This window comes from Sinorhizobium prairiense (assembly GCF_029201645.2).
GTDB lineage: Bacteria > Pseudomonadota > Alphaproteobacteria > Rhizobiales > Rhizobiaceae > Sinorhizobium > Sinorhizobium meliloti_A.
Map to the genome: position 1 here is coordinate 2,501 of NZ_CP104131.1, position 115,343 is coordinate 117,843.

General features: G+C 63.0%; 90 protein-coding genes, 1 tRNA gene, 2 rRNA genes and 11 pseudogenes (1 of these 104 cut by a window edge). 53 read left to right on the forward strand and 51 right to left on the reverse strand.

Annotated elements, in window-relative coordinates; genetic code table 11:
• Positions 1 to 588: 588 nt before the first annotated feature.
• The 3 genes from N0Q91_RS02720 (at position 589) to N0Q91_RS02730 (ending at position 4,020) form a co-directional block, all read left to right on the forward strand.
• Positions 589 to 3,452, forward strand: a 23S ribosomal RNA gene (locus tag N0Q91_RS02720).
• A gap of 246 nt (positions 3,453 to 3,698) precedes the next feature.
• A 5S ribosomal RNA gene (rrf, locus tag N0Q91_RS02725) occupies positions 3,699 to 3,813 on the forward strand.
• Between the two features lie 130 nt (positions 3,814 to 3,943).
• A tRNA-Met gene (locus N0Q91_RS02730) sits at positions 3,944 to 4,020 on the forward strand.
• Between the two features lie 29 nt (positions 4,021 to 4,049).
• On the opposite strand, the gene N0Q91_RS02735 is transcribed toward N0Q91_RS02730, so the two are convergent.
• The 7 genes from N0Q91_RS02735 to N0Q91_RS02765 form a co-directional block, all read right to left on the reverse strand.
• Entirely contained in the window at positions 4,050 to 4,379 is a 330-nt protein-coding gene (locus N0Q91_RS02735; protein WP_275597259.1) for a hypothetical protein, read from the reverse strand.
• 469 nt (positions 4,380 to 4,848) lie between these two features.
• Positions 4,849 to 5,841 (reverse strand): ABC transporter ATP-binding protein, encoded by a 993-nt coding sequence (locus N0Q91_RS02740; RefSeq protein ID WP_275597260.1) that lies wholly within the window; start codon positions 5,839 to 5,841, stop codon positions 4,849 to 4,851.
• 4 nt (positions 5,842 to 5,845) lie between these two features.
• Positions 5,846 to 6,814 (reverse strand): ABC transporter ATP-binding protein, encoded by a 969-nt coding sequence (locus N0Q91_RS02745; protein WP_275597261.1) that lies wholly within the window; start codon positions 6,812 to 6,814, stop codon positions 5,846 to 5,848.
• Between the two features lie 11 nt (positions 6,815 to 6,825).
• Positions 6,826 to 8,031: an ABC transporter permease gene (locus N0Q91_RS02750; protein WP_275597262.1), complete on the reverse strand. Its 1,206-nt coding sequence runs from the start codon at positions 8,029 to 8,031 to the stop codon at positions 6,826 to 6,828.
• Positions 8,028 to 9,008, reverse strand: a complete 981-nt coding sequence (locus N0Q91_RS02755) for an ABC transporter permease (protein ID WP_275597263.1) — start codon at positions 9,006 to 9,008, stop codon at positions 8,028 to 8,030. Before N0Q91_RS02755 ends, N0Q91_RS02750 begins: the two co-directional genes overlap by 4 nt.
• Complete coding sequence (locus tag N0Q91_RS02760) at positions 9,008 to 10,408, reverse strand: class-II fumarase/aspartase family protein (RefSeq protein WP_275597264.1); 1,401 nt, start codon at positions 10,406 to 10,408, stop codon at positions 9,008 to 9,010. Before N0Q91_RS02760 ends, N0Q91_RS02755 begins: the two co-directional genes overlap by 1 nt.
• Before the next feature lie 65 nt (positions 10,409 to 10,473).
• Positions 10,474 to 12,081 (reverse strand): ABC transporter substrate-binding protein, encoded by a 1,608-nt coding sequence (locus N0Q91_RS02765; protein WP_275597265.1) that lies wholly within the window; start codon positions 12,079 to 12,081, stop codon positions 10,474 to 10,476.
• Positions 12,082 to 12,203: 122 nt separating this feature from the next.
• On the opposite strand from N0Q91_RS02765, the gene N0Q91_RS02770 reads away from it, so the two are divergent.
• Positions 12,204 to 13,091, forward strand: coding sequence for a LysR substrate-binding domain-containing protein (locus N0Q91_RS02770; protein ID WP_275597266.1), 888 nt, complete (start codon positions 12,204 to 12,206; stop codon positions 13,089 to 13,091).
• Between the two features lie 164 nt (positions 13,092 to 13,255).
• Here the strand turns inward: N0Q91_RS02770 and N0Q91_RS02775 are convergent, their stop codons facing one another.
• A complete protein-coding gene (locus tag N0Q91_RS02775; protein WP_275597267.1) occupies positions 13,256 to 14,191 on the reverse strand; it encodes a sugar-binding transcriptional regulator in 936 nt (311 codons plus the stop codon).
• 372 nt (positions 14,192 to 14,563) lie between these two features.
• Here N0Q91_RS02775 and N0Q91_RS02780 point away from each other — a divergent pair.
• The 12 genes and pseudogenes from N0Q91_RS02780 to N0Q91_RS02835 all read left to right on the forward strand — a co-directional run bounded on the left by N0Q91_RS02780 (position 14,564) and on the right by N0Q91_RS02835 (position 27,062).
• Positions 14,564 to 16,191: pseudogene (locus N0Q91_RS02780) on the forward strand (ABC transporter substrate-binding protein).
• 93 nt (positions 16,192 to 16,284) lie between these two features.
• Positions 16,285 to 17,297 (forward strand): annotated as a pseudogene (locus N0Q91_RS02785) (ABC transporter ATP-binding protein).
• The gene (locus N0Q91_RS02790) at positions 17,294 to 18,292 is read left to right on the forward strand and encodes an ABC transporter ATP-binding protein (RefSeq protein WP_275597268.1); all 999 of its coding nucleotides are present in this window, start codon (positions 17,294 to 17,296) and stop codon (positions 18,290 to 18,292) included. The pseudogene N0Q91_RS02785 and the gene N0Q91_RS02790 overlap by 4 nt, the downstream one beginning before the upstream one ends.
• Positions 18,289 to 19,214: pseudogene (locus N0Q91_RS02795) on the forward strand (ABC transporter permease). The gene N0Q91_RS02790 and the pseudogene N0Q91_RS02795 overlap by 4 nt, the downstream one beginning before the upstream one ends.
• 17 nt (positions 19,215 to 19,231) lie before the next feature.
• Positions 19,232 to 20,113, forward strand: a complete 882-nt coding sequence (locus tag N0Q91_RS02800) for an ABC transporter permease (protein WP_018099333.1) — start codon at positions 19,232 to 19,234, stop codon at positions 20,111 to 20,113.
• Positions 20,114 to 20,124: 11 nt separating this feature from the next.
• A complete protein-coding gene (locus tag N0Q91_RS02805) occupies positions 20,125 to 20,892 on the forward strand; it encodes a glycerophosphodiester phosphodiesterase family protein (protein ID WP_275597269.1) in 768 nt (255 codons plus the stop codon).
• A gap of 63 nt (positions 20,893 to 20,955) precedes the next feature.
• Positions 20,956 to 21,870, forward strand: coding sequence for a TIM barrel protein (locus N0Q91_RS02810; protein WP_275597270.1), 915 nt, complete (start codon positions 20,956 to 20,958; stop codon positions 21,868 to 21,870).
• A 387-nt stretch (positions 21,871 to 22,257) separates the two neighbouring features.
• The gene (locus tag N0Q91_RS02815; RefSeq protein ID WP_275597271.1) at positions 22,258 to 23,085 is read left to right on the forward strand and encodes a transporter substrate-binding domain-containing protein; all 828 of its coding nucleotides are present in this window, start codon (positions 22,258 to 22,260) and stop codon (positions 23,083 to 23,085) included.
• Positions 23,086 to 23,151: 66 nt separating this feature from the next.
• A complete protein-coding gene (locus N0Q91_RS02820) occupies positions 23,152 to 24,432 on the forward strand; it encodes an NAD(P)/FAD-dependent oxidoreductase (protein ID WP_275597272.1) in 1,281 nt (426 codons plus the stop codon).
• 17 nt (positions 24,433 to 24,449) lie between these two features.
• A complete protein-coding gene (locus tag N0Q91_RS02825) occupies positions 24,450 to 25,421 on the forward strand; it encodes an amino acid ABC transporter permease (RefSeq protein WP_026169099.1) in 972 nt (323 codons plus the stop codon).
• Positions 25,411 to 26,292: a DMT family transporter gene (locus tag N0Q91_RS02830; protein WP_275597273.1), complete on the forward strand. Its 882-nt coding sequence runs from the start codon at positions 25,411 to 25,413 to the stop codon at positions 26,290 to 26,292. The genes N0Q91_RS02825 and N0Q91_RS02830 overlap by 11 nt, the downstream gene beginning before the upstream one ends.
• A 14-nt stretch (positions 26,293 to 26,306) precedes the next feature.
• The gene (locus N0Q91_RS02835) at positions 26,307 to 27,062 is read left to right on the forward strand and encodes an amino acid ABC transporter ATP-binding protein (protein ID WP_018099340.1); all 756 of its coding nucleotides are present in this window, start codon (positions 26,307 to 26,309) and stop codon (positions 27,060 to 27,062) included.
• 94 nt (positions 27,063 to 27,156) lie between these two features.
• Here the strand turns inward: N0Q91_RS02835 and N0Q91_RS02840 are convergent, their stop codons facing one another.
• From N0Q91_RS02840 to N0Q91_RS02850, 3 genes are all read right to left on the reverse strand, one after another.
• A complete protein-coding gene (locus N0Q91_RS02840; RefSeq protein WP_275597274.1) occupies positions 27,157 to 27,321 on the reverse strand; it encodes a PIN domain-containing protein in 165 nt (54 codons plus the stop codon).
• Between the two features lie 37 nt (positions 27,322 to 27,358).
• On the reverse strand, positions 27,359 to 28,171 hold the full coding sequence (locus N0Q91_RS02845; protein WP_275597275.1) for a PfkB family carbohydrate kinase: 813 nt from the start codon (positions 28,169 to 28,171) through the stop codon (positions 27,359 to 27,361).
• Between the two features lie 77 nt (positions 28,172 to 28,248).
• Positions 28,249 to 29,262 carry an SIS domain-containing protein gene (locus N0Q91_RS02850; RefSeq protein ID WP_275597276.1) on the reverse strand — a complete coding sequence of 338 codons (1,014 nt, stop codon included), beginning with the start codon at positions 29,260 to 29,262 and terminating at the stop codon, positions 28,249 to 28,251.
• A 218-nt stretch (positions 29,263 to 29,480) separates the two neighbouring features.
• Between N0Q91_RS02850 and N0Q91_RS02855 the strand changes: the two genes are divergently transcribed.
• On the forward strand, positions 29,481 to 30,212 hold the full coding sequence (locus N0Q91_RS02855; RefSeq protein ID WP_275597277.1) for a GntR family transcriptional regulator: 732 nt from the start codon (positions 29,481 to 29,483) through the stop codon (positions 30,210 to 30,212).
• Positions 30,213 to 30,284: 72 nt separating this feature from the next.
• Here the strand turns inward: N0Q91_RS02855 and N0Q91_RS02860 are convergent, their stop codons facing one another.
• On the reverse strand, positions 30,285 to 32,279 hold the full coding sequence (locus N0Q91_RS02860) for a putative bifunctional diguanylate cyclase/phosphodiesterase (protein WP_275597278.1): 1,995 nt from the start codon (positions 32,277 to 32,279) through the stop codon (positions 30,285 to 30,287).
• 428 nt (positions 32,280 to 32,707) lie between these two features.
• Between N0Q91_RS02860 and N0Q91_RS02865 the strand changes: the two genes are divergently transcribed.
• A complete protein-coding gene (locus N0Q91_RS02865; RefSeq protein ID WP_275597279.1) occupies positions 32,708 to 33,751 on the forward strand; it encodes a class I SAM-dependent methyltransferase in 1,044 nt (347 codons plus the stop codon).
• A 150-nt stretch (positions 33,752 to 33,901) separates the two neighbouring features.
• Here N0Q91_RS02865 and N0Q91_RS02870 read toward each other — a convergent pair whose 3' ends face one another.
• The 6 genes and pseudogenes from N0Q91_RS02870 to N0Q91_RS02895 form a co-directional block, all read right to left on the reverse strand.
• The gene (locus N0Q91_RS02870; RefSeq protein WP_275597280.1) at positions 33,902 to 35,125 is read right to left on the reverse strand and encodes a tetratricopeptide repeat protein; all 1,224 of its coding nucleotides are present in this window, start codon (positions 35,123 to 35,125) and stop codon (positions 33,902 to 33,904) included.
• Positions 35,126 to 35,266: 141 nt separating this feature from the next.
• Positions 35,267 to 35,760 (reverse strand): annotated as a pseudogene (locus N0Q91_RS02875) (hypothetical protein).
• 98 nt (positions 35,761 to 35,858) lie between these two features.
• Positions 35,859 to 37,211 (reverse strand): HlyD family type I secretion periplasmic adaptor subunit, encoded by a 1,353-nt coding sequence (locus N0Q91_RS02880; protein WP_275597281.1) that lies wholly within the window; start codon positions 37,209 to 37,211, stop codon positions 35,859 to 35,861.
• A 2-nt stretch (positions 37,212 to 37,213) separates the two neighbouring features.
• Positions 37,214 to 39,301, reverse strand: a complete 2,088-nt coding sequence (locus N0Q91_RS02885; protein WP_275597282.1) for a type I secretion system permease/ATPase — start codon at positions 39,299 to 39,301, stop codon at positions 37,214 to 37,216.
• Between the two features lie 100 nt (positions 39,302 to 39,401).
• Entirely contained in the window at positions 39,402 to 41,447 is a 2,046-nt protein-coding gene (locus N0Q91_RS02890; protein WP_275597283.1) for a hypothetical protein, read from the reverse strand.
• A gap of 132 nt (positions 41,448 to 41,579) precedes the next feature.
• Positions 41,580 to 42,134, reverse strand: a complete 555-nt coding sequence (locus tag N0Q91_RS02895) for a hypothetical protein (RefSeq protein ID WP_275597284.1) — start codon at positions 42,132 to 42,134, stop codon at positions 41,580 to 41,582.
• Between the two features lie 1,009 nt (positions 42,135 to 43,143).
• On the opposite strand from N0Q91_RS02895, the gene N0Q91_RS02900 reads away from it, so the two are divergent.
• Positions 43,144 to 43,935: a helix-turn-helix transcriptional regulator gene (locus N0Q91_RS02900; RefSeq protein ID WP_275597285.1), complete on the forward strand. Its 792-nt coding sequence runs from the start codon at positions 43,144 to 43,146 to the stop codon at positions 43,933 to 43,935.
• A 467-nt stretch (positions 43,936 to 44,402) separates the two neighbouring features.
• Here the strand turns inward: N0Q91_RS02900 and hppD are convergent, their stop codons facing one another.
• Positions 44,403 to 45,515, reverse strand: coding sequence for a 4-hydroxyphenylpyruvate dioxygenase (hppD, locus tag N0Q91_RS02905; protein WP_100672836.1), 1,113 nt, complete (start codon positions 45,513 to 45,515; stop codon positions 44,403 to 44,405).
• 130 nt (positions 45,516 to 45,645) lie between these two features.
• On the opposite strand from hppD, the gene N0Q91_RS02910 reads away from it, so the two are divergent.
• Positions 45,646 to 46,125, forward strand: coding sequence for an Lrp/AsnC family transcriptional regulator (locus N0Q91_RS02910; RefSeq protein ID WP_018099355.1), 480 nt, complete (start codon positions 45,646 to 45,648; stop codon positions 46,123 to 46,125).
• A 25-nt stretch (positions 46,126 to 46,150) separates the two neighbouring features.
• On the opposite strand, the gene N0Q91_RS02915 is transcribed toward N0Q91_RS02910, so the two are convergent.
• The gene (locus tag N0Q91_RS02915) at positions 46,151 to 46,597 is read right to left on the reverse strand and encodes a MarR family winged helix-turn-helix transcriptional regulator (protein WP_275597286.1); all 447 of its coding nucleotides are present in this window, start codon (positions 46,595 to 46,597) and stop codon (positions 46,151 to 46,153) included.
• Between the two features lie 79 nt (positions 46,598 to 46,676).
• On the opposite strand from N0Q91_RS02915, the gene hmgA reads away from it, so the two are divergent.
• From hmgA to purU, 4 genes are all read left to right on the forward strand, one after another.
• Positions 46,677 to 48,038 carry a homogentisate 1,2-dioxygenase gene (gene hmgA / locus N0Q91_RS02920; protein ID WP_127709199.1) on the forward strand — a complete coding sequence of 454 codons (1,362 nt, stop codon included), beginning with the start codon at positions 46,677 to 46,679 and terminating at the stop codon, positions 48,036 to 48,038.
• Between the two features lie 80 nt (positions 48,039 to 48,118).
• Positions 48,119 to 49,135 (forward strand): fumarylacetoacetate hydrolase family protein, encoded by a 1,017-nt coding sequence (locus N0Q91_RS02925; RefSeq protein ID WP_275597287.1) that lies wholly within the window; start codon positions 48,119 to 48,121, stop codon positions 49,133 to 49,135.
• Between the two features lie 11 nt (positions 49,136 to 49,146).
• The gene (gene maiA / locus N0Q91_RS02930) at positions 49,147 to 49,800 is read left to right on the forward strand and encodes a maleylacetoacetate isomerase (protein ID WP_275598081.1); all 654 of its coding nucleotides are present in this window, start codon (positions 49,147 to 49,149) and stop codon (positions 49,798 to 49,800) included.
• A gap of 159 nt (positions 49,801 to 49,959) precedes the next feature.
• Positions 49,960 to 50,844: a formyltetrahydrofolate deformylase gene (gene purU / locus N0Q91_RS02935; protein WP_275597288.1), complete on the forward strand. Its 885-nt coding sequence runs from the start codon at positions 49,960 to 49,962 to the stop codon at positions 50,842 to 50,844.
• A 70-nt stretch (positions 50,845 to 50,914) separates the two neighbouring features.
• Here purU and lpdA read toward each other — a convergent pair whose 3' ends face one another.
• Genes lpdA through N0Q91_RS02955 form a run of 4 tightly spaced genes read right to left on the reverse strand, consistent with a single transcriptional unit; the run spans position 50,915 to position 55,847 of the window.
• Complete coding sequence (gene lpdA, locus N0Q91_RS02940; RefSeq protein ID WP_275597289.1) at positions 50,915 to 52,309, reverse strand: dihydrolipoyl dehydrogenase; 1,395 nt, start codon at positions 52,307 to 52,309, stop codon at positions 50,915 to 50,917.
• 6 nt (positions 52,310 to 52,315) lie between these two features.
• Positions 52,316 to 53,596: a dihydrolipoamide acetyltransferase family protein gene (locus tag N0Q91_RS02945; protein WP_275597290.1), complete on the reverse strand. Its 1,281-nt coding sequence runs from the start codon at positions 53,594 to 53,596 to the stop codon at positions 52,316 to 52,318.
• A 3-nt stretch (positions 53,597 to 53,599) separates the two neighbouring features.
• Complete coding sequence (locus N0Q91_RS02950; RefSeq protein WP_018096638.1) at positions 53,600 to 54,613, reverse strand: alpha-ketoacid dehydrogenase subunit beta; 1,014 nt, start codon at positions 54,611 to 54,613, stop codon at positions 53,600 to 53,602.
• 1 nt (position 54,614) lies between these two features.
• Positions 54,615 to 55,847: a 3-methyl-2-oxobutanoate dehydrogenase (2-methylpropanoyl-transferring) subunit alpha gene (locus N0Q91_RS02955; RefSeq protein ID WP_026168781.1), complete on the reverse strand. Its 1,233-nt coding sequence runs from the start codon at positions 55,845 to 55,847 to the stop codon at positions 54,615 to 54,617.
• Positions 55,848 to 56,028: 181 nt separating this feature from the next.
• Between N0Q91_RS02955 and N0Q91_RS02960 the strand changes: the two genes are divergently transcribed.
• The gene (locus N0Q91_RS02960; RefSeq protein ID WP_275597291.1) at positions 56,029 to 56,151 is read left to right on the forward strand and encodes a hypothetical protein; all 123 of its coding nucleotides are present in this window, start codon (positions 56,029 to 56,031) and stop codon (positions 56,149 to 56,151) included.
• Positions 56,152 to 56,172: 21 nt separating this feature from the next.
• On the opposite strand, the gene N0Q91_RS02965 is transcribed toward N0Q91_RS02960, so the two are convergent.
• The gene (locus N0Q91_RS02965; RefSeq protein WP_275597292.1) at positions 56,173 to 57,510 is read right to left on the reverse strand and encodes an NAD(P)/FAD-dependent oxidoreductase; all 1,338 of its coding nucleotides are present in this window, start codon (positions 57,508 to 57,510) and stop codon (positions 56,173 to 56,175) included.
• Positions 57,511 to 57,678: 168 nt separating this feature from the next.
• Here N0Q91_RS02965 and N0Q91_RS02970 point away from each other — a divergent pair, with 168 nt between their 5' ends.
• Positions 57,679 to 58,074 (forward strand): winged helix-turn-helix domain-containing protein, encoded by a 396-nt coding sequence (locus N0Q91_RS02970; protein WP_275597293.1) that lies wholly within the window; start codon positions 57,679 to 57,681, stop codon positions 58,072 to 58,074.
• A gap of 12 nt (positions 58,075 to 58,086) precedes the next feature.
• Here the strand turns inward: N0Q91_RS02970 and modC are convergent, their stop codons facing one another.
• From modC to modA, 3 genes are read right to left on the reverse strand one after another with little or no spacing between them, the layout of a single operon-like run.
• On the reverse strand, positions 58,087 to 59,160 hold the full coding sequence (modC, locus tag N0Q91_RS02975) for a molybdenum ABC transporter ATP-binding protein (protein ID WP_275597294.1): 1,074 nt from the start codon (positions 59,158 to 59,160) through the stop codon (positions 58,087 to 58,089).
• A complete protein-coding gene (gene modB / locus N0Q91_RS02980; RefSeq protein ID WP_018096644.1) occupies positions 59,157 to 59,849 on the reverse strand; it encodes a molybdate ABC transporter permease subunit in 693 nt (230 codons plus the stop codon). Before modB ends, modC begins: the two co-directional genes overlap by 4 nt.
• 60 nt (positions 59,850 to 59,909) lie before the next feature.
• Positions 59,910 to 60,695, reverse strand: coding sequence for a molybdate ABC transporter substrate-binding protein (gene modA / locus N0Q91_RS02985; protein WP_100673050.1), 786 nt, complete (start codon positions 60,693 to 60,695; stop codon positions 59,910 to 59,912).
• A gap of 202 nt (positions 60,696 to 60,897) precedes the next feature.
• On the opposite strand from modA, the gene ung reads away from it, so the two are divergent.
• The 6 genes from ung to N0Q91_RS03015 all read left to right on the forward strand — a co-directional run bounded on the left by ung (position 60,898) and on the right by N0Q91_RS03015 (position 66,219).
• Positions 60,898 to 61,623, forward strand: coding sequence for a uracil-DNA glycosylase (ung, locus tag N0Q91_RS02990; RefSeq protein ID WP_275597295.1), 726 nt, complete (start codon positions 60,898 to 60,900; stop codon positions 61,621 to 61,623).
• A gap of 167 nt (positions 61,624 to 61,790) precedes the next feature.
• Positions 61,791 to 62,561 (forward strand): precorrin-6A synthase (deacetylating), encoded by a 771-nt coding sequence (gene cobF / locus N0Q91_RS02995; RefSeq protein ID WP_275597296.1) that lies wholly within the window; start codon positions 61,791 to 61,793, stop codon positions 62,559 to 62,561.
• Between the two features lie 124 nt (positions 62,562 to 62,685).
• Complete coding sequence (gene cobG, locus N0Q91_RS03000; protein ID WP_275597297.1) at positions 62,686 to 64,053, forward strand: precorrin-3B synthase; 1,368 nt, start codon at positions 62,686 to 62,688, stop codon at positions 64,051 to 64,053.
• A 2-nt stretch (positions 64,054 to 64,055) separates the two neighbouring features.
• Positions 64,056 to 64,688, forward strand: a complete 633-nt coding sequence (locus tag N0Q91_RS03005; protein WP_018096649.1) for a precorrin-8X methylmutase — start codon at positions 64,056 to 64,058, stop codon at positions 64,686 to 64,688.
• Positions 64,685 to 65,458 (forward strand): precorrin-2 C(20)-methyltransferase, encoded by a 774-nt coding sequence (locus N0Q91_RS03010; protein ID WP_275597298.1) that lies wholly within the window; start codon positions 64,685 to 64,687, stop codon positions 65,456 to 65,458. The genes N0Q91_RS03005 and N0Q91_RS03010 overlap by 4 nt, the downstream gene beginning before the upstream one ends.
• Complete coding sequence (locus N0Q91_RS03015; protein ID WP_100672853.1) at positions 65,455 to 66,219, forward strand: precorrin-3B C(17)-methyltransferase; 765 nt, start codon at positions 65,455 to 65,457, stop codon at positions 66,217 to 66,219. The genes N0Q91_RS03010 and N0Q91_RS03015 overlap by 4 nt, the downstream gene beginning before the upstream one ends.
• Here N0Q91_RS03015 and N0Q91_RS03020 read toward each other — a convergent pair.
• The gene (locus tag N0Q91_RS03020; RefSeq protein ID WP_275597299.1) at positions 66,183 to 66,983 is read right to left on the reverse strand and encodes a cobalt-precorrin-6A reductase; all 801 of its coding nucleotides are present in this window, start codon (positions 66,981 to 66,983) and stop codon (positions 66,183 to 66,185) included. The genes N0Q91_RS03015 and N0Q91_RS03020 overlap by 37 nt on opposite strands.
• On the opposite strand from N0Q91_RS03020, the gene cbiE reads away from it, so the two are divergent.
• Together cbiE and cobM are read left to right on the forward strand one after the other, a co-directional pair.
• Positions 66,961 to 68,193 carry a precorrin-6y C5,15-methyltransferase (decarboxylating) subunit CbiE gene (gene cbiE, locus N0Q91_RS03025; protein WP_275597300.1) on the forward strand — a complete coding sequence of 411 codons (1,233 nt, stop codon included), beginning with the start codon at positions 66,961 to 66,963 and terminating at the stop codon, positions 68,191 to 68,193. The genes N0Q91_RS03020 and cbiE overlap by 23 nt on opposite strands.
• 39 nt (positions 68,194 to 68,232) lie before the next feature.
• On the forward strand, positions 68,233 to 68,991 hold the full coding sequence (gene cobM / locus N0Q91_RS03030) for a precorrin-4 C(11)-methyltransferase (RefSeq protein WP_275597301.1): 759 nt from the start codon (positions 68,233 to 68,235) through the stop codon (positions 68,989 to 68,991).
• 77 nt (positions 68,992 to 69,068) lie between these two features.
• On the opposite strand, the gene N0Q91_RS03035 is transcribed toward cobM, so the two are convergent.
• Positions 69,069 to 70,001 carry a LysR family transcriptional regulator gene (locus tag N0Q91_RS03035; RefSeq protein ID WP_275597302.1) on the reverse strand — a complete coding sequence of 311 codons (933 nt, stop codon included), beginning with the start codon at positions 69,999 to 70,001 and terminating at the stop codon, positions 69,069 to 69,071.
• 90 nt (positions 70,002 to 70,091) lie between these two features.
• Between N0Q91_RS03035 and N0Q91_RS03040 the strand changes: the two are divergent.
• Positions 70,092 to 70,903, forward strand: a pseudogene (locus tag N0Q91_RS03040) (NAD(P)H-dependent oxidoreductase).
• Here N0Q91_RS03040 and mnhG read toward each other — a convergent pair.
• The 10 genes and pseudogenes from mnhG to N0Q91_RS03090 form a co-directional block, all read right to left on the reverse strand.
• Complete coding sequence (gene mnhG, locus N0Q91_RS03045) at positions 70,904 to 71,269, reverse strand: monovalent cation/H(+) antiporter subunit G (RefSeq protein WP_100672857.1); 366 nt, start codon at positions 71,267 to 71,269, stop codon at positions 70,904 to 70,906.
• Positions 71,266 to 71,547 carry a K+/H+ antiporter subunit F gene (locus tag N0Q91_RS03050; RefSeq protein ID WP_003528834.1) on the reverse strand — a complete coding sequence of 94 codons (282 nt, stop codon included), beginning with the start codon at positions 71,545 to 71,547 and terminating at the stop codon, positions 71,266 to 71,268. Before N0Q91_RS03050 ends, mnhG begins: the two co-directional genes overlap by 4 nt.
• Positions 71,544 to 72,029, reverse strand: coding sequence for a Na+/H+ antiporter subunit E (locus tag N0Q91_RS03055; protein ID WP_275597303.1), 486 nt, complete (start codon positions 72,027 to 72,029; stop codon positions 71,544 to 71,546). The genes N0Q91_RS03050 and N0Q91_RS03055 overlap by 4 nt, the downstream gene beginning before the upstream one ends.
• A gap of 2 nt (positions 72,030 to 72,031) precedes the next feature.
• A pseudogene (locus tag N0Q91_RS03060) lies at positions 72,032 to 73,674 on the reverse strand (monovalent cation/H+ antiporter subunit D).
• Positions 73,643 to 73,990, reverse strand: coding sequence for a Na+/H+ antiporter subunit C (locus N0Q91_RS03065; RefSeq protein WP_100672859.1), 348 nt, complete (start codon positions 73,988 to 73,990; stop codon positions 73,643 to 73,645). The pseudogene N0Q91_RS03060 and the gene N0Q91_RS03065 overlap by 32 nt, the downstream one beginning before the upstream one ends.
• A pseudogene (locus tag N0Q91_RS03070) lies at positions 73,990 to 76,898 on the reverse strand (monovalent cation/H+ antiporter subunit A). The gene N0Q91_RS03065 and the pseudogene N0Q91_RS03070 overlap by 1 nt, the downstream one beginning before the upstream one ends.
• Before the next feature lie 229 nt (positions 76,899 to 77,127).
• Positions 77,128 to 79,764 carry a bifunctional diguanylate cyclase/phosphodiesterase gene (locus tag N0Q91_RS03075; protein WP_275598083.1) on the reverse strand — a complete coding sequence of 879 codons (2,637 nt, stop codon included), beginning with the start codon at positions 79,762 to 79,764 and terminating at the stop codon, positions 77,128 to 77,130.
• Between the two features lie 154 nt (positions 79,765 to 79,918).
• Positions 79,919 to 81,532, reverse strand: coding sequence for a cisplatin damage response ATP-dependent DNA ligase (locus tag N0Q91_RS03080; RefSeq protein ID WP_275597305.1), 1,614 nt, complete (start codon positions 81,530 to 81,532; stop codon positions 79,919 to 79,921).
• A 3-nt stretch (positions 81,533 to 81,535) separates the two neighbouring features.
• Positions 81,536 to 82,546 (reverse strand): ligase-associated DNA damage response exonuclease, encoded by a 1,011-nt coding sequence (locus N0Q91_RS03085; protein ID WP_275597306.1) that lies wholly within the window; start codon positions 82,544 to 82,546, stop codon positions 81,536 to 81,538.
• 184 nt (positions 82,547 to 82,730) lie between these two features.
• Positions 82,731 to 83,684, reverse strand: coding sequence for a nucleoside hydrolase (locus tag N0Q91_RS03090; protein WP_275597307.1), 954 nt, complete (start codon positions 83,682 to 83,684; stop codon positions 82,731 to 82,733).
• A gap of 199 nt (positions 83,685 to 83,883) precedes the next feature.
• Here N0Q91_RS03090 and N0Q91_RS03095 point away from each other — a divergent pair, with 199 nt between their 5' ends.
• Complete coding sequence (locus N0Q91_RS03095) at positions 83,884 to 84,504, forward strand: hypothetical protein (protein WP_275597308.1); 621 nt, start codon at positions 83,884 to 83,886, stop codon at positions 84,502 to 84,504.
• Between the two features lie 53 nt (positions 84,505 to 84,557).
• Here the strand turns inward: N0Q91_RS03095 and lysS are convergent, their stop codons facing one another.
• The 5 genes and pseudogenes from lysS to N0Q91_RS03120 form a co-directional block, all read right to left on the reverse strand.
• Complete coding sequence (lysS, locus tag N0Q91_RS03100) at positions 84,558 to 86,054, reverse strand: lysine--tRNA ligase (protein ID WP_100672864.1); 1,497 nt, start codon at positions 86,052 to 86,054, stop codon at positions 84,558 to 84,560.
• A gap of 10 nt (positions 86,055 to 86,064) precedes the next feature.
• A complete protein-coding gene (gene gltX, locus N0Q91_RS03105) occupies positions 86,065 to 87,522 on the reverse strand; it encodes a glutamate--tRNA ligase (protein WP_275597309.1) in 1,458 nt (485 codons plus the stop codon).
• A gap of 270 nt (positions 87,523 to 87,792) precedes the next feature.
• On the reverse strand, positions 87,793 to 88,545 hold the full coding sequence (locus N0Q91_RS03110) for a TerC family protein (RefSeq protein ID WP_100672866.1): 753 nt from the start codon (positions 88,543 to 88,545) through the stop codon (positions 87,793 to 87,795).
• 166 nt (positions 88,546 to 88,711) lie between these two features.
• Positions 88,712 to 89,319: pseudogene (locus tag N0Q91_RS03115) on the reverse strand (AraC family transcriptional regulator).
• Between the two features lie 119 nt (positions 89,320 to 89,438).
• Positions 89,439 to 90,134, reverse strand: a complete 696-nt coding sequence (locus N0Q91_RS03120; protein WP_100672868.1) for a TetR/AcrR family transcriptional regulator — start codon at positions 90,132 to 90,134, stop codon at positions 89,439 to 89,441.
• A gap of 245 nt (positions 90,135 to 90,379) precedes the next feature.
• Between N0Q91_RS03120 and N0Q91_RS03125 the strand changes: the two genes are divergently transcribed.
• The 12 genes and pseudogenes from N0Q91_RS03125 to N0Q91_RS03180 all read left to right on the forward strand — a co-directional run bounded on the left by N0Q91_RS03125 (position 90,380) and on the right by N0Q91_RS03180 (position 105,644).
• Positions 90,380 to 91,585 (forward strand): HlyD family secretion protein, encoded by a 1,206-nt coding sequence (locus N0Q91_RS03125; protein WP_100672869.1) that lies wholly within the window; start codon positions 90,380 to 90,382, stop codon positions 91,583 to 91,585.
• A gap of 28 nt (positions 91,586 to 91,613) precedes the next feature.
• Positions 91,614 to 93,203 (forward strand): DHA2 family efflux MFS transporter permease subunit, encoded by a 1,590-nt coding sequence (locus N0Q91_RS03130; RefSeq protein ID WP_275597310.1) that lies wholly within the window; start codon positions 91,614 to 91,616, stop codon positions 93,201 to 93,203.
• Between the two features lie 273 nt (positions 93,204 to 93,476).
• Positions 93,477 to 94,562 carry a metallophosphoesterase gene (locus N0Q91_RS03135; RefSeq protein WP_275598084.1) on the forward strand — a complete coding sequence of 362 codons (1,086 nt, stop codon included), beginning with the start codon at positions 93,477 to 93,479 and terminating at the stop codon, positions 94,560 to 94,562.
• A 97-nt stretch (positions 94,563 to 94,659) separates the two neighbouring features.
• Complete coding sequence (locus N0Q91_RS03140) at positions 94,660 to 95,694, forward strand: LacI family DNA-binding transcriptional regulator (RefSeq protein ID WP_275597311.1); 1,035 nt, start codon at positions 94,660 to 94,662, stop codon at positions 95,692 to 95,694.
• Between the two features lie 9 nt (positions 95,695 to 95,703).
• A complete protein-coding gene (gene xylB, locus N0Q91_RS03145; RefSeq protein WP_275597312.1) occupies positions 95,704 to 97,158 on the forward strand; it encodes a xylulokinase in 1,455 nt (484 codons plus the stop codon).
• 94 nt (positions 97,159 to 97,252) lie between these two features.
• Complete coding sequence (xylA, locus tag N0Q91_RS03150; RefSeq protein WP_275597313.1) at positions 97,253 to 98,563, forward strand: xylose isomerase; 1,311 nt, start codon at positions 97,253 to 97,255, stop codon at positions 98,561 to 98,563.
• 191 nt (positions 98,564 to 98,754) lie between these two features.
• Positions 98,755 to 99,807 (forward strand): sugar phosphate isomerase/epimerase family protein, encoded by a 1,053-nt coding sequence (locus N0Q91_RS03155; RefSeq protein ID WP_275597314.1) that lies wholly within the window; start codon positions 98,755 to 98,757, stop codon positions 99,805 to 99,807.
• A gap of 189 nt (positions 99,808 to 99,996) precedes the next feature.
• Positions 99,997 to 101,181, forward strand: coding sequence for a Gfo/Idh/MocA family protein (locus N0Q91_RS03160; RefSeq protein ID WP_100672875.1), 1,185 nt, complete (start codon positions 99,997 to 99,999; stop codon positions 101,179 to 101,181).
• 209 nt (positions 101,182 to 101,390) lie between these two features.
• On the forward strand, positions 101,391 to 102,764 hold the full coding sequence (locus N0Q91_RS03165) for a GH1 family beta-glucosidase (RefSeq protein ID WP_100672876.1): 1,374 nt from the start codon (positions 101,391 to 101,393) through the stop codon (positions 102,762 to 102,764).
• Between the two features lie 336 nt (positions 102,765 to 103,100).
• Positions 103,101 to 104,176 (forward strand): annotated as a pseudogene (locus tag N0Q91_RS03170) (methionine ABC transporter ATP-binding protein).
• Positions 104,166 to 104,831, forward strand: a complete 666-nt coding sequence (locus N0Q91_RS03175) for a methionine ABC transporter permease (RefSeq protein ID WP_275597315.1) — start codon at positions 104,166 to 104,168, stop codon at positions 104,829 to 104,831. The pseudogene N0Q91_RS03170 and the gene N0Q91_RS03175 overlap by 11 nt, the downstream one beginning before the upstream one ends.
• A 36-nt stretch (positions 104,832 to 104,867) precedes the next feature.
• Entirely contained in the window at positions 104,868 to 105,644 is a 777-nt protein-coding gene (locus N0Q91_RS03180; RefSeq protein ID WP_275597316.1) for a MetQ/NlpA family ABC transporter substrate-binding protein, read from the forward strand.
• A gap of 251 nt (positions 105,645 to 105,895) precedes the next feature.
• On the opposite strand, the pseudogene trhO reads toward N0Q91_RS03180, so the two are convergent.
• From trhO to N0Q91_RS03195, 3 genes and pseudogenes are all read right to left on the reverse strand, one after another.
• Positions 105,896 to 106,842: pseudogene (trhO, locus tag N0Q91_RS03185) on the reverse strand (oxygen-dependent tRNA uridine(34) hydroxylase TrhO).
• A 78-nt stretch (positions 106,843 to 106,920) separates the two neighbouring features.
• Positions 106,921 to 107,823: a CHAD domain-containing protein gene (locus N0Q91_RS03190; protein WP_275597317.1), complete on the reverse strand. Its 903-nt coding sequence runs from the start codon at positions 107,821 to 107,823 to the stop codon at positions 106,921 to 106,923.
• Positions 107,820 to 108,293: a CYTH domain-containing protein gene (locus N0Q91_RS03195; RefSeq protein ID WP_100672881.1), complete on the reverse strand. Its 474-nt coding sequence runs from the start codon at positions 108,291 to 108,293 to the stop codon at positions 107,820 to 107,822. Before N0Q91_RS03195 ends, N0Q91_RS03190 begins: the two co-directional genes overlap by 4 nt.
• Positions 108,294 to 108,552: 259 nt before the next feature.
• On the opposite strand from N0Q91_RS03195, the gene N0Q91_RS03200 reads away from it, so the two are divergent.
• The 4 genes from N0Q91_RS03200 (at position 108,553) to N0Q91_RS03215 (ending at position 111,091) form a co-directional block, all read left to right on the forward strand.
• A complete protein-coding gene (locus N0Q91_RS03200; protein ID WP_275597318.1) occupies positions 108,553 to 109,191 on the forward strand; it encodes a 2-dehydro-3-deoxy-phosphogluconate aldolase in 639 nt (212 codons plus the stop codon).
• A 166-nt stretch (positions 109,192 to 109,357) separates the two neighbouring features.
• Entirely contained in the window at positions 109,358 to 110,062 is a 705-nt protein-coding gene (locus N0Q91_RS03205) for a tellurite resistance TerB family protein (RefSeq protein WP_275597319.1), read from the forward strand.
• A 118-nt stretch (positions 110,063 to 110,180) separates the two neighbouring features.
• Positions 110,181 to 110,882, forward strand: coding sequence for a GNAT family N-acetyltransferase (locus N0Q91_RS03210; RefSeq protein WP_275597320.1), 702 nt, complete (start codon positions 110,181 to 110,183; stop codon positions 110,880 to 110,882).
• Complete coding sequence (locus N0Q91_RS03215; protein ID WP_018096705.1) at positions 110,879 to 111,091, forward strand: hypothetical protein; 213 nt, start codon at positions 110,879 to 110,881, stop codon at positions 111,089 to 111,091. Before N0Q91_RS03210 ends, N0Q91_RS03215 begins: the two co-directional genes overlap by 4 nt.
• Before the next feature lie 40 nt (positions 111,092 to 111,131).
• Here N0Q91_RS03215 and N0Q91_RS03220 read toward each other — a convergent pair whose 3' ends face one another.
• From N0Q91_RS03220 to N0Q91_RS03230, 3 genes and pseudogenes are all read right to left on the reverse strand, one after another.
• A complete protein-coding gene (locus tag N0Q91_RS03220) occupies positions 111,132 to 112,166 on the reverse strand; it encodes a nickel/cobalt transporter (protein WP_275597321.1) in 1,035 nt (344 codons plus the stop codon).
• Positions 112,160 to 112,803 (reverse strand): annotated as a pseudogene (locus tag N0Q91_RS03225) (DUF1007 family protein). The gene N0Q91_RS03220 and the pseudogene N0Q91_RS03225 overlap by 7 nt, the downstream one beginning before the upstream one ends.
• Positions 112,804 to 112,921: 118 nt before the next feature.
• A complete protein-coding gene (locus N0Q91_RS03230) occupies positions 112,922 to 113,815 on the reverse strand; it encodes a LysR family transcriptional regulator (RefSeq protein ID WP_100672886.1) in 894 nt (297 codons plus the stop codon).
• 585 nt (positions 113,816 to 114,400) lie between these two features.
• On the opposite strand from N0Q91_RS03230, the gene odc2 reads away from it, so the two are divergent.
• A protein-coding gene (gene odc2 / locus N0Q91_RS03235; RefSeq protein WP_234841209.1) for an ornithine/lysine decarboxylase crosses the window boundary here: on the forward strand, positions 114,401 to 115,343 show its 5' portion. The gene runs 197 nt beyond the window's last position; the window shows 943 of its 1,140 coding nt (coding positions 1-943); the start codon lies at positions 114,401 to 114,403; its stop codon lies off the right edge, out of view.

Here is a 115,343-nt window from a genome sequence, read left to right on the forward strand (position 1 = left end):
CTTTGCTTCGTTGGAGTGCCGAAGCTGTGGGTTGGATATCCTTGGAGAAAATAGGTTTGCATCGTCTCTATGATGAGATGGATGCCTGTTCTGCTTACATTGTGAAGAGAAGATATGTCTGGAAGCTTCCAGGTGTTTTGAGCGGTCGAAAGATCGTTTCGAGACGTCCGAGCCCAGTCCCGAAGAAGCCATGGATGGTCTAGCCGACCGGACGTGGCAGAGGGTCTGGAGGTAGGAAGGAAGTCTTGTCGTCAGGGCATGATCGTTGTTGGGGTGTTCTTCGGAGCGCGCCTCTGACGGTCGTGTCGGATTGGTGTTGCCTGACCGCGCATCACCGGACAGATCTCGAGAAGCTGGTCTTAAGATATGGCCTTGAAGTCGCTCGGCGTGACTTTTGTGAGGACCATATCGAACACGTCGATGGCATCATGAGATGATCCGATTGTAAAAGGTAATCGGATCTCTGGGCGGCATTTGCGGCACATTCAGTTGTGCCCGGATAGCCAGGTTTGGCTGCCCTGCGAGGCGACAAGCCGAGTGGGTAAGCTTAGCCAAACCCAGATAGTGATGAGCATTGGCAATGAGAACGATCAAGTGAAAGAAGGGCATTTGGTGGATGCCTTGGCATGCACAGGCGATGAAGGACGTGATACGCTGCGAAAAGCCGTGGGGAGCTGCGAATGAGCTTTGATCCATGGATCTCCGAATGGGGCAACCCACCTTAGATGCTTGGAAAATCATTTTGGTTGGCAGCTGGTATCGAAGCCTTAAGGCTTCGCAAGGCCAGAGGCCGTCGCCGGTTATCCGGCGTCAAGAAACCAAAGTGGTTTCCAAGCATTGTTGAAAGGTATCTTATCCTGAATTCAATAGGGATAAGAAGCGAACGCAGGGAACTGAAACATCTAAGTACCTGCAGGAAAGGACATCAACCGAGACTCCGCAAGTAGTGGCGAGCGAACGCGGACCAGGCCAGTGGCAATGAGGAATGAAGTGGAAGGATCTGGAAAGGTCTGCCGCAGTGGGTGACAGCCCCGTACACGTATAACACTCATTGTCCTTGAGTAAGGCGGGACACGTGAAATCCTGTCTGAACATGGGGAGACCACTCTCCAAGCCTAAGTACTCGTGCATGACCGATAGCGAACAAGTACCGTGAGGGAAAGGTGAAAAGCACCCCGACAAGGGGAGTGAAATAGAACCTGAAACCGGATGCCTACAAACAGTCGGAGCCCGCAAGGGTGACGGCGTACCTTTTGTATAATGGGTCAACGACTTAGTGTGACATGCAAGCTTAAGCCGGTAGGTGTAGGCGTAGCGAAAGCGAGTTCTGAATAGGGCGTTTAGTATGTCGCATTAGACCCGAAACCGAGTGATCTAGCCATGAGCAGGTTGAAGGTTGGGTAACACCAACTGGAGGACCGAACCCGCATCTGTTGCAATAGATTGGGATGACTTGTGGCTAGGGGTGAAAGGCCAATCAAACTCGGAAATAGCTGGTTCTCCGCGAAAACTATTTAGGTAGTGCGTCGACCGAATACCCTCGGGGGTAGAGCACTGGATGGGCTATGGGGACTCACCGTCTTACTGATCCTAACCAAACTCCGAATACCGAGGAGTACTAGTCGGCAGACACACGGCGGGTGCTAACGTCCGTCGTGAAAAGGGCAACAACCCTGACCTCCAGCTAAGGTCCCCAAGTCATGGCTAAGTGGGAAAGGATGTGAGGATCCCAAAACAACCAGGATGTTGGCTTAGAAGCAGCCATCATTTAAAGAAAGCGTAACAGCTCACTGGTCTAAATAAGGGTCTTTGCGCCGAAAATGTAACGGGGCTGAAGCCATGCACCGAAGCTGAGGCTTATACACTTAGGTGTATAGGGGTAGCGGAGCGTTCCGTAAGCCAGTGAAGGGATACCCGTGAGGGGTCCTGGAGGTATCGGAAGTGCGAATGTTGACATGAGTAACGATAAAGAGGGTGAGAGACCCTCTCGCCGAAAGACCAAGGGTTCCTGCTTAAAGTTAATCTGAGCAGGGTTAGCCGGCCCCTAAGACGAGGCGGACACGCGTAGTCGATGGGAACCACGTTAATATTCGTGGGCCTGGTGGTAGTGACGGATTGCTCAACTTGTCCGGACTTATTGGATTGTCCGGGCGGGGACGCGGTTCCAGGAAATAGCTCCACCGTATAGACCGTACCCGAAACCGACACAGGTGGTCAGGTAGAGTATACCAAGGCGCTTGAGAGAACTATGTTGAAGGAACTCGGCAAATTGCACGCGTAACTTCGGAAGAAGCGTGACCCTTTTCTACGCAAGTAGGATGGGGTGGCACAGACCAGGGGGTAGCGACTGTTTATCAAAAACACAGGGCTCTGCGAAGTCGCAAGACGACGTATAGGGTCTGACGCCTGCCCGGTGCTGGAAGGTTAAGAGGAGGGGTGCAAGCTCTGAATCGAAGCCCCAGTAAACGGCGGCCGTAACTATAACGGTCCTAAGGTAGCGAAATTCCTTGTCGGGTAAGTTCCGACCTGCACGAATGGCGTAACGACTTCCCCGCTGTCTCCAACATAGACTCAGTGAAATTGAATTCCCCGTGAAGATGCGGGGTTCCTGCGGTCAGACGGAAAGACCCCGTGCACCTTTACTATAGCTTTACACTGGCATTCGTGTCGGCATGTGTAGGATAGGTGGTAGGCTTTGAAGCGGGGACGCCAGTTCTCGTGGAGCCATCCTTGAAATACCACCCTTATCGTCATGGATGTCTAACCGCGGTCCGTCATCCGGATCCGGGACAGTGTATGGTGGGTAGTTTGACTGGGGCGGTCGCCTCCGAAAGAGTAACGGAGGCGCGCGATGGTGGGCTCAGAGCGGTCGGAAATCGCTCGTCGAGTGCAATGGCATAAGCCCGCCTGACTGCGAGACTGACAAGTCGAGCAGAGACGAAAGTCGGTCATAGTGATCCGGTGGTCCCGCGTGGAAGGGCCATCGCTCAACGGATAAAAGGTACGCCGGGGATAACAGGCTGATGACCCCCAAGAGTCCATATCGACGGGGTTGTTTGGCACCTCGATGTCGGCTCATCGCATCCTGGGGCTGGAGCAGGTCCCAAGGGTTTGGCTGTTCGCCAATTAAAGCGGTACGTGAGCTGGGTTCAGAACGTCGTGAGACAGTTCGGTCCCTATCTGCCGTGGGTGTAGGAATATTGACAGGATCTGTCCCTAGTACGAGAGGACCGGGATGGACATATCTCTGGTGGACCTGTTGTCCTGCCAAGGGCATAGCAGGGTAGCTATATATGGAAGGGATAACCGCTGAAGGCATCTAAGCGGGAAACCCACCTGAAAACGAGTATTCCCTTGAGAACCGTGGAAGACGACCACGTTGATAGGCCGGGTGTGGAAGTGCGGCAACGCATGAAGCTTACCGGTACTAATCGTTCGATCGGCTTGATCGTTCCCATTGCTTATGCTCATCAAAGATGAGCATCATTCTTCTGTCCTCAAGCTGCCGCGATCGCAAGATCGCTGCGCTGCGGACGGCGCGCCGGACAACCGGCGGCTCGGCTCTGCCGGCTGCTGGAATGATCCGGACAAGACATCAAAAAAGACGTGTTCAAAAGAAGTCGAGCGTTAAACCGCCCGCTTCACCAGCTTCTCAATTCGGTTTGCGCCCATAAGGCGCAAATCTTGCGCTTTGCCGACCTGGTGGTTCTGGCGGGGTGGCTGCACCCGTTCCCATTCCGAACACGGCCGTGAAACGCCCCAGCGCCGATGGTACTTCGTCTTAAGACGCGGGAGAGTAGGTCGCTGCCAGGTCTGCAAATCGCAAGAGAAACAAACCGATCATCTTCTCTCACACGGCCGAAACAAAACGGCCAACAAACCGACCTTTGCTACGCAAAACTCGGACGGAATAACGAGATTTTGCTGCGCAAAACTCGGATAACGCGGGGTGGAGCAGCCCGGTAGCTCGTCAGGCTCATAACCTGAAGGCCGCAGGTTCAAATCCTGCCCCCGCAACCAAAATTACCTGCGATCCCTGAAGAGCCCCCTCATGGGGCTTTTTTGCGTTTTGGGGCGAGATCGGGCACGCCGGTGCGTGGCTTCTCCAGATAATCGTGACGCGCCAAGGCCTCGAACTGCTTCTCCATGATCGTCGCCGCTTCCATCGCCGCGAGGATCGACGCGATGCGGCCGTGGACTTCGAGTGATGCCGGCTGGTGGCCCGGGGTCTTGCCGATCACCACTTTCTGGATGAACTGGCGCACGATGTTGATGAACGGCTGTTTCGTTTCCGGGCCCTCGCCAAGGCTTTGTTCGATGATCAGGCAATGGATGAGACGGCGGTCAGTGAAATCCTGAAAGACGTTGAGCCACCGCACGGAAGCGGACCTGATGCGGTCGTGACGCAGGCAACTCCAATCCTTCCTTAACCCTTGCCGCTTAGCTCGGCCGACCCTTCGCGTAGAAGGTCCGAGTAACAAACCTCATGAAGTGAATTGACCAAGCTAACAGCAATCAAAACCTTCCAACGTAAGATCGACGCGTATTGTGAGCTACGTATTTCGACCACCTTTTCCGGCGAAGAAGCCGAAGCCCTCGGGGCCTATATGCGGCGGCTAATCGGAAGACGGTGTGGGCCACCCCGAACGGCAGGCCGCACCGAATGGGATGTCGTTGCCCGCATGACCGGGATCGATGCTCGATCGCTTGCTTTGCATCACCGCTTGATCGACCCCGGGCTACTGCCGCCGGGGGAGGCGGCCCGTCACCCGATCAGAACTGGAAAACTCCGACCCGCGGCTTCAAAGTCCTTGGTATGATACCCTCTGATTTAAGGATTGCACGCGACTATCGGGCCTCGGCATTCAGGCATGCATGGGCGTGCGCCGGCGTGATCTCGCCCAGATCGGGCCGCGTCCGGCTGCAATGTTCCGTTGCGATTGGACAGCGGGGATGGAAATAGCATCCCGGGGGCGGGTTGAGCGGCGAGGGGATCTCGCCTTTGATCGGCATGAACGTACGTCGCCGCAGCGAAATCTTGGGCATGCCGTCGAGCAGCATGCGCGTATAGGGATGCATCGGGGCCGCGAAGAGCTGCTCGGTCTCGCCAAGCTCGACGACGCGGCCGAGATACATGACTGCGACGCGGTCGCAGAGATGGCGGATGACGCCGAGGTCGTGGCTGATGAAGATCATCGCCAGGCCGCTATCGCGCTTGATGTCCATCAGCAGGTTTATGATCTGCGCCTGCACGGAGACGTCGAGGGCGGCCACCGCCTCGTCGCAGATCAGCATCTGCGGCTTGACGGCGAGCGCCCGGGCAATGCCAACGCGCTGGCGCTGGCCGCCGGAAAACTGATGCGGATAGCGGTTGATGCTGTCGGCCGGCAGGCCGACGCGGGCGAGGATCCGGGTCACGTAGTCGCGCATCTCGGAGCGCGGCACCAGCCCGTGGAGCACCGCGGCCTCGCCGACGATATCGCCGACCCGCAGGCGCGGATTGAGCGAGGAGAGCGGGTCCTGGAAGACCATCTGGATCTTCAGCGCGTCGCGTTTGCGGGCGAGGAAGCTCTCATAGGGTTCGCCGCGGAAGCGCCGTTCGCCGGAGGAGACCGGCAGGATGCCGGCGATCATGCGCGCCAGCGTCGATTTCCCGCAGCCGGATTCGCCGACGACGCCGAGCGTCTCGCCGGCCTTCAGCGACAGCGAGACATTGTCGACGGCGCGGAGTATGGCGGGCGGATGGGTGTTGGTGAACCTGGCCGTCAGCCTCTGCAGGGCGCTTCGGCCCGCCGTGAAGCTGCGTGACAGATCCTTTGCCTCGAAAATGGTCTCGTTCAAGCCTTTAGTCCTCGAATGGGTGGTAGCACCAGATGCTGTGCGTGGCGGATGCCGCGGTTGCCGGCACCGGCTCGTCGCAGACCGCGGTCGCCCGCTCGCAGCGGCTCGCGAAGGGACAGCCCTTCCCGAGTGTAAGCAGCGAGGGCATGTTGCCGGGGATCTGCTTCAGCTTCTCGCCCGGAACGTTGCGCGAGGGCACGGAATCGAGAAGCCTGCGCGTATAGGGATGGCGGGCGCCTCCGATGATCTCCTCGGTCGTGCCGATTTCCATCATTGCCCCGGCATACATAACCATGATCCGGTCGGCGAGCTCGGAAAGCGTCGAAAGATCATGGGTGATCCAGATCATGCCGAGGCCGCGTTCGTCGATCTGCCGGCGGATATGATAGATGATCTGCGCCTGGATGGTGACGTCGAGCGCCGTCGTCGGCTCGTCGGCGATAATCATGTCAGGGTTCATCAAGAGCGCCGTGGCGATGACGACGCGCTGGCGCATGCCGCCGGACATCTCATGCGGATAGGCGTTCAGCCGCTCCGCCGGCGAGGGGATGCCGACGGCCTTCAGCGCATCGACGCAGCGGTCGTGCATCTCCGCGCGGGAGACGCTTTCGTGCTCGTCGATCGCCTCGTACATCTGGTCGCGCACCCGCATCAGGGGGTCCAGCGTCATCAGCGGGTTCTGGAAAACCATGGCGATCCTGCGGCCGCGATAAACGCGCATTGCGTCGAAGGAGAGCGCCGTCAGTTCCTCGCCGTCGAGGGCGATCGAGCCGGAGACGACGCGGCCGGGCTCGTCGATCTGGCCCATGATCGACATGCCGGTCACCGACTTGCCCGAGCCGGATTCGCCGACGATGCCAAGCACCTCGCCGCGGCGAAGGTCGAAGGAAATGTCGCGCACCGACCTGATCACACCCTGGCGGGTGAAAAACCATGTATTGAGGCCGTTGACCTGAAAAAAGGGCTTCGTCATCTCCGGCTCCTCTAGCGGTCGAGCCGCGGGTTGTTGAGATCGCGTAGCCGGTCGCCGAGCAGGTTCATGGCGACGATCATCACCAGGAGCGCGACACCCGGATAGATGCTGATCCAGTACTTGTGCGAAAAGATGAACTCGTAGCCGCTGGCGATCAGCATGCCGAGCGACGGACGGGTCAGCGGCAGGCCGACGCCGAGGAAGCTCAGCGACGATTCCAGCGAGATGGCGGCGGCGATGTTCAGGGTGAAGAGTACGATGATCTGCGGCATGCAGTTCGGCAGCACATGGCGCAGCATGATGCGGGTCGGCGAAAGACGCAGGCATCGCGCGGCCTCGACATATTCCTTGCCGAGCTCGCTCATCGCGAAGGAGCGCGCCGTGCGGGCATAGTAGGACCATTGTACGATAACGATGGCGAGCACCACCTTGCTGACGCCGTTGCCGAGGATAGCGAGGATCGCGAGGCCGACGAGGAGCGCCGGCAGGCCGAGCATGAAATCGACGGCGCGCATGATGATGGCGTCCGTCACCCCGCCCCGCCAGGCCGACAGCAGGCCGAGCCCGGTACCGACCACCAGGGCGGTGCCCGCCGCCACGAGGCCGACGAAGACGCTGATGCGGATGCCGTATAGGGTTGCCGAGAGCATGTCGCGGCCGAAGCTGTCGGTGCCCAGGTGGAAGACGAAGCCGGTTTCCTGGTCCGTCGACTTGGCGACGGCGACAAACGTGAAATTCGCCGGAAGCGTGCCGCTGAGGCGGACCTTGCCGTCCTTGGGATCGGTGATGGTCCACCAGGGCTGGACGATGTGCTTCTTGGCGCCCTCGACGGTGACGCCGGCGGGCAGGTTGCGGATCTGCAGGCTGGCGAGCGGCGTTCCGGCCGGTTCCACGCCGACATCGAGACAGTTCTCGCCGCAGGAGGTGGGGGCGATCGTCTGGCGGGCCTGTGCCGCGGCGGCGGGCTGGACCGAGGTCGTGGCGCTTTCGACGCGGACGGTGGCGCGGACTTCCTCGCCGGACAGCACGCTTTTCGAACCGGCGGGCTTCAGCGCGTTTGAAAGCTGCAGCTTGGTCAGGTCGTAGGGGTCGGTCGGCGAGATCAGCGGCGCAAAGAGCGCGCAGAACACGAAGGCGAGACAGACGACAAGGCTGACGACGGCGGCGCGGCTTTCGGCGAAGCGGCCCGCGAAATCCTTGAAACCGGTGGTGCTCATGTGCGTTGTCCCAGGACGGATTTGACGCGCGGATCGATGGCCATGTGCAGGACGTCGACGACGAAGTTGATGGCGATGAAGAGCAGCGCCGTATAGGTGAGCTGCGCGACGATCAGCGGCCGGTCGAGGACCTTGATGGAATTGATGAGAAGTTTGCCGAGCCCCGGCCAGGAGAAGACCGTTTCGGTGATGACGCCATAGGCCAGCAGGTTGCCGAGCTCGATGCCGGTGACGGTTATCAGCGGCACAAGCGCGTTGCGCAGGATATGGCCGACGATCACCTTGCGGGTGCGCACGCCCTTGGCATAGGCGAACTTGACGAAGTCGAGGCGGGAGATCTCCATCGTCGCGGCGCGGGTGACGCGCATCAGCAACGACATCTTCAGGAGCGCCAGGCTGAAGGCCGGCATGACGATGTGCGACCAGCCGTCGAGTGTCCAGAGACTGCTGGTGATGCCGAGATGGGTGGCGACTTGGCCCCTGTCGCCGACCGGCAGGATCGGCAGCGCGATGCCGAAGGCGACGATCAGCAGCATGCCCTGCCAGAAGGTCGGAATGCTGACGCCGATCAGCGAGAAAGCCATGACGCCGCGACCGACCGGCGATTGCGGCCGCAGCCCCGAATAAAGCCCGGCGGGCACGGAAATCGCGACGGCGATGAGGAAGGCGACCGCGCCGAGTTCCAGGCTCGCCGGCAGGCGCTGCAGGATGATGCTGATCGCCGGCTCCTTGTAGACGAAGGAGGCGCCCCAGTCGCCTTGCATGGCGTTGCCCAGGAAGACGAGATATTGCTGCCAGAGCGGCTTGTCGAGGCCGAGCGCGGCGATCGCTGCCAGCCTGTCGGCCTCCGAGGCTTCCGAGGAGATCAGGATGTCGGCGGGATTGCCGATCATCCAGACGCCGACGAAGAGCACGACCGACAAGACGAGGACGACGATCACGCTTTGCAGCAGGCGTTGCAGCACGAAGGAGAGCATCAGCGGGCGGCCTTCAGATAGACGTTGATGTTGCGCTCTTCTGCCGTCGGGATCGCCTGCGTGATATCAGCGGCCAGCGATCCGAAATGCAGCGCGTATTCGGCGCAGATGCCGCCGATATTGCCCTGTTCGAGACGGCTTTCGATATCGGACGCGAGGGCGGCGCCATCAGGAAGATGGGCAAGCTCTTGCAGGAACGGCGCCCTGCCGTCGGCGGCGGCGATCGCCGCGTCATGCACCAGTTCGTGTCCCTTGTGCTTGCCGAGCGTCCTGCCGAGCTGCATCATGGCATACTCGCCGAAGATCGCACCATGCGACAAGTCGAGATTGGCCCGCATTCGCTTGGTATCGACCTGGAGGTCGCGCACCAGAAGTTCGGTTCGCACGAGGATTTCGGAAATGGTGCCGACGACCTCGACCAATCCGTCCTCGAAAGTCTGGTTGGCGCTCCCGTCCGACTCGAAGGGCCGGTGCGCTGTCGCCATCAGCATGCCGGCGCAGGAATAGAGCCGGTTGCTGTTGGCGACGATGCCGTAGCAGAGGATCGGATTGATCTTCTGCGGCATGGTGGAGGAGCCGATGCTGCCGTCGATGCGGCCCTCATGCAGCTCGCCATATTCTTCCGACGTGCTCTGATAGACTTCCTCGGCGATCTTGTGGCAGACGGCGGCCGTCAGGCTGAGCGCATTGACATAATCGCACATATGCGTGCGGATCGCCCGCGAGGGGATAGCCATCTCGTCCATGCCGAGGAGGGCCGCGGCCCGTGACTGGACGGCGGGACCCTCCCGGCCGAGCGCCGAAAAGCAGCCGACGGCGCCGCCCGTCATGACGACGAAGGCCCGCTTTTCGGCTTCCTTCAGCCGCTCCGCCGCCTGCAGGAATTCCTCGATCCACACGGCAACCTTGAAGCCGAAGGTGATGGGCACGGCATGGCGGTAATGGGTGCGCCCCGCCATGACCGTATTGGCATGGTCGCGGGCATGGCGGCCAAGATGACGCAGGATATCGGCAAGCAGCCCGTCAAGCACCTTCTGGGCGCGCTTGGCGACCAGCAGCAGGCCGGTCTGGATGACGTTCTGCGTGGTGATGCCCCAATGGACATAGCCGCCATGCTCAGGCCCGCAGAGCCTCACGAGATCGTTGATGAGCGGCATCAGCGGGTGCCGGGTCGTGCGGTAGGCCTCTTCCAGCCGCCGCATGTCGAGAAATTCGTAGCGGCAGTGATCGGCGATAACCTTGGCGGAGGCCGCCGGGATCATGCCGAGTTCGCCCTGGGCGAGCGCCACGGCCTTTTCGACATCAAGGAAGGCCTGGTAGAGCGCCGGCGCCGCGAAGGCATCCCGCAATCCCCGATAGTCGTATTGCGACGCGAGCACGTCGTTGAATTCAGTACCCATCTGGCTTTCAACTTTCGTGAGGAAAGGGCGAGGCGGAAGGGAACCGCCTCGCCAGGTCGCCGCGTTTATTCGGGGCGTGCGGTGTAGAAAATGTTCGTCAGATTGGCATTGGCGTCGAAATGCACGCCGTTGCGCACGCCCCAGACGCCGAACTCGTGATAGAGCGGCACCAAAGCCTCGTCCTTGCGCGCCTGGGCGACGGCGGCGCGGAGCAGTTCCTCGCGTTTGGCATCGTCGAGCATCGACTGTGCCTCTTCCAGGAATTTGTCGGTCTCCGGGCCGGAATAGCGGCCGCGATTGGCGCCGCCCCAGCCGCGGTCCGGGTTGCGGGTGCCGACGACATTGATCATCTGGCTGAGGCCTTCGCCCGTATCGGCGGCTGCACCGGCGAGATAGAGACTATACTCGTAGGCGCTCGCCTTGGTGAAGTAGATGCTGAGAGGGAAGGTCTCGAGCGTCACGTTGAGGCCTGCTTGCGACAGCATCGCCGTGACCGCCTGAGCCACCTGCGCGCCGTTGACGTAGCGATCGCTCGGTGCGCTCAGCGTCAGCGAAAAGCCGTTCGGATAACCGGCTTCGGCGAGTAGGCGCTTCGCCTCTTGCGGATCATAGGGGAAGGGCTCGATGGTCGGATTGTGGCCGAATATGCCGTCGACGACGATCTGGCTCGCCGGCTGCGCCATGCCGCCCATGATCGTCTCGGCGATCTCGTCGCGGTTGATGGCAAGGTTCAGCGCACGGCGCACGCGCGGATCAAGGAAGGGGTTCTTGCCATCGGTGCCGGAGACTTTCGGGGTCGGCTCCTGACCCTGGTCGGGCAGCAGGAAGATCAGGAGCGTCGACGGCATAAAGGAAAGATGCAGCTTGTCGGAGGACTGGATGCTGTCGATGCTGTTGATCGGAACGGCATTGATGACGTCCACCGAGCCGCCGAGCAGGGCTGCGATGCGGGCGCTGTTGTCGGGCAGGGATTTGACCAGAACGGAATCATAGGCGGCCGGCGTTCCGTAGTATTGCTCGTTCCGCTCCAGCGCGATGTCGACGTCCGGCGTGAATTTCTTGACCTTGTAGTGACCGATACCCGGCGAGAGGCCGCCGTTGTTGAATGCGGCCGTATCCAGCCAGTTGTCGTTGCCGCAGGTCGTGTCGTCATAGGTCAGCGTGCGGCCGGTCGGGTTTTCGACAATGCCGATATTGCTGAGGCTGCGCAGAAGATTCGGATCGGATTTCTTGGTGCTGATTTCGATCTTGCCGTCGCCCAGATCCTTGATGCCGGCGATCGTGGCGATGAAGCTCGAGAAGAGGCCGGGGCTGTTGGGAACGTTGCGCACCCGGCAGAGCGAATAGATCACATCGTCGGCTCCGAGCGGATTGCCGTCATCGAACTTGGCCTTCGGCTCGAGGGTGATGCTCCATTTCGTGTCGCCTTCGATGCGCCAGGATTGCGCCAGACGCGGCTCGACGCTGCCGCTGACGCCGTTGTTATAGACGAGCGCATCCGAGACGTTTTCGCGAAGATCGAAATTGTAGCCGGCGCGGTGGAAATGTGGATCGACCGAGGTCGCGATCGCGGCCAGCCCGACGCGCAGTTGTTCGGCCGAGGCCGGGACGGCGGCGAGCGTGGTGGCAGCTGCAAGCGCCGAAGCCAGGCTTGCCAGTGACAGACGTTTCATGGTTCTCCTCCCATTTTCCTGGAGGTGACCGTAGCGTCGCGCCACTTGGTAAAAAATCGATTTTATTTCCTCTCTATTGAGTTTTTCTCAACGAAAAGTTATGGGAAACAGAGGGGGCAAAGATGGCACAGAGACCTGGGCGCAGCCTGCCGCCGATGACCTCGCTGCCCGTTTTCGATGCGGTCGGGCGGCATATGAGTATCGCCAAGGCGGCGAACGAACTCTGTCTGACAGCCGGCGCTGTGAGCCGGCAGATCCAGAATCTCGAAGCCTTTCTGGGTTGCGAGCTTTTTGAGCGGGTGCATCGGCGCATCGCGTTTACGCCGGCCGGCGAAGTCTATTGGACGAAGATTCATGCCTCGCTCGATACGATCCGAGGTGTGACGCGCGATCTCGCCGTGGGTATCGAGCGACGGCCGCTCGTCATCGGTAGCCCGCGCGTCTTTTTACAGAAGTGCATCATGCCGGCGCTTGGCACGCTCTATGCCCGCAACCCCGATATTGTCGTGAAATTCGTTACCGGCGCACAGGACATCGATAGCGTCGACGGCACAATCCACGTCGGCGAGGCAATCGATCGCAAGGGCGTCCTCTGCGAAATTCTCGGCGATGCCGACCTGACGCCGGTCTGCAGCCCCTCTTACCTGCGTCGTGCGCCGAAGCTCGAAACCCCCGATGATCTCGAGCATCATACGCTTTTGCGCTCGGCCGAATTCACCCGCAACTGGGAACGCTGGCTCGGCCTCCGCTCGCCAAGGATCTTCGCCCATGCGCGCTTCATCGACATGGAGAGTTCCGGTCTCGAGCCGACGGCCGCCGTCGAAGGGCTGGGCATTGCCATTGTCCGCCAAAGGCTGGTGAAGCGGGAACTGGCGGAAGGCCAGCTTATCGCTCTGTTCGAGAAAAACATGGTGCATGAGCACTATTTCTTCATGTTCGCCGAGCCGAAGCTTCGATCCCACAGCTTCCGGTCCTTCCGCACTTGGCTCAGGGACGCGGTTGCGGAATAGAACCGCCGGTCGGATCCTTGCCGAAGTGCCCGTCCGGTCCCTGAACGACGGACCTTTACCAGCTTGGCCCGGTTACAAAAAGGCCCGCATCAGCGGGCCTTTTCGCGTTTTGGGTTTGCCCAGCGCCAATGCGGCGGCCGTCCTCCAATGCGGATTCCGGTCAATCACCTCTGCAGCATCGCCATGGCGCTGTCGGCGTCGGTGATCATGATCGTCGGCAGCCTCGCCCGTGCCAGGGCCAGGAGAATGTCGTGCTTGTGCGAACCGCCCGAAGCGACGATGCGGCAGGGGATGCGGCGGTATTCGTCGAACTCGGGCGAGAGCACCTGACGGTTGAGCGGGTGATCGACGGGATTTCCTTCGGCGTCGACATACCGGCCGAGGAGATCGCCGACCGCACCGAGGGCTATGAGGTCGCTCACCTTCGTCCCCTCCGGAAGGCCATAGCGCACCTGCAGGGAGTGCTGCGACATGTCGCCGGCGCTGAGATAGGATATGTCGACGTCGCATATCTGGCGGAAGGTCTTGCGGAACACCGACTGGGCAATCACGGCCTCGCGCGATTGCGGCGTTTCGGCATAGATCGGCGCAACGAAATAGTGGCATTGCGCCTTCAGCACCTCCGCGAAGCCGCGGACGATCTCGAAGGTGTTGATCTCCGAACCATGCGTCAGCCCGCCCATCATCGATCGGACATCGATCCGGGGCTCGTTGGCGGGCGTCATATGCTGCATCGTCTCGCGCAAGGTCGCGCCCCAGCCAACGCCAATGGAATGTGGTTTCCGCGCCTGGATCAGGCGATCGAGATAGGCGGCGGCTCCGCGCCCGATAACGGCATGAACAAAGCGCGGATCGGCAGGGGTGGGCATGACCACGGCATCATCCAAGCCGAAACGGTCACGCAGCCGCGATTCCAGTTCGACACTCTCGACAAGGGGCGAACTGAAGCTGATCCTGACGACGCCCTGCTCCAGCGCCGCGGCAAGAAGCTCGTTCACCCTCCGGCGTGTGAGATTCATGCGCTCGCCGATCTGGGCCTGCGTCAGTCCTTCCACATGGTAGAGCCAAGCGGCCTTGGCCATCAGTTTCTGCTGCCCCATGCACCCCCCTGCAACGTTGCGCGTCTGCTCAGACCGCATGTCATCCTTAATCGGGCAAGGTGACATGGAGAAGAGTTACATACGTCACATCAGTGTTACACATGTGAACTAAACGGCTTCTGACGAATTCAGTTGGACGCCTTACTCCCCATGACTGCAGCTTCATTCCCTGTCGCTTTGCACCGCGCGTCGACCGGCTGCGCGAATGCGCAGGCGATGCCTCCGAAGGAGCTGAGGTGCCTCACAGTTCGCCGTCGAGCCCCTGTCACGAAAGTTTCACCCAAACATCAGGAAGACGACGTCTGGCGGAACTAGACCCGACGCTGAACGGCATCCGCGCGGGTGCTCGATTCCATCCAAAAGGAGAGTCTCATGCTTTCAATCAATCGGCGAGCCGCGCTCGGCCTCATGGGCGCGGCTGCGGGCAGCTTGATCTTGCCGCGCTTCGCGTTCAGCCAAGGCAAGCGCCCGTCCGTCACCATCGCGGTGCAGAAGATCACCATCAACAATACGCTCGACGTCTGGAACGAGCAGTCGAATGTCGGTGAGCGCGTGTTCTTCCCGAACCTTTGGGAGGGCCTGATCCTGCGCGACTGGATGGGCAATCAGGGTCCGGTCCCCGGCCTTGCGACGGAATGGAAGCGTATCGACGACAAGACTCTCGAGCTGAAGCTGCGCCAGGGTGTGAAATTCCACAATGGCGACGAGCTCACGGCCGACGACGTCGTGTTCAGCTTCTCCGCGCAGCGCGTGTTCGGGGACACTCTGCCCGCAGGCGGCAAGACCGTTTTCGAGGATGAGCACAAGCCCGCAACCGCCAAGGAGCTGCCGGCAGTCGTGCCGGGCACCGGGCGGCGCCTGTGGCCGGCGCTTGCCGGCGTCGAGGCCGTCGACAAATATACCGTTCGCTTCCACAACGCGACGCCGGACGTCACCATCGAGGGCCGCCTTTATGCCTTCGGCAGCCAGATTGCCAACCGTCGCGCCTGGGACGAGGCGGCGACCTATATGGACTGGGCACGCAAGCCGATCACCACCGGCCCCTATATGGTCGGCGAACATAAGCCGGACGTTTCCTTGACGCTCGTCGCCTTCGACGACTACTGGGGCGGCCGCCCCCGCTGGAGCAGATCCGCTTCGTCGAGGTTCCGGAGGTTTCATCCCGCGTCAACGGCCTGCTCTCCGGCGAATACGACTTCGCCTGCGACCTGCCGCCGGACCAGATCGCCGCGGTTCAGGCCGCACCCGGATATGAGGTCCAGGGCTCGACGATCCACAACCACCGCATTTCCGTCTTCAATGTCCAGAACCCGACCCTTCAGGACCCGCTCGTCCGCCGGGCGATGACCCATTCGATCGACCGCCAGGCGATCGTCGATGCGCTCTGGTCCGGTCAGACGACCGTGCCGGCCGGCCTGCAGTTCCCCTTCTACGGTGACATGTTCGTCGAAGGCTGGACGGTTCCGGAGTATAATCCGCAACTCGCCAAGGACCTTCTGAAGCAGGCCAATTACAAGGGCGATGCGATCCCGTTCCGGCTTCTCAACAATTACTACACGAACCAGACTGCGAACGGCCAGATCATGGTCGAGATGTGGAAGCAGGTCGGCCTCAATGTCGAAATCCAGATGAAGGAAAACTGGGGCCAGATCCACGACCCGTCCGGCACGAAGGGCGTGCGCGACTGGTCGGCCGGCGCCTCCTTCAGCGATCCGGTCTCCTCGATCGTCGCCCAGTTCGGGCCTAACGGCGAGGTTCAGCAGAAGAAGGACTGGGCAAATGCCGAGGCCAACCAGATGGCCCAGATCCTCGAAACGGAAACCGATCATGCGAAACGCAAGAAGGCATTCGCCCGCATGCTCGAGATCTGCGAGCGCGAGGACCCGGCCTATCAGGTGCTTCACCAGAACGCGGTCTTCACCGGCATGAAGTCTTCGTTGAAGTGGAAGGCGGCGCCCGCCTTCGCCATGGATTTCCGCGCCGCCAACTGGGCGAGCTGAATTCGATCCAGCCGTGTTCCGGCAGCCCGGCGGCTGCCGGAATTCCTTGAGGACCGAGCGGCGATGCCGCGGTCGAAACACCGGGAATGAGAAATGGGCGCTGCCAAACCGGATCTCGTAGCGTTGCGGGACCTGAAGGTCGCTTTCGATGGCGTTCAGGTTCTGCATGGCATCGATCTCAATGTTGCCAAAGGAGAGGCTGTCGGCCTCGTCGGCGAGTCGGGATGCGGCAAGTCCGTGACCTGGCTCGCGGCTCTCGGGCTGCTTCCGGGCAAGGCGGCGGTCACGGGTTCTGTCCGGATCGACGGCCGGGAACTGTGCGGGCACCCCGCGCGACTCTCGAGGAGGTCCGCGGCGGGCGGATAGCAATGATTTTCCAGGACCCTTCGAGCTCTCTCAATCCCGTATTGCGCATCGGCCGCCAGATCGCCGAGGCGCTTTACATTCACCGCGGTCTTCGCGGGGATGCGGCGCGCCTTGAGGCCCTGCGGCTGATGGACATGGTCGGCATTCCCGATGCGGCGCGGCGCTTCGATCTCTATCCGCACGAATTTTCCGGTGGGCAGTGCCAGCGCCTGATGATCGCGATGGCGCTCGCGGGCCAGCCGGACCTGCTGATTGCCGACGAGCCGACCACGGCGCTCGACGCGACCATCCAGGCGCAGATCCTCGATCTTCTGAACACGCTTCGGGCCGAGACCGGCATGGCGCTGGTCTTCATCAGCCATGATCTGGGCGCGGTCTCGCAGGTTTGCGATCGCGTATGCGTCATGTATGCCGGCCGGATCGTGGAAGAGGGAAGCGTGGCGCAACTCTTCTCGGAGCCGCGGCATCCCTATACGCGGGGACTGTTCCATGCCATTCCGCGCATCGACGGGCCGCGCGACCGGCTGATCCCTATCCGGGGGACCGTACCGAACCCGAAACATCTGCCTGCGGGCTGTTCCTTCTCGCCCCGCTGCCCCCGCGCCGTCGACGCCTGCGGGAGCGATTACCCGCATCTCGAGCCCCAGGGCGACGGGCGCCGCCTTGCCTGCATGCGCCCCGTACCGACGGTCACGCGCGGCGACGCCGAGAGAAGAATTCCCGAAGGGCTGATGTCGTGACTGCGCTCATCGAAGCGGACGAACTCGTGCGCATCTACGAAGTCCGGCGCGGGCTCTTCGGCCGCCCAAATCCCGTGCGCGCCGTCGACGGAATTTCGCTCGCGGTCATGCCCGGCGAGACGCTCGGGATCGTGGGCGAATCGGGGTCCGGCAAATCGACATTGGGGCGGATGCTTCTGGGGCTCGATCCGGCGCAGACCGGCGAGGTGCGCTTCGCGGGAAGCCCTATGCCGAAATACGGTACCGCCGGGTGGCGGGCGCTGCGCGCCAAGATGCAACTCGTCTACCAGGATCCGCTTGCGGCACTCGACCGGCGCCTGACGATTGCCGCGCAAATCGGCGAGCCGCTCGATATTCACGGGCTCGTCCCGAAAGAACACCAGGCCGCCCGCATTGCCGAGCTGATGGCGGCTGTCGGGCTTCGTCCCGACCAGGCCGGGCGCTTCCCGCACGAGCTTTCCGGCGGCCAGCGGCAGCGGGCCGTCATCGCCCGCGCCCTTGCTTCGCGGCCGAAGCTCCTGGTCTGCGACGAGCCCGTCTCCGCCCTCGACGTTTCGATCCAGGCGCAGGTCGTCAATATGCTGCGCGACCTCCAGGAAAAGAACGGCATCGCCATGATCTTCATCAGCCACGATCTGAAGGTCGTACGCAATATCGCCGATCGCGTCGCGGTCATGTATCTCGGCCGAATCGTGGAGGAGGCTTCTTCCGACGTGATCTTCCGGTCGCCGCAGCATCCCTATACGAAGGCGCTGGTTTCGAGCGTCCCGGTCCCGGGCAAGCCGCTCGAAGGCCGGGTGATCCTGCAGGGCGAGCCGCCGAACCCGGCCGACCGTCCCTCGGGCTGCACCTTCCATCCCCGCTGTCCCGTTGCGCGTGACATTTGCCGCACGAGGGTGCCTTCGCTTCTCCGGACCGGCAACGGCCGGACGGCCGCCTGTCATGCCGTGGCGGGCGAAACCGCCTCGGTCGAGACCCTGAGGAGACGGGCATGATCCGCTTCGTTCTCGTGCGTCTGATGCGCGCCGTGATTACGATCCTGGCCGTGGTGACCTTCGCTTTCGTCGTGCTGCGCATGTCGGGCGATCCGGCCCAGGTGATGCTCGGTCCCGATGTGCCTCAGGACGCCGTCGATGCGTTCCGCAAAGCCTGGGGCCTCGACCAGCCGATCTGGATACAATACCTCGCCTATATCAAGTCGATCTTCACCGGAGATTTCGGCGTGTCCATGCGCGACAAGGCCTCGGCGCTCCACCTGGTTCTGGAGCGGGTGCCCGCGACGCTGCAATTGACGCTTCCGGCGCTGATCCTGAAGCTGATGATCGGTATCCCCGCCGGCGTCTATGCCGCGCTCCACCGCCAGAGCTTCGCCGATCGCGGCGTGATCACGCTGGCGATCATCGGCTTTACCGTTCCGTCCTTCGTCATGGGCCTCGTGCTCGTACTGATCTTTTCGGTTCTTCTCGGCATGCTGCCCTCCGGGGCCAAGATACCTGGATGCATGGAATTCTGCCGACGATCACGATGAGCATCGGCGGGATCGGCATTCTTGCCCGTTTCTCGCGCAGCGCCATGATCGAGGTGCTTGGGCAGCCCTATATCCGCACGGCCTCGGCGAAGGGGCTGAAATGGCGCGACGTCATCTGGAGCCATGCGCTTCCCAACGCCGCAGTCCCGATCGTCACCATCGTCGGCTTCATGGTCGGCTCGCTGATCGCCGGCGCGGTGGTGGTGGAGTCGATCTTCTCCTGGCCCGGTATCGGGCGGCTGCTGATCGTCTCGGTCAGCAACCGCGACCTCGCCGTCGTTCAGTGCATCCTGCTGATCATCGCTGCAGCAATGGTGATGTCGAACCTCGTCGTCGACCTGCTCTATGGCTGGCTCGACCCGCGGCTGCGTTCGCATGCCGGGCATTAGATCCAAGGAGATGCGCTATGGCTTCCGTTGATCTGGCAGAGAGATCGCCTCTTGCAGGATGGCTACGAGGCTCCCTTTCCTTCCTTCGCCGCAAGGTGCCGCTTTCGGTGGCCTTCGGCTTCCTCTGGCTCGCAGCGATGATCGTCATCGCGCTTTTTGCCGGCTATCTGCGGCCCTACGACATTACGGCGATGGATCTGACGAGCCGGCTGTCGGCCCCCGGGACGCTCAAGCACTGGCTCGGCACCGACGAGCTCGGCCGGGACGTGCTGTCGCGGCTGATCCAGTCGATCCGCGTCTCGCTGATCATCGCCTTCGGTGCGACGCTGCTTTCGGCGGTCTTCGGCACGGCGCTCGGTTTCGCGGCAGCGCGGTTTCGGGGCCTGACCGAGCATCTGGTCCTCGCGCTTGCCGATTTCCAGGCGGCCCTGCCATTTCTCATCATGTCGCTGGCGGTGCTGGCCTTCTTCGGCTCCTCCATGGTGCTGCTCGTCTGTCTCATGGGCTTCTACGGCTGGGAACGCTACGCGCGCATCGCCCGCGGCCTTGCGATCTCGGCCGGGGCGCAGGGCTATGCTGCCGCGGTGGTCCAACTTGGCGCCACCCCGGCGCGGGTCTATCTCCGCCATATCCTGCCCAATGTCGCATCGACGCTGATCGTGTCGATGACGCTGACGTTTCCGGAGATCATCCTGATGGAAAGCGGGTTGTCATTCCTCGGTCTCGGCGTGCAGCCCCCGGAAACGAGCCTCGGCAACATGGTCGGCTTCGGGCGCGAATATCTGACCCGCGCTCCCTGGATCATGCTCGCTCCGGCTGCCGTCATCATGCTCACGACCCTTTCCATCTCGCTTGTCGGCGACTGGCTTCGCGACAAGCTCGATCCCACCGTGCGTTAAGGACCAATCCCATGACGAAAATCATCGGCCACCGCGGCGCCCGCAATCTCTGGCCGGAAAACTCGCTGACGGGTTTTCGCAATGCGCTGCGGCTCGGCGTCGATGCCATCGAGTTCGACGTGCACCTGACCGATTCAGAAGAGCTGGTCGTCATCCACGACGCCACGCTGGACAGGACGGTACACGCGACCGGGCCGGTGCGCCGGATGACACCCGCGGTGCGGCTCGCGACGCCGTTGCGCGATACGGACGAGAGTATCCCGACCTTGAGCGACGTGCTGGGCATACTTGCAGCCAGGGACGGACTTCACTTGCATGTCGAGATCAAGTCCGACGAAACGGGAACGCCTTATCCTGGCATCGCCGTCCGAGTAGCGCAGGAGCTGCGGCGCTTCGGCGTCGACTACCGTTCCCATCTCACGTCTTTCGACAGATCGGTTCTCGAGGATTGCCGCCTCCATGCGCCGCATGTCGCGCGGCTCGTCTCCGTCAATGCCGACTGGGCGGCGCGGCAAGGCGGTCTCGCCGCCTTTCTCGCGGCCGCCGACGACCTCGTGGATATCGTAGCGATCCACCACGAATTGATGGCGGACGAGTGGGAACTCATCCGTAGCTCGGTGCCTGTGGAGCGGCTTTGCGTATGGACCCTCAACGATGAAGCGGGCGTCCGCCGCTGGCTCGAAAGGGGAATCGGGCATCTGACCTCGGACAGTCCCGATCTGGCGCTCGCTCTACGTGACGCCGAAGTCGCATCGATGCGCTTAGAGGAAAAGGTGTAGCGGTTTCCGACAGCGTGTATTTTCCAGTCCGGTCGCAGCCGGTCATCTCAATGGGGACAGTCAATGAGCAATATCATCGCAACCGGCTTCAGTTCGGGTTCCGTCGACGGCGAACTGGAGAGCCTCGAGGCCGACCTGCGCCGACTGAGGGAACTCGGCGTCGACACGGTCGAACTTGGCCTGACCAGCATCGACCTCATCGCCGGCGGAAGATTGATCAAGGAGCGCGTGGAGCGGCTTGTGGCGCTGACCCGCCAGTTTCCCTTTCGCTACACGGTTCACGGTCTCGTTTCCTCGAACTTCATGGATCCGGCAACGGCGGGCTATCAGCTGGGGGCGGCAAAGGCCCTGGTCGAGATCTGCGATCGCATCGGCGCCGGCATCATCGTTCAGCACGGCGGTCAGCTGCGTGCCGAGCAGCTTTTCGAGCGGGCGGAGGCAGACCGGCGCGAGCGTGACGCTTTGTTCGAACTCGCGGAATTCGCACGGCCCTACGGCGTGCGCATAGCGCTCGAAAATATCTTTTCGACGGCACCGGGACAGTATCGCCAGACACCGGCCGAGATCGCCGAGACGGTGAGGGCCGTCGACCATTCCAATCTGGTGGCGCTGATCGACTTGAGTCATGCCTATATCGAGTCCACCTATCGCGGCTTGAATTTTCCCGATCAGATCCGCGCCATGGCGCCCGTTGCCGGTCATCTTCACGTCCACGATTCCTTCGGCCGCCCGCAGGCCTTTTACCAGGCGTTCTATCCGCAGGAGGCGACAGCACTCGGCATCGGCGATCTGCACATGCCGCTCGGCTGGGGCGACATCGACTGGGAGGAAATTTTCCGTGAACTGACTTTCCTCCCGGAGACCGTGTTGATGATGGAGATCGGGCCGCGCTACCGCAACGAGCAGGCCGAATGCCTGAAACGTGCGCAAGGCCTGATGCGGTCCAATGGCGGCCGTACCGCAACGGCCGCCGAGTGATCGCTATGTGAAGTGCTCGTCACATGCGAGGCGGGGCTCGGGCGGAAGCCGCCCCCGCCTTCCGCGTCCACTCCTTGGCGCGCTTTCGGGACAGTGTGTAGAGCCTGGCTCCACTCCGTCGCTCTCAACACCGCCTTATCCTTCGCGCTCCGGCGGAGTCCATCACCGATTCGCATCGTCTCATCATTTCGTTTCATGGACCCGTGCGCCATGCGGCCTTGACACCGCGTCAGTAGGATTTACTAATTCAGTTGTCAGACATCTTATAACTGGGAGCACGCTGCATGTTCCGCAGATCATGCAGCAAAGTCGACGTGCTACAGCGACTTTTCCGTGCCTGCGAGGCAAGCGACGCTGTAGGACTGACCGATCGAAGAGGAGGATTGCGTGAAAGGACTAATTGCAAAGGTCGCTATCGGCGTTGCCGCACTGGCGTTCGTAACCGCCGCACAGGCGGGTGAGACGCTCGACCGCGTCATGGGCAAGAAGGCCATGGTGGTCGCCACCAATAGCGGCTGGCCGCCCCAGAGCTATCTCGACGACAGCAACGAGCTGGTCGGTTTCGATATCGACGTCTCCAAGGAGATCGCAAAGCGCCTTGGTGTCGAAGTGAGCTTCGAAACGCCCGACTGGGCGACCTTGACCGGCGGCCGCTGGCAAGGGCGCTACGATTTGGGTGTTGGCTCCGTCACCCCGACAAAGGCGCGTGCTCAGGTCATCGCTTTCGTCGGTATCTATTACTTCAGCCCCTATGTTTACGTGCTGCACAAGGACAGCCAGGCGAAATCCGTCGCAGACCTGAACGGCAAGATCATCGGCGTCGAAACGGCGACCACGTCGGAAGATTTCATTCGCCGCCGGCTCGAGATCGATGCGCCGGGCCTGCCGCCGATCGAATACAAGATCGAGCCGGGCGAGGTCCGCACCTTTGCCGATTCCATGCTGCCCTTCGACGATCTGCGTCTTGGCGACGGTGTGCGCCTCGATGCCGTCATCGCGCCGGAGCAGACAGCGCTCAACGCGATGAAAAACGGTTATCCGCTGCGCGTCCTCGAGGGCGAATATGCCTTCAGGGAGCCGTTGGTGGTCATCGCCGAAAAGGTCGATCCGGAGTGGACGAAGAAGGTTGGCGCCATCATCGACGAGATGAAGAAGGACGGCACGCTCGCGACGCTGACCACCAAGTGGTACGGCAAGGACTATAGCGCCGACTGAACCGATACCTGCGGGGGCGGCTCGCTGCCCCTCCGCCTTGCCACCGCGGTCGACGGGCGAGAGAAAATGTCCTATCCCAATACCTATTACAAACAGACAATAGCCGAAACGAATGTCAGACCGGCCCTCTCCGGGATGGTCGAATGCGATAGCGTAATCATCGGCGGCGGGCTCGCCGGCCTGACGACGGCGCTGCAGCTGGCGCGCGCCGGACAGTCGGTCATCGTTCTCGAAGCCGAAAGCGTCGGTTTCGGGGCCTCCGGCCGCAATGGCGGTTTCGTCAGCCCGGGTTTTGCCACCGGCAGCGACAATATCGCCCGGATGGCCGGGACCGAAGCGGCGCGACAGATACACCGGCTTTCGATCGAAGGCGTCGAATTCGTTCGCGAAACGATCGAGACGCTGAAGATCGAGGAGGCGAGGCCGCAGCCCGGCATCACGAGCGTATTGCGCTACGACGAGGGCGGCAGCCTGAAGGCGCATGCCGACGAGATGAGACGCGTTTACGGCTATGAACTCGACTATCTCTCCACCGACGAGGTCCGTTCGGTGTTGAAGTCGAACCGGTATTTCCACGCATTGCGCGACCGCAAAGCCTTCCACATGCACCCGCTCAACTATCTTCGCGGACTGGCGCGCGAGATCGAACGCCTTGGCGGCCGGATCTATGAGGGGTCGGCCGCGACCGGAAGCGTGCTCGACAGTGCCGAGAAGACGGTGTCCACGTCGGGTGGAAGTGTCAGAGCGCGTCATGTCGTGTTCACCACCGGCGGTTACACGGGTCCTTTGAACGGCCGGCTGAAACGTTCGTTCCTGCCGATCGCGACCTATGTCATGCTGAGCGAGGAAGCGCCGGAACTCATCCGTACCGCCATCGCCACCACGGACGCGATCGGCGACAACCGCCGCGCCGGCGACTATTATCGCGTCGTCGAAGGCGGGAAACGCCTACTTTGGGGCGGGCGCATCACCACCCGCGCGGCTTCGCCGGCAGCCTTGGCCGGGGAACTGCGGCGCGAAATGGTCGGGACCTATCCGCAGCTCAAGGATCTGAAGACCGAGCTCGCCTGGTCGGGACTGATGTCCTATGCGCGCCACCTCATGCCACAGATCGGAGAGATGCAGGCCGGAGTATGGCATTGCACGGCCTTTGGCGGTCACGGGCTGAACACGACCGCCATCGGCGGAAAGCTGGTGGCCGAAGGCATCCTGGGTCAGTCCGACCGCTACAAGCTGTTCAAGCCATTCGGGCTCGTCTGGGCCGGCGGCTATGCCGGGCTGGCGGTGGCCCAGCTCACCTATTGGAAACTGCAAGCTCAAGACTGGTGGCGCGAGCGCGCGGCCTGAATGCCGGAGAGAACCAAATGATCGGTCGTATGATTCTGACGTATCCGGATGCAGCGCGGCGCACCGGGACGTTTCTCCTGCTCGCGCTGATAACCCTGACGATCTACAGCCTGGGTGTAAGCCCGGCCTGGATCGGGCTCGTGCTGCCGACAAGCTCGGAGTGGCTGGCCGCCAATCCCGCGCTCGGGCGGCTGGTCAGCGCGGTGATGATCGCCGTGATAGCGGCGCTGAACTGGAAGGCCCTGCGGCAGCTGCCTCGCCCCTGGCAGGTGGTCGGCGTCTGGCTGGAGCTCTTCGCGCTGCTGATGCTCTTCTTCTATTCCTTCAATCTTTCCTTTGCCTTCATCGCAAAGAAGATCAGCTTCCTGATTTCGCAGGGCGTCGTCACCACGCTCTACATCTCGGTGATCTCGATCGCCGTCGCGACAGTCATCGCGCTTGTGGGTGCGATTGCGAAACTGTCGAAGAACGGTGTCATCTACGGCCTCGCCACCTTCTACACGTCGCTGTTTCGCGGCCTGCCGCTCCTGATGCAGATCTATATCATCTATCTCGGTTTGCCGCAGGTGGGCTACGTCATCAGCGCCGTGCCGGCCGGCATCCTTGCGCTCTCGCTGTGCTACGGCGCCTATATGACCGAAATCTTCCGGGCCGGGATCGAGAGCATCCCGCGGGGGCAGACGGAAGGCGCGACCGCGCTCGGCTTGAACCCGAGCCAGACGATGGGCCTGGTGATCCTGCCGCAGGCGATGCGCGTGATCATCCCGCCGACCGGGAACCAGTTCATCGCGATGCTGAAGGATTCCTCGCTGATCTCCGTCGTCGGCGTCTGGGAACTGATGTATCTCGCCCGTACCCAGGGACAGACCGAGTTCCGCCACATCGAAATGCTGATCACGGCCTCGATGATCTACTGGATCCTTTCGATCGGCCTCGAATATATGCAATCGCGCATCGAAGCACGGTTCGGACGCTTCAATGTCCGTTGACGCGACGGTCGCGCCGGCCGCGGCCGGCATGCCGCGCAACCTGCGCGCTGCCGCCCTGGGTCTCCTGGCGTTCGCCGTCTTTTCGGGCACGGATGTGCTGGTGAAGCTTCTCGCAGAGCGCTTCGACGTGCCGCAGGTGACCTTCATGGTGACGCTCGCGGCGCTCGCGATGCTTGCCGTCTACGCCGGCGTCACCGGCACCACGGCATCGCTCAGACCGCGTCATCCGGGGCTTGCGCTCTTGAGGGCGTTCCTGCTCGCCGTCGATACGCTTCTGATCCACTACGCATTTTCGGTGCTGCCGTTGTCGGAAGCCTATCTGCTCGCCTTCCTCACTCCGGTTCTTGTGGCGGTGCTGGCCTTCGCCCTGCTTGCGGAACGCCTGTCCATCGTTGCCTGGTGTGGCGTGGTCGTCGGCTTCCTCGGCGTTGCGGTTGCGCTCAGGCCGGGGATCGCGCCGCTCAATCCGGGCCACGCCGCGGCGGCGGGGTCGGCTCTCGTCTTTGCGCTCTCGCTCGTGCTGCTGCGGCGCGCCAGGGCGACGGAGAGCGACCTTGCCCTCGTCTCGACGCTGCTCGTCGTGCTCGCGGCGGTCGCGCTGGCGGTTGCGTCGATCGGCGGCGGATTGGCGCCGGTCGGGCCGGGCGATCTGCTGATCGCCTTCTTCGCCGGCCTCTTCATGCTCGGCGGTCATCTGCTGCTGGTGCGCGCCTTCCGCATGGGCGACGCCTCGGTGGTTGCGCCTTTCCAGTACAGCCAGATCGTCTGGGGCTGCCTCTACGGGGCGCTGTTCTTTGCCGCCCCCATCGAACTGCACACGGTCGCGGGCGCCCTCGTCATCGTGCTTTCCGGCTGGCTCGTCCTGAAATAATCCTGGAGACAACAATGCCCACATCGATCGACATCGCTTCGCCGGAGATCACGCTCAGCGGCGTACATAAGTGGTACGGCCAGTATCATGCCCTTGACGATATCAACCTGTCCATCGCGCCGCGGGAGAAGGTCGTCATCTGCGGACCCTCCGGTTCCGGCAAGTCGACGCTGATCCGCTGCGTCAACCGGCTCGAGGCGCATCAGCAGGGCCGCATCGTCGTCGGTGGCGTCGAAGTCGGCGAAGATGAGCGCAAGGTGGATGCCATCAGGCGCGAAGTGGGAATGGTGTTTCAGCAGTTCAATCTCTTCCCGCACCTGACGATCCTCGAAAACTGTATTCTGGCGCCGATGTGGGTCAAGCGCTTGCCGCGCGCCCAGGCGACGGAGATCGCGATGGACTATCTCAACCGCGTGCGCATTCCGGAGCAGGCGAACAAATATCCGGGCCAGCTTTCGGGCGGACAGCAGCAGCGCGTCGCGATCGCGCGGGCGCTCTGCATGAATCCGAAGGTCATGCTCTTCGACGAGCCGACCTCTGCACTCGACCCTGAAATGGTCAAGGAAGTGCTGGACACCATGGTGGCGCTCGCAAACGAGGGCATGACGATGGTCTGCGTCACCCACGAAATGGGCTTCGCACGCCAAGTCGCGGATCGGGTGATCTTCATGGATCAGGGCCGCATCGTCGAAGAGGGCGAACCGGACGAATTCTTCGCGCATCCGAAGACGGATCGGGCGAGCCTGTTCCTCAGCCAGCTCCTGCACTGATGCATATCGCAGGATTGTGCGCTGCCGTCGCCGCTGGCGGTGCCGGTTGTCGGTGAAGGCACAGAGGGCGATACGGGGTCATGTATCGGCTCCCTCAGACCATGGGGTTGAACAAACGCACTCCGGTCGTTTCAAAGTCTTTGGTGTTGCGGGTGACCAGGGTAAGTTGGTGTTGCGCGGCGATGAAGGCGTCCATCGCCCCGATGGGTCTTCCATCGGAGTCGGCGAGGGCGACGATGCGACCCCATTGATCCGCCATTCCCGGCGATGGCACCGGCAACGCAGGCTAGCCGACGTCAGATCGATTGCGGTTCCTGCGGGAAGCCGCCGACATGCGTGCAGGTATTCGCGGCCAGGTCCCTGCCGGCTGCGAGGCATGCGGCAAGGGTGCGCCCTTTCAGGCGGGCGGCGATGAAGCCGGCGATAAAGCTGTCGCCGGCGCCGGTCGTGTCCACGACTTCGACCGGGCGAATGCCGGCAGACGCGATATTGGTGCCGTCGCTCGCGAGCGAGCCGAGCGCACCACGCGTCACCACCGCAAGGCGGGCTCCCCGCGCAAGGAATTCGCCGGCCAGCCTCTCTGCACTGCTTTCGTCCTCGCCGGCCGAACCGAAGGCGATCGAAAGGCCGTCGACGTCGAGATCTGCTGCTGCCGCATTGACCGAGACGTCCTGGGAGATGCTGACGCCTGCGGCAGATAGCGCACGGCGCAACAGGCCGCCGTCGTCCAGCCAGCCGATATGCACATGGTCCATGGTCTTCAGCAGCTCGATCTCGCCGGCATCGGGGCGGTATCCGGCACAGGCGCCGAAATCTTCATGGACGAAGATGCGGTCGCCGGCAGGTGTCACGTCGATATCCGTGTAGGCCGTGTTGGTGTCGCGCGCGAGCAGGTGGTCGACATTGACGCCGTTCGCGAGCAGCAGGCGGCGAACATGGGCGCCGTCGGAATCGCGGCCGACGGCGCCGAAATAGAAGGATCCGTGGCCGAGCCTTGCAAGTTGAACGGCGACATTGATTGCGTTGCCGCCGACATAGGATTGGCTAAGCGGCGCGCGATAGCGGTCGATGCAATTGTCGCCGACGGCCGCAAATCGGAATCTGGTCATGGAATTCTCTTGTTTCGCCATCAGGGCCGCGAATGCCGGAGCAGTCGCGGCCGTGCTAGTTCATTGGGCGTCTATGCTCAATAGGCTACGCGCTTGTAGTAACGCCGCGTCGTCAGCGGGTGGTTGCGCATCACTTCGAGATGCGCGCTGATGCGCTCGAGCACGGTTGCGAGAACGACGGGGGAAACGAGGCCGCGCACCTCTTGCGAAATGCCTGGCAGCGCAAAGTCCGCCGTGTCGAGGACGGTCAGCCTGTCCGTGTAGTTGGGCGCGAAATTCTCCACCCGGTCGGCCAGCGGCCGCAGAGCGTCCTCGCCCTTGAAGAGGATGACGCTGACGCCCTTTTCCACGAGCTCGAGCGTTCCATGGAAAAAGTCCGAGGCATGGACCGGGCGTGTGCGGATCCACTGCATCTCTTCGAGGATGCACATGCCGTAGTAGAATGCCTCGGGCCAGGCGTTTCCGGCGCCTGTGATGATGTGGTAGTCGGAGCCTGCCAGAACACGGGCGAAGATCTCGGCCTTGTCCTCGTAGCCGCGCTTCACTTCGAGGAGAAGCTCAGGAAGTCGTTCCAGTTCAGCGGCGATCTGGTCGTAGTTCTCGATCTCGCCGCGGTGACGCATGATAGACAGCGCGATGAACAGGGACTGCAGGTAGAAGGACTCGCAGGACGTGTCGTCTTCGGCGAAGTTGACGAAGGCATGGGTGCCACCCTTGCCGAGGGGCGTTTCCTCGTGACCCACCAGCGACAGGACTGTCGCGCCGGCCTCCTTCGCCTTTGCCAGCAGAGCCACGCTCTCCTTGGTCGTGCCGGAGAGCGACGGTATGACGACGATCGACTTTTCCGTCAGGTTGACCGAACCGGTAATGAAGAGCTCGGCCGGCAGGTCGATAAAGGCCGGAAAGCGCGACCTGCGCTGGAGCAACTGGGCGGCCGGCTGCATGAGAATGGCGGCACCGCCGGTCCCGAGGAAGAAGACGTTCTCCGCGCCCTTTTCAAGGCAGGAGACGACGACGTCGTCCAGGCGTTGACGCAGGGCGACGGCGCCCGACTGGATGCGTAGAAATCTCTGTTCGTCAAAATTCAGCATAGTTCTCTCTCGACAGGTGGTGGCGATCGCCGGCTGCCGCCGACAATGTTGTAAGACAACTGACAACATTGTCTGAAAATGTCAAGGGAGATAATCGGCCGGATGCGCCTTCTGCCAGCGAGCTCCCGCAAGGATACAGGGTAGATGAACTGTCCCTTGACCTTCCTGGATTTGTCAGACAAGAAGGATCATATTCTGCAGTCATTTGGAGAGAGGAATTGCCCGAGCCGCTTCGCGACACGCGCACCCTGGTCATACAGCTTCGCGACCGCATCGCCGATCTGATCCGGGAGCAGGGGCTCGCTCCGGGCGACAAGCTTCCGACGGAGGCGCAGCTGACGGAGCGTTTCAGGATCTCCCGCCCGGCGCTGCGGGAGGCATTGAAACTACTGGAGCAGGATGGCGTCATCTATGTCGAGCACGGCCGCGGCCGGTTCGTGTCGGCGATGTCTGCGGTCCATGTCGAAAGGCCGATCACCGTCTTCGAGAGCGTCACCGACATGACGCGCCATTATGGCTATGCGACCGTCAACAAGGTACTCTCGATCGCCGAGGAAATGCCCGACGCGGTCACGGCGGGGCAGTTGCAGCTTGCAAATGGCGAACGCGTCATCCGTCTCGAGCGGCTGCGTCTGCACAAGGACGAGCCGATACTCTATTGTCTCGACTACATTCCGCGCAGCATCATTCCGAACCGCCTTTATGACATCGAATGGGGCGGCTCGCTGCTCGATCTGCTCGAGCAGTACAGACACCGGCCGCGCATGTCCGCTGCTACGGTCACGGCAGTGATGCTTCCTGACGACGTGGTGGAGCGCAACGATCTGCGGGATTTCGGGCCGGCACTGCTGATCCGCGAGACCTGTTTCAATGCAAGCGGCGTGCCGGTCGTTTATTCCGTCGACTACCACCGCGGCAGCCATTTTTCCTTCAGCCTCGCGCGGAAGTAGCGATTCGCGGTCGTACAGCGGTTGCGAAGATGATGGGGGGAGCGTCCCCTCCGCCCTTGCCCGTCGGCCCGATCAATGCGGCCCCGCGCGGGTCCGGCGCTTGTCCGTCGGTGGGGGCGGCTGGAAATTTCGTGCAGGCGCGGGTCGCCCGACATGGAAACCCTGGACGTGGTCGATCCGGAATTGCCGCATGAGCGCGAGCTGTTCCTCCGTCTCGACACCCTCGACCAGGATCTTGTGCCCGCGGTTTCGCACCAGGCCGATAATGTCCCTGAGCATCGCCTTGCCCTTGGGCGTGTCGCAATCGTGAAGGAACGATCGGTCGATCTTCACCGTATCGAAGTCGATCAGGCGCAGCCATGACAGGCCGGCGAAGCCGGTTCCGAAATCGTCGAGCCATATCCTGATGCCCAGCGTCTTCAAATCGGCGATGCAACGCAGGATATCGGAATGCATCTCCATCTCGAGCCCCTCGGTGATTTCGAAGGCGAGCCTGCTGCCGGCCACGCCGGTATCGCCGAGAATGGCTGCGACCGAAGCCGCGAAGCCTGGCGATCTCAGCTGGATCGGCGAGACGTTCACGCTGACGACGGGCACATGCTCGCTTGCCAGGAGTTCCTGGCACACCACGCCTATCACCCAGCGGCCGAGATCGAGGATGGCCCCGGTCCGCTCGGCAATCGGCACGAAGAGGCTCGGAGGGACGGACGTGCCGTCCAGCATCTTCAGCCGCATCAGGGCCTCGACCGCGTCGACGCGGCCGGTGGCGACGTCACGTATGGGCTGATAGACGAGTGAGACGAGATTCTGGTCGATTGCAATTTTCAGGAGCGCGGCGATGTTCTCGCTCTCGTCGCTGCTTTGCGGGTCGTTCGGATCGAAGAGGCGCGCACAGTTGCGGCCGTTCGCCTTTGCCCCGTAGAGAGCGCGATCCGCCTCATGGATCAGTCTCTCGAGCTTCGAACCGATCTGGTTGCGGGTGAAACCCGCGCCGACGCTCACCGTCACGATCGACATGCCGTCGCGCCGCTGTTCGTGCGGCAGAGCGAGGGTCTCGACGCTGTGCCGGACGGCTTCCGCCAGATCCGCCGCCTGCTCCCGCGTCTTCAGCCGTGCCAGCACGATGAATTCCTCGCCGCCATAACGGCCGATCGACCCATCGTAGGGCGCGATCGACTCCTTCAGCGCATTGGCAACGAGAACGAGGCAGCGATCGCCTTCCTGATGGCCGTAAAAGTCGTTGTACCTCTTGAAGAAATCGACGTCGATAAGGATTGCCGCAAAGCTCTTCCCGCCTCTTTGCCAGTCGCTCCAATAGTCCCGGAGCTTCTGGTCGACCGCGCGGCGGTTGTCGAGGCCCGTGAGCGAATCGGTATGCGACAGCCGCAGCAGCGCTTTTCCGCGATCGGAGGCCTCCTTCTGCTGGATCTTCGCCTCGAAGGCATTGAGAAAGACCTTGTAGCGCTCCCGGTTGAGCTTCCAGTTCACATAGGACGTGAAGACGAAGCACGAGACGTAGAAGGTTCCGAAGGCGACCTGATAGGATACGCTTTTCGGTATATAGAATGCCAAGGCAAGAAAGAACGTGGCGAGGACGATTCCCGAGGTTACGACCGACAGGCGAAAGTGAAAACTGAAGAATAGATTGGCGCCCATCATGAATATCGCGCCAAAGATCATATAATAGGAGATACTCTCGGCCTGGCTGGTCATCAGCGACGGGAACAGCCAACCCCAATAACCCGCCACGAGTGCGCCTGCGCAGGTGAGATCGAACCACTTCGTCTCGGCACCCAGCCGAAACAACACCTCGATGGCGGCAATCGCCGTAGCGCCCACCGCAAGGCGCGCCAGGATCGCATAAAACGCGACGTCGGGAACGAGCAGGATATCCGTGGCCGCAAACAGCAGATAGACGGCCACGGCCACCCAGAGGCCCTGGCGGCTTGCCGCCCGGCGCGCGACGTCGCCTTCTCTGCGATAGAGCGTTTGCAGCTCCACAGATTGCAGTCTGGGCGGCTGCGCCTGCAGATCGATCTCAATTCCCTCGGCCAACGTGTGCCTCATGCACCGGTCCCAATCGCTTTGCGCCGCCCGCCGCGAGGCTGAAACTCCTTGCGGCGATCGACGCGTCCTGGATCACGATGATTTAGATCGGTTCGACCTGAAACCATGAGCGTAATCGATTCCAAAAAGTTGAGACGCGGGGTGCGGGCGGAAAACCGCACACACTTTTCCTTTTCCGGCTCTTGTCGCTTCACGCCCCATCCAATCCCAACAAGCACCCTACGAAGACAGTCAGGAACGTCCGGCACAATAGTCGAGGCAAATTAAGTTTTGCTGAATTGTCAAAGATCAGAAGAGTGCTCAATAGTGTATTGAAACAATCCAATACCTGTTTTTATTAACCATATTATTCGAAAACTTGAAACCCGGCTGGCGCGGTGCCGGGTCCTGGGCATAATGTTAACAAACAGTTAACGGATGAGTCACGCGTGAGCCAATTTCAGATCGTACTAGACGGCGAGAGCCTTATTACGCCCGCCGCCATCGCAACCGAATTCAATTCCCAGAGAATCGAGTTTTACGAAGAACAGCTGGCGACAGCAAAGGCCGAGATTGCGCTGATTCTGAACATCGCGCAGCAACAGTTCGGGCAGCGGCGAGACCCTGCGGAGATAATACATCGGATTGCCGGGTCTCTTCATGATGTGCGCAATAAACATCAGCCGAGCGTCTGGCAGGAGCTGATACCACTGATCCAGAATCACACGGTGTCGGACTTCTTCCTCCAGGACCCGTTTACGCGCTGGTCGTTCGAAAAGCCCCGGGGTTATTCCGGCGACGCCCAGTTGCTCGACTTCATCTATGGACATCCGAGCATTGCCGGGGATGTGGCAAGGGCCACGCCGCTCGGGCGAGCGCTCTACGATTATACGAAGGACGCCTCATCTTCGGTGGCCGTGCGGGAGCGGCGCGACCTGCTGACGCGCCATGTCGACGAGATCGCGGCGACACGGGGAGGGGAGGCCGAGATCCTGACGATCGCCGCCGGGCACCTGCGTGAGGCCAACCGCTCGGCAGCCTTGCGGGAGGGGAGCCTGAAACGGTGGGTCGCCCTCGATCAGGATCCGCTGAGCGTCGGTTCGATCGCGCGCGACTTCATGGGAACTCGCATCGAGGCAGTCGACGGGTCGGTCAAAAGTCTTCTGACCAGGTCACAGGAGCTCGGCCAGTTCGATTTCATCTATGCCGCCGGGCTTTACGACTATCTCACCGAAAAGGTGGCGGTGAAGCTCACCCGGAGATGCCTGGAAATGCTGAAGCCCAACGGGGTCTTCCTCTTTGCCAATTTCGCGCGCGACATCCATGTCGACGGCTACATGGAAACCTTCATGAACTGGGCGCTGCTGCTTCGATCGGAGTTCGACATGTGGCAGATCATTCATGCCAGCGCCGACAGGGAAGCCATCGAAGCGCGCGTGCAGTTCGGTGCGAACCGTAACGTCGTCTACGGGATCATTCAGAAGCGTTCGTAAAACAGAGCGGGATGCGGAAAACTGTGTGCGGTTTCCGCCCGCATCCCGCTCCAACCTGTTGGTTTCGGATCAACATGATCGAGATGCCACAGCGACGGGCGCGCCCCGGCAGCACGCGCCGCTGTGGCGGGATGCAGACAGAAACCGGTTTCAGTGCTTCAATTTCGAGGCCTTCCAGCCATATGGCGACGGTTTCGCATGCAGATGGGCGGATGAGCCCGCGGGCAGCAGAGGTGTCAGGAGCGGCTGCGCAGCTGCCGTCAACCGAATCGCATCCTCCTGCGCCTGCGTCTCCTGCTCCGGCTCGGGCTCCTGCTCCTCATCCTGCTCCTCCATGCCGGCGACACCCCTCAGGCGGGTCAGGATCTCCTGTGCCCTCGTCTTGCAGAGCACGTGGTTCGCGTCATCGGATACGATGTCGTGGAAGCTCTGGAAGGTGGCGACAGCGGCATCCCTTTGGCCCGAAGCCAAGCGCGCGACCGCGAGTTTGTAGCGCAGGATGCCTCGATGCGGGTAGCGGGCAAGCAGCTCTTGAAACGTCTTGCCCGCCTTGCGGTAGAATGCCTGCGCCATTTGCGTGTCGCCGAGCCAATGGAGAACGTCGTCCGCGTTCGGCACTGCCGGCAGCAAAGTGCGATAAAGATGCTCCGCCTCCCCATATTCGCCCACGTCGCTCAAGAGATGCGCAAGGCGACAGCGCGCCTCGACATGTCCCGGAACGGTGCGGATCAACTGCCGATAGCCCGCTTCGGCTCCGTCGAAGTCGCCAAAGGCGTGCAGCGCCACCGCCCGCTCCAAGACGATGCCCAGGCTGCGGCGATTGAGGCAGTCGCGCAGGTTCCTGCCCGTGAGGGTTCTGAGAAGCATACTGCGGAGGCGACGCCCGCAGGCGTCGATCCTCTCTCCCTCGTCGGCGGGGTCGACGCGCGCAAACTCCCCTTCGGGAAAGGCATCGAGCAACCGTTCGAGCCGCGCCGAGGCCGCGCCGCAGCGGTCGAACCGGATGCTTGTCCAGTTTTCGGACGCGAGGATGCCGGCGAATGCGTCCGCCGCCTCGCTTTCAAGGCCAGGTGCGCAGAGAAAGCCGGTGCGTCCGGTTCCGTGATTGCCGATCATCAGAATTTCGTCGACGAAGAGACCCGTGTCCTCGTCCTGAGAGGTCGCCAGCTCGAGCGGCAGGAACGCGTCGTACCGTTTTCCGGCGGCGCGGTGTTTCCAGGCCAGAATGAGCCACCTCTCGCGGTGCGGAAGGTATTCCTGCAGCCAGGGCCAGGAGAGAAAAGCGTGCGCTTCCGGATCTGAACGATATATCTTGTTCCAGTTTCTATGATTTTTTTTAAATTCTTCGATGCAGTCGATAACGTGGACTGTCATTGTCGTCTCTTTGCGGCAATATACTCGATACGCGCCAAAATCGTTACGTTAGTGAATAATTGAATACAATAATGCTTCTGTTCAGTATACACCGTCCAACTGCGAAGGACAACTACCGAGTGCCGGTATTCGGCTGCTCCCCTATATCGAGCGCTCGTCGAAGTTCGGTCTCGATCGAATGAACGTCCACAGACGTCTGCTGATATCGGTGATCTCGCGAACCGCATTGTCGAGACGCGCCAACTCGCGGGCATCGAGCTGTTCGACCTTGCCGTAGCGCACGTCCTTCTCGCCTTCGACGAGCCGCATCAACTGCGTGCTCGAAATCTCGCCCTGCTCGTCGACGGAGTAGATGCAATGATTGTACTTGTTGCGCATCTTCGATTGCTGCTTCAGCCGCACGGTAATGGCGAGCACCTCGTCGCGAGTCGCCGCCGGGATCCGCGGCAGCTTCGCCAGGCGCTCTGTCAGATCGATTCGGGCGCGGGTCGTATTCAGCGTCAGGAAAACGACGATGGCCGCGTCCTTTTCCACCCCAGAAGGTGGGCGATCACGTAGATGAGCAGGCTTTCGGTGTTGGTCCACACGTAGTTCAGGCGACCAACGAGCAAAAGCACATCCTGTGCAGCCGCCATGGCGATCTCCAAGCGGTCCCGAGAATGATGCGCCGGAACCGGATTTGCGCACTTGCATATTCCGCCGATCGAAACCGGCTTCCATAGACGTCCTGCATTCAGGTCTCCTTGAACGCGCGCGACATGCTGTCTGTGATGGGCTTCGTCAGATACTCAAAGAAGGTGCGCTCCGAGGTGGTGATCAGCACTTCGGCCGGCATTCCGGGCACGGGGTGGAAGCCGTGGATGCGTCCGATCTCGCTCGCCGGCACTTCGACGCGCACGATATAGACGTCGCGCTGCTGGCCGCCGGCTACTTCCTCCTCGATCGAATCCGCCGAGACGTAGAAGACCTTGCCTTTCAGCACCGGCGTCGTGCGGCGGTTGAGTGCCGAAAGCCGGATCGTGGCGTCTTCGCCGACCTTGAGCTGATCGATGGCGGTGCGCAGCAGCTGCGCCTCGATGATCAGCGGCACATTGGCCGGCAGGATCTCCATGATCGGCTTTCCGCTTGCGATGACGCCACCGGCCGTGTGGAAATAGCTGCGTACGACGGTGCCGTCGACAGGCGAACGGATGGTGGCGCGGCCGAGCACTTCGGACGCCTCCCGAACCTGCTCGCGTACGCTGTCGAGATCGGCCTCGGCCGCTTCGAGGCCGTCGAGCGCCGCCTGTTTGTTGGTATTGACGGCGATGACCGCCTCCTGTCGGTAGCGGTCTATCTGCGTGTAGCTCTCCTTGACCTCGGATTCGAGCCGGCCGATCTCGCCGATCGCATCGGCGATCGCGCGGTCCAACGCCATGAGTTCCGGGCGCCGGATCAGGCCCTTGTCGGCGAGCTTGCTCTTGGCCTCACGCTCCTCGTTGAGAATCTCCAGCTGCCGATTGAACGATGCCTGCTGCAGAGCGTATCCCCTGGCCCGGAATTCAAGCGAACGAATGTTCTGGTCGATCAGGTTCAGCTGGTCGCGCAGCTTGATCTTCTTGCTCTGAAAATTGACGTTCTGGCTTTCCATGATGGCGCGAATGTCGGGATCGTCGGCCTGCCGGGCGACGATTTCGGGTACGCTGAAGGCATCTTCGCCCACCGCCTCCGCTCTCAGCCGGCCGACGACTGCCTCGAGGCGGAGACGCTTGAGGTTGAGCATACGGGCGTTGGCCCGGGCGACCGTCTGATCGAGCTTCACGAGAATGTCGCCGGCCTTGACCTTGTCGCCCTCGGCGACCAGCAGTTCCTCGATGATGCCGCCCTCCAGATGCTGGACGATCTTGTTGTTGCCGTTGGCGACGAAGCTTCCCTGGGCGATGATTGCCGCGGCGAGCGGTGCCGCGAAAGCCCAGTAGCCGAAGCCGCCGAAGGAGATCGCGATCAGCGCCAGGCCAACCAGACTGTGGCGCCTGATCGACCGGGGGACCTCGGCATACCACTCCGCCGGATTTCGAGGTTCGGTGCTCCGCCTGTCGCTTTGCATCGTCAGTCTCCGTGAATGCGGGATTGCCCGCGGTCGCCTTCGGCCTTTGCGCCAAGCGCGGCGAGCACCTCGTTTCGGGCGCCGAACATCGCCACGGTGCCTTCGTGCAGCACCATGATCTTGTCGACACATTGCAGGAGAGCAGGGCGCTGCGTGATGGTGACGGTGGTGATGCCCTCCTTCCTCGCATGCACCAGCGCGCGGGCAAGTGCGGCCTCGCCATTGCTGTCGAGGTTCGAATTCGGCTCGTCGAGGACGACGAATTTCGGGTTGCCGAAGAAGGCGCGCGCCAGAGCTATGCGCTGTTTCTGACCGCCCGACAGCGGGGCGCCGTCAGCGGCGACCACGGTCTCGTAGCCTTGCGGAAAAGTTGCGATCAGTTCGTGCACGTCGGCGAGCACCGCCGCCTCATAAACCATGCTATCGTCCACATCCTCGCGCATGCGGCAGATATTGGCCTTGATCGTTCCCGGAAAGAGCTGAACGTCCTGGGGAAGGTAGCCGATGCTTTCGCCGAACTGGCGCTGATCCCAGTTGCGCAGATCCATGAGATCGAGGCGTACACTGCCGGATGTGGGCAGAATCGAGCCGACCAGCATCTTGCCGAGGGTGGTCTTGCCGGAGCCGGAATTGCCGATGACCGCAAGCGATTCCCCCTTTGCCAGCGAAAAGGAGATGCCGTTCAGGATCACCCGCTTCTGCGGCGGCGGGACGAAGAGGATGCGCTCGACGTCGAGCCTGCCTTCCGGCTTCGGCAGGCGCAGCCGCGGGAAGTTCAAGGGCGAGGTGAGCAAGAGCTGCCTGATGCGCTGATAGGCGGCGCGGGAGTGATTGAGCTGGTTCCAGCCCTCGATGGCTCCTTCGACGGGCGCGAGCGCACGCCCGGCAATGATCGAAGCGGCGATCACCATGCCGCCGGTCAGTTGCCCTTCCATCGCCAGATGCGCTCCCCAGCCGAGAAGCGCCACCTGGGTGAACATCCGCACGGCCCTGGATGCGCCGGTGAAGATTATGTTGCGGTCCTGGGCGTAGACCTGCGCCTTGAGCGAGGCCGCCGTCTCCTGGCCCCACATTCTGACTGCTTCCGGAATCATCGCCAGCGCATTGATGATCTGGGCGTTGCGGGCCATCGAATCGAGATGGAAATTGGCCCGGCCGAGGGAGGCATTGGCTTCGCTGAATGGTTTTGTCGTCGCTTTCTGATTGAGATAGGCGATGACGATCAGAACCGTACAACACAGGATGACGATCATGCCGAGTTGTGGCTGTATGAGGTAGACCACGACCACGAAGAGCGGTGTCAGTGGAGCGTCGAGGAAAGCGGTGAGCGTGCCGGAGGTGATGAAGGCGCGAAGCTGCTGCAGGTCGCCCAATATCTGGTAGTCCCGGCCGCTTCCGTGCAGCGAGGCCCGGGCTGCCGCACTGAGGATCGGTGTGCCGAGCTGGACCTCGATTTCGACGGCGGTGCGCATCAGGATGAAGCGGCGGATCGCGTCGAGAATGACCTGGAGCGCCACGGCGCCGAGCACGGCGACCGTCAGCATGACCAGCGTGTCCTGCGAGCGGCTCGTCAGGACCCGGTCGGAGATCTGGAACAAATAGATCGGGATGGCCAGGACGAGGACGTTGATGGCCAGGGTGAAAGCGATGACGATCAGCATGTTGCGCCGGACAGCGGCCATGCCGTTGTGCAGGCTGGCAGCGAAGTTCGCCGGTCCCATGCGCTTGTGAAGCGTGCTCCTGCCGCCGCCGTCTTCGCTCGCTTTCCCTTCACCTGTTGCGCTGCGTTCAACCGGGCGAAGGTCGTCCTGCTTCATCGGGCCCGGGTCATTTTCGATCGTTCGCGGCAGTCCCGGGGCCTGTCGTCTTTCCACCTTGGGAACGTCGCCCTCGTCGCGGCACGCATCGGCCGATGCCGATGCTTGCTTTTGCTCCGAGAACCTTGCCGCGTCTGCCTTTCCGTTCGGCCCTGGCGGCCTTTCGAAGGGTGCCACAGCCTCCGCTTCGGCTATATCGGGCAGCTCCAGCCGTGCGACATCCTGGCGCTGCGGCTTGCCTCGCCCGGCATACCACTTCGACATGTCGTTCATGCTCGCTCCCCTGCGCTTGGCCCTTGAAGTTTCGGTCAGGACCGTCCAACGGATCTCCGTTCGAAGCTGTGCAACCCTGAGAGCTCGAAGCGGATCGGCTTCAAGCCAGTATCGTATGCATGACGTCGCTCCACTCGCTGCCGGACAGGTCGGTGCCGTGATCGCCGTCCATGTCTCCGCCCTGCGGCGCCGTATCCTCGCCGATAAAGGCGATGAGTTCGGTCGTCAGACCGCCACTTTCCCGCTGAAGGTCCGGCATTCCGTCGACGATTCCCGATTGGATGAGCACTGCGTCGGAATAGGTCTCGCCGCCGACATAGGTCGTCCCGCCGGAGTCGATGATCTCCGCGACATTGAAGACGCCATTGTTTCCCGTATGCACCGCGACCGAGGCCTCCGGTCCGTCTTCGAGCAACTTGCCCGCGGCAAACGAGACGGCGTCGGCGTCGCCGAGAATGCTGACCTGTTGGACGATCGTGACGTCATAGAGATTGCCGGTGATGAACAGGATGTGCAGGTCGGCATAGTCTTCGAAAGCATTGTCGCGCAGGAGTTCGTCCGGCAATGTGCCGTCGCCCTCGTGCATCTGGTCGGCGGCCTCATGAAAGTAGTCCGGCATCGCCTCGAAGCGGACGCCGGAGCTCACGTTTCCGATCGAGGCCATGTTCCAGACGAGATTGCCGCCCGTGTCCAGCGCGATGCCTTTGCCGGCGGATACGCCTGCGATGTCGTCATTGTCGTAGAGGATGGAGATCTGGCTGATGACGTCGAGATCGATCAGCCGGCCGCCGACGAGGATCAAATCGTAATGCTCGGCAATGCCGAGAAACGATGCGACGTTCACTGCCGTGTTGCCGCCGCTGAGCACGGTCGTCTCCGCACCCGTCCTGGTGACGGTCAGGCTGTCATTGTCGCTGGCGAAGTTGTACTGCTCGACCCAATGGACGATGGAAAGATCGCCTTCGACGACGTTCACGCGCCAGCTTGTCGGGAATGTCGAAGATTCGGCCGGAATCTCCGCTTCCTGGGGCAGGCATGCCCCGGTTTCTCCGCCACCGAAGCTTGCTATGTTCAGTGCGACGGTCGTGGTCATCGTCGCGCATGTGCCGGAGATCGCGCCGTCGAGCGTGTCCCTGTCGGCATAGACGTACGATTGCGAGATGACATCGATTTGGTGGTAGTCACCCATCACGGCGGTCACGGGTGGGGCCTCGACTGCGCCGACGACGCTGGCAACATTGGCGACGACATTGGTCCCCGCATGGATGTCGAGCTCGCCGTTCTGGAGCGGCTTGTCGAGGGGCGTCCCGGCGGGGTGAGCAGTGTGCTCTCGCCCGGGGAGATTGTCGCGCAGTTCCGGCGCGGCGTCGGCGGGGGTGCCGTTGACATAGGTGCCCTCGATGCGTTCTGCGATGAGAACGGCATCGCCCGCCTCGTTCTTCACCAATTCGTCCGGAGAGGCGGCTTGCGGGAGATCCTCCGGTCCGCCTGTCGCGGGCGCGGCCGGAACGGCCTGTTGGCTGGCCCCCGCCAGGGAGGCAAGTGCTTCAAGGTTCGCAGCCACTGCGGCGAAAGAGGCGGGCGCATCGGCGGCGCCGATCTGCGCGAAGGGCGAGGCTTCAAGGGCTTCCGCGAGAAAGCCTTCGAGCGTCTGGTCGACATGCGTCAGGTTGCGCGGCTCCGCAAGCATGCCGGTCAGGTTCACGACATCGTCGTCATGAAGGGTGCTTGCCTGATAGATATGGCTGAAGCCCGCGTCGGGACCCGCAGGAGGCATCGTATCCGACGCTTCGGGGCCGTTGCCGGAAATGCCGTGGTCCTCCGTGGACCGGACATCCACCTGTCCGGCTTGCGCCGCGGCGGCCGGTTGGTCGAGGTGATGCCGTGACGGGGCGGCATGATCGGCGGAGTCGAGCCGGGCGATGTCGTAAGCCCGGAGTTCGTAGGAGATCTCGGGGTCGTAGCTTTCCAACGCGAAGTCAGACCGGAAATCAGGCGACTGCACGTAGTCGGAGTCCTCCTTTTGCGCAGTCTTCGGGGTTTCATATCCCTGCAGGTATTCAAATCTTATACGCGCGTCATCGATCGCCGTGTTGAACAGCCCTATGAAATGCGCAACGATCTCGTTGATCTTCTCCGAATGCATCGTCCAATCCTTCCCCTTTCCGCAGCAAAGGGTGCCTTAAACCTCATTTTTTCTTCAAACGGATACGATTGAAGGAAACGTGCTGGCTTTCGCCCGCGGTCGATATCCAGCACGGCCGGTGCATCCGGTCGTTCATTCAAGGTCGCTATCCGACCCCGCCGGGGTCACGCCCGGATCGCCAACGGTGGTGCTGACGTCGGCGTTGCTGAGAAGGTTCGCGCCCTGGACGATTTCGTGGTGGAAGTCCGGACTTGCCTGGCCTGGCGGCGTCTCCGTCGAGGGGTGGGATGCACCCTCGTCGCCCTTGAGATCCCAACCGTCCGTGGTGAGGCCGTCGCCACCAGGTTCTCCGCTGCCTGTGCCGGGATCGGTATTGCCGCTCTTGCCGACGTCATAAGCGCGGTCCTGATCAGCCAGGCTATTGGCCTGGGCCAGGCTGAACCCGGCTTCGTAGATGCTGGCGCCGTTGCCCAGAACATTGTCGACATTCAGGGAAAAGGAAAAGCCATCGCCGAGGGAGAAGGCAAAGTCACCCCCGGCGGTCTCGGTGAGACTGGTGCTGCCACCGGCAACCGACCTGCTGGACGTGTTCATCGCTACGCCATCGGCAAGCGCACCCGTCTTCAGCTCGTCATCGGCACTGAAGTTGTCGTGGAGCCCAAGATTCTTCTGTGAGGAATCGGGCATAAGCACTTCCTCATAAGAGGGGGAGCCAGCACCGAAACCCTTCATCTTTTATAGGATTCTTGAGGCGCTGGCTCTTTTGGCGGTTTAGCGGAAATGAATGTTCCGTCTCTGCTTGCAATATCATTTCAGCGCGATACAAAGCGCCTAAATTCCTACGTATGGTAACGAATAGTCATAATATTTGTCATATAAACGTAAGTATCTATATTTCCGATCTTCTACGCGAAACAATGATCGAAGACGCACAGAATGTTGGTGCGACCATTGGAGTGTGATCTGGAACGCAGTCAAGTGAAAGCTACCTATTGTGGTTATGAGACTCGGCACCGGCCCGTCTCGGATTTGTCGCTCAATATTCGCTGCGCGGCAACCGACGCACTCGTTTCGAGTGCAGCTCGCGATCGACTCGCCATGCCTGCGCATGTACCTCGATCGAGGCGCTCAGATAAAGGACTGAAAATACTCGACAATCGCGATCTCAAATGTGCAGTTCGTTTGCCCCGGCACGCTTGGATTGCTGAGCGAAGGCCGGCTGCAGGGTTCCTTGGCGGAAAGTGCGTCGGACATCTGCCTCAGCACGCGATCGACCGAATTGGCCGCGCCCGCATTACCTTCGCGATAACCCGATGTGAGTAGCGACCTCGTCGGACGGAGTGGCGAATGCTTGTCCGAGTTACTACGAAGACCATCCGGGTCTGACGAGGCGCAGGGTGCGGTGCACCCCTCAAAAGCGAGGGTACGGCGAAAGGCGCGAGTGGCGTCGCCGATCCCGCACGATTTTCGCGGATTCGCCCAAAATTGGTTCGTTCTTGAACGATTTAGACAGGATTGTGGCCGCCACCTAATCCTTTTGGGCGGTTTTACATCCCCCATATTTACGATACATTAGCCAATATAAATTCTTTTTTTCGAGAAATTTTTTTAATCCAAGCAATTTTCACAACGCGGGCCTTTCTCCACCATGGGTAAAAAACCCGTAAAAACCAAGGGGAAGTCCGAGGAGGGGATAATGTATCGTGCGAGTTCGGGGTTGGGCGGGTTCGAAGACAGCAAAAGTGTTTTACCGAAAAAAAGCAAAATAGTCATGCTAGCCAGGACGGACCTCTTCGCCGAGTGTCTGACCCAGGCGATCGGCGCACGCTTTCAGGACCAGGAAGTGGTGCGGCTTTCGGACGCCGACAGCCTTCTGGACGGCAACCTCGTAGGTGTGACGCTGGTCATGCTCTACCGCGTGCCCATGGCGAACTTTCCATCGATCATCAGGATGATTCATGAGTTCCACCCGAAAGCGGCCGTCGGTCTGCTGGTCGAAAACGCGGAAGGGATCGACGCGTCGGTTTCGCATCTGGTCGAGGAGGGGATGATCCACGGCGTGTTGCCCCTGAATCTCCACCTCGACGTTTGCCTTACCGCCATCGACCTCCTGATGAAGGGCGGCGAACATTTTCCCGCCGCACTGCTCAGGCGCCTTGCGCCGAAGAATCCTGGAGAGCGGGACCTCGCCACCCCGAACGAGACGGCTTCTGAAAGTGTCGATCCGGAGCGCGGGAAAGGATTTGGCGGCCAGGTCGTCCTCACGACACGCGAAATCCAGATTCTCGATCTCATCTGCATGGGCACGCAGAACAAGATCATCGCAGATCGCCTCGGACTGTCCGAAAACACCGTCAAGGTGCATGTGCGCAACATCTACAAGAAGATGAACGTGCGCAATCGCACCGAGGCGGCCTCCCGCTATTTCAGAAACGACGGAGGCGTGGGCCCTTCCCGCACGCCGTCGCCGACGCGCTGGCGCAACTGACCGTCAGAGCCTTGAGCAGTCCAAGGTGCTAATAGCGACCTTTGCGCGTCTGATAAGACGCGCGGCGCTGTAGGGAACTTTTCGGAGGGCTGCAATCTCTCCTCATCCTCATCTCTGTACCTGTCACAGAGATCCAGCAGCGCCGCGTCTGCGGCGCGGGAAGCGTTCTTTCAGCCCAAGGACTTGGCCTGGCTGGATTCCTGTGACAAGCACAGGAATGAGGGATCGGGATGTGCGGCTACTACATCGAAGCGAAGCGGGACGCTGTACACGGGCGTGACCCGCGACTTTCCGCGCCGCCTCATTATCTTCGCGGTTTATGAAGCGCGCCGAGGGACCGCACCCTCTCCGCCTTATCCCTGTGACGAGCACAGGGATAAGGCGATCAAGCAAGCGGCGGCGGGTGGCCGGAATCTCAACAGGCCTTGACGCGCGGGCTGCCGCGCGGCGTCTCTGCGGCGCAGCCGCTATTCCGCGGCCTCGTGGCCAAGGGCGCCGCGCCGGATTTGGTCGGCTTCGATCGATTCGAACAATGCGCGGAAATTGCCCTCGCCGAAGCCTTCGTCGCCCTTGCGCTGGATGAATTCGAAGAAGATCGGACCGATCACCGTTCGCGAGAAGATCTGCAGCAGGATCTTCGTCATGCCGCCATTCACCACGCCCTCGCCATCGATCAGGATGCCGTGTGTCTTCATCCGGTCGATCGGCTCGTCGTGTCCGTGAACACGCTGATGGGACATTTCATAATAGGTTTCCGGCGGCCCCGGCATGAACTTCAGACCGTTTGCGGCGAGCTTGTCGGTCGCATCGTAGATCGCCTCGGTACCGACGGCGATGTGCTGGATGCCTTCGCCTTTGTACTTCTTCAGATATTCTTCGATCTGGCTCGTGTCGTCCTTCGATTCGTTCAGGGGAATGCGGATCTTGCCGCAGGGCGAGGTAATCGCCCGACTGACGAGGCCGGTGATGCGGCCATCGATGTCGAAGAAATGGATTTGCTTGAAATTGAACAGTTCGCGGTAGAAGGCCCACCACTTGTCCATGTTGCCGCGATAGACGTTGTGGGTCAGGTGGTCGAGATAGTAGAAGCCGACTCCGGCCGGCTTCGGATCACGCTCGCTCAGCCATTCGAACTCGGCGTCGTAGGCTGATCCCTTTTCGCCGTAGGTTTCCACGAAATAGAGAAGCGAGCCGCCGATGCCGACGATCGCCGGCACGTCCAGGCACTTGTCGCTGCCGGTATAGGCTTCGGCGCCTTTGGCAACGGCATGTTCGAAGGCATGCTTCGCGTCGACGACGCGCCAGGCCATCGAGGGGGCGCAGGGCCCGTGCTCGCCAACGAAGCGCATGGCATGCGATCCGGCCTCCGCGTTCAGGACATAGTTGATATCGCCCTGCCGCCAGACGGTGATGTCCTTGGTCTTGTGCCTGGCGACCGGCGAATAGCCCATGCGTCCGAAGAGCTCCGCAAGCTTCTCCGGCTCGGGGTGGGCGAACTCCACAAACTCGAAACCGTCCGTCCCGGCGGGGTTTTCCGCCGAAATCGCCGGCGGCGGTGCGTCATGGGGGAACGGGCCCATCGTCAGTCTCCTCTTATCCTCCAAACTCTGCTGGATTATGGCGCAGTTCCGATGCATGGTGCTTGTATTCTTGCGCGATTCACGATGATCGGCGCATGAATTGTGCAGAGAAGCGTTTGAGGGTGCAGGAATGGAGCTGCTTGACGGATTCGACCTCAAGATCCTGAGTGAACTGCAGCGCGACGGTCATCTGACCAACAATGAATTGTCCGAGCGCGTCGCGCTGTCTCCTTCGCAATGTTCGCGCCGGCGTACGCGCCTGGAGGCGGAAGGGTTCATCACCGGCTATCAGGCGCAGATCGACCGTCAGAAGCTGGGGCTTGATCTGATGGTGGTGATTTCAGTCACGCTGGCCACGCATAATCGCGACAATGCCAAGCGTTTCGGCAATCTCGTCTCGGCTCTGCCGGAGGTGCTGGAGGCCTATGCGCTGACCGGTGAAATGGACTACCACCTGCGCGTCGTGACGCCGGATCTTGCCGGGCTCTCCCGTTTCGTCAACGAGGTCCTGCTGCCGCATGACAGCGTGCAGCACGTCAAGACATCGATCGTGCTGGAGACGCTCAAGAGTTTCGAGGGTCTGCCGATACCGGCGCGGATGAAGGGGTAGGCGGCAGCGCTAGGGAAGGGCCTCGCTAGAGATTATTCATCGCCCGTTCCACGGCGCCCAGGCCCTGCGAAAGCGCCTCCATATTCTCTGCCCCAAGCACGGAATGCAGCTCCGTTTGATAGTCGCTCGCAAGCTCCGTCAGCTCCCTAAAGGCCTGCCGACCTGCCGGCGTCAGCGCCAGATGCTCGAAACGGCGGTCTCGTCCGTCCTGCTCGCGCTTCAACCAGCGGCGCTGCTCGAGGCTGAAGACCGCGCGGCTTACTTTCGTCTTGTGCATGGCGGAGTGCGCGCCGATTTCGGTTGCCGTCATGCTGCGGCGGGAGCTGCCGAGTGCCGCAAGCGTTCGCCATTCCGGCCGCGTCAGCTGGTAACGCGCTTTGTATTGTGCGGCAAAGCGCAAGGCGACGAATTCCGCCGCCCGGTTCAGCCGATATGGCAGGAAGTTCTCCAGTTCGAACCGCTCTTCGGCCATGGCCTTCCTTCCTTGATAGTTACAAAATCGATAGTTACGATTGTAACTAATATAGCGAAGAGAAGAGGAGGCTCAAGCCATGTTGGAGAAGGCGGAAAAACAGCGGCGAGTAGGTTCGGGTCAGCAGCGCACAGCCGGCTATATGCCTGGATTCGGCAACGACTTCGAGACGGAAAGCCTGCCTGGGGCGCTCCCGCAGGGGCAGAACAGCCCGCAGAAATGCAATTACGGCCTTTATGCCGAACAGCTGTCCGGCTCACCCTTTACGGCGCCGCGCGGCACCAACGAGCGCTCCTGGCTCTACCGTATCCGACCGAGCGTCCGCCACACCGGGCGTTTCCGCAAGATCGACTATCCGCATTGGAAGACGGCGCCGCATGTGGGCGAGCATTCCCTGGCGCTCGGGCAGTTGCGCTGGAGTCCTTTGCCGGCGCCCCCGGAGAGCCTGACGTTTCTTCAAGGCATCCGCACCATGACGACGGCGGGCGACGCGCTGACGCAAGCCGGCATGGCCGCGCATGCCTATGCCTTCAATGCCGACATGGTGGACGACTACTTTTTCAACGCCGACGGCGAGCTGCTGATCGTTCCGGAAACGGGCGCGATCCAGGTTTTCACCGAACTCGGCAGGATGGAGGTCGAGCCGTCGGAAATCTGCCTCGTACCGCGCGGCATGATGTTCAAGGTCACGCGCCTCGGAGAGGAGAAGGTCTGGCGCGGGTACATCTGCGAGAATTACGGCGCGAAGTTCACGCTCCCGGATCGCGGCCCGATCGGCGCCAATTGCCTCGCCAATCCGCGCGACTTCAAGACGCCGGTCGCCGCTTATGAGGACAAGGAAACGCCCTGCCGGGTCCAGGTGAAGTGGTGCGGCTCCTTCCATATGGTCGAGATCGGCCATTCGCCGCTCGACGTCGTCGCCTGGCACGGCAATTACGCGCCCTACAAATACGACCTCAAGACCTTCTCGCCGGTCGGCGCGATCCTGTTCGACCATCCCGATCCGTCCATCTTCACGGTGTTGACGGCCCCTTCCGGAGAGGAGGGGACGGCCAATGTAGACTTCGTCCTATTCCCGCCCCGCTGGCTGGTCGCCGAGCATACGTTCCGCCCGCCCTGGTATCACCGCAACATCATGAGCGAGTTCATGGGGCTGATCTACGGGCGCTACGACGCCAAGGAGGAAGGATTCGTTCCGGGCGGCATGAGCCTGCACAACATGATGCTGGCGCACGGACCGGACTTCTCCGGCTTCGAGAAGGCGTCGAACGGCGAGCTGAAGCCGGTGAAGCTCGACAACACCATGGCATTCATGTTCGAGACCCGCTTCCCCCAGCAGCTGACGACGTTTGCGGCAGAGCTCGAGACGCTGCAGGACGATTACATGGATTGCTGGTCCGGCCTCGAACGGAAATTCGACGGCACGCCGGGAATCAAGTGACTTCCGCCGCCGAACCGTGACATGCTGCAATATCCGCGCCGCCCCGGCGAGAATCAACAACGCATCGGGAACACCACTCCATGAAACTCGCAACGCTGAAAGATTCCACCCGCGACGGCAAGCTCGTCGTGGTCTCGAAAGATCTGACCCGCTGCTCGGAGGTCGGTCATATCGCCCGCACGCTGCAGGCGGCGCTTGACGACTGGGCGCATGCGGGTCCGCGGCTGGAGCGCGTCGCCGAGGGGATCGAGACCGGAGCGCAGCCGACCATGCGATTCCATGAGCACGACGCAGCCTCGCCGCTGCCGCGCGCCTTTCAGTGGGCGGACGGTTCGGCCTATGTAAATCATGTCGAGCTCGTCCGAAAGGCGCGCAATGCCGAGATGCCGGCAAGTTTCTGGACCGATCCGCTGATCTATCAGGGCGGTTCCGACAGTTTCCTCGGCCCACGAGATCCGATCCTTATGGCCGACGATGCCTGGGGCATCGATATGGAAGGCGAAATTGCTGTCATCGTCGACGACGTGCCCACGGGCGCGACGCTCGAGGAAGCAAGGGCCGCGATCCGCCTCGTCATGCTCGTCAACGACGTCTCCCTGCGCGGCCTCATTCCTGGAGAACTCGCCAAGGGTTTCGGCTTCTATCAATCGAAGCCGTCTTCCGCCTTCTCGCCGGTCGCCGTGACGCCGGAGGAACTCGGCGAAGCCTGGGATGGCGGGAAGCTGCATCTGCCGCTCCACGTCGATCTCAATGGCGAGCCTTTCGGGCGAGCCAATGGCGGCATCGACATGACCTTCGATTTCCCGCAGCTGATCGTGCATGCCGCGCGAACGAGGCCCCTTTCGGCCGGCACGATCATCGGCTCGGGCACCGTTTCCAACAAGCTCGAGGGCGGGCCGGGCAGGCCGGTTTCCGAAGGCGGGGCCGGCTATTCGTGCATCGCCGAATTGCGCATGATCGAGACGATCGAAGGCGGATCACCGAAAACGCAGTTCCTGAAATTCGGCGATGTCGTCCGCATCGAGATGAAGGATCGAACCGGCCATTCGATTTTCGGTGCCATCGAACAGAAGGTCGGAAAATACGAGCGCGGATGAGGTCGGACAGCGTGGAGACGGGTGTGGCGAACGAAACCGTGCTTTATGACTATTGGCGCTCGTCGGCGAGCTACCGGGTGCGGATCGCGCTCAACCTGATCGGCGAAGCCTATCGCTCCGTCCCGGTCGACCTGCTCGCAAAGGCTCATGGCGCGCCGGAGCATCTCGCCCGGAATCCGCAGGGACTGGTGCCGGTGCTCGACATCGACGGAGAGCGCCTCACCCAGTCGCTCGCCATCATCGAATATCTTGCGGAGACGCGGGATGGGACGGGTTTCCTCCCGTCCCATCCCGTCGACCGGCAACGCGTCCGCGCGCTTTCCTATGCCGTGGCGATGGATATCCATCCCGTCTGCAATCTCGGCGTCGTCGCTCATGTGATGGCGGGCGCGAGCGACGGCGAGGCCGCGCGGCGCGAGTGGATGCAGAAATTCATCGGCGAGGGTCTCGCTGCCTTCGAGCGTATGCTGGACCGCCCCGCGACCGGTGAATTCTGCCATGGCGATCGTCCGACGATGGCGGATCTCTGCCTCGTGCCGCAGGTCTACAATGCGCGGCGCTGGGATGTCGATCTTTCGGCGTGCCCGCGGATCGTTGCCATAGATCGCCGCTGCGCCGCCATCGACGCCTTCCGCAGGGCGCATCCCGACCGCGCCAAACCTTGACCCCCGTTTCGGATGCGATTTCGTCATTCGCACATCGGTGTGGCCTGTTCCGCCAAGCCGATGTCGCGAATGGATCGGCGGGCCGCAGATCGCCAAGCTAGTTTTTGCGCGACTGCCCGTGTAAGGGCGTGGGAACACCTCAAAACGAGAGATTCATCGATGAAAAGCTATGTGCTGACCGTCAGCTGCAAATCCACTCGCGGCATCGTCGCCGCCATCACCGGCTATCTCGCCGAAAAGGGCTGCTATATCAGCGACAGCTCGCAGTTCGACGATTTCCAGACGGGCCTGTTCTTCATGCGTCTCACCTTCATCAGCCAGGAAGGCGCCAAGCTCGAAGAGCTGCGCGAAGGCTTCGAACCGGTGATCAAGCGCTTCGAGATGACGATGGAGATCCGTGATTTCGAGGAGCGCATGAAGGTGCTGCTCATGGTGTCGCGCTTCGGCCATTGCCTGAACGATCTTCTCTACCGCTGGAAGATCGGCGCCTTGCCGATCGACATCGTCGGGGTCGTCTCCAACCACTTCGACTACCAGAAGGTGGTCGTCAACCACGACATCCCCTTCCACTGCATCAAGGTGACGAAGGAGAACAAGCCGAAGGCCGAAGCCCAGCTGATGGACGTCGTCGAGCAGACCGGCGCCGAGCTGATCGTGCTGGCCCGCTACATGCAGGTGCTTTCCGATGCGCTCTGCAAGAAGATGTCGGGGAAGATCATCAACATCCACCACTCCTTCCTGCCGTCGTTCAAGGGGGCGAACCCCTATAAGCAGGCCTATGAGCGCGGCGTGAAGCTGATCGGCGCGACGGCGCATTACGTCACCGCCGATCTCGATGAGGGTCCGATCATCGAGCAGGATATCGCCCGCATCACCCATGCGCAGTCGGCCGAGGATTACGTCTCGATCGGCCGCGACGTGGAAAGCCAGGTGCTGGCCCGCGCCGTGCACGCCCATATCCACCACCGCTGCTTCATCAACGGCAACCGCGTCGTCGTCTTCCCGCCGAGCCCGGGTTCCTACGCGTCGGAACGGATGGGCTGAGGCCTGGTCGCCGGGCTCCGCTGGCAAGGCCCTCCCACCGATTGGGAGGGGCTTGGGACGCCGGGGCCGCTCACATATGCAGAGCGTGCCCGAGCGTCTTGAAGGCCGCCTCCTGGAAGGCTTCCGATTGCGTCGGATGCGCATGGATGGTGCCGGCGATGTCCTCCAGCCGCGCACCCATCTCGATCGCCAGCGCAAAAGTCGCCGACAGTTCCGAAACGCCATGGCCGACAGCCTGGATACCGAGGACAAGGTGATTGTCGGCGCGGGCGATGACCCGCACGAAGCCGTCCTCGGCGAGCGTCGTCATGGCGCGGCCGTTCGCCTGGAAGGGAAATTGGCCGATCTTGACGTCGATGCCGGCAGCACGCGCCTCTTCCGGCGAGAGGCCGGAGGAGACGATTTCCGGGTCGGTGAAGCAGACCGCCGGAATGCAGCGCTTGTCCCAGCTCCGCTTATGACCGGCGACGATTTCCGCGACCATTTCGCCCTGTGCCATCGCCCGGTGCGCAAGCATCGGCTCTCCGGCCACATCGCCGATCGCATAGATGCCGCGCATCGAAGTGCGGCATTGGTCGTCGATGCGGATGGACCTGCCCGACCGGTCCAGATCGATCTCTTCAAGCCCCCAGCCGTCGGTCACCGGCCGGCGGCCGACGGTGACGAGAACCTTCTCCGCCGGGACCTCGAAGGCGCGGCCGTTCTCCTCGGCAAGCAGGCCCCGCCGATCGGCGGAGAGCCGTTTGGCCGTGGTGCGGGTGAAGACCTCCACACCGAGTTCGCCGAGCCGCTTCATCACCGGCTTTGAGAGGTCGGCGTCGTATTGCGGCAGGATCCGGTCCAGCGCTTCGAGCACGGTGACCTTGGAGCCCAGCTTGGCAAAGGCGGTTCCGAGTTCGAGACCGATATAGCCGCCGCCGATGACTGCGAGCGTCTGCGGCACGTCCGTCAGCGCCAGCGCTTGAGTCGAGGAAATAATGCTTCCGCCGAAGGGAAGGTCGGGAAGCTCGACCGGCGCCGAACCGGTCGCGATGACGATCGCTTCCGCCCGAATGCGCTGAAGCCCGGTTTCCGTTTCCACATCTACCGTCTTGCCGTCGACGAAGCGTCCCTCGCCGATGACCGCCTTGACGCCCGCCTTCTTCAGGAGCCCCGTGACGCCGCCGTTCAGCCGTCCGACGATGCCGTCTTTCCAGGCGATCGTTCGCCGGAGGTCGATCGCCGGAGCACTTAACGAAAGGCCGAGCGGGTTCTTGCCCGAGGCAGCCGTGCGGAGCTTGTGATATTCGTCCGCCGCGTGGATCAGCGCCTTCGACGGAATGCAGCCGACATTCAGACAGGTGCCGCCAGCCTTCGCTTTCTCGACGATCACCGTGTTGACGCCGAGCTGGCCGGCGCGGATCGCCGCGACATAGCCGCCGGGTCCGGCGCCGAGAACCAGGAGCTTGCAGGAGATTTCCTTCATGGATGCCTATCCTTCAACGAAAATCAGCGCCGGAGTTTCGAGCAGCGTCTTCAGGCGCTGGACGAAGATCGCGGCATCCCAGCCGTCGATGACCCGGTGATCGAAGCTCGACGAGAGATTCATGATTTTGCGCGGGACGAATTGTGCGCCGTCCCAGACGGGCCGGACGGCGATCTTGTTGACGCCGACGATCGCCACCTCCGGATGGTTGATGACCGGCGTCGTGGCGATTCCGCCGATGGCGCCGAGCGAGGAGATGGTGATGGTCGAGCCGGTAAGCTCGTCGCGCGTCGCCGTTCCGGTGCGGGCCGCCTCCGCCAGCCGGTTGAGCTCGGCCGCGCAGTCCCATATCCCGCGCGCCTCGGCATGGCGCACCACCGGGACAGTCAGCCCGGCGGGCGTCTGGGTGGCGATGCCGATATGGACGGCAGCGTGGCGGTGAATGACGCCGGCATGGTCGTCGAACGTGGCGTTGACGCCGGGCTGCTCGGCGACGGTCTTCACCAGCGCGCGCATCAGGAAAGGCAGGATCGTGAGCTTGGCCTGCTCCTGCTTGCGGTCGCGGTTCATCGTCGCGCGCAGATCCTCGAGCGCCGTCATGTCCACCTCTTCCACATAAGTGATGTGGGGGATGCGTGAGGTGGAGAGCGACATCTTTTCGGCGATCCGGCGTCTGAGGCCGGTCATCCTGACCTCCTCGACGGCGGTCTTGCGGACGAGGCCGGCCTGCGCCGGCAGCGGCCCGGCGCCGCGGCTGATGAAGAGATCGAGATCTTCATGGGTGATCCGGCCGGCCGGCCCGGTGCCGGCCACCTGCCTGAGATCGATGCCGCTCTCTCTGGCGCGCAGCCGCACCGCCGGGGAGGCGAGTGGCCTTGGCGAGATATCCGTCGTTTCGCGCGGCGCCGGCGCGGTTCTCGGTGCAGGTTTTTCAGGCTGCGGCGGCGCCTTGGCCGCAGGCCGGGAGGAGACGGCGACGGGCTCGTCCAGCACGTTTTCGGCCAGCGCCTCCGGGACGCTGTCCGGGACAGCATCGCCCGCCTCGCCGGCGGTCTCGATCCTGACCAGCGGCGCCTTCACCGCAACCGTGTCGCCGACTTCCGCTCCGAGCCACAGGACCTTGCCGGTGACTGGCGAGGGGATTTCGACCGTGGCCTTGTCAGTCATGACGGCGGCGAGCACCATATCCTCGCGCACCGGATCGCCGGGCTTCACATGCCACTCGACGAGCTCGGCCTCCGCGACACCCTCGCCGACATCCGGCATCTTGATGATGAATTCACCCACCGGTCAGCCCTCCATCGCTTCGGCGAGCGCACGCCCGACGCGTGCCGGACCTGGGAAATAATCCCACTCCTGCGCGTGCGGATAGGGCGTGTCCCAACCCGTTACCCGTACGACCGGAGACTCGAGGTGATAGAAGCAATGTTCCTGAACGAGAGCGGCGAGCTCTGCACCGAATCCCGAGGTCAGCGTCGCCTCGTGCACGACCACGCACCGCCCGGTCTTCTTCGCGGATTGCACGATCGTCTCGAGATCGAGCGGCAACAGACTGCGCAGATCGATCACTTCCGCGTCGATACCGGTCTCCTCGGCTGCCGCGAGCGCCACGTGCACCATCGTACCATAGGCGATAACAGTCACGCCTGAGCCCTTGCGGCGTATCTCGGCCTTGCCGATCGGGATCGCATAGTGGCCATCCGGAACGTCGCCGAGCTCGTGCTTGGACCAGGCCGTGACCGGGCGTTCGTGGTGGCCGTCGAAGGGGCCGTTATAAAGCCGCTTCGGCTCCAGGAACATCACGGGATCCGGATCCTCGATCGCCGAGATGAGCAGGCCTTTGGCGTCATATGGATTCGAAGGCACGACGACCTTCAGCCCGCAAACATGGGTGAAGAGCGCCTCCGGGCTCTGGCTGTGGGTCTGGCCGCCGAAGATGCCGCCGCCCGTCGGCATGCGCACGACGATCGGGCAGGTGAAGTCGCCGTTCGAGCGGTAGCGGATCCGCGCGGCCTCCTGCGTGAGCTGGTCGTAAGCGGGATACATGTAGTCGGCAAACTGAATCTCGACGCATGGTTTCAGCCCGTAGGCGGCCATGCCGATGGCCGTGCCGACGATACCGGACTCGCTGATCGGCGTATCGAAGCAGCGCGTCTTGCCGTATTTCGCCTGAAGCCCCTGGGTGCAGCGGAAAACGCCGCCGAAATAACCGACATCCTCGCCGAAGACGACCACATTTTCGTCGCGCGCCATCGAGACGTCCATGGCGCTGCGCACCGCTTCGATCATCGTCATTCTGGCCATGTCAGTACCCCGCCTTCTGCCGTTGACGGCGGATATGCGGCGGCATCTCTGCATAGACGCCTTCGAAGATATCCCGCACCGACGGCCTGCCGCCGGCATGCAGCGTTCCGTGGCGTTCCGCTTCCTTCTGCGCCTGGATCACTTCGTCCATGATTTCGGCCTCCGCCTGCGCATGCCGCTCCTCCGACCAGGCGCCGCGTAGGATCAGGTGTTTCTTCAGGCGCAGGACCGGGTCGCCGAGCGGCCAGGCTTCCGATTCGGTTTTCGGGCGATAGGCGCTCGGATCGTCGGAAGTCGAATGGGCGCCGACGCGGTAGGTCACGTATTCGATCAGCGTCGGACCGAGATTGAGCCGCGCCCGCTCGGCCGCCCAGCGCGCCACCGCATAGACGGCCAGGTAGTCGTTGCCGTCCACCCTGAGCGCCGGAATGCCGAAGCCCAGACCCCTTGCGGCGAAGGTGCCGGAACCGCCTCGGGCGATGCCTTGGAAAGTGGAGATCGCCCACTGGTTGTTGACGATGTTGAGAATGACCGGCGCCTTGTAGGTGGAGGCGAAGACCAGCGCGGAGTGAAAATCCGACTCGGCGGTCGAGCCGTCGCCGATCCAGCCGGCGGCGATCCGCGTATCGTTCTTGATGGCGGATGCCATGGCCCAACCGACGGCCTGGACATATTGAGTGGCGAGGTTGCCCGATATCGTGAAGAAGCCGTGCTCCTTGGAGGTGTACATGACGGGCAGCTGCCGACCATGGCAGGGATCGAGTTCGTTCGAGAAGATCTGGTTCATCATCTCGACCATCGGGTAGTCGTCGGCAATCAGGAGCCCCGCCTGGCGGTAGGTCGGAAAATTCATGTCGCCCTTGCGAAGCGCCTTGCGGAAGGCGCAGCTCACCGCCTCCTCGCCGAGATGCTGCATATAGAAGGATGTCTTGCCCTGGCGCTGCGCCATCAGCATGCGCGCGTCGAAGGCGCGCAGCAGCATCATGTGCCTGAGACCCCTCAGCAGCTCTTCGTCGGAAAGAAAACCCGCCCAGGGGCCGACTGCCTCGCCCTCGCGGTTGAGAACCCGGATGATCGAATAGGCGAGGTCGCGGATCTCCTCCGGGTCCACATCGACTTCCGGCCGCGGCACCGAGCCCGCCTTCGGTATCTTCACGTTGGAGAAATCGGGCAGATCGCCCGGCCGGACGGCCGGTTCGGGGACATGCAGGCTCAATCGGCTGAATTCATCCATGCGGATTCCGGCCTCCCTTCCGGATTGCGCGTCGCGCAACTCCATTCCCGGAAGAACGGCGCCGCCGCCCGGCGGTTCCCGGCTGGCGCCTGGGGTGTCCTCCGCCCCGCCTGCCATACCGCTACGGCATCCCGCTCTCCCGACAGGATATGGGCACAGACTGCCACGAGTCAGGGGCCAGATGAAGCGCTTTCGCCGCCGCGCCCGGCTGCTGCGCGAAGAAAGACAGATTCGTGCCGGCACGCATGCGGCACCGAACGCCGGGCCGGTGCCGGCGCCGGCGGCGGGCAATTTTCTTTCGTGAGGCGGGCGGGCGACCCGGCCTTCAGACCGGTGGCGCGATCTCTATCGGGCTGCCGTCGGAAAAGCGCGAAAGGCGGAACTCGGAGGGGTCGACGATGGGCGGATCTCCGGTGACGAGATCGGCGACGAGATGTCCGGCCCCGGGGCCGATGCCGAAGCCGTGACCGGAGAAGCCGGTGGCGATGACGAGGCCCGGCACCTCTTTCGCGTGCGAAATGACCGGGACGACGTCCGGCGTGACATCGATCAGGCCGGCCCAGATCTGCACCGGCTCGACGGTACGCAGCTTCGGAAGAGCCTTTCTTGCTTCCTCGAATGCCTTGAGCACGGATTTCGGATCGGGTCGGGGATCGAGGATGCGGTGGCGCTCGAAGGCGCCGGGCCGATCGAGGGGCACGGATGCGATTTCGAAAAGCTCGCGCCAGCTCTGGGCGCTCAAGCCTGCCTGCACGGCCTCGCCCTCGGCCCTTCTCGCCGCGCGAAAATCGCGGAAGAATGCCAAGGTGTCCGGCACGAGCGGATGCAGATTGGCACCCGCGGTGGCGATCGTGTAGCCGCCGTCGAGGCGTTTGCGATAGGCGTAAGTCGCCGTTGCGCCTGCGCCGGCCGGGCCGCCCTCGACCGGAGCGGTCCTGAGCACGGTGTTGCGCACCTTTAGCTGCGGCAGCCGAATGCCGAGGCCCTTGCAGAAGAGCCGCGACCAGGCGCCGCCCGCAAGCACCACCGTCGAGGTTTCGATGCGGCCCTTTTCGGTGACGACGGCGCTTACCCGACCCGCACTCTTCTCAACCCCCCGCACCGCACAGCCGGTAACGATATGTGCGCCGGCTCGGCGTGCTCCGGCCGCGATTGCGGGCACGGCCTTCTGCGGCTCCGCTCGGCCGTCGCTCGGCGTATAGAGCGCGCCTTTGTAGCGGATCGCCGCCCCGGCCATGCGCTCCCGGGTTTCGTCGGCGGTGAGCTGGCGGCTGTCGACGCCATGGGGTTTCGCAAGCGCGAGCCAGGCATCGCGGTTGGCGACGTCCTGCTCCGTTTCGGAAATATAAAGAATGCCGCTCCGGCGAAATCCGGTCTCGCCGCCGACGCGCGCATCGAGGGTGTCCCAGATTTTCAGCGCCTCCATTGCCAGCGGAATCTCGCGCCGATCGCGGCCCATGACGCGCACCCAGCCCCAGTTGCGGCTCGATTGCTCGCCGCCGAGACCGCCCTTTTCGCACAGGACGACTTTCACGCCGCGCTCGGCGAGAAAGAGCGCCGTGCTCACTCCGATGATACCGCCGCCGATGATGACGACGTCGGCACTACCGGGCAGTGAAGCATCGGTTTCAACGGGGTCGAGAGCGGGGCCGGGCATGATCATCTCTTGGGTTTGTTCAGCTATGTCTATCGCTGCATCCAATGTCGGCTTCGATCAAGCCTGCTTGGCCGGTTTCGGGCGGCGATGCACAGTTCCCGTGCCCGAAGCTCCCGCAACGTCTTTGAGCGGCCGCGCCTTCCCGTCTCCTGCGCCAGGCTTTATGTTCGCTCCATGCACGATACCGAAGCCGACCCCCGCCCGATCCTCCGCATCGACTTGCCCCCGAACAGCCGTCTCGGGCGCGGCAAGATCATGCTTTTGGAACACATCCGCGCGACCGGCTCCATTTCCGCTGCCGGGCGGGCCATGGATATGTCTTACCGCCGTGCCTGGCTGCTGGTCGACGCCTTGAACCGCATGTTCAAGGAGCCGGCGGTGGACTCGCAGCGTGGCGGCAAGCAGGGCGGCGGCGCCGTGGTCACCGCTTTTGGCGAGATGCTGATCGAGCGCTTCCGGGCGATGGAGGCCAAGGCGCAGGCCGCGATCGCGGACGATCTCGATTGGCTCGACGCCATGCGAGACTGCAACGGTGCTCCGCAAGAGGAGCCAACCGGAAAGCCGCTCTAACCACTTGCTTCTCTAATAATCGAGGGCGACGGTCTTGATGATGGCGTGCACCTGCTTTCCCGGGCAAAGCGCGAGCGCATCGCGGGAGACGGTCGTCACGCGCGCGGCAATTACGTTGCCGCCGCAATCTACGCGCATGTCGACGCTTCCTTGCCGCGGCGACGAGACGCCGACGATCGTTCCCGGAAGCACGTTCAGGGCGCTGATGCCTTCCGGCCGACGGGTCGCCAGCATGACGTCGCGCGCGGCAATGTAGAGGCGTAGGTTTTGCCCGACCTCGGCGACGAGATGCGGCACGCGAATCAGGCAGTCTCCAGCGCGCACCACGGTCAGTTCGTGGCCTTCGTCATGACTGTCGACGATGCCCTCGATCAACGCGCCCGCTTGCCGCCGGTCGGCGGCGGATGTCGGAAACGGCTCGTTCAGAACGGCCGCCGTTCTGCCGAAGGCCTTGACCCGGCCGTTTTCCATAACGACGACGCGCTCCGCCAGCCGCGCCACTTCAGCCACCGAATGACTGACATAGACGATCGGAATCCGCGTCTCGTCGCGCAGCCGCTCCAGATAGGGCAGGATATCGGCCTTTCTGGCGTCGTCGAGCGCGGCGAGCGGCTCGTCCATCAGGAGCAGGCGGGGGGAAGCGAGCAGCGCCCGGCCGATGGCGACGCGCTGCCGCTCACCGCCCGAGAGCGTCGAGGGCATCCGATCGAGCAGATGTCCGATGCCGAGCATTTCGACGATCCTGCCGAATTCGGGCCCTGATCGGGCCGCGCCTGCGAACCAGCGGCCATAGGCGAGATTTCTGCGGACGCTCAAATGCGGAAAGAGGCGGGCTTCCTGGAACACATAGGCAAAGCGGCGGCGGTGGACGGGGGTGAAAAGCCGGCGCTCGCTGTCGGCGATCGTGTCGCCGTCGAGCACGACGCGGCCCTGATCGGGCCGGAGGAGGCCGGCGATGATGTTGACGAGCGAGGTCTTGCCGGAGCCGGAGCGGCCGAAAAGGGCGGTCACGCCGCCCTCCGAGCCGAAGGCGGCGTCGATCGCGAAGGAGCCGAGACGAAGGCGCGCTTCGACCTCGAGCCTCATGCCGCCACCGTCCGCCGCGCCGCGGCTGAAGCCATGGCTTCCGAAAGCATCAGGGCCGCCATCGAAATAACGACGGAGATTGCAGCAAGGCGCATCGCGCCGGCGTCGCCGCCCGGCACCTGTGTGAAGGTATAGATCGCGGCGGAAAGCGTCTGGGTCTCGCCGGGGATATTGGAAACGAAGGTGATGGTCGCGCCGAACTCGCCCATGGCCTTGGCAAAGGAGAGGACCATGCCGGCGAGAATGCCGGGAAGGATCAGGGGCAATGTGACCGTCAGGAAGATCCAGGCGGGGCTAGCGCCAAGGGTTCCCGCCGCTTCTTCGAGCTTGCGGTCGACTGCTTCGATAGACAGCCGGATGCTGCGGACCATCAATGGAAAGCCCATCACCGCGCAGGCGAGTGCCGCTCCCGTCCAGCGAAACGAAAAGACCAGCCCGAAATTCTCAGCGAGAAATGCACCGATCGGGCCGCGCCGGCCGAAAAGGAGCAGCAGAGCGAAGCCCGTGACGACCGGCGGCAGGATCAGCGGCATATGGACGAGGCCGTTCAGGAGCGACTTGCCCCAGAAGCGGCCGCGCGCAAGTATCATCGAGACAAGGAGCGCCGGCGGCAAGCTCGCAAGCATCGCAACGGTGGCGACCCGCAGGCTCAGGCGGACGGCCGTCCACTCCGCGTCGCTCAATGCCATCCAGTCCAAGCTCGTACTCCCGTTCCTGACGCGCCGTGTCGTGCAATCATTCGGCAAGTTCTATTCCAGAACGGTGAAGCCCTCGGCCTGGAAAAGCGCCGCCGCCTTCGGCGAGCGGACGAATTCGAGGTAGGCGGCGGCATCGGCGTTCCTGCTGTCCGCGGTGATCGCGATCGGGTAGACAATTGGGGGGTGGCTGTCCTCGGGGAAGGTGCCGACCACTTTCACATTGGCGTCCGCTGCAGCGTCGGTTCGGTAGACGATGCCGTAGGGCGCCTCGCCACGTGACACGAGGAGGAGGGCGGCGCGCACGCTTTCGGCGCCGGCGACCTTTCCGGCAACGTTCGGCCACAGCCCGAGCTTTTCCAGCGCGGCCTTGCCATACTTGCCGGCGGGGACGGATTCCACGGCTCCCATGGCCAATCGTCCGTCGCCGAGAAGACCGGCAAGGTCGAGACCCGGCTCGATCTCGACAGCCCGGGCATCCGACTTGCCGGAGACGAGGACGATACGATTGCCGAGCAGGTTGGAGCGCGTGCCGGCCTTGATCAGCTTCTTGTCTGCGAGGTAATCCATCCAGGCGAGGTCGGCCGAGATGAACACATCGGCGGGCGCGCCCTGTTCGATCTGTTTCGCCAGCGCCGAACTCGCCGCATAGGAAACGGTGGCTTCCTTGCCGGTCTGTTTGAGCCATTCGCCGTTGATCGCATCGAGCGCATTCTTGAGACTCGCCGCGGCGAACACGGTGACCTTCTCCGCCGCCTGAGCCGGTGCAAAGGTCGTTCCCGCCAGAACCACGCCGAGCACCAGTGACACGCCCTTGAGCCAATCTCTTCTCGTTGTCACACCCAAGTCTCCCGGTTCGTGATATTTTCCAAGATATAGCGCTCCGGTATTTTGGTTACCGCTATATTCGTGGAAATACAATGCGGCCGTTGCGCTGTAGTCAAAATCGGTGAACCGATGGGGCGGAGACGACGCGAGCGCTTGCGATAGACGCTCATGCGTCTAAATTCCGGAACGAGACCCAAGGAGGTGGACGATCCACATGGACGCGACGATCAGGCTGGAAGAAAGCTGGAAAGCCGTTCTGGGCGGGGAATTCCGCCACGGTTACATGGCCGAGCTCAAGCGGTTCCTGCTGGAGGAGAAGCAGCAGGGTCGGCAGATTTTTCCGAGGGGCGTCGAATATTTCCGTGCGCTCGATCTGACCCCGCTCGACAGGGTACGCGTCGTCATCCTCGGCCAGGACCCCTATCATGGCGACGGGCAGGCGCATGGGCTCTGCTTCAGCGTTCGTCCGGGCGTGCGCACGCCGCCCTCCCTCGTCAACATCTACAAGGAATTGCAGGAAGACCTCGGCATTCCGCCGGCGCGCCACGGCTTCCTCGAAAGCTGGGCGCGCCAGGGCGTGCTGCTTCTGAACAGCGTGCTGACGGTCGAACGCGGCCGCGCGGCCTCGCATCAGGGCAAGGGTTGGGAGCGCTTCACCGACGCCGTAATCCGGGCGGTCAACGAGCAGGCGCAGCCCGTCGTCTTCATGCTCTGGGGCTCTTACGCGCAATGCAAGGCCGCTTTTGTCGATCGTTCGCGTCATCTCGTGCTCACCGCACCGCATCCGTCACCCTTATCGGCCCATGCGGGGTTCTTCGGCTGCCGGCATTTCTCCAAGGCGAATGCGTTTTTGACGTCCAAGGGGCTGGATCCGATCGATTGGCGGTTGCCGGAAGATCCCCCTTTGGCCGTCGAGCGGCAACTGGCGCCGAACTGCTGACGCGGCCGTAGCGCTTGCCGTCGCGAATGGGCCTTGCACCTGCCGCGGCGATCCGTCAAAGACTGGCCCGATAATGCGGGCGGGACTGGCCCGATTATGCGGGTGTGACTGACGCGATTATGCGGGTGGGATTGCCCGACTATGCGGGTGGCGCAATGGGAGACGGCATGCGACACGTCCTGATCATCGGTATCGGTGCCGGCAACCCCGAGCACATGACGGTTCAGGCGATCAATGCGCTGAATCGGGCCGATGTGCTCTTCATCCCCACCAAAGGGGAGAAAAAGACCGAGCTGGCCGAGCTGCGCCGCGCGATATGCGCCCGTTACGTGACGCGGGCCGGCAGCCGCACCGTCGAATTCGCGGTGCCCGTCCGCCGTACCGAAGGCCGCAGCTACGTGGAAAGCGTGGACGAGTGGCATGCGGGCATCGCCGCCGCCTACGAGGCGCTGCTGGAGAGCGAGCTTGCGGAAGGCCAGACCGGCGCCTTCCTCGTCTGGGGCGATCCGATGCTCTATGACAGCACGATCCGCATCGTGGAACGCGTGAAGTCGCACGGCCGGGTGGCCTTCGGCTACGACGTCATTCCGGGCATTACCAGCCTGCAGGCGCTCTGTGCCAGCCATCGCATCCCGTTGAACCTCGTCGGCAAGCCGGTGGAAATCACCACTGGCCGGCGGCTCGCCGAAAGTTTTCCGCACAAAAGCGAGACGGCCGTCGTCATGCTCGACGGCGAGCAGGCGTTCCGGAAGATCGAGGATCCGGACGCCGAGATCTATTGGGGGGCCTATCTCGGCACGCCCGACGAGATCGTCATTTCAGGGCGCCTCGCCGAGGTGAAAGAGCGGATTCTCGAAGCGCGGGCCGCGTCGCGCGAGCGGATGGGCTGGATCATGGATATTTATCTGCTGCGCAAGGGCGCCGATTTCGAAGAGTAATCGGGCGTTGCCCCTGCTCTCGGCGGCAGATCTTTGATCTCTCTCGACGTTCGCCCTGTGATATAGGCTCGATCGATCAGGCGTGCCGGGTTGGCTCGCAGAAACCGAAGGATTACCGAGACGAATGAAAAGCTGCGCCGCTCCACGAGCCGACCGATCTGCGACCGGCGCATCGATGCGCCGCGGGAGCTGTCCTTCGCTGGCGGCGCCGATGCAGACCGGGGACGGCCTGCTCGTGCGGCTGCGACCGGCAGGCGACGGCCTCACGCCGGCCGAGATGAGGGCGATTGCCGGTGCGGCTGCGACATGCGGCAGCGGGATCATTGAGGTCACGGCACGCGGCAACCTGCAGATCCGCGGCCTGACGCCGGAAAGCGTTCCGGCGCTCGCCGAAGCGATCGGGGCGGCGGAGATAGCCATTGCCGAAGGGGTGGCGATCGAGACGCCGCCGCTTGCCGGATTCGACCCGGACGAAATCGCCGATCCTCGCCCGCTCGCCCGCGCGCTGCGCATGGCGATCTCCGGCGCGGGTGAGGCGCTCAGGCTCGCGCCGAAACTTTCGATCGTCGTGGATGGAGGCGGCCGCTTCCACCTGGGAAGCCTGACCGCCGACCTGCGTGTCTCTGCGTTCGAGCATGAGGACGGCGTGCGATGGCTGCTTTCGCTCGGCGGGACGGCGCGCTCGGCAAAGCCCGTCGCGCTCTTGGAATCGAACGAAATCGTCCCTATCGTTCTCGAAATCCTGGGAGATCTCGCTGCACTCGGCCCCGCTAGCCGGGCCCGCGACCTTGATGCCGATCTTCTTCGGCAGCGCGCGGCGGCCGGCGATGCCCTGCCGCGCGCGGACGGTCCCGCTTTTTCGCCGCCACCGGCGGGCATCCACCACTTCGGCAGTGCCGGCACCGTGCTCGGCGTCGGCCTGGCCTTCGCGCAAACCGATGCGGGCAGTCTCGTCGCATTCCTCCGACAGGCGGAGGAACTCGGCGCAAACGAGATACGCTTGGCACCCCCGCGCGGTCTGTTCGTCCTCGGTCTCTCGGGCGAAACGGCGGCCGTCGTGCAACGACTTGCCTGCTCGCACGGTTTTCTGGTCGCCTCCGACGATCCGCGCAATCACATAGCCACTTGCGCGGGCCTCGCCTGCGCCTCGGCGCGCATGGACACAAAGGCGACGGCGAGGCTGTTGGTCGAATCCGCGCCGGATCTCCTCGACGGTTCGGTGACGGTGCATCTCTCCGGCTGTCCCAAGGGTTGCGCCAGACCCACGGCGTCGCCGCTGACGCTCGTCGGTGCGCCATCAGGATATGCGCTTGTCGTAAATGGCACTGCTTCCGTCGCGTCGAGTGCCTACAGGGATGAAAACGGAATAGGATCTGCGTTCGGCGCGCTGAACGCGCTCGTGCGGGAAAACAAAGACGCTGGCGAATCGGCGCTGTCCTGTCTTACACGGCTCGGGACCGCGCGCATCGCCGCCGCGTTTGAACAGGGATAGAAATGCCTGATTACGATTACATCCGCGATGGCAACGCCATCTATGAGCGTTCCTTCGCGATCATCCGCGCGGAAGCCGACCTTTCCGGATTTTCGGAAGAAGAAGCCGATCTCGCCATACGCATGGTTCATGCCTGCGGATCGGTCGAGGCGGTGCGACAATTCGTGTTCTCGCCCGGCTTCGTCTCCGCCGCGCGCGCGGCGCTGAAAGACGGCGCGCCGATCTTCTGCGACGCCGAAATGGTCGCCCATGGCGTGACGCGCGCCCGGCTGCCCGCCGGCAACGAGGTGATCTGCACGCTTCGCGATGCGCGTACCGCGGAGATCGCCACCGAGATCGGCAATACGCGTTCCGCAGCGGCGCTGAAGCTCTGGGGCGAGCGGATGGCTGGCTCCGTGGTTGCGATCGGCAATGCGCCGACAGCGCTCTTCTATCTGCTCGAAATGCTGCGCGACGGCGCGCCGAAGCCGGCGGCGATCCTCGGAATGCCCGTCGGTTTCGTCGGTGCGGCCGAATCGAAGGACGCGCTTGCCGAAAATTCCTATGGCGTTCCCTTTGCGATCGTTCGCGGCCGTTTGGGCGGCAGTGCGATGACCGCCGCCGCGCTGAATTCTCTTGCGAGGCCGGGCCTGTGAGCGGCGTGGAATCAGGCCGTCTTATCGGCGTCGGAACGGGTCCCGGCGATCCTGAACTCCTGACCGTAAAGGCCGTCCGGGCACTCGGCGAAGCGGATGTCGTCGCCTATTTCGCCAAGGCCGGACGCAACGGCAACGGCCGCGCGGTGGTGGAAGGTCTTTTGAAGCCGGACATGACCGAATTGCCGCTCTACTACCCGGTAACGACCGAGATCGACAAGGATCACGACGCCTATAAGCGCCAGATCACCGATTTCTACGACGCCTCGGCCGAGGTCGTCGCGGCGCATCTCCTCGCCGGACGGACGGTCGCGGTGCTGAGCGAGGGCGATCCGCTTTTCTACGGTTCCTACATGCACCTTCATGTGCGGCTTGCCGGCCGCTTCCCGGCCGAGGTCATTCCGGGCATCACCGCAATGTCGGGCTGCTGGTCGCTGGCGGGGCTGCCGCTGGTGCAGGGCGACGACGTGCTCTCGGTTCTCCCCGGCACGATGAGCGAGGGCGAGCTTCAGCGCCGCCTCGCCGACACGCAAGCCGCGGTCATCATGAAGGTCGGCCGCAACCTGCCAAAGATCCGCCGGGCGCTGGCGGCGGCAGGCCGGCTCGAGGCGGCCGTCTATGTCGAGCGCGGCACCATGAGGAATGCGGCGATGGTTCCGCTCGGCGAGAAGCCGGACGACGAGGCGCCCTATTTCTCGCTGGTGCTCGTCCCTGGCTGGAAGGACAGGCCCGGCCGGAAGGAAAGGCCCGGATCGGAGGGCAGCGCATGACCGGAAAGCTCTTCATCGTCGGCACCGGCCCCGGCAATCCGGCGCAAATGACGCCCGAGGCCGAGGATGCGATTGCGGTCGCGACCGAGTTCTTCGGCTACGGCCCCTATCTAGATCGCCTGCATCTTCGGGCGGATCAACGGCGCATCGCTTCGGACAATCGCGAGGAACTGGACCGTGCCCGGGCAGCACTCGCGCGCGCCGCAGCCGGGGCGGATGTCTGCGTCGTCTCCGGCGGCGATCCCGGCATCTTCGCGATGGCGGCCGCCGTCTGCGAGGCGATCGACAAGGGGCCGCAGGAATGGCGTGAGGTCGATCTCACGATCACGCCCGGCGTCACCGCGATGCTCGCGGTCGCAGCCCGGATCGGGGCACCACTCGGACACGATTTCTGCGCCATGTCGCTTTCCGACAACCTGAAGCCGTGGGATGTCATCACCAGACGACTGAGGCTTGCCGCCGAAGCGGGGCTCGTCATCGCGCTCTACAATCCGATCAGCAAGGCGCGTCCTTGGCAGCTCGGCGAGGCCTTCGAGGTTCTTCGGCAGGTGCTGCCGGCCCGCGTTCCGGTTATCTTCGGCCGCGCCGCCGGCCGGGCGGACGAGCGCATCGCGGTCATGCCGCTCGGTGAGGCCGACCCCGACCGCGCCGACATGGCGACCTGCGTGATCATCGGTTCGCCGGAGACGCGCACCATCGCCCGCGAGGGTAAGCACGACCTCGTCTACACGCCGCGGTCCTTCACCGGAGAAAGCCATTGACGGATGCGTTCGAGCGCCTCGTCGCAGTCGCCGACCGATTGAACGTCGGCAGGCTTGTGGCGCTCGACCATCACCACCTCGATCCCGAGGTGACGCGCCGCCGCTATCTTGCCGTAGGTGGCCGCACCGCCGCTGTTCTTGGCGACGATGACGTCGATCCCGTGGCGTTCGAGCAGTTCTGTTTCGTCGGTCTGCGCAAAGGGGCCGGAGGCGAGGATGGCGGTGACATCCGGCAGATCGAGCGGCGGCATCACCGGATCGACGCTGCGCACGACGTAGCTGTGCTGCGGCGCCTTCTCGAAATGGTAAGCCTCCTGCCGGCCGATTGCCAGCAAGACGCGGCGCGGCTCCTCGCCCAACGCGGACACCGCTTCCGCGACGCTTCCGACGCAGGTCCATCGATCGCCGGGCTCTGCCGCCCAGGCGGGGCGGCGGAGCGCAAGGAGCGGCGTTCCGGTCATCTTGGCCGCTGCGGCGGCGTTGAGCGAGATGCGGGCGGCGAAGGGGTGCGTCGCATCGATCAGCAGGGCGATCTTTCGTTCGCGCAGAAAGGCGGCAAGCCCTTCGGCGCCGCCGAAGCCGCCGATGCGCGTCGGAAGCGGCTGCGGGCGGGGATCGGCGGTACGGCCGGCAAGCGAGATCGCCGCATCGTAATGCCGTTCGCAGACCAGGCGCTCTGCGAGCTGCCGCGCCTCGGTCGTTCCACCCAGGATCAGAATGCGAGGTCTGCCCGTGGCTGACATGTCGAACAGTGGCTCGGCCATCGTCGCTCCCTGGCTCATCGTGATCGGTATCGGAGAAGACGGTGTAGCCGGTCTCGGCGACGAGGCCAAGCGCCTGATAAAGGCAGCTCCCGTCGTCTTCGGCGGGGCCCGCCATTTGGAACTCGCCGCGCCGCTGATCGGCGGCGAACGCCATAGCTGGCAGAGCCCCTTTGAAAAATCGGTGGAGGCGATCGTCGCCCGGCGCGGCAGCCCTGTCGTTGTGCTCGCCTCCGGCGATCCGTTTCTTTACGGCGTCGGCGCCACGCTGGCGCGCCGCGTCGATGCCGCGGAAATGCGCACCATCCCCGCGCCGTCCGCCTTCAGCCTCGCCGCTTCCCGGCTAGGCTGGCCGCTGCAGGAGGTCGCGACCGTTTCGCTGCACGGCCGTCCGCTCGATCTCATACGGCCGCATCTTCAGCCGGGCGCGCGCGTTCTGGCGCTGACCTCGGACGAGAACGGGCCGAAGGCGCTTGCCGGGCTGCTTGCAGAAAGCGGATTCGGTCAGTCACGGCTTACGGTTCTCGAAGCGCTCGGCGGCGCAAGCGAGCGTGTCTCCCGCCACCTCGCTTCCGGCTTCGCGATGGAGGACCTCGACGCTCTGAACGTCTGCGCACTTGAGGTGGTGGCCGATGCCGATGCACGCGTTCTGACGCTTGCCAGCGGCCTGGACGATCGGTTTTTCGAGCATGACGGCCAGATCACCAAGCGGGAGGTGCGGGCGCTGACGCTCTCGGCGCTCGCGCCGCGCAAGGGCGAACTCCTCTGGGACATCGGCGCCGGCTCAGGCTCGATCGCGATCGAATGGATGCTTGCCGATCCGGCGATGCGCGCCGTCGCCATAGAGGCGTCGTCCGAACGGGCTGCGCGGATCGGCCGCAACGCCGCCCGCTTCGGCGTTCCGGGGCTTGTGGTCGCCGAAGGGCAGGCGCCGGAGGCGCTGCGCGGCCTTCCGCAGCCGGACGCGATCTTCATCGGCGGCGGCGGCAGCAAGCCCGGGGTAATGGAGGCGGCGGTTGCGGCACTCGCGCCCGGCGGACGTCTCGTCGCCAATGCCGTGACGACGGAGATGGAAGCGGTGCTGCTCGCCCGACACGCGCGGTTCGGCGGCTCGCTGATCCGCATCGACATCGCCCGGGCCTCGCCCGTCGGCGCCATGACGGGCTGGCGGCCGGCGATGCCGGTCACGCAATGGTCGTGGATCAAGGCGTGAGCCGATCTACGAGCCATGCTTTTTTCGAGAGGACAGATCATGACGGTTCATTTCATCGGCGCAGGCCCGGGCGCGGCAGACCTCATCACGATCAGGGGCAGGGACCTGATCGGCCGCTGCCCCGTCTGCCTCTACGCCGGTTCGATCGTATCGCCCGAGCTCTTGCAATATTGCCCGCCGGGCGCTCGCATTATCGATACGGCGCCGATGTCGCTTGACGAGATCGAGGCGGAATATGTCCGCGCCGCCGAAGCCGGCGACGATGTCGCCCGGCTGCATTCCGGCGATCTCTCCGTCTGGAGCGCGGTGGCAGAACAGATCCGCCGGCTGGAGAAGAATGGGATCGCCTACACGATGACCCCGGGCGTCCCCGCCTTCGCTGCCGCTGCCGCGACGCTCGGCCGCGAGCTGACGATCCCGGCGGTCGCGCAGAGTCTGGTGCTGACCCGCGTCTCTGGTCGTGCCTCGCCGATGCCGAACAGCGAGACGCTCGCCGCCTTCGGCGCCACCGGTTCGACGCTTGCGATCCATCTTGCGATTCACGCGCTCGGTCAGGTGGTCGAGGAGCTGACGCCGCTTTACGGCGCCGACTGCCCGGTCGCGATCGTGGCCAAGGCCTCCTGGCCGGACGAACGCGTCGTCCGCGGCACGCTCGGCGATATCGCAGCCAGGGTCGCGGCGGACCCGATCGAACGCACCGCGCTGATCTTCGTCGGACCGGGCCTGGAGGCATCGGATTTCCGCGAAAGCTCGCTCTACGACCCGGCCTATCAGCGCCGCTTCCGCGGGCGCGATTGAACGGGCGGGCATCGTTCAAAGTGCTATAGCGAGCTTTCCTGATAAGACACGCGGCGCCGCAGAAAAGCGCCGGCTGATCATTGCCCGTTCGGCGAACGGTCCATTCCCGGAAGCTTGCCGATCTCATTTGCGAGGAAGTCGATGAGAAGGCGGACCCGGGAGATGCCGGCGCGTTCCGGTACGACCAGCATGTTGAGCGGCACGGAAGGAAGCGAATAGTCGGGCAGCACGACCTCGATCCTTCCCGCCTCCAGAAGATCGCCGACAAGCCATCGATGCGCAGGCGCGATGCCGCGTCCGGAGACGAGCGCTTCGCGTGCGGCGAGGCCATGGTCCACTCTCAAGCGACCGCCGAAGGGAACGGCGTGGTACCTGCCATCCCGCCCCTGCAGGGCGAGGGTTTCGCTGCCTGCCACATTCGACATCCGGATGCCTTCGTGCCCGATGAGCTCCTGTGGAGTGGCCGGTCTTCCTCGCTTCGCCAGGTAGGCCGGCGCTGCCACCAGCAGCCGTCGGCTTTGGCCAAGCGCCTTCATCCGCATCGAACTGTCGGTAAGAGGCCCCAGGCGGAGCGCCACATCAATTCCCTCCCGCACGAGGTCGATCCGCTCATCGGTAAGGCTCAAATCGACGCCGATATCCGGATAGGCGTCCTGAAATTCGAAGATAAGCCGGCTTACATGCAGCACACCGAAAGCCGCCGTGCAGGAGATGCGGATCGTGCCGGCGTGGGCGCCGCGCGTAACGCGCACCTCGTCGCTGGCCTGTTCCACCAGGCGCAGGATCTCGACGCTTCGAGCATAGTAGCGGCTGCCTTCGTCGGTCATCGTGACGCGCCGGGTGGTCCTGCTCAGCAAAGGCGCGCCGACGGCCTCCTCGAGTTCGCGCAGATGCCGCGTCACGGTGGATTGGCCGATGCCGAGTTCTCGCGCCACTGCCGACAAGCTGCCCCGTTCCGAGACGCGAACGAAGGTGCGTATCCGTTCGAGGGTGACGTCTGATTTATCCATTATATGGCTCAATCATATCCATTCCAGACATATAGTGGAATATTGATGCTCCGGCTACAGTGAGGCGACCTACCATCAGGAGAATGATCCATGAAAATTCTGCTCGTCTTTGCCCACCCTGAATCGCGTTCGCTCAACGGAGCGCTCCGCGACGTCGCGGTCGAGGAGCTCATGAACCAAGGTCACGAAGTGCGGATCTCTGACCTCTATGCCGACGGCTGGAAGTCCGAAGTCGGTCACGCCGATTTCCCCCTTTTGCCGCCGGATGCGCGGCTGGTGCCGGTCGCGGCGTCCAAGAAAGCCTTCGAAACCGGTGCTTTGACGGAAGATGTAAGGGGGAGATCGACAAGCTGCTGTGGGCCGACGTTCTGATCCTCCAATTCCCGCTCTGGTGGTTTTCCATGCCTGCCATTCTCAAGGGCTGGGTCGATCGGGTGTTCGCCTACGGTTTCGCCTATGGCGTCGGCGAGCATAGCGACAAGCGCTGGGGCGACCGCTATGGCGAAGGCAGCCTGGCAGGCAAACGCGCGATGCTGATCGTCACCGCCGGGGGTTGGGAAGAGCACTATTCGGCCCGCGGGGTGAACGGACCGATCGACGACCTTCTGTTCCCGATCAATCACGGCATCCTCTATTATCCCGGCTACGACGTGCTTCCTCCCTTCGTGGCTTATCGCGCCGATCGCCTCGACGAAGCCGGATTCACTGAGGCCGCTGAGGGTCTTCGGGAAAGGATGCGGACGATCGGGACCATCTCACCCATTCCATATAGGCAGCAAAATGGCGGAGACTATCTCATTCCAAGCATGCAGCTCCGCCCCGGACTGGAAGACCAGACTGCGTCCGGTTTTGCGCTTCACCTGGATGAGACGCGGGAGGCGCTTCGTCAGGCGGGCGAGTAGCTATTCTTCACCCGGTGCGGGTTTCTGCTTGGGCGGCACGCCCTGCCGTTCCTCGAAGCGGTCGCGGTACAGGGTCGCCTGGCCAAGCAGCATCAGGGTCACGGGCGTCGTCACCGTCACGAAGAAGATGATGAGGACTTCGTGGAACACCCAGCGGCTCTGCAGGACGGCGAAGCAGAGGATCGACGCGAGGCAGAGGAGGATGGTGCCGCCGCTGGTCGCGATCGTCGGGGCGTGCAGGCGCGCGTAGAAATCGGGCAGGCGCAGGAGCCCGAGCGATCCTATCAGGGTGGTCGCGGCGCCGATAAGCATCAGGCCGCAGACGAGCAGCGCCGCCCATGGCGGAAGGTCGGTCAGATGGCTCATTCGATCACCTCGCCGCGCATCAGGAATTTTGCCAACGCGATGGACGAGGCGAAGCCGATCACTGCGATGATCAGCGCCGTTTCGAAATAGACCGTATTCGCCGTACGGATACCGAAGGTGATGAGCATCAGCATCGCATTGATGTAGAGCGTGTCGAGACCGAGAATGCGGTCCTGGGCCCTCGGTCCTCTGGCCATGCGGTAGAGCGCGAAGGCCATGGCCAGCGCAAGCATGGTCTGTGCGACGAGCACGGACCAGACGACGGCAAGCTCCATCATTCGAATATCTCCTTCAAATCGGCCGCATAGCGCGTGATCGTTTTCCGCCACAGGCCCTCGTTGTCGATGTCGAGCACGTGGAAGAGCAGGATCTTCCGGCGACGGTCATATTCGAGCCACGCGGTGCCCGGCGTCGCCGTGACGACGCAGGCGAGCAGCGCCAGGGCGTTCTCGTCGGCGAGATCGAGGCTGACCGTCATGAAGCCCGCATTCACCGGACGCCTGCCTGCGCGCAGGATGATGAGCGTGACGGCGATATTGGAGCGGATGACGTCGCCGACGACGCGCAGGATGAATCCGGCGATCCGGCTCCAGCGGTGGAGACGCGAGCGGGCGGGCTGCAGGTTGAGCGTCACCCATGCGAGAGCCGTGCTGACCACCAGGCCGAGGACGATTGAGCCCGGCGCCACGGACTGGCTCAGAAGCAGCCACATGAGGAGGAGCGCGATCGAGAGCAGCGGGTAGGGGAACCAGGTACGCATCGCTACTGGCTCCCGGCCCGCGGCGCCGAAAGCACGCGCTCGCTGTGGGTGAGGGGCGCGAGCAGATCGTCAGCCGTCGCCTGCATGTAGCGCATCGCGGGCCCCGCCTGCAGGCTCAGGAAGATGCAGGCTGCGAGCAGGACGACGACCGGCGTGATCTCGATCACCACGACCCGCGGGATCGTACCCTCGATCGACGCCCAGAACGTTCGGATGCCGATGCGGTTCATCGCGATCATGGCAGCGAGCCCGGACAGGATGAGGAGAGTGACATAGGTCCAGTCGGCGGCGGATATCGCGGTCGCGAGCTCGGCGCCCGGCATGTCGAAGAGGCCGCTGATGAGCGCGAATTTGGCGATGAAGCCGGAGAAAGGCGGCAGGCCGGCGAGCAGCAGGGCACAGAGGCAGAAGCAGAGGCCGAGAACGGCCATCGTGCCGGGGATGGCGACGCCGACCTCTTCCTCCTCCTCGTCCTCGTCAAAATCGCCATAGGCTTCCATCGTCACGGCCAGAACGTCGGCGCCGGCGTCCCGGCCGCGTTCGACGAGCTCGATCAACAGGAAGAAGGCCCCGATCGTCAGTGTCGAGCTGACCAGATAGAAGAGTGCGCCGGCGAGCATTCCGTCGTGGCCGAGGCCGACCGCGGCGAGCAGGGTCCCCGAGGATACGAGAACGGAGTAGCCCGCAAGACGGCCCATCGCCTGCGAGGCGAGCACGCCGATACCGCCGAAGGCGATCGTCAGCATTCCCCGGTGACGAGCCAGTCCTGGCCGAAACCGGACGATGTGCCCGCCGCGGTGCCGAAGACGAGCAGATGCAGGCGGATGATGACGTAGATGCCGACTTTGGTCAGGACCGCGAAGACGCCTGCGACCGGCGGCGTCGCCGCGGCATAGGCCGTGGGCAGCCAGAAGCTGAGCGGCCACATGCCCGCCTTGACGAGAAAGGCGACGCCGAGGATGGCCGAGCCCATTTCGACGAGTGTTCTGCTTCTCGGTTCGAGGGCTGCGAGCTTCGTCGCGAGGTCGGCCATGTTGAGCGTGCCGGCGGCGCCGTAGATCAGGCTGACGCCGATCAGGAACAGCGCCGAGGCGGCGAGGTTGACGGCGATATAATGCAGCCCCGCCTTCACGCGCAGCGGACCGGAGCCGTGCAGGAGCAGGCCGTAGGAGGCGGCCAGCATCATTTCGAAAAAGACGAAGAGATTGAAGAGGTCGCCCGTGAGAAAGGCGCCGTTGAGACCGGCTACGAGAAGCTGGAAAAGCGAATGGAAGTGATGCCCGGCCGTGTGCCACCGCGCCATGGAATAGGCCTGCGCGGCGAGTGCAAGGCCGCTCGTCAGGCACAGCATCAGGGCCGACAGGCGGTCGAGCACGAGGACGATCCCGAAGGGGGCGGGCCAATTGCCGAGCTGATAGACCCCTGATCCGGGCAGGCTGCCGGTGCCGGCCGCGGCAAGTCGCATGAGGATCATCGAGAGGATGAAGACGACGAGCGTGGACGCGAAGCCGATGGCCCCCTTCAATGTGCGGTCGCGCTCGTTGATCGGGATCAGCACCGCAGCCACGGCAAGCGGCAGGAGGATCGGCAGGATGAGAAGATGATCGAGCCAATCAGTCACCGCGCTGCTCCCTTCCGTCCACATGGTCGGTTCCGGTGAAGCCGCGGGAGGCGAGCAGCACCACGAGGAAAAGTGCGGTCATGGCGAAGCCGATGACGATCGCCGTCAGCACCAGTGCCTGCGGCACCGGGTCGGTATAGCGGGCGAGATCGCCGACGCCGCCGGGATCGAGGATCGGAGGGCCGTTCACCCGCAACCGGCCCATGCCGAAGATGAAGAGATTGACGGCGAAGGAGAGCAGCGAAAGCCCGATGATCACCTGGTATGTTCGCGGCCTCAGGAGAAGATAGACGCCCGATGCGGTCAGCGTGCCGATCCCGGCCGAAAGAATGAGTTCCATTAGCGTGCCGCCTCCTTGTCCGAGCGTGCGGCCTTCGCATGCGCACGCGGCGCACGGACCGACTGGTGCGCCAGCGCGATGAGGATGAGAACGGTGGCGCCGAGCACCAGCGAGAAGACGCCGAGGTCGAAGAGGATCGCGCTTGCGAGCGGAAACTTGCCGACGACCGGCAGGCTTGCATATTGCGCGTGGGAGGTGAGGAAGGGATAGCCGAAGAACCAGGACCCGACGCCCGTGGCCGTCGCGACCAGCAGGCCGATGCTCATCCAGCGAAGCGGATGGATGCGGAGCCGTTCCTCGACCCAGCGGGTTCCGCCGGACATATATTGCAGGATAAAGCCGATCGACATGGCGATGCCGGCGGCAAAGCCGCCCCCGGCAGATCATGTCCGCGCAGGAAGAGAAAGGCCGCGAGCATTCCTGTGACCGGAAACATCCAGCGCATGATCACTGCCGGGATGAAGAGATATTCGGCGACGCTGTCGCCGGCGGCGCGGTCGGGATGATCGTCGTCGAAGGCGTTCTGCACCCTTTGCTGCTCCGGCGTCTCCAGGCTGTCGGACTGGGGGCGGAAGCGCAGGAGAAGCGCGAAGACCGTGAGCGCGACGATGCAGAGCACGGCGATCTCGCCAAGCGTATCGAAGCCGCGGAAATCGACGAGGATGACGTTGACGACATTTGTGCCGCCGCCCTCCCGATAGGCGCGCTCGAGAAAATAGCTGGCAATGGTTTCGGGGAGGGGCCGCGTCATCACCGTGTAGGCGATGAGCATCATTCCCCCGCCGGCGCCGATCGCCAGCAGCAGGTCGCGCAAGCGTCTCAGGCGGACCCTGATCGAGATGTCCTCCGCCGCCATCGGCTCCTCGATGCGCTTCGGAAGCCAGCGCAATCCGAGCAGAATGAGCACGGTGGTGACGATCTCCACGAGGAGCTGCGTGACCGCAAGATCGGGTGCGGAAAGCCAGACGAAGGTGATGCAGGTGACGAGCCCTGCTCCGCCGAGGAGGACCAGCGAGGCGAGACGGTGGAATTTCGCCTGATAGGCGGAGCCGATGGCGCAGGCGATGCCTATCGCCCAAAGCAGGGCAAAGGCGGGATCGATGCCGCGGATCACGAGCGGCGGCAGTTCGAAATTGCCGAGAAGAAGCGGCGATGCCCCTGCCGCAAGCGCCAGAAAGACGAGGAGACGCATCTGCGGCTGGAGGCGACGCGTGCCGAGCCGCTGTTCGAGCCATCGGGCCCACTTCCAGGAAAGCGTTACCAGCACGCGCTCGAAAATGCGCTGCCCCTGGAGCAGGCGGAAGACCGGCGGACCCTCGACGGCCGTCGCCAGATAGGAGCGCATCAGGAAGTAAAGGCCGATGCCGCCCGAAAGCGCGACGAAGCTCATGATCAGCGGAATGTTCCAGCCGTGCCAGACCGAAAGGCTGTAATCGGGCGTTCCCTCGCGCAGGACCGAGAGAACGGCCGTGTGAAGGAAGGGACCGATCGTCTGGGCGGGAATAATACCGACGACCAGACAGGCAAGAACGAGGAAGTCGACCGGCGCCCGCATCCAGCGGGGTGGCTCATGTGGTTTTCTCGGGAGGTCCGCCGGTGGCCGGCCGAAGAAGACGCCGTGGATGAAGCGGAGGGAATAGGTGACTGCAAACATGCCCGCGATCGTCGCCACATAGGGCGTAGCCGTGTCGAGCGGGTTGACGAGATGCGTCTCGATCGCCTCGGCGAAGAACATCTCCTTGGAGAGAAATCCGTTGAGCAGCGGCACGCCGGCCATGGCGGCACTCGCCACCATGGCGAGCGTCGCGGTGATCGGCATGAAGTGGAAAAGCCCGCTCAGCCTGCGCATGTCGCGGGTGCCGCTTTCGTGGTCGATGATGCCGGCCGCCATGAAGAGGGAGGCCTTGAAGGTCGCGTGGTTGACGATATGAAAGACCGCGGCGACGGCCGCCAGCGGACTGCCGAGGCTCAGGAGAACGGTGATGAGCCCGAGATGACTGATCGTCGAATAGGCGAGGAGTCCTTTCAGATCCTGCTGAAAAATCGCGAAATAGGCGCCGAGCAGGAGCGTTGTGAGGCCCGCAAGGCCCACGATCCAGAACCAAGCATCCGTGCCGGCCATCACCGGCCAGAACCGCACGAGCAGGAAGACGCCGGCCTTCACCATCGTCGCCGAATGCAGATAGGCCGAAACCGGCGTCGGGGCCGCCATCGCGTGCGGCAGCCAGAAATGGAAGGGGAACTGGGCGCTCTTCGTCAACGCCCCGAGCAGGACGAGGACAAGTACCGTGCCATAGAGCGGATGGTTGCGGATCGCGTCGCCCGAGGCGAGAACCGCGTCGAGTTCGTAGCTGCCGACGATCTTGCCGATGAGTATCAGGCCGACGAACATGGCGAGGCCGCCCACGCCGGTAATCGTCAGCGCCATGCGGGCGCCGTCGCGGGCGTGTGCGTTATGGTGCCAATAGCCGATCAGCAGGAAGGAGACGATGCTGGTCAGCTCCCAGAAGACGGCGAGCAGAATGAGGTTGCCGGAAAGAACGACGCCCAGCATCGATCCCATGAAGGCGAGGAACAGCGCGAAAAAGCGCGGGACCGGGTCCTCCTCGGCCATATAGTAGCGGGCATAAAGGACGACGAGAACGCCGATCGCCGTGATCAGTGCCGAAAACAGCCAGGCGAAGCCGTCCATCCGGAGGGTGAAGTTCAGCCCGAGTTGCGGAACCCAGTCGATCCGGTAATGGAGGACGCCGCCCGAGGCGACGTAGGGGTAGAGGCCGGCGGTCACCAGGAAGCAGACAAGCGCGATCGCACCTGCGAACCAGGAAATCGCACCGCGCTGATCGGACGGGAAGAAGATTGCAATGAGGCTTCCCGCGAAGGGGACAAGAATGAAAACAGAAAGCAATTTCTCCGCGTATTCGATCGTTTATCTCCTTCCGAGTGTATTGGAGGTCGGGACTTCGGTCCCCCGAGGACTGACGCCGGACGGGTCACGCGGACGAGTTCCGCGCGTTCGCATCAGCGGCAGGAGGCATATGTTTTTATGACTATTTTCCGGACGGCTGCCAAGCCTTAGCAGCAAGAAAATGCCGCGTATGTGCAGTCCGCCTCTGAAAGCGGGGTCCGGATCCCGGTCAAGCGGCGCACCACCGCCGCTCGAAGACGAAAGTGGCAAGATCGTTGGCGTTCATCGGCCGGGCGAAGGCGTAGCCCTGCAGACCATGGCATTCCATTTCCTTGAGGATGCGGGCGTGCTCGAGCGTTTCGACACCTTCGGCGATCACTTCGATCCCGAGCGATGTGCCGATGTCGATAATCGATGCCACCAGCCGGCGCTCCGCCGGAGAGGCGAGAATAGGCAGCACCAGTTGCCGATCTATCTTCAGGCGGCGTGGCGTCAGCTTCAGCAGGCTCAGGATCGAGGCATAGCCGGTACCGAAGTCGTCGATCTCGATGTCTATGCCGAGTTCCTTGATGCGCCGGATGTTGGACATGACCGTCACATCGTTCTCGTCGAAGGAAATCGATTCGAGCAGTTCGAAGGAAAGCCGCCCCTCGGGTATGGAAAGCTCCTCCAGCCGGTCGATCAGTCCCTCGTCTCTCAGGCGCGGATAGGAGAGATTGACCGACACCTTCGGCACGTAGATCCCGTTTGCCTCCCAGCGATAGATCTGAAAGAGCGCCTGTTCGAGAATCTTCTGATCGATCGCCGCGACGACATTGATGTCCTCCGCCGTCTTGAGAAAGGCGTGCGGGCCGAGGAGCCCCTTGGTGGGATGATCCCATCGTGCGAGTGCCTCGACGCCGATGATGTCGAGCGAGCTCGGACAGAACTGCGGCTGGAAATACGCGACGAATTCGTTCTGCTCGAGACCGCGCAGGATCTCGTCGGCCGTCTGTTTCGTCTGGAGCACGGCGGTCTTAAGCGCACCCGTAAAGGTCTCTTGCCGGTTGCGGCCCCGGCGCTTGGCCTCGTAGAGGGCGATATCGGCGTTGACCAGTACCTGGGAAAGGTCATCCGTCGCATCGGTTTGAGCGGCAATCCCGATGCTCACGCCTATGCGGCATTCCTGATCTTCGTACCGCACCGGAACGCTCATCGCCTCGATCACGCGGGAAGCCAGAGCCGCGTCTTCGTCGCCGCCGCCGCTTGCGCGAATGATGACGAACTCGTCGCCGCCGATCCGGGCGACGAAGTCGTCCTGGCGTGCATTGTCCCGCAAAAGGCTTGCCGCATGCTTCAGGATTTCGTCTCCGGCTGCATGGCCCATCGTGTCGTTGATCTGCTTGAAACGGTCGAGATCGATATGGAAGATGCTGATCTTCGCATTTGCGTCGGCCCGCCGGCTGCGGTCGAAGAGAATCTGGTCCAGGAAGCGGCGATTGGGCAGACCGGTCAATGGATCGTGCAGCGCGTTGAATTCCATGCGATGGCGTGCCGCCTCCAACTCGGCACTGTGAGCTTCCGCGAGACGTTTGGCCTCCGACAGCGTCGCGCGTGTCTTCACGTCGGCCGTCACGTCCCAGTTGACGCCGACGATCTTCCTGTTGCCGTTCGTTCCGGCATAGGTCGAGCCGATTGCACGGACGTGGCGGACTTCCCCACCCGGGAGGCGGATGCGGAATTCCGTGTTGTATGCGCCGCCCGTGGCGAGCGTTTCGGCGAATTCCGCCTCGGCACGGGCGAGATCGTCGGGATGAAGCGTGTTCCGCCAGTCCTCGTAGACCGCGCGCATCGACGATCCGATGCCGTAGAGCTCCTTCATGCGGCTGTCCCACAGGAGCGTGCCGCTGTCGACGTCGAGCTCCCATATGCCGATCTTCGAAGTGTCGAGCGCGATCCTCAGCCGGTGCGAAAGCTCCTGAAGCTGATCCTTGCTCTGCCTCAATGCGCGAAAGTTCGCCTGCCTCTCGGCCATGAGGCGGCCGGCGACGATCATCGGAGCGACGATCATCAGGCCGCCGAATATGATGAGGAAGCGGACCTGCCACGCATTCTGCGGTGTCGTCGGCCAACCGCCTTTGGGGATCGCGGCCATGCGCCAGGAACCGCCGGGCAAGGATACGCTCATCTCGACAGGGGCGCTTTCGAAGATTGCCGGGTCGCCGAAGAAATGCGGGCCGCCGCGCCCCGTGCCGTCGCGGCCGGCAATGGCGATGTCGATGTCGAGCGCCGGCGATGAAAGGCCACTGTCGCGATAAAGGCGATCGACATCGATCACCGCTGATACAACGCCCCAGAAGCGCCTGCCACCTTCCGGACCGGTGGTTACGGGGAAGCGGCCGATCAGCCCGCGACCGCCTTGCACGAGGTCGACAGGGCCCGCGAGCACCATCTCTCCGGATGCCACTGCGCGCATGACGGAACTGCGTTGTTTGTCGTTCGCGCGGTAATCGAGACCGATCGCCTTCTCATTGCCCGTCAGCGGGTAGACCATCGCGACCACCAGTTCGGGCGCGGCGGCGATGTTGCGAAGCTGCGAGCCGCCGCTGAAGACGCTGCGTGCGAGCTCTCCGAAGCGCTGCTGCTGCATGTCGGGTTCAGTCTCGATCGTGGCGATCAGGCCCCGGACCAGCTGAATATTGCCGTTGACGCTGCTCTCGAGGCTCGAGCGTATCGGGTTGAGCGCGTCGGCAACCTCGGAGCGCAGCCGGGCCTCCGAAACGATCCGGTTCTGATTGTCGGCGAGAACCCCGGCGGCGACTACCACAACGGCCGCGATGAGGGCCGGAAGGTAGCTGGGGGTGAGAAAGCGCGACAGACGGGACATGGCATGATGCGGCTTCAAAAGAGCAATTCCAGGACGTGGCCCACAGGGGGGCGGGGACGGCATGCAGCAAGCCCGGATAATTCCAGACTCTCCTTAACAAACCTTCATTCGGGGTTTCTGAAATAACTTGCGGTAACGCGTGGTCGCAAGCGCTTCAGCGTTGCGTTCCGATCATCGCCTGCAGTGTTTCGAGCCTGTCGGCATCGCGAGGCAGCTTGTCGGGTCTGAGGCGTGCGATCCGCGGAAAGCGCATGGCGACCCCGGATTTGTGGCGCGTGGAGCGGTTGAGGCCTTCAAAGGCAACCTCGACGACGAAGCCGCTGTCGGGTTCGGCGCGCACCGCGCGCACGGGGCCGAAGCGTTCGACCGTATTGTCGCGCACGAACCGGTCGAGGACCTCCAGTTCGGCATCGGTGAAGCCGAAATAGGCCTTGCCGACGGGAACGAGGCTCGTCCCGTCTTCACCCTGCGCCCAGACGCCGAAGGTGAAATCGGAGTAATAGCTGGACCGCTTGCCATGGCCGCGCTGGGCATACATCAGCACGGCGTCGATATTGAAGGGCGCCCGCTTCCACTTGAACCAGGGCCCCTTGGCCCGTCCGGCCATATAGGGCGAATCCAGCCGTTTCAGCATGACGCCTTCGATCACCGGATCGGGCGGGTTGGAGCGCAGCTCGTCAAGCTCCTTCCAGCTTGAAAAGCCGACGAGCGGCGAGAGATCGAAATGCTGCGGCGAGGCCGCTTCGATCAGCGCCGACAGCGCCTCGCGGCGGAGGTGAAAGGGCTCGGGCCTGATATCGCGCTCGCCTGAAAAGAGAATATCGTAGGCACGGATGAAGGCCGGAAACTCGTCCATCAGCTTGCGACTGACGGTCTTGCGGTTCAGCCTTTGCTGCAGGTCGGCGAATGTCGCGGTGGCGCGGTTGCTGCGCATCGTTCCGCCGACCAGAAGCTCGCCATCGATGACGCCGGTGATATCGGCAGCCTCGATGATCTCGGGAAAGGCGGAGGATATCTCGTCGCCGCTGCGTGAGTAGAGGCGTCGAGTCCCGCCGACATTGGCGAGCTGGACGCGGATGCCGTCCCACTTCCACTCGGCCGCGAAGTCGGCCGGGTCGAGCCCCTCCAGATCGCCCTCTCCGACCGCTGTCGCGAGCATCACCGAATGAAAGACCGCAGGTGTCTTGAGCACCGGCATCTCCGCCTCACCGGTGAGCCAGAGGAAAAGCGGCAGGTATGGCGGCTCCAATCCGTGCCAGAGCGTTTCGATCTCGCTCACCTCCTTGCCGCCCATCTCCGCAAGCGCCTGCTTTGCGAGCCGCGCCGAGACCCCGATCCGCAAGCCTCCTGTCGCGAGCTTGAGGAGTGCGAAGCGGCCGGAGGTGTCGAGCCGGTCCAGAAGGTCGCGGACGAGCGAGCGAACCTCGGAGCGGCCGGCCCGCTGCAGCCGCTCGACAACCTCGCCGAGCGGAATGTCCTCGGGGGCGACGTGCGGCGGCGGCTCCCAGGCGAGGGAGACCGTTTCCGCGAGGTCGCCGACATAGTCGTAGGAATAGTGGAACAGCACGTCGTCCATGCGCTCGAGCAACAGGTCGCGAATGAGGGCCGGCTTTACCGTGTTGAGCGAGAGCGTGCCCGCGATCGCGGCCAGCGCGTAGCCGCGGCTCGGATCGGGTGCGCCGCGGAAATAGTCGACGAGCAACCGAATCTTGCCGTTTCGCTGCGGCGTCAGCACGAGCCGGTCGAGCAATTCGGCGAATGCTCTCATCGCTCACTCTCCCTCATCGTCGTAGCCGACAAGGTGCAATGGCCGGGCGGGTATGCCCTGTAACTGGCACCAGCGGACCAGCGCCTCCTCACGGCCATGCGTCACCCAGACTTCGGCAGGCGCGATTTCGCGGATCGTGGCCGTGAGCTCGGCCCAGTCGCAATGATCGGAGATGACGAGCGGCAACTCGACGCCGCGCTGCTTGGCGCGCTGTCGGATGAGCATCCAGCCGGAGGCGAAGATGGCGAGCGGATCGGCGAAACGGCGCGCCCATCGCTCGGCAAAAGCCGCCGGAGGCCCGAGGACGATAGCGCCGGCGAGGTCCTGCCGGTTTTCCTGGCCGAGCGTTGCCGGACGGATATCGCCGAGATCGATGCCCTGGCTCTGGTAATATTCGCACAGCCTGGCGAGTGCGCCATGGATGTGGATAGGTGCGTCGTAGCCCTGCTGGCGTATGAGCGCGATGAGGCGTTGTGCCTTGCCGAGGGCGTAGGCGCCGACCACATGCGCACGCTCCGGAAACTGCCGGAGAGACTGGAGGAGCCGCGCGATCTCTCCCTTGTCGTCCGGGTGGTGGAAGACCGGCAGGCCGAAGGTCGCTTCCGTGATGAAGACGTCGCAGGCGACCGGCTCGAACGACGGGCAGGTCGGATCGGGTCGTCGCTTGTAATCGCCGGAAACGACGATCCGCGTCCCGTCTGCCTCGACGGAGATCTGCGCCGAGCCGAGCACATGGCCGGCCGGGTGGAAACGGACGCGCACGCCGCCGACCGAAATCGTCTCGCCGAAGCGCGCGTCTTGGCTCGCGCCGCAGAAGTCGTCACCATAGCGCAGGCGCATGATGTCGAGCGTCTCGCGCGTCGCGAGCACATGGCCATGCCCGGCGCGCGCATGGTCTGAATGTCCGTGGGTGATGAGTGCCCTCTCGACCGGTTGCACCGGGTCGATATAGAAATCCCCGTATTGGCAGTAGAGACCTTTGGGGGCGGGAAAGAGCAAGGCGTCCGGCTTCATACGGATAAAGATAGCCGGCGGCGGCGCATCTGCCAGCTATCTGCAAAAGATTTTCGCCGTAAGGCGGCTGCGGGCCGTCCGCGGATAAAACCCTTCCCCAGCGCCGGCGTCAGCAAGCGGCAGTGCGACGGGTCAAGCCCCTCCCACTTGTGGGTAGGGGTTGGGGAGGGGCGCTCCCTGGAGGTTAGCTGTCGCCCGCGAGCGTATCGCCGATGAGTTTCAGCACCGCTTCGGCATCGATGTCGATACAGGCCTGCTGGCTTGGGAAGCCGTCCCAGGCGTTCGGGGGAAACAGTCGCCCATCCGGCTTTTGAACGGTCTGGCCGTCGGCGATGCCGCCGCAAAGGACCCGGATGGCGCCGCCACGGGTCTGAAAGAATTGGGGCGCGACGACATAGGCGCAGGCGCAGCTGTCGTGCACGATCATGCCGTCATCCACATGGTGCTCGTAGAAGTCGATGTAGAATTGCGAGATGTCGGAAAGAAGCCTCGCCGGTGAACCGCCGCGTTCGGCGATCTCGGAGAGCATGGCGCGGCTCATTACCGTCTTCGTCGTCACGTCGAGACCGATGACGGTCACCGGCCATGGCGCCGTCATCACCACATCGGCCGCTTCCGGGTCGCCGTGGATATTGGCTTCCGCCGCCGGCGTGATGTTGCCGGGAACATCGAAGGCGCCGCCCATGATCACCACCGCCTTGACGAGCGCGGCAATCTCGGGATCGTCGCGCAAGGCGCGCGCCAGGTTGGTCATCCGGCCGACGGCGACGAGCGTCACCTCGCCGGGATTGGCGCGCACGGTGTCGATGATGAAGCGGTGGGCAGGACGAGGGTCGAGCGGCAGGTCCATCTGCGCCGGCACGCCGATATTGCCGAGCCCGTCATCGCCGTGAATGCCCGTCGGCCATTCGACATGCGGCCGGCCGGCATCGAACGTCTCGCCCATGCCCCTGGCAACCGGTGCGGCAATATTCCATGCCCCTTTGAGGAACAACGCATTGCGCGTCGTCGTCTCGATCGAGGCATTGCCGAAGACCGTGGTGATGCCGAGCAGCTCTATGGCCGGGTGACGGTGCAGAAAGAGGAGGGCCATCGCATCGTCGACGCCCGGATCCGTATCGAAAATAACCTTGTGCATACCGCCTCTTCCTGGTTACGGGGGATTCCCGCCTACAGCGACGTTGTGCATGGCGCAATGGACAAGCTGCGGAAGAAAGTCAATCTCTGGCCGCCTGCCGGAGGCCTCCGTTTAAACTTTCCGAAAGGTGGCTCGTCTATCTTCGAAGACGCCTTCGGGCCTTTCTTGCGATCCATTACGACGACAGCGGAGCCATCCCTTGAAGGCCATTCTCAGCAAATTGCGCCCTTCGAAGCGGCTGGTGATCATCCTGTCCGCCGCCTTCGGGGTCTCCGCCGCATCCGGCGGTGCCGCGGTCTATGTCGGTCGCGACAAGATACTGACCCGCTTCGCGGGGCCCTCCGCCTCCGGCCTCGAATGCACCGCGCTCCGGACCTTGAAGCTCGACCACAAGGGGCAGCGGTGGATCCGCATGCATGTTAAGACGGACCGGGCAACCGGGCCGGATCGGATCAGGACCGCCTTGCGCGTCGCAGGCGGCCTCGCCAAAAAGGAGGAGGCCGATCTTTATCAGGTGGTCGTGCTCGATGCGGCAGGTCCGGAGGATCGCGCAGGCGTGCGCGGCTCGGCGATCGGCGCGGAGGTGCTCTTCGCCCCCGGTCCGCGGAGCGTGCCGGGTTTGGATGAGCCCTTCCGTGCCTCCTATAACGAGGCCACGGCCAACGCAGCCGGCAGGTTCCACGGCAAGGTCGTGACGCTCGAACTGGACGACGTCCGCGCCATCATGGCCAAGATGGACGACCGCTCCATGTGCAACGATCCGTCGGCAGCGGGCGATGTCGCGGCCGCTGCGCCGGCCGAGGAGCAGGCGAGTCATTAAGGGAGAGCCCCTCCCCAACCCTCCCCCCGTTGGGGAGGGCCTGCTCCAGGGTATCAATCGGCCTTCTGACGGCGGGCCGGGAAGAGGATGATGTCGCGGATCGACGGCGAGTTGGTGAGCAGCATGATCAGCCGGTCGACACCGATCCCCAATCCCCCGGCCGGCGGCATGCCCTGGTCCATGGCATCGAGGAAGTCCTCGTCCAGCGTCTTTTCCTTCTCGCCACGGGCATGCGCCTGTTCCATCTGCTCGACCATGCGGGCGCGCTGCTCGACCGGGTCGTTGAGCTCGGAAAATGCGTTGCCGATCTCCCAGCCGTTGCAATAGGTCTCGAAGCGCTCGACGAGCCGCGGCTCGCCCGGCACCTCCTTGGCGAAGGGCGAGATGTCCTTCGGGAAGTGGATGACGTGAGCAGGCTGGATCAAGGTCGCTTCGACCTTCTCCTCGAAGAGGAAGGCGAGCACCTCGCCCCAGGTCGCGTCCTTCTCGATCTCGACACCGGCGTCGCGAGCCGCCTGCCGGGCCTCCTCGTCGCTCTTGATCGCAAGGAAATCGATTCCGGTCGCATCCTTGACCGCCGCCGGCATGGAGACGCGCGGGAACGGCCCCTTGAAGGAGAGCTGCTTGTCGCCGAACTCAAATTCCGTCTTGCCGTGAACCGCAAGCGCCAGGGTCTCGAACATGCGTTCCACAAGACCCATCACGTCCTCGTAGTCGGCATAAGCCCAATAGCACTCCATCATGGTGAATTCAGGATTGTGCCGGGTCGAGACGCCTTCGTTGCGGAAGTTGCGGTTGATCTCGAAGACCTTGTCGGTAAGGCCGGAAACGAGAATGCGCTTCAGGTAAAGCTCGGGCGCGATGCGCAGATACATGTCGAGCTTCAGCGTGTTGTGATGCGTCTTGAAGGGCTCGGCCGTCGCGCCGCCATAGATCGGCTGCAGCATCGGAGTCTCGACTTCCATGAAGCCTTCGTCCTCGAGGAATCGGCGCAGGCTCGATACGATGCGGCTTCGCTGCTGGAAGCGCAGCTTCGATTCCTCGTTGACCATGATGTCGAGGTAACGCTTGCGGTAGCGCGTCTCGATGTCGGCAAGCCCGTGATACTTCTCCGGCATCGGCAGGAGCGACTTGCAGAGCATGGTGATCTCTTTGGCGTTGACCGTCAGTTCGCCGCGCTTGGTGCGGCGCACCTCTCCGGTCACCCCGATGATGTCGCCGAGATCGATCATCGGCAGAAGCGCGCGCGCCTCCTCCGGTGCCGTATCCTTGTGCGAAAAGATCTGGATCTTGCCGGAAGCGTCATGAAGATCCATGAACATGCCGGAATTGCGCGAGGAGAAGACGCGGCCGGCAACGGTTACCGTTTCGCCGCTTTCGGTATCGGGCTCCAGCCCGGCATATTTCTCCGCGAGTTCCGAATTGGTGAGCGTACGGTGGAAATGCGCGGGATAAACATCGCCGATCTGCTGGCGCAGCAGGTCGAGCTTCTGGGAGCGCACTTCCGTCGCGTCGGAGGAAAGGCCGGCTGCCTGTGTCTTGTCGGTCATGGTCTCGTCCTTACTTTCCACTGCCCGCCATGGAGGCGACGACCTGCGCGGCGACCTTCAGCCGCTGGCGCACGACCGAACGGCCGAGCAGTTCCATCGAATCGAACAGCGGCAGCGAGCGCTGCGAGCCCGAGCAGGCGACGAAGAGCGGCGCCACCACGGCTTTCAGCTTCTTGCCCATTCGTTCCGCGCTGGCGCGCAGCTCCGTCTCGATCGATTCCTTGTTCCATTCCAGGATCTTTTCGAGATCCGGCTGCACGGTGTTCAGGATTTCGAGCATCTCCTCGGGCGAGGCCTTCACGCCGGCAAAGGCGGCGGGCTGCAGGCCGAGATCCGACTTGAAGAGGAAGGCGGCGAGATCAGGCAGTTCGCCAAGCTTCGAAATGCGGGTCTGAGAGAGCTTCAGACCTTCCTTGAGCCGCTCGTTGTCCATCGCCCAGGCGAGGACGCGGGCTGCGAATTCCTCGTCGGAAAGCTTCTCGCGGATCCAGCGCGCATTCAGCCAGTCGAGCTTCTGGATGTCGAAGATCGCGCCGGCCTTGGACAGGTTTTCCGGATCGAATTTCTCCGCCAGCTCCTCCACCGTCAGCAGTTCTTCGCCTTCGGCGATCTGGATGAAGAACAGGCCGAGGAAGTTCATCAGCGCTTCCGGCAGGTAGCCGAGTGCCGTGTAGTAGGAGATGGAGGTCGGGTTCTTGCGCTTCGACAGTTTCGATTTGTCGGCATTGCGCATCAGCGACAGATGCATGAAGACAGGCGGTTCGAGGCCGAGATACTGGTAGATCAGAATGTGCTTCGGCACCGAGGCGAGCCACTCCTCGCCGCGTGCGACATGGGTGATCTTCATCAGATGGTCGTCCACGACGTTCGCCATGTGATAGGTCGGCATGCCGTCGGCCTTGAGCAGTACCTGCATGTCGACGGCTTCCCACGGGATCTCGACATCGCCATAGACGCCGTCGTGGAACTTGCAGGAGCCCTCGGTCGGGATCTTCATGCGCACGACATGCGGCTCGCCGGCGTCGACGCGCGACGTCACTTCCTCGGCCGAGAGGCTGAGGCAGAGGCCGTCATATTCGGGCGGCTTGCCGGCGGCACGCTGCGCCTCGCGCATCTGCTCCAGCCGCTCGGGCGTGCAGAAACAGCGGAAGCCGTGGCCGTTCGCAACGATCTTCTCGACGTAAGGCTTGTAGATGTCCTTGCGGTCGCTCTGGCGATAGGGGCCGTAGGGGCCGCCGATATCGGGACCTTCCGACCATTCCAGTCCGCACCACCTCAGCGCGTCGAGCACCTTCTTCTCGAATTCCGGCGTCGAGCGCGTCGCATCCGTGTCCTCGATGCGCAGGATGAATTTGCCGCCGTGCTTCTTGGCGAAGAGATAGTTGAAGAGCGCGATATAGGCGGTGCCGACATGCGGCTCGCCGGTGGGGGAAGGTGCGATACGCACCCGGACTGCAGAATCTGCCATTGTCTTTGCCCGTCTTGACGTGCTTTCGGGGCCCTTTGCCGGAGTGCTTTCCAGCTTGCGGGCGCGCATTTTATGGGAAGGAAAGGCCCGCAAGGGTTCCGCACCAGCGGTTTAGCCAGGCAATTCCAGTCGGCAGGCGTGAGACCATAGAAAGCCCTGCATGTCAACGGAAAGCCGCGAGCGGCAATGTCGTCGTCTCGCCGCAGGCCAAGAGCAAAGATCGCGGCGAAGGCCCGCATTGGTGCGATGCGGGCCTGTTGTGTCGCGCTTCTATTTCGTCCTTGCGGCTTGTCGCTTCATGCGCGCGTTGCGGGCGACCATGTTGAGCACCTCGACCAGTGCGGAGAAGGCCATCGCAGCATAGACGTAGCCCTTCGGCACGTGGAAGCCCATGCCTTCGGCGATCAGGGTCGTGCCGATCATCAGGAGGAAGGCCAGCGCCAGCATGACGATCGTCGGATTTCTCTCGATGAAGTTTGCAAGCGGGTTCGCTGCAACCAGCATGACGGTCACGGCGACGACGACGGCGACGACCATGATCGGCAGATGCGGGGTCATGCCGACGGCGGTGATGATGCTGTCGACCGAGAAGACGAGGTCAAGAAGCAGGATCTGGCCGATGGCGGCCGCGAAGCTGTTGATCGCGGAGCTGGCGATGAAATCCTCCTCATGATCGCTCGGATCGACACTGTGATGGATTTCCTTGGTCGCCTTCCACACGAGGAAGAGCCCGCCGGCGATCAGGATCATGTCCTTCCAGGAAAAGCCGTGGCCGAAGGCCTCGAAGACCGGCTGCGTCAGTTTAACGATCCAGGCGATGGTGCCGAGCAGCGCCAGCCGCATGACGAGTGCAAGGCCGATGCCGATGCGCCGGGCGCTGACGCGGTGTTCCGGCGGCAGCTTGTTGGTGAGGATCGAGATGAAAATGAGATTGTCGATGCCGAGGACCACTTCCATGACGATGAGTGTGATGAGGGCGATCCAAGCCTCCGGGCTTTGAGCAAGCGTGAGGATTTCCTGCATCGGCAACTTTTCCTTTTCGAGACACGACAGATGGCGCAGTATTTAGGCATACTTGCGAAAGTCGCAAGCGCCGCCGCGCGTTTCGCGGCGACGTTGTCGGCTCCAGGTGATCGAAAAGGTGGAATTGTCGAAGGAAAGCCGGCTGCACCTGTCCGTGCACCGGAAATCAGCCCTTCAGCGGCACCCAGATCTCGACCGCACCCATGCCGGAATGCGGATCGAAGCGCTCGTCGTAGCGTTCCATCAGGTCGGGCAATTCACCATGTCGGTGGCCGGACTGCGGAAACCAGGTCGTGAAGATGTGGTGGGCCGTGTTGGCGATTCCGGAAATGTGCCCGCGTAGGTCTCTGCGAGACCGGCGAGAAGAAGCCCCGGGCTTTCCTCGAAGCGCGGCGGTTCGATCTTCAAAGTGCGTGCGTCGTCCATTCTGATCGGCTCCAAAAGCTCGACATTGCGGACGTGCCCCTGCTTGCGGATGGTCTCGGGCGTCACCCCGAACTGCTCGCGAAAGGCACGGGTGAAAGCCTCGTGCGAGCCGTAGCCCGCCTCGAGGGCCACTTCGAGAATGCCGGATGTGCCGTTGGCGAGGGCAAGCGCGGCGCCGCTCAGGCGTCGGCCGCGGATATAGGCACTGATCGAGCGACCGGCCGAAAGCCCGAATACGCGCGAAAGATGATAGCGCGAAAGGCCGGCGGCCGCGGCGATATCATCCAGCGATATATCCTCGGCGAAATGGCTTTCAATGAACCAGATCGCCCTTCCGATGGCACTCATCGTCACTCCCTTTGTGGACACGCAAGGTCTTACGGCCTTTCAGGCGAGCGCGTTTGATCGCGATTGCTGGATTGCAAGAAGATGGTGCGTCATGTTTCGCCGGCAAGGCGCCGTGGCGTTTACTCCGTGCCCGTCGTCTTTCCGTAGGCGGCGAGGAAAACACGGATGGCGGATCTGACGTTCTTTTCGATGCTTTCGGCCGAGACCGCATCGCACATGCCGAAAAGCCGTCCCTTGAACATTCCGGCCATGGCGAGATCGATGAACTGCTTTGCGGCTATTTCCGTGTCTTCGATCGAGAGCGTGCCTGCCGACACCTGCTGGTCGAGATAGGCCTTGAGCACGGTGTATCCGTTCTCCGGCGTCGCAGTGAAGAAGCGCTGCGCCAGCCGGGGCATCCGGTCGATCACGCCGAGTACCGTGCGCATCGCGCGGATCGTGTAATCCGACGTTATGCTCGTCACCAGCTTCACGCCAAAAGCGTGAAGCGCCTCCTCGATCGGTTCATTGCCGTTCAACGATTGCTTGACGCTGTTGACGATAATGTTGCGCTCGCGCGCGATGAGCGCCGTGAACAGGTCTTCCTTGTTCTCGAAATAGACGTAGAGCGTGCCCTTGGAAACGCCGGCCTCGCGCGTGATGTCGTTCATGCTGGCGGCGTCGAAACTGCTCCGCATGAAAACGCGTTTGGCGCCGTCGAGAATCCGCTCGCGTTTGACCGGATCCTCGCCGGCGGCGTGACGCCCGCCGGTCGACGGGTGTTCGTGCTGGTCCTGCAGGGATCTTTCCTGCTCTGCGCTTTTCGCTGACGTCATGGCTGCCGGACGTATCCACTCCTTTTGATCTAGCTTGCGTCACGGGAACGCGTTCAGATCCGATTCCAATGAGAATAGCGGGCGCGGAGAGAACGCGCACACTTTATCTTCACCTTACAAATCATCTTCACCTTACAAATCGAACCGACCGGTTCGATTTGCTCTTGATATGCGGTGTGAAAGGCATTATGTCAAGCGTCATCGAACCGAACGGTTCAGTTCAATTCCAACCAGATCGGTGGCCCATGTCCGCTTCCAGCTCTTCCAGTGCTGCCCGTGTTCGTCCCGTAGGCGACGATTTCGAAATGGATACCCAGAAGGCCGAGGCCAAGGGGCCCGGAACCGACGCTGCAGCCGCAGAGCAAACCGGGACCGAGAGCGCTGCGCCCCCGAAGAAGCGCCGCAAAATCCTTCCGGTGCTGGGTCTCGTGCTTCTCGGTGCTGCCGGCTGGTACGGCTATGACTGGTGGACCAACGGCCGTTTCCTGGTCTCGACCGACGACGCTTACATAGAAGGGGACATCGCGACGATTTCGCCCAAGGTGTCCGGCTATGTCGCCAAGGTCGACGTCGTCGCCAACCAGCATGTAAAGGCTGGAGATCCCCTGGTGACGCTCGACGACGGCGATTATCGTATCGCGGCCGAACAGGCCGAGGCGCAGATCGCCACGCAGAAGCTTGCGCTCGAACGCTTCGATGCGCAGATCGCCGGCGCCAAGGCGAGCCTTACTCAAACCGAAGCGCAGAAGAAGGCGCTTGAGGCGACGGTACGCGGCGCGGAACTGGCCCAGAAACGCGCCAGCGAGCTGCAGTCGAAGTCCTTCGGCACGGACGCTTCCCTCGACAGCGCACAGGTCGCACTCGATCAGGCTCGCGCGAATCTCGCCGGCGCGGAGGCGAACATTGCTGCGGCCAAGTCCAACATCACCGTCCTCGAAGCCCAGCGGATGGAAGCTGAAAGCACCATCCGCTCTCTGGAGCTTACCCGCGACAAGGCAAACAGGGACCTGGCCTTCACGGTGCTGAAGGCGCCCTATGACGGTGTGATAGGCAATGTGGCGGTTCAGGTCGGCGATCTCGTCTCGGCCGGCCAGCGGCTGGCCGCGCTCGTTCCGACGGATGAGCTCTATATAGACGCCAACTTCAAGGAAACGCAGATCGCGCATCTGGTGCCGGGTTCCAAGGTCCAGATACATGTCGACGCCTATGAGGATCATCCGATCGAAGGCACGGTCGCATCGATCTCGCCGGCGTCCGGCTCCGTCTTTTCGCTGCTGCCGGCGGAAAACGCGACCGGCAACTTCACCAAGGTCATCCAGCGCGTTCCGGTGCGCATCACGCTGCCGGCCGACGTGCTGGCGGAAGGGCACCTGCGCGCGGGGCTGAGCGTCGTGGTCGACGTCGATACCCGCACCGCACCGGAACAGTCGAAGGTCGCGGCCGCGAAGTAAAGGGCTCAAGGCCCGAGGAGTGGCGGAAATGGCCGCAACAGCAACAGCGGGCGCGGCTGCGCCGAGCCTACCCAAGGCCGAGGAGCATATGGACCCGCGGCGGCTCATCGCGTTTTTCGCGATGGTCGTCGGAATGTTCATGGCGATCCTCGACATCCAGATCGTCTCCGCCTCGCTCGCCGAGATCCAGGCGGGCCTGTCGGCCGGATCTGACGAGATCGGGTGGGTGCAGACCGCCTATCTGATCGCGGAAGTCATCATGATCCCGCTCTCTGGCACGCTTGCCCGCATCGTCTCGACGCGGGTGCTCTTCTCCGTGGCCGCGGCCGGCTTCACGGCCGCCAGCGCTCTTGCCGCCACGGCCACCAACATCGAACAGATGATCGTTTACCGGGCGATCCAGGGATTTATCGGCGGCGGCATGATCCCGTCGGTCTTTGCCGCAGCCTTCACCATCTTCCCGCCGTCGAAGCGCAACGTCGTCTCGCCCATCATCGGGCTCATCGCGACGCTTGCGCCGACCATCGGCCCCACGGTCGGCGGTTATCTGAGCCATGCCTTTTCCTGGCACTGGCTGTTCCTCGTCAACGTCATTCCCGGCATCATCGTCGCGACGGTCACCTGGATCTTCATCGATTTCGACAAGCCGGAACTCGGATTGATCAAGAAGTTCGACTGGTGGGGACTTCTCTCCATGGCGATTTTTCTCGGCTCGCTCGAATACGTGCTGGAGGAAGGCAATGCCAATGACTGGTTCAACGACGAGCACATCGTCATGGGTGCCGTCGCCGCCACGGTCGCTGCCGCCGTCTTCTTCTATCGGGCGTTCAAAGTCGATTTCCCGGTCGTCGATCTCAAGGCCTTCGCCAACCGCAACTTTACCTTCGGCTCGCTCTTCTCCTTCGTCATGGGGATCGGCCTTTACGGGCTCACCTATCTCTATCCGCTCTATCTCGGACGTATCCGCGGCTACGACTCCCTGATGATCGGCGAAACCATGTTCGTCTCGGGTCTCGCCATGTTCCTGACCGCGCCCGTTGCGGGTTTCCTCGCCGGGCGAATGGATCCGCGAGCGATGATGACCATCGGCTTTGCCGGCTTTGCCGCGGGCACCTGGCTGATGAGCCAGATGACCGCCGACTGGGATTTCTGGGAGCTGCTCGTTCCGCAGATCCTGCGCGGCTGCTCGCTGATGCTCTGCATGGTGCCGATCAACAATATCGCACTCGGCACCCTGCCGCCGGCGCGCATCCGCAATGCGTCGGGACTCTACAACCTGACGCGTAACCTCGGTGGCGCAGTCGGGCTGGCGGTCATCAACACGATCCTCACGCAACGCCAGGATTTCCACTACGCCCGGCTCGCCGAGCACGTGGAATGGGGCAACCCGGAGGCTGTCGAGCGGATGCGCAACATCGCCACGACCTTCACTGCGCACGGCCTCGACGGAACCACGGCTGCGGTCAAGCAGCTGGCGGCGATGGTCCAGCAGCAGGCGGCGATCATGTCCTTCATCGACGTGTTCGTATTGCTCACCGTCCTGTTCCTGTCGATGATCGCCGGCGTCCTGATGATCGCCAAGCCACAAGGCGCCGGCCCAGGAGGCGGCGGGCATTAGAGCGGGAATGAGGAAAAGTGTGCGCGGTTTTCCGCCCGCGTCCCGCTCTACCTGTTGGAATCGATCACGTTGATCTTAGGTACACCCGACATAAGATCAACGTGATCCACAGGACGCCGATGCCGCGGGGTGGCTGCCCTTATTCCGCTCCAGCGCTTTACGCGGTTTCGAGATCGCTGCAATATTCCGTCTCGTCGAAGCTGTCGGAGGGCGCGCGTAGCGACGCGCGGGCGGCGCATGAACGATCATCCTTGCCTACGGCCTTCGCGGCGGATGTTCCTCGCCGGTGCGGTCGGATTCGGTCTCTCGATGACCGTCGGCGGCAGATCTGCGAGAGCGGCCGGCCTTCCGGTCGACGTGACCTTTCTCTTTGCCGCGGACATCCATGCCTGCCTCGTTTCGACGGACGGCTTGGCGCCGAACTGCGAAGCGGAGGGCAAGACCGACGCCAGCCTCTTGCGCCACGTCGCCGCGCTGAACGCATTGGCGGCACAGCACTGGCCGCATGCCGTTGGAGGGAAGCCGAGCGGTCTTGCCAGTGCGGGCACGAGGATTTCGCGTCCGCTCGGTCTGGTGCTCGGCGGCGACATCACCGACGACGGCGGCGGCCAGGTTCGCCAGCCCCGCGAGGGGCGGCAATTACAGCAGTTCCAAAGCCGGTACGAGCAGGCGCCGGGCCCGCACCATATCCACATTCCCGTTTATGTCGGCCTTGGAAACCATGACCTCGACCAGGACGGGCCGCCGCCGAATGCCGACTGGTATCGCCGGGAGCTGCGAGACTATGTCGAGCTTACCCATCGCCAGACCGTTTTCTACAAGCCGCCGGTGCCGGTCGCGAATTACGATCCGCTATCGGACAGCTATTCCTGGGACTGGGGCGGTCTTCATCTCGTACACCTGCAGCGTTTCGGAGGCGACGAGAGCAAGGGCGCGGTGAGCGGATTGCCGTGGCTTAAGAGCGATCTCTCCTCCCATGCCGCCGATGGCCGGCCGGTCGTCCTCTTCCAGCATTATGGCTGGGACGCGTTTTCGACCGAGGCCTGGGATCCGGCGGCAAAGACCTTCGACGACAAGGGGGAGGGCGAGCCGCATTGGTGGAGCGCCGACGAGCGCCAGGCGTTGCTCGACCACGTGCAGGGCTACAACATCGTCGGCCTCTTCCATGGGCACGAGCATGACCGCGTCATGGTCTACAGGGTCGGCGGGATCGACGTCTTCAAGCCCAAGGCGGCCTTTCTCGGCGGTTTCACGGTCGTGCGCGTGACCGGCAGCTTCATGGATGTAGCCTTCGGCGAGGCCGAGGGCGAGCATGGCCACGTCGTGTTCACGCAGGCCTTCAGCAAGCGTTTCGACTGAAGCGACATTCCGGAACTCGTCCATTCGAGCGCTCGCCCGGAGTTTTCTGATTTACGTACATCAAAAATTCCTCTAATGGGTTTGCCGGGAGGAAGAGATGCGACCGACAGTTCACGATATCGCCGCCGAGGCGGGCGTCAGCCTCGCCACCGTCGACCGGGTGTTGAACAATCGTCCGGGCGTGAGAAGCGTCACGCGCGAGCGGGTGGAACAGGCGATCGCCACGCTCGGCTATGTTCGCGACGTCGCCGCTGCCAATCTTGCGAAGAGCCGCAGCTATCCTCTGGTCTTCATCCTGCCCGCCGGCGAAAACTCCTTCATGCGCGGTCTCGAGGCGGAGGTTCGCTCGGCAATGTCGCGTTCCGCGACAGAGCGGCTGGATATCACCATCCTCTCCGTTCCAGCCTTCGACGCAGCGGCGCTCGCCGCCGCGCTGCTCGAGGCGCGTAAGCGCCGGCCGGCGGGTGTCGCGGTGGTTGCCGTCGACGCGCCGGACGTGACGGAGGCGGTAAAGCGGCTCCGCGAAGACGGCATTGCCGTCGTTACGCTGGTTTCCGATCTGCCGGGGTCGGGGCGCGACCATTTCGCCGGCGTCGACAATGTCGCCGCGGGCCGCACCGCCGGCAGCCTGATGGGCCGGTTTCTCGGCGGCGAAGGACCGGTCGCGGTGCTTGCCGGCTCCATGCTGGTACGCGACCACCGCGATCGGCTGGAGGGTTTCCAGGCTGTCATGAGCGAGGATTTCCCCTCGCGCCAGGTCCTGCCGGTGATCGAGGGGCAGGACAATCCGTCGCTGGTCGAGACGCTCGTCGGCGCCCTTCTCGGGCAGCATCCCGATCTTGCCGGCATCTACAGCCTCGGCGCCGGCAATCGCGGCCTTGTCGCGGCGCTCGAAAAGGCGGGCAAAGGAAGGACCGTTTGCACGATCGCGCATGAGTTGACGCCGCACAGCCGCGCCGGGCTCCTTTCCGGCACGATCGACGCGCTGCTCAACCAGAATGCGGGCCACGAGGTCAGGAGCGCCATCCGGGTGCTGAAAGCAAAGGCGGACGGGCTGCCGGTCATCGCGGCGCAGGAGCGCATCCGCATCGATATTTTCCTGAAGGACAACCTGCCGCTCGAGCAGGAATAGGAGGGCACCATGTATCTCGGACTGGATCTCGGCACGTCCGGCGTCAAGGCCATGCTGATGGACGGCGAGCAGCGGATCATCGGCTCCGCCAGCGGCGCGCTCGACGTCGACCGGCCGCATCCCGGCTGGTCGGAACAGGATCCGGCTGACTGGATCCGTGCCGCGGAGGAGGCGATCGCCCGATTGAGGGAAACGCATCCGCAAGCGATTGCCGCCGTCCGCGGCATCGGCCTTTCCGGCCAGATGCACGGTGCGACATTGCTCGACGAAGGCGATGCGGTCCTGCGGCCGTGCATATTGTGGAACGACACCCGCAGCTTCCGCGAGGCGGCAGCGCTCGACGGCGATCCGCAGTTTCGGGCGCTGACCGGCAACATCGTCTTTCCGGGCTTCACCGCACCGAAGCTCGCCTGGGTGCGTGAAAACGAGCCGGAGCTGTTCGCCAGGGTTCGCTGGGTGCTGCTCCCGAAGGATTACCTGCGCCTCTGGCTGACCGGCGAGCATATGTCGGAAATGTCCGATTCGGCCGGCACGTCATGGCTCGATACGGGCAAGCGCAAGTGGTCGGCGAGCCTGCTTGCCGCTACGCAGCTCGAGGAGAGGCAGATGCCCGACCTCGTCGAGGGCACGGATGTGGCCGGCACGCTGCGGCCGGAGCTCGCCGCGCGTTGGGGAATGGGGCCTGGCGTCGTGGTCGCCGGCGGTGCGGGCGACAACGCAGCCTCGGCCTGCGGCATGGGGACGGTCGGGGAGGGGCAGGCCTTCGTCTCGCTCGGCACGTCCGGCGTCCTTTTCGCGGCCAATGCAAGCTATCTCCCCAACCCGGAGAGCGCGGTCCACGCCTTCTGCCACGCACTGCCCAACACCTGGCACCAGATGGGCGTGATCCTCTCGGCGACGGACGCGCTGAACTGGCATTCCAGCGTCACCGGCCGGAGTGCTGCGGAGCTCGCCAATGAACTCGGCGAGAGCCTCAAGGCGCCGGGCTCGGTGACGTTTCTTCCCTATCTCTCCGGTGAGCGCACACCGCACAACGATGCGGCGATCCGCGGCGTCTTCGCCGGCCTCGGGCACGAGAGCTCCCGGGCGGTGCTGACGCAGGCGGTGCTCGAAGGCGTTTCCTTCGCGATCCGCGACAGTCTCGAGGCGCTGCGCGCGGCCGGCACGAAGCTCACGCGGGTGACGGCGATCGGCGGCGGTTCGCGCTCGCGTTATTGGCTGAGCTCGATCGCGACCGCACTGAACCTGCCGGTCGACCTGCCCGCGGACGGCGATTTCGGCGCTGCTTTCGGCGCAGCGCGGCTCGGCCTGATCGCCGCCACCGGAGCTGACCCGGCCGCGGTCTGCACCGCACCCGAGACGGCGGAAACGATCGCGCCGGAGGCATCGCTCGTGCCCGCCTATGAAGATGCTTACCAGCGCTATCGCCGGCTCTATCCGGCGATAAAGGAAGCGGCGCTGTGAGCAGTTTCGGCGCATCCACCACCTGCCTTCCACCCGATAGCCGGCTCCGTCGCGAACGGTGCCGCCAATTCACAATCCATGAGAGGAGACTGTCGTGAGCACGGGATTTTTCGGCGATATCGCCAAGATCAAATACGAGGGACCGGAAAGCACCAATCCGCTCGCCTTCCGCCATTACAATCCGGACGACGTCGTCCTCGGCAAGCGGATGGAGGATCATCTGCGCTTCGCCGTCGCCTACTGGCACACCTTCGTCTGGCCGGGCGGCGATCCCTTCGGCGGGCAGACCTTCGAACGCCCCTGGTTCAAGGATTCGATGGATGCCGCCAAGCTGAAGGCGGATGTCGCCTTCGAATTCTTCCAGCTTCTCGGCGTACCCTACTACTGCTTCCACGACGCGGACGTGCGCCCGGAGGGGCGGAACTTCGCCGAGAACACGAGCAATCTCAACGAGATCGTCGATTATTTCGCCGGGAAGCAGGAAGAGACCGGCGTCAAGCTGTTGTGGGGCACGGCGAACCTCTTTTCCAACCGCCGCTTCATGGCCGGGGCTGCGACGAACCCGGACCCGGACGTCTTCGCCTTTTCCGCCGCGACGGTGAAGACCTGCATCGACGCGACGCAGCGGCTGGGCGGCGAAAACTATGTGCTCTGGGGCGGACGCGAGGGCTATGAGACCCTGCTCAACACCGACCTGAAGCGCGAGCTCGATCAGCTCGGCCGCTTCCTCAATCTGGTCGTCGAATACAAGCACAGGATCGGCTTCAAGGGCACGATCCTGATCGAGCCGAAGCCGCAGGAGCCGACCAAGCACCAGTACGACTACGACGTGGCGACCGTCTATGGCTTTCTCAAGAGATACGGCCTCGAAAACGAGGTGAAGGTCAACATCGAGCAGGGCCACGCGATCCTTGCCGGACATTCCTTCGAGCACGAGCTGGCGCTCGCCAATGCGCTCGGCATCTTCGGTTCGATCGACATGAACCGCAACGACTACCAGTCCGGCTGGGACACCGACCAGTTCCCGAACAACGTGCCGGAAATGGCGCTCGCCTATTACCACGTGCTTGCGGGCGGTGGCTTCAAGACCGGCGGCACGAACTTCGACGCGAAGCTGCGCCGCCAGTCGATCGACCCCGAAGATCTGCTGATCGGCCATATCGGCGGCATGGATTGCTGCGCGCGCGGCCTGAAGGCGGCCGCGAAGATGATCGAGGACAAGGCGCTCTCCGCACCGCTCGAAGCGCGCTATGCCGGCTGGAACGTGCCGGAGGCGAAGAAGATGCTCGACGGCGGCTTCTCGCTCGAGGAGATCGAGGCCTGGGTGCGGAAGGCCGACGTCAACCCGCAGCCGAAATCCGGCAGGCAGGAGCTTCTGGAAAACGTGGTCAACCGCTACGTCTGACGGGCACGGGGATCCTTTTTCGCGAGGGGGGCACAAGCCGATTGCCCCTCGCGAAGAATCTGCTAGCTTCTGGCTCCTGCAACGTTGCAGGTGTATCAGCTGCTGCGAATTCGCGGGCCGGAAGCACTGGAAGTCAACGGTCGGCCGCAGTGCCGGCACATCGGACACCGCTCTATCTGGGAGGAAGTTGTATGAAGACGATCAAAGGACCGGGGCTGTTTCTTGCGCAATTCGCCGGCGATGCCGCACCCTTCAATTCCTGGGATTCGATCACCAAATGGGCAGCCGATTGCGGCTATAAGGGCGTGCAGGTCCCGAGCTGGGACGGCCGGCTCTTCGACCTGAAGAAGGCTGCCGAATCGAAGACCTACTGCGACGAGGTCGCCGGCAAGGCGCGCGACAACGGCGTCGAGATCACCGAGCTTTCGACCCACCTCCAGGGCCAGCTCGTTGCGGCGCATCCCGCCTATGACGAGGCTTTCGACGGTTTCGCCGTTCCGCAAGTGCGCGGCAATCCCGGCGCACGCCAGCAGTGGGCGGTCGAGCAGGTGAAGCTGGCGCTGACCGCCTCGAAGAACCTCGGCCTCGATGCGATGGCAAGCTTTTCCGGCGCACTCGCCTGGCCCTTCGTCTATCCGTGGCCGCAGCGCCCGGCGGGCCTGGTGGAGACCGCCTTCGACGAGCTCGCGCGGCGTTGGAAGCCGATCCTCGACCATGCGGAGGATTGCGGCGTCGACGTGTGCTACGAGATCCATCCGGGCGAGGACCTGCACGACGGCATCACCTATGAGATGTTCCTGGAGCGCACCGGCAACCATGCCCGCGCCTGCATGCTCTACGACCCGTCGCACTATGTGCTGCAGTGCCTCGACTATCTCGAGAATATCGACATCTACAAGGACCGCATCCGGATGTTCCACGTCAAGGACGCGGAGTTCAACCCGACCGGACGCCAGGGCGTCTATGGTGGCTATCAAAGCTGGGTGAACCGCGCCGGCCGCTTCCGCTCGCTCGGCGACGGTCAGGTGGATTTCGGGGCCGTCTTCTCGAAGATGGCCGCCAATGACTTTGCCGGCTGGGCCGTCGTCGAGTGGGAATGCTGCCTGAAACATCCGGAAGACGGCGCGCGCGAAGGCTCCGAGTTCGTGAAGGCGCATATCATCCGCGTCACCGAAAAGGCCTTCGACGATTTCGCCGACAGCGGCACCGACGAGGCGGCGAACCGGCGGATGCTGGGAATCTAGTTCGTGATCTCACTGTCTGCCCCTCACCCTGACCCTCTCCCCGCAAGCGGGGAGAGGGACTTGCCCCGCGGTCCCGCCGTGACAAAAGGAGGCGTCGCCACGAGTCTCTTCGCCCCGCCTGCGGGGAGAAGGTCGCGGCAGCGGGATGAGGCGCAGTTCCACGCCAAACACTTAAGAAGAGGAAACAGAATGGCTATCGAGGGAAGCAGTACGGAAACGCGTCAGAAGCGCATTCGGCTCGGAATGGTGGGCGGGGGCTCGGGCGCCTTTATCGGCGCGGTGCATCGGATCGCCGCCCGGCTCGACGATCACTACGAGCTTGTCGCCGGCGCGCTCTCGTCGACACCGGAGAAGGCCGAGGCTTCGGGCCGCGAGCTCGGGCTGGACCCATCGCGCGTCTATTCGGATTTCAAGGAAATGGCGATCCGTGAGGCGAAGCTGAAGAACGGCATCGAGGCGGTGGCGATCGTCACCCCGAACCATGTTCACTATGCTGCTGCCAAGGAATTCCTGAAGCGCGGCATCCATGTCATCTGCGACAAGCCGCTGACGTCGACGCTCGCCGATGCGAAGAAGCTCAAGAAGGCGGCCGACGAAAGCGATGCGCTCTTCGTGCTCACGCACAACTATACCGGCTATCCGATGGTGCGCCAGGCGCGCGAAATGGTCGAGAATGGCGACATCGGAGCCGTCCGCCTCGTTCAGATGGAATATCCGCAGGACTGGCTGACCGAGAATATCGAGCAGTCCGGTCAGAAGCAGGCCGCCTGGCGCACCGATCCGGCGCGCTCCGGCGCCGGCGGCTCGACCGGCGACATCGGCACGCATGCCTATAATCTCGGATGCTTCGTTTCCGGCCTCGAACTCGAGGAGCTCTCCGCCGATCTCGACAGCTTCGTTGGCGGGCGGCAGCTCGACGACAACGCGCATGTGCTGATGCGCTTCAGGGAAAAGGACGGAACGCGCGCCAAGGGGATGCTGTGGTGCAGCCAGGTGGCGCCCGGCCACGAGAACGGCCTGATGGTGCGCGTCTACGGTACCAAGGGCGGTCTCGAGTGGACGCAGAAGGATCCGAATTACCTCTGGTACACGCCCTTCGGCGAGCCGAAGCGTCTGTTGACGCGCGCCGGCGCCGGCGCTTCGCCGGCGGCGGCACGCGTATCGCGCATTCCGTCCGGCCACCCCGAGGGCTATCTCGAAGGCTTCGCCAATATCTATACGGAAGCGGCACGGGCGATCTATGCCAAGCGCAACGGCGGGAAGGCGGATCCTTCCGTCATCTATCCGACGATAGACGATGGCATGAAGGGTATGACCTTCGTCGATGCCTGCGTGCGTTCCTCGGAGCGCAACGGCGCCTGGATCAAGGTCTGAACCATTCAAGCCGGAGCATTTCCGCGACCGGTGAAAATGGAGATGTTCCGGAGAAGGGCGGGGATACCTCGCCCTTTTTCATTGACATTTGCCGCCGCGGCCTTAGGCCACATCCACAGACGAGGGCGAGACTTCCATGGCCCGCCTTACCATTGACCCGAACGCAGCCATGCCTTCGGTCCGGCTGCGCAGACGATGAGGCTCAAACGATGATCGAAGCCAAGAAACTGGCAGAGCGTTTTCCCGGCGACTTTGTCTTCGGCGTTGCGACCGCATCCTTCCAGATCGAGGGAGCCAGCAAGGCGGACGGGCGCAAAGCCTCCATCTGGGACGCCTTCTCCAATATGCCGGGGCGCGTTTACGGGCGCCACAACGGGGACGTCGCCTGCGACCATTACAACCGGCTGGAGCAGGATCTGGACCTCATCAGCGGCCTCGGCGTCGAGGCCTACCGCTTCTCGATCGCCTGGCCGCGGATCGTACCGGAGGGCACCGGGCCGATCAACGAGAAGGGGCTCGACTTTTACGACCGCCTCGTCGACGGCCTGAAGGCGCGTGGCATCAAGGCGTTTGCAACCCTCTATCACTGGGACCTGCCGCTGGCGCTGATGGGCGACGGTGGTTGGACGGCGCGCACGACCGCCTATGCCTATCAGCGTTACGCCAAGACCGTGATTGCGCGTCTCGGCGATCGTCTCGATGCGGTCGCGACCTTCAACGAACCGTGGTGTTCCGTCTGGCTCGGCCATCTCTACGGTGTCCATGCACCGGGCGAGCGCAACATGGATGCAGCACTTGCCGCACTGCACTTCACCAATCTCGCCCATGGGTTGGGGGTTGCGGCGATCCGCTCGGAACGGCCGGAGCTGCCGGTCGGCATCGTCATCAATGCCCATTCGGTCTATCCCGGCAGCGACAGCGCCGAGGACAAGGCCGCTGCAGAGCGCGCCTTCGATTTCCACAACGGCGTCTTCTTCGATCCGATCTTCAAGGGCGAGTATCCGGAGGGTTTCCTCGCCGCGCTCGGCAAGCGCATGCCGGCGATCGAGGACGGCGACATGGCAACGATCGCCCAGCCGCTCGATTGGTGGGGGCTCAACTATTATACGCCGATGCGCGTTTCGGCAGACTCCGCGAAAGGCGCCGAATATCCGGCGACCGTCAATGCCAAACCTGTCAGCGACGTGAAGACCGATATTGGCTGGGAAGTCTATGCGCCGGCTTTGGGCAGCCTGGTGGAGACGCTCAATGCGCGCTACAGGCTCCCCGATTGCTACATCACCGAAAATGGCGCCTGCTACAATATGGGCGTCGAGAACGGCTCCGTCGACGATCAGCCTCGGCTCGATTACATCTCGGACCACCTCGCCGTCACCGCCGATCTCATTGCCAAGGGTTATCCGATGCGGGGCTATTTCGCCTGGAGCCTGATGGATAATTTCGAATGGGCCGAGGGCTACCGGATGCGCTTCGGCATCGTTCACGTCGATTACGAGACACAGGTCCGCACGATCAAGAAAAGCGGTCGCTGGTATAAGGATCTGGCGGAACGGTTTCCGAGGGGCAACCACAAGCCGGGATGATGCCGGAGCGGGCGGACGGCAGTTCTGCACAAAAAGAGTAGACTTTTGCGTCGCACTTTGGGGCTCCGGAAAAACGTACCTGTAAAAGGGCGCGCTCGCGCGCCATAAGATCCACATGCTCCTCGGCATGGCAGTCATGCCGGGGAGGCGTTGAACTGACCGGTTGGCCGATGATAGAGAGTTGCTCCACGTTTCGAATGCCTTGCCGAATGTTTGTCTGACGAGGCGACATTTTTTCCGTGCCGGCCCTATTTAGCAGGGACCGGAGTTTCGAACATCCGAGAGCATCATGTATCCTCCCATCGTTTTGATCCCTCCTGCGGGGGCGACCGGACAATGACACTCCCTCGATCCGAGATATCGGCCGGTGATGCGGTCGTCTTCGATGCCGTGTCCAAGCGCTTTGCCGCCTCCGGCGGAAATACGGCCTTCACGGCGCTCGACAATGTCAGCCTGACGGTCGCTCGCGGCTCGATCACCGGTATCATCGGCCGTTCCGGCGCCGGCAAATCGACGTTGATCCGGCTGGTAAACGGCCTCGAAAAGCCTTCGAGCGGCAAGGTGTTCGTCGATGGCGTCGATGTGGGTGCGCTGGACGAGGCGGGCCTGCGCGATCTCCGCCGCTCCGTCGGCATGATCTTCCAGCATTTCAACCTGCTTTCCTCCCGCACCGTCTTCGGCAATGTCGCGCTGCCGCTCGAAATCGCCGGTATGGATCGGCGCGCGATCGAGCAGCGTGTGCGCCCGCTTCTCGAACTCGTTGGTCTTGCCGACAAGCACGGGCGCTATCCGGCGGAACTGTCGGGCGGCCAGAAGCAGCGCATCGGCATCGCCCGGGCGCTTGCGACCGAACCCAAGCTGTTGCTTTCGGACGAGGCGACCTCGGCGCTGGACCCGGAAACGACGCAGTCGATCCTGGAATTGCTCAGACGGATCAATGCGGAGCTGGGCCTTACCGTTCTGCTCATCACCCATGAGATGGAGGTCGTGAAAGCGATCACCTCCGACGTGGCAGTGATCGACAAGGGCGAGATCGTCGAGCGAGGGCACACTTTCGATGTCTTCACGCATTCCAGGCACGAGACGACGCGGGCGCTGCTTTCCGGTCTGGCGGGTTCGAAACTGCCGGAAGCCGTTGCCAGAGGCCTGAAGCCGGCGGCGGCAAGCGGCGATCGCGTCGTGGTGCGCCTCACCTTTTCGGGGCAGCGGCGGAGCGCCCGCTGATCTCGCAGCTCATCCAGTCGGTCGGTGCCGAGGTCGACATCATCGCCGGCACGATCGACGAGATCGGCGGCAAGCCCTATGGCTCGCTCGTCGTCGCCTATGGCGCCGATGCCGAAACCTCGGGCAAGGCGGAGCGCTTCTTCGCCGAAAACGGACTGGTCACGGAGGTGCTCGGCTATGTCGCCTGATCTTCTGCTTCGCATAGGCAGCGCCACGCTCGACACGATGTACATGGTGGCGATCGCTGGCCTCGTGGGCTCGCTGATCGGGCTGCCGATCGGCATCTTCCTAGCGACCAGCGGCAAGGGCGAGCTGTTTCCCGCACCCAATCTCAATCGCGCGGTGGGACTTGTGGTGAACGCGACGCGGTCGACGCCCTTCATCATCCTCGTCGTGGCGATCATTCCGTTGACGCGCCTCATCACCGGTACCTCCATCGGCACCAAAGCGGCGATCGTGCCCTTGACGATTGCGACCATTCCCTTCGTGGCCCGCCTTGTCGAGGCGGCGATCCGCGACGTCGACAAGGGGCTGATCGAGGCGGCGCGCGCCATGGGCGCCACCCCGTTGCAGATCGTCTTCAAGGTCCTGCTCGCCGAATCGCGGCCGGCGCTGACGCTGGCGCTCACCATGACGATCGTCAGCCTCATCGGCTATTCGGCGATGGTCGGCGCGGTCGGCGGCGGCGGTCTCGGCGATCTGGGCATCCGCTACGGCTATCAGCGCTTCATGCCGGACGTGATGCTCGTCGTGGTCGTCGTGCTTATCGTACTCGTACAGCTCGTCCAGAGCGCCGGCGACCGGATGGCGCGGCGCTTCGACAAGCGCAGCCGCAAGACCTGATCTTTCCAACACACCACCAGCAACAAGGAGACATCCATGAAGAACCTCATTCTCGCGGCGGCCTTCGCCGTCCTGGCTGCCGGCACGGCGCTTGCAGAGACCATCAAGGTCGGCGTGACCCCGGGCGAGCATGCCGAGATCATGGAGAAGGTGAAGGAAGTCGCCGCCCCCAAGGGCCTCGACATCGAAATCCTCGAATTCTCCGACTACGTGGTTCCGAACCAGGCGCTCGCCGACGGAGACCTCAATGCCAATTCCTTCCAGCACCAGCCCTATCTCGACAACCAGATCGCCGATCGTGGCTTCGACATCGTCAGCGTGGGCCTGACCATCACCACGCCGATGGGCGTTTATTCGAACAAGGTGAAGAGCCTCGATGAGCTGGAGGACGGCGCCACGATCGCCATCCCGAACGATCCGACCAATGGCGGCCGCGCGCTCCTGGTTCTCGCATCGAAGGGCCTCATCAAGGTCAATCCGGATGCCGGGCTGAAGGTCACCCCGGCCGACGTGACGGAAAATCCGAAGAACATCGAGTTCGCCGAGCTCGATGCGGCGCAGCTGCCGCGCTCGCTGGCCGATGTCGACGCGGCCGTGATCAACACCAATTACGCGCTCGAGGCCGATCTCCACCCGAAGGAAGACGCCATCGCCATCGAAAGCGAGAAGTCCCCCTACGCCAACGTCATTGCGGTGCGTAGCGCAGACAAGGATGCGCCCTGGGTGAAGACGCTCGTGGAATCCTACCACGACGACAAGATCAAGGCTTTCATCGTAGAGCACTTCAAAGGTGCGCTTATCCCGAGCTGGTGAAGATCGCACCGGCGGGAAGCGGATACATGCCCCGCGAAAGGCCGGTGTCAATGGCAGTGGAGGCGCTTGCCACGGGTCCCTTCTTCCCGCCCGCGGGGAGAAGGTGCCGGCAGGCGGATGAGGGGCATCGACCGGGTGAGTCGATTGGACTGGAGCATTTCAACGTTTCATGGAAACACTGAAATGCTCTGACCATTTGGTCCAACGCACTCCCGGACGGAAAACCGTTACGCACTTTTCCTGGACGTGCTCTAGCTTCCGAGATGCCGCGCGCCGCGCTTCTTGGCAAGCATGATCTGCCTCTGCCTCTGGCGGTAACGCTCGCGATCCTCTTCGGTGCGGGTGTCGTGGCAGTGAACGCAGGAGACGCCTTCCTCGTGAAGGTGCGACTGGAGGTCGGCGGGCGTCAGCGGCTGGCGGCAGGCATGGCAGAGCGTGTGCTCGCCCTCCTGCAGCCCGTGGGTTATGGACACGCGCTCGTCGAAGACGAAGCAGGCGCCTTCCCAGAGGCTCTCTTCCGGCGGTATTTCCTCGAGATATTTGAGGATGCCTCCCTTGAGGTGATAGACCTCCTCGAAGCCCTGCTCTTTCATGAAGGCCGTCGCCTTTTCGCAGCGGATACCGCCTGTGCAGTACATGGCGATCTTCGGCTTGTTGTGCAGGCCGCTATTGTTGCGCACCCATTCGGGAAATTCCCGGAACGTCTTGGTCTTGGGGTCGACGGCTCCCTGGAAGAGGCCGATGGCCGTTTCATAGTCGTTGCGCGTGTCGATGACGAGCGTTTCCGGATCGGAGATCAGCGCATTCCAGTCCTTCGGCTCCACATAGGTGCCGACCACCTTTTGGGGTCGATGTTTTCGACGCCCATGGTGACGATCTCCTTCTTCAGGCGCACCTTCATGCGCAGGAAGGGCATGGCCGAGGCCCGGCTCTCCTTGTGTACCAGGCCGGCGAATTCCGGCTGCGCGCGCAGACAGGCCAGGACCGCCGCAATGCCTTCCTCGGTGCCGGCGATCGTCCCGTTGATGCCCTCATGCGCAAGAAGCAGCGTTCCCTTCACCCCATTGGCGTCGCAGATCGCCTGCAGCGGCTCGCGGAAACCGGCGAAGCGCGGAAAGGATACGAAGTGGTAGAGGGCGGCCACCAGAAACTGGCCCGGCGTCTCCGGGCGGCGCGATGTCGTGAGCATGTCGGTCATGCGGCACGCAAATACAGCTTTCGGGCGCCAAGTGCAATTGCGGCGAATCACGCCTGAGCCTGACTTTCGGGAAGCGTTCTACCTTCCGGCTTCGAGCCAGAGCAGTTCGAGGGTTCGGCTCTCCCTCCGCGGCCGGTCGAGAAAGACCGCATCAGCGCGCTTCAAGGCCTCACGCCTCAGCGCGTCCTGCCTGGCCGCGACATTCGAAAGAAAATGTTCGCTGCTGTTGCCGGCAAGGTCGGGCCGCTCGTCGACGAGCGACATCAATTCGGCGATGTCATTCAGATGGCCGAGCACGTCGACCAGTTCGCTGGCCTCCGCTCTCTTTGCCCGCATCCCCGATGGCCACGCCTCGCGAAGCAGGGCAAGCTGAATTCGGTAATCCTGTGCGCTTTTGCGCAAGTCGTGAAACAGCGCCGTATCGGTGCTGGCCGCACAGGCTGCCCTGGCGCGTGCGGCGCGCCGCAATGTCTGCCGCCAGCCCTTTGCGAGGCGCCGGGCGGATTTCCGCCTGCCGTCATGGAAGGAAACATGCGCGAGTGCAGCGTGCGCCTTTCGGCAATTGACGATGGTTTCTTCGATCTTCCGGTCGAGATCGCCTCGTTCTTCGGCAATCCGGTCGCGCCGGCTTGCGAGGATCGAGCAGACCTTGTCGAGGGCCAGTTGCTGCTCCTCGCTCGCCGCGTGCTGGCGCAGATAGCCGGCATTCTCGACAAGCGCTGCAGCGTCGCGGAACGTCGAGAGATTGCGTGCCATGGCGCGGAAGCGTGCGTTTTCCTGCCTCTGGAAGAGTGGCGCATCCGCGACCACGAGGCGATAGAGCGAGCGCAGGCGCTTGAAGCTCTTGCGCGCACCGTGAATCGCTTCATGCACGCCTTCGGGTTGAACCTCGAGCATCGCAATCGCGCGTTCGATCTGTTCCCCTCCGACGGCGCGGAAGTCCTCTGTAAAGGGGCACTTCGGATGGAAGGCAAAGGTCATGTTTGCGCTTCCAGCAGTCCTTCGGTGGCAAGCGCCTGATTGGAGTAGCGGCGGTCGCCGGTGATCTCGCGCCCCAGCCAGGCCGGCAGGTTGGGCAGGTCCGTTTCCCGCTTCATTTCGACTTCGGCGACGGTGAGCCCTTCGAGCGCGCCCTCATAGACGTCGACCTCCCAGGTGAAACCCTTGTGCGGTATCCGGAAACGCCGTTTCTCGATGACGATGCCGATTGCCTGGGTCAATAATTCCCGCGCGTCGTGCATGGGGAGATCGTATTCGTATTCGTTGCGGACGAGGGCCGATTTGCCGATCTTGATGGTCAGGCGTGCCCGCTTGTTGCCGTGAATGCGCACGCGTACGGAGCGGTCTTCCATGGTGACGATATAGGCCTGACGTAGCCTGATGCCCTTGTCCGCGTGTTGCCGCCAGCCGTCGGTGGCGACAAGAAACTTGCGCTCAATCTCCTTTGCCATGGATCTCCTGCCATTTCGAGATGTCGGCCGGCACAGACTACCGTTTAATCGATGTCGCTCAAGTCTTGTCCCTTCGATCACGATGATTTTAGATCGGATCGACCTGAAATCGTGAACGTGGCCGGTCCTGACAAGTTAGAGCGGAAGCGGGCGGTACAGCGCGAATAGTTTTCCGCGCCCCGACCTGTCGGGCTCGACAACCGCAGACTGGCACGCTATGCGAGGGGCATTATTCAATCGTTTTAAAAGGACGATCGGCATGAGCGCGAAAATGGACAAGCTTCTCTCAATCCTCAAGCTGCAGCCGGTGGTTCCCGTCTTGGTGATCGACGATGCGGCGTCGGCGGTACCGCTCGCGCGGGCGCTGGTCGCCGGCGGCCTCAAGGCGATCGAGATCACCTTGCGCACGCCGGCCGCTCTGGAAGCGATCCGTGCGGTCGCGGGTGAGGTGGAGGGCGCCGTTGCCGGTGCCGGCACCATCCTCAATGCCGCCCAGTTCGAAGAGGCCGTCGCGGCCGGATCGCAGTTCATCGTCAGCCCCGGCACGACGCAGGAACTGATCGACGTCGCCAACGATCACGAGGTGCCGCTGCTTCCGGGTGCGGCGACGGCGAGCGAGGTCATGGGGCTGCGCGAGGAAGGCTACGGGGTGATGAAGTTCTTCCCGGCCGAGCAGGCCGGAGGCGCCGCCTATCTGAAGTCGCTCTCATCGCCGCTCGCAGGCACCCTGTTCTGCCCGACCGGCGGCATTTCGCTTGCCAATGCGCGCGACTACCTGTCGCTTCCCAACGTCGTTTGCGTCGGCGGCTCCTGGGTGGCGCCGAAGGACCTGGTCGCCAGGGGCGACTGGGCCGGCATCACCAAGCTTGCGGCCGAGGCCTTCGCGCTCAAGGGCTGATCCCAGACGGCACGTGATGGAGGAGGGCCGGCAGTCGTCCGGCCATTTCCTTCTTCACGCCGGTTTGTATTTCCGCGGCAACGTTCCTATGTCTCAATCGGCCAACGACGGAGCGGGGTGGGGCGTTCATGCTCGCCACCGCATGGACCGAAAAGGAGCAAGCCTGATGTTCGACGCGAAGAAATTGCTGGATCAGTTCCTGGGATCGCAGGTGCCCGGCGCCGGAGGGTCTGTCCGCGGCCGGGCGGATCAGGTGACCAAAGTCGCGAAGGACAATCCGCTTGCCACCGGCGCGATCGCCGCGGTTCTGCTCGGCACGAAATCCGGACGCAAGCTGGCCGGAAATGCCGCCGTCCTCGGCGGACTCGCCGCCATCGCCGGCCTTGGCTACCAGGCCTACAAGAACTACCAGTCCGGCAAGGAGCCGGTGGCCGAGCCCGCACCACGCGCACCGGCCCAGTTGCCCGCGCCTCCCGCCGACTCCGGCTTCGCCGCGCCCGAAGCGCTGAGCGACGACTTCGCGCTCGTGCTGGTGCGCGCCATGATCGCCGCTGCGCGCGCGGATGGCCATATCGACGGCGCCGAGCGCGGCCGCATCATGGACAAGCTGTCCGTTTCGGGACTTTCAGCGGATGCGGCGGCCTTCCTGGAGGCGGAACTCGTCAATCCGATCGATCTCGACGCCATCATCTCCGCCGGGAAGACGGAGGAGGAGCGGGTGGAGATCTATACGGCATCCCGTCTCGCGATCGAGCCGGACGGCCGGGCCGAGCGCGGCTATCTCGACCTGCTTGCCGGACGGCTCGGCCTGGCCGATGCGCTCGTCGACCACATAGAGGCGACGGTTTCTGCGGCAAAGATTCCGGCTTGAACGGATTCAAGGGCGGGCGCCGATCCGTTCCGCTCATGGGTCGCATCACGAGTTTGAATTTGTCACCGCCCCGCGTCTGTCCTATTGCCAAACACGAATGCAAACGCGGGAGCAGTTGATGCGTGACCTTGCCGACTGGAAGGGATGCCCGGCGCCGAAACCGGTGCTCATCGAGGGACGATACGTTATCGTGGAGCCCTATGACCGGACGAAGCATCTGAATGCTCTCTGGAACGATGCCTTCGGCGGCATGGCCATCAACCCTCTGCTCAGATATTTCTCCCAGGACGATTTTTCGGGCATAGAGGATTTCGACGCCTGGCTTTCCGCGGTCCAGCAGAAGTCGGGCTGGGTGACCGAAGTCTTTCGCGAACAGGCGAGCGGCAAGGTCGTCGGCATGGCAAACTACATGCGCGCCGATCCCGCCAACGGCGTCGTCGAGGTCGGCGGCGTCGCGCACGGGGCCGCCATGGCGCGGTCGCCGCTTTCGACGGAAGCGCACTATCTCATGGCGAGGCACGTGTTCGAGGACCTCGGCTATAGGCGTTACGAATGGAAGTGCCACAGCGAAAATCAGGCGAGCCGCACCACTGCGACGCGCCTCGGCTTCACCTTCGAGGGCATTTTCCGTCAGCACATGGTTTCGAAGCGCGCCAATCGCGATACGGCCTGGTTCTCGATGATCGATCGCGAATGGCCGCTCATCAAGGCCGCTTTCGAGCACTGGCTTTCGCCCGACAATTTCGATCGCGATGGGCGCCAGAAGCAGCGCCTCGAGGATATCCGCGCAACGCTTGGCGCTGGGGAGGAGCGAAGGTGAGCACGCCCGAGAAGGAGAAATCGCCCGCCGTCGCGGCAGCCATCATTCTGCTGGTGGTCGGGATCGGCTTCTTCGCGTTGCCGTCGATCATGGTGAGGCTCGGCGACATATCCCCATGGCTTGCGGCCGCGGTCGGCTGCCTATTCGTGATAGGCTTCTTCCTGATCTTCTGGCTGCGCGCCCGCCATCAGCGCCGGAAGGGACTGTAATTCTCGCGATCGACGCGCCCGCATGCGCTGACGGCGCGCCTCAGCTCTGCAGTGACGCGCCCAGAAGCACCAGCCCGAGCAGCAGGACAAGCAAGGCACCGGCGATCTCGATGGCGTTCGAGATACGCGCCGCAGCCGAATCGCTGGAGGCATAGCGCACGGCAATGCCCTTGGCCGTGACGGCCATGGTCGCCAGGATCGAAACGGTGATTGCCGTACCGATCGACATGGCGAAGACCGAAAGCACGCCGCCGAGATAGAGCCCGTTCAGGAGGGCGAAGGACAGCACGATCAGTGCGCCGGAGCAAGGCCGCAAGCCGACTGCGACAATCGCCGACCAGGCTTCGCTGAGCGCGAAGCGGTCGCCCTTCAGGAGCGCCGGATCGGGTGCGTGGGCGTGGCCGCAGGTGGCGCAGACCTCGCCAGGCCCATGCGCGTGGTGGTGATCGTGATGATGATGATGATGATGATGCTCGTGGCTGTGGCCATGAACGTCATCGGCATGCATCGTGGCAGGGGCAGGGGCCGGACGCAGCATCGATCGCAGCTTGCGGAAGACCAGCCAACCGCCGAAGGCAGCGATCAGCGCATAGCTCGCGATTTCGAGTGCACGGGTGGCGTTCGTCATGCTGATCGAGGAGCCGCGCAGCACGAGATAGACGGCGCCGATCAGGAGGATGGCAACGACGCCCTGCAGGATCGAGGAGAGGAAGGAAAGCAGCACGCCCCTCTTCAGTTCCGTCTCATTGGCGATCATGTAGGAGGAGATGACTGCCTTGCCGTGGCCCGGACCGACGGCGTGGAAGACACCGTAGGTGAAGGAAAGGCCGATCAAGGACCAGAGCTGCCACGGGTTCTCGCGCATGTCCTTGAGCGCGTCGGTCAGCATTCGGTAGAAGCCCTGCTGCTCCATGTTCACCCAGGAAAAGAAACCGCCAAGAAAGCCTGTCGTCCGGATGGAGGGCTCGGCCGTGCCGATGCCGAGAGGCGACTGTGCGGCGGCGACGGTTGCGGAAAAGACCGTCAACAGGAAGGCGGCCGCTATCAGGCGGCCGGCGTCGCGGGCATTCAGCATGTGATCTCGATCCTGGTTGCAAAAAGCTTCGACGTGTCGGTCCCGGTCGGATCGTTCCAGAAGGCGTCGGTCAGCGTGTCCTTGTTCTCCGCCAGCACTTCGTCGGGATCGGGCCGCACCACCTGATGCTGGCAGGCCTCGATCTTTCGCCGACGACGGAGAGGTCCTCGTCGGTGGGGAAATCCATGGCGGTATACATGGTCGGGTCGTAGACGCCGAAGGAAAGCTTGCCCTTAAGCGGCATGGTCTCGGCAGGCTTGACCGCAAACATCATCAGGAGCTGGTTATCCTTGTAATCGACGGTGATGCTGTCGGGTCTGCTGACCTTCACGGATTTGCCGTTGTCGGAAATCGACGTGTAATAGTTGTACTCCGCCAGCGACTCGAGCACCGTCTGGCCGACTTCCTTCAGTTCATCCGGGTCGAGCGTGGCGTTCGCGTTCTTGTCGAAGTCGAGAACGACGCTTGCCGAAAACAGCTCGTCGAACCGCCAGACATTCCTCAACTCGCCGATCCCGCCCGTGTCGTCCGAGACGATCTCGAGGCGGGCTTCCGCGAATATATGCGGGTGGGCGAAGGCGAGCGTGGGCGCGAGGAGCGTCGCAAGGCCGGCCATGACGAGGCTTTGTATTTTCATGGGAATGGGAATCCTTTCGGCCGGGGCCGCGCGAATCGTCCCCGAATGTACCGTAAATGAGACGGAATTGGGACTTGCAGCGCGTCGTTCCAACGCGTGAGGAAGGATCGCAGTCGCATCAGCGCGTGCTGCGGAACCAGCTGTGGAGGAAGTCGACGAAGGTGCGAACCTTGGTCGGGAGGTAACGACGATGCGGATAGATGGCGTAGATGCCGCGATCCTTGGGCAGGAAATCGTCGAAGAACGTCACGAGCTCGCCGGAAGCGATCTTCGGCCGGGCGATGAAATCGGGAAGGACCGCCACTCCGATGCCGCTCACCGCGGCCCGCGCCGCGGCAAGTGGACTGTTGACCTCGATCTGCCCGCTGACCGGCACGGTGAATGGCGAACCGTCCTTTTCGACGAAACGCCAGCTCGAATAGGATCGGCCGTTGGTGTCGAGGATGCACGGCAGCTTGGAAAGTTCGCTCGGATGCGCAAGGGCGCCGGCCTTGGCCATGAAATCCGGCGAGGCGCAGACCAGCACCTGGAAGTCGTCGAGCTTGCGGGCGATCAGCGTCGAGTCCTCGAGCCGGGTGATTCGGATGGCGACGTCGAATCCTTCCTCGACGAGGTCGATGAACCGGTCGTCCGAGACGATGTCGAGCGACAGTTCGGGATGCTCCTTGCCGAAGTCGATCAGGGACTGGCCGATATCCGCATCGACGAAAGTCCTCGGCACGGTGATTCGCAATCGGCCCTTGAGGTCGGAATTGTTGGCACGCACGAGATCGGCGAGGTTGTCGATCTCCTTCAGGATTTCCGATGCGCTGCGATAATAGGTGTGGCCGGCCTCGGTCAGCGAGAACTGGCGCGTCGTGCGGTTCAACAGCAGCGCGCCGAGCTCGTCCTCGAGTTCACGCACATATTTCGACAGCAGCGCCTTGGATTTGCCGATGCGCCGGGCCGCGGCCGAAAAGCCTTCCGCGTCCACGACATCGATGAAGGCGCGGATGCGGGTCAAGGTATCCATGGTTCGTCTTTCTCTGGCGTGCAGGCGAAAACGCGCTTGGGTAGGCGGGTCTCGGTTCCCGCACGCACGCACGGCCTGCTGCGATCGTTCAGCCAAAGTGAACACTGGCGCCGTTGCCCGGTCCAGAAAAAATTAGCGGCGAGATGGAAAAACCTCTTGATTACGACGATGATTTTTCTTACCTACGCCTTGCCCAAAGTCGCACGTGCCTGTGGGTGTCCGCCGACCCTCGATTAGGTGAGGTTATCGGTAAGGTACCTGGAACTAACCCCTCCAGTCGCTATTCCGGCCAACCGGGAAATGCGAGGACATCTTGAAGCAACGACGGTGCGGGCCTTTCTGGTGTCTGCCGGCTTTCCAACAGCCGGGGTTACTGAAGAGGCACACCTTCATTGCCGGAAGTGCGGTTGGGTTATTCCCTCCAATCCATGGCAGACAAAGCCGAATCCTAGCCTTTGCGGGCTTTGATTCACATTCGCGCATCGAGCGCATGCATGGTTCCGGGGTCTCCACCGGCTGGTTCCAGTGCAGGCGTGCGTATGCCCTTTGTCCTCCACAAATGTGGAGTCTAATGGATCGGGGAATATGGCCATGACCACCGCACGTATCATCGACTTCCTCAACACCCGACGACCCGAAGGTCCTTGCCTCGTTGTCGACCTCGACGTCGTGCGCGACAATTTCAAGGCCTTCCGTCATGCGCTGCCCGACAGCGCGATCTACTATGCCGTGAAGGCAAATCCGGCGCCGGAAGTCCTGCGCCTTCTCGCCGGCCTCGGCTCCAACTTCGATTGCGCGTCGGTCGCCGAAATCGAAATGGCGCTCGATGCAGGCGCGACGCCGAACCGCATCTCCTATGGCAACACCATCAAGAAGGAGCGGGACGTTGCGCGCGCCCATGCGCTGGGCATCAGCCTCTTTGCGGTGGACAGCCACGAAGAGGTCGAGAAGATCGCGCGCGCCGCTCCCGGTGCCCGTGTCTTCTGCCGCGTGCTCACCGATGGCGAAGGCGCCGAATGGCCGCTGTCGCGCAAGTTCGGCTGCGTGCCGCAGATGGCGGTCGACGTGCTCGTCTATGCGCACCAGCTCGGGCTCGTTTCCTACGGCGTCTCGTTCCATGTCGGCTCGCAGATGACGAAGCTCGATGCATGGGATGCGGCTCTTGCCGATGCCAAGCGTGTCTTCGTCCAGCTTGCCAAGCAGGGCATCGAGCTCAAGATGGTCAACATGGGCGGCGGCTTCCCGACGAAGTACCTCAGGGACGTTCCGTCGGCCGAAGCCTATGGCCAGGCGATCTTCGGCGCGCTGAAGAAGCACTTCGGCAACAACATTCCGGAGACGATCATCGAGCCGGGCCGCGGCATGGTGGGAAATGCCGGCGTGATCAAGGCGGAAGTCGTTCTCGTGTCGAAGAAGTCGGACAACGACAGCCACCGTTGGGTCTTCCTCGACATCGGCAAGTTCGGCGGTCTCGCCGAGACGATGGACGAGGCGATCCGCTATCCGATCCGTACGGCCCGCGATGCCG

Excerpts from the sequence above, each read along its gene's own strand:
- hppD (WP_100672836.1), bottom strand. The coding sequence starts at position 45,515 with ATGGGCCCGTTCCCCCATGACGCACCGCCGCCGGCGATTTCGGCGGAA.
- N0Q91_RS02900 (WP_275597285.1), top strand. The coding sequence starts at position 43,144 with ATGTATCGTGCGAGTTCGGGGTTGGGCGGGTTCGAAGACAGCAAAAGT.
- mnhG (WP_100672857.1), bottom strand. The coding sequence starts at position 71,269 with ATGAGCCATCTGACCGACCTTCCGCCATGGGCGGCGCTGCTCGTCTGC.
- N0Q91_RS03160 (WP_100672875.1), top strand. The coding sequence starts at position 99,997 with ATGGCTATCGAGGGAAGCAGTACGGAAACGCGTCAGAAGCGCATTCGG.
- N0Q91_RS03230 (WP_100672886.1), bottom strand. The coding sequence starts at position 113,815 with ATGGATACCTTGACCCGCATCCGCGCCTTCATCGATGTCGTGGACGCG.
- N0Q91_RS02825 (WP_026169099.1), top strand. The coding sequence starts at position 24,450 with ATGATCGGTCGTATGATTCTGACGTATCCGGATGCAGCGCGGCGCACC.
- N0Q91_RS02895 (WP_275597284.1), bottom strand. The coding sequence starts at position 42,134 with ATGCCCGATTCCTCACAGAAGAATCTTGGGCTCCACGACAACTTCAGT.
- lysS (WP_100672864.1), bottom strand. The coding sequence starts at position 86,054 with ATGACCGACAAGACACAGGCAGCCGGCCTTTCCTCCGACGCGACGGAA.
- N0Q91_RS03110 (WP_100672866.1), bottom strand. The coding sequence starts at position 88,545 with ATGCAGGAAATCCTCACGCTTGCTCAAAGCCCGGAGGCTTGGATCGCC.
- N0Q91_RS03005 (WP_018096649.1), top strand. The coding sequence starts at position 64,056 with ATGCCTGATTACGATTACATCCGCGATGGCAACGCCATCTATGAGCGT.
- N0Q91_RS02775 (WP_275597267.1), bottom strand. The coding sequence starts at position 14,191 with ATGGGGCAGCAGAAACTGATGGCCAAGGCCGCTTGGCTCTACCATGTG.
- N0Q91_RS02840 (WP_275597274.1), bottom strand. The coding sequence starts at position 27,321 with ATGGCGGATCAATGGGGTCGCATCGTCGCCCTCGCCGACTCCGATGGA.
- N0Q91_RS02860 (WP_275597278.1), bottom strand. The coding sequence starts at position 32,279 with ATGAGGCACACGTTGGCCGAGGGAATTGAGATCGATCTGCAGGCGCAG.
- N0Q91_RS02950 (WP_018096638.1), bottom strand. The coding sequence starts at position 54,613 with ATGGCCAGAATGACGATGATCGAAGCGGTGCGCAGCGCCATGGACGTC.
- cbiE (WP_275597300.1), top strand. The coding sequence starts at position 66,961 with ATGTCGAACAGTGGCTCGGCCATCGTCGCTCCCTGGCTCATCGTGATC.
- ung (WP_275597295.1), top strand. The coding sequence starts at position 60,898 with ATGGACGCGACGATCAGGCTGGAAGAAAGCTGGAAAGCCGTTCTGGGC.
- N0Q91_RS02755 (WP_275597263.1), bottom strand. The coding sequence starts at position 9,008 with ATGCTCTCCTTCGTGCTGCAACGCCTGCTGCAAAGCGTGATCGTCGTC.
- gltX (WP_275597309.1), bottom strand. The coding sequence starts at position 87,522 with ATGGCAGATTCTGCAGTCCGGGTGCGTATCGCACCTTCCCCCACCGGC.
- N0Q91_RS03050 (WP_003528834.1), bottom strand. The coding sequence starts at position 71,547 with ATGATGGAGCTTGCCGTCGTCTGGTCCGTGCTCGTCGCACAGACCATG.
- N0Q91_RS03065 (WP_100672859.1), bottom strand. The coding sequence starts at position 73,990 with ATGGAACTCATTCTTTCGGCCGGGATCGGCACGCTGACCGCATCGGGC.
- N0Q91_RS02890 (WP_275597283.1), bottom strand. The coding sequence starts at position 41,447 with ATGCATTCGGAGAAGATCAACGAGATCGTTGCGCATTTCATAGGGCTG.
- N0Q91_RS03035 (WP_275597302.1), bottom strand. The coding sequence starts at position 70,001 with ATGGATAAATCAGACGTCACCCTCGAACGGATACGCACCTTCGTTCGC.
- N0Q91_RS03130 (WP_275597310.1), top strand. The coding sequence starts at position 91,614 with ATGGCCGCAACAGCAACAGCGGGCGCGGCTGCGCCGAGCCTACCCAAG.
- N0Q91_RS02820 (WP_275597272.1), top strand. The coding sequence starts at position 23,152 with ATGTCCTATCCCAATACCTATTACAAACAGACAATAGCCGAAACGAAT.
- modC (WP_275597294.1), bottom strand. The coding sequence starts at position 59,160 with ATGAGGCTCGAGGTCGAAGCGCGCCTTCGTCTCGGCTCCTTCGCGATC.
- N0Q91_RS02850 (WP_275597276.1), bottom strand. The coding sequence starts at position 29,262 with ATGCTGAATTTTGACGAACAGAGATTTCTACGCATCCAGTCGGGCGCC.
- N0Q91_RS03175 (WP_275597315.1), top strand. The coding sequence starts at position 104,166 with ATGTCGCCTGATCTTCTGCTTCGCATAGGCAGCGCCACGCTCGACACG.
- modB (WP_018096644.1), bottom strand. The coding sequence starts at position 59,849 with ATGGCATTGAGCGACGCGGAGTGGACGGCCGTCCGCCTGAGCCTGCGG.
- N0Q91_RS03135 (WP_275598084.1), top strand. The coding sequence starts at position 93,477 with ATGTTCCTCGCCGGTGCGGTCGGATTCGGTCTCTCGATGACCGTCGGC.
- N0Q91_RS02955 (WP_026168781.1), bottom strand. The coding sequence starts at position 55,847 with ATGGATGAATTCAGCCGATTGAGCCTGCATGTCCCCGAACCGGCCGTC.
- N0Q91_RS02960 (WP_275597291.1), top strand. The coding sequence starts at position 56,029 with ATGAAGCGCTTTCGCCGCCGCGCCCGGCTGCTGCGCGAAGAAAGACAG.
- N0Q91_RS03220 (WP_275597321.1), bottom strand. The coding sequence starts at position 112,166 with ATGCTGAATGCCCGCGACGCCGGCCGCCTGATAGCGGCCGCCTTCCTG.
- N0Q91_RS03125 (WP_100672869.1), top strand. The coding sequence starts at position 90,380 with ATGTCCGCTTCCAGCTCTTCCAGTGCTGCCCGTGTTCGTCCCGTAGGC.
- hmgA (WP_127709199.1), top strand. The coding sequence starts at position 46,677 with ATGTTGGAGAAGGCGGAAAAACAGCGGCGAGTAGGTTCGGGTCAGCAG.
- N0Q91_RS02810 (WP_275597270.1), top strand. The coding sequence starts at position 20,956 with ATGAGCAATATCATCGCAACCGGCTTCAGTTCGGGTTCCGTCGACGGC.
- cobG (WP_275597297.1), top strand. The coding sequence starts at position 62,686 with ATGAAAAGCTGCGCCGCTCCACGAGCCGACCGATCTGCGACCGGCGCA.
- N0Q91_RS02915 (WP_275597286.1), bottom strand. The coding sequence starts at position 46,597 with ATGGCCGAAGAGCGGTTCGAACTGGAGAACTTCCTGCCATATCGGCTG.
- N0Q91_RS02800 (WP_018099333.1), top strand. The coding sequence starts at position 19,232 with ATGGCTTCCGTTGATCTGGCAGAGAGATCGCCTCTTGCAGGATGGCTA.
- N0Q91_RS02770 (WP_275597266.1), top strand. The coding sequence starts at position 12,204 with ATGGCACAGAGACCTGGGCGCAGCCTGCCGCCGATGACCTCGCTGCCC.
- N0Q91_RS02835 (WP_018099340.1), top strand. The coding sequence starts at position 26,307 with ATGCCCACATCGATCGACATCGCTTCGCCGGAGATCACGCTCAGCGGC.
- N0Q91_RS02845 (WP_275597275.1), bottom strand. The coding sequence starts at position 28,171 with ATGACCAGATTCCGATTTGCGGCCGTCGGCGACAATTGCATCGACCGC.
- N0Q91_RS03195 (WP_100672881.1), bottom strand. The coding sequence starts at position 108,293 with ATGGCAAAGGAGATTGAGCGCAAGTTTCTTGTCGCCACCGACGGCTGG.
- lpdA (WP_275597289.1), bottom strand. The coding sequence starts at position 52,309 with ATGAAGGAAATCTCCTGCAAGCTCCTGGTTCTCGGCGCCGGACCCGGC.
- N0Q91_RS02760 (WP_275597264.1), bottom strand. The coding sequence starts at position 10,408 with ATGGGTACTGAATTCAACGACGTGCTCGCGTCGCAATACGACTATCGG.
- N0Q91_RS03085 (WP_275597306.1), bottom strand. The coding sequence starts at position 82,546 with ATGAAGCCGGACGCCTTGCTCTTTCCCGCCCCCAAAGGTCTCTACTGC.
- N0Q91_RS03210 (WP_275597320.1), top strand. The coding sequence starts at position 110,181 with ATGCGTGACCTTGCCGACTGGAAGGGATGCCCGGCGCCGAAACCGGTG.
- purU (WP_275597288.1), top strand. The coding sequence starts at position 49,960 with ATGAAAAGCTATGTGCTGACCGTCAGCTGCAAATCCACTCGCGGCATC.
- N0Q91_RS03180 (WP_275597316.1), top strand. The coding sequence starts at position 104,868 with ATGAAGAACCTCATTCTCGCGGCGGCCTTCGCCGTCCTGGCTGCCGGC.
- N0Q91_RS03075 (WP_275598083.1), bottom strand. The coding sequence starts at position 79,764 with ATGTCCCGTCTGTCGCGCTTTCTCACCCCCAGCTACCTTCCGGCCCTC.
- N0Q91_RS02830 (WP_275597273.1), top strand. The coding sequence starts at position 25,411 with ATGTCCGTTGACGCGACGGTCGCGCCGGCCGCGGCCGGCATGCCGCGC.
- N0Q91_RS02750 (WP_275597262.1), bottom strand. The coding sequence starts at position 8,031 with ATGAGCACCACCGGTTTCAAGGATTTCGCGGGCCGCTTCGCCGAAAGC.
- N0Q91_RS03080 (WP_275597305.1), bottom strand. The coding sequence starts at position 81,532 with ATGAGAGCATTCGCCGAATTGCTCGACCGGCTCGTGCTGACGCCGCAG.
- N0Q91_RS02970 (WP_275597293.1), top strand. The coding sequence starts at position 57,679 with ATGCACGATACCGAAGCCGACCCCCGCCCGATCCTCCGCATCGACTTG.
- N0Q91_RS03140 (WP_275597311.1), top strand. The coding sequence starts at position 94,660 with ATGCGACCGACAGTTCACGATATCGCCGCCGAGGCGGGCGTCAGCCTC.
- N0Q91_RS02965 (WP_275597292.1), bottom strand. The coding sequence starts at position 57,510 with ATGATCATGCCCGGCCCCGCTCTCGACCCCGTTGAAACCGATGCTTCA.
- N0Q91_RS03205 (WP_275597319.1), top strand. The coding sequence starts at position 109,358 with ATGTTCGACGCGAAGAAATTGCTGGATCAGTTCCTGGGATCGCAGGTG.
- N0Q91_RS03015 (WP_100672853.1), top strand. The coding sequence starts at position 65,455 with ATGACCGGAAAGCTCTTCATCGTCGGCACCGGCCCCGGCAATCCGGCG.
- N0Q91_RS03200 (WP_275597318.1), top strand. The coding sequence starts at position 108,553 with ATGAGCGCGAAAATGGACAAGCTTCTCTCAATCCTCAAGCTGCAGCCG.
- N0Q91_RS03055 (WP_275597303.1), bottom strand. The coding sequence starts at position 72,029 with ATGCGTACCTGGTTCCCCTACCCGCTGCTCTCGATCGCGCTCCTCCTC.
- N0Q91_RS03020 (WP_275597299.1), bottom strand. The coding sequence starts at position 66,983 with ATGGCCGAGCCACTGTTCGACATGTCAGCCACGGGCAGACCTCGCATT.
- N0Q91_RS02745 (WP_275597261.1), bottom strand. The coding sequence starts at position 6,814 with ATGACGAAGCCCTTTTTTCAGGTCAACGGCCTCAATACATGGTTTTTC.
- N0Q91_RS02910 (WP_018099355.1), top strand. The coding sequence starts at position 45,646 with ATGGAGCTGCTTGACGGATTCGACCTCAAGATCCTGAGTGAACTGCAG.
- N0Q91_RS03165 (WP_100672876.1), top strand. The coding sequence starts at position 101,391 with ATGATCGAAGCCAAGAAACTGGCAGAGCGTTTTCCCGGCGACTTTGTC.
- N0Q91_RS02885 (WP_275597282.1), bottom strand. The coding sequence starts at position 39,301 with ATGAACGACATGTCGAAGTGGTATGCCGGGCGAGGCAAGCCGCAGCGC.
- N0Q91_RS02925 (WP_275597287.1), top strand. The coding sequence starts at position 48,119 with ATGAAACTCGCAACGCTGAAAGATTCCACCCGCGACGGCAAGCTCGTC.
- N0Q91_RS03190 (WP_275597317.1), bottom strand. The coding sequence starts at position 107,823 with ATGACCTTTGCCTTCCATCCGAAGTGCCCCTTTACAGAGGACTTCCGC.
- N0Q91_RS02805 (WP_275597269.1), top strand. The coding sequence starts at position 20,125 with ATGACGAAAATCATCGGCCACCGCGGCGCCCGCAATCTCTGGCCGGAA.
- N0Q91_RS02880 (WP_275597281.1), bottom strand. The coding sequence starts at position 37,211 with ATGCAAAGCGACAGGCGGAGCACCGAACCTCGAAATCCGGCGGAGTGG.
- N0Q91_RS03155 (WP_275597314.1), top strand. The coding sequence starts at position 98,755 with ATGAAGACGATCAAAGGACCGGGGCTGTTTCTTGCGCAATTCGCCGGC.
- N0Q91_RS02870 (WP_275597280.1), bottom strand. The coding sequence starts at position 35,125 with ATGACAGTCCACGTTATCGACTGCATCGAAGAATTTAAAAAAAATCAT.
- cobM (WP_275597301.1), top strand. The coding sequence starts at position 68,233 with ATGACGGTTCATTTCATCGGCGCAGGCCCGGGCGCGGCAGACCTCATC.
- N0Q91_RS03090 (WP_275597307.1), bottom strand. The coding sequence starts at position 83,684 with ATGCACAAGGTTATTTTCGATACGGATCCGGGCGTCGACGATGCGATG.
- N0Q91_RS03120 (WP_100672868.1), bottom strand. The coding sequence starts at position 90,134 with ATGACGTCAGCGAAAAGCGCAGAGCAGGAAAGATCCCTGCAGGACCAG.
- cobF (WP_275597296.1), top strand. The coding sequence starts at position 61,791 with ATGCGACACGTCCTGATCATCGGTATCGGTGCCGGCAACCCCGAGCAC.
- xylB (WP_275597312.1), top strand. The coding sequence starts at position 95,704 with ATGTATCTCGGACTGGATCTCGGCACGTCCGGCGTCAAGGCCATGCTG.
- N0Q91_RS02765 (WP_275597265.1), bottom strand. The coding sequence starts at position 12,081 with ATGAAACGTCTGTCACTGGCAAGCCTGGCTTCGGCGCTTGCAGCTGCC.